101 protein-coding genes, 3 tRNA genes, 1 other RNA gene and 5 pseudogenes (1 of these 110 running past the window's edge) are annotated in these 114,161 nt (G+C 71.2%); 64 read left to right on the top strand and 46 right to left on the bottom strand.

Features of this window, described 5'->3' with window-relative positions:
- The 3 genes from ABD329_RS05110 to ABD329_RS05100 all read right to left on the bottom strand — a co-directional run.
- Window positions 1-224 carry the 5' portion of a hypothetical protein gene (locus tag ABD329_RS05110; RefSeq protein ID WP_198279533.1) on the bottom strand. Its footprint begins 217 nt before the window's first position, so 224 of the gene's 441 nt are visible here — the first part of the coding sequence; its start codon is at window positions 222-224; its stop codon lies off the left edge, out of view.
- A complete protein-coding gene (locus tag ABD329_RS05105) occupies window positions 221-526 on the bottom strand; it encodes a hypothetical protein (RefSeq protein ID WP_198279534.1) in 306 nt (101 codons plus the stop codon). The genes ABD329_RS05110 and ABD329_RS05105 overlap by 4 nt, the downstream gene beginning before the upstream one ends.
- A gap of 497 nt (window positions 527-1,023) precedes the next feature.
- Window positions 1,024-1,108, bottom strand: a tRNA-Ser gene (locus tag ABD329_RS05100).
- A gap of 74 nt (window positions 1,109-1,182) precedes the next feature.
- On the opposite strand from ABD329_RS05100, the gene ffs reads away from it, so the two are divergent.
- The 10 genes from ffs to ABD329_RS05050 all read left to right on the top strand — a co-directional run bounded on the left by ffs (window position 1,183) and on the right by ABD329_RS05050 (window position 12,422).
- Window positions 1,183-1,277: signal recognition particle sRNA small type (ffs, locus tag ABD329_RS05095), an RNA gene on the top strand.
- Between the two features lie 76 nt (window positions 1,278-1,353).
- Complete coding sequence (locus tag ABD329_RS05090; protein WP_344316010.1) at window positions 1,354-3,984, top strand: DNA polymerase III subunit gamma and tau; 2,631 nt, start codon at window positions 1,354-1,356, stop codon at window positions 3,982-3,984.
- Window positions 3,985-4,113: 129 nt separating this feature from the next.
- Entirely contained in the window at window positions 4,114-4,449 is a 336-nt protein-coding gene (locus ABD329_RS05085) for a YbaB/EbfC family nucleoid-associated protein (RefSeq protein WP_137978608.1), read from the top strand.
- A gap of 321 nt (window positions 4,450-4,770) precedes the next feature.
- Window positions 4,771-5,370, top strand: coding sequence for a recombination mediator RecR (recR, locus tag ABD329_RS05080; protein ID WP_020870189.1), 600 nt, complete (start codon window positions 4,771-4,773; stop codon window positions 5,368-5,370).
- A complete protein-coding gene (locus ABD329_RS05075; RefSeq protein WP_198282178.1) occupies window positions 5,363-6,028 on the top strand; it encodes a DUF5063 domain-containing protein in 666 nt (221 codons plus the stop codon). Before recR ends, ABD329_RS05075 begins: the two co-directional genes overlap by 8 nt.
- Before the next feature lie 405 nt (window positions 6,029-6,433).
- Window positions 6,434-7,714 (top strand): aspartate kinase, encoded by a 1,281-nt coding sequence (locus ABD329_RS05070; protein WP_198281566.1) that lies wholly within the window; start codon window positions 6,434-6,436, stop codon window positions 7,712-7,714.
- On the top strand, window positions 7,711-8,802 hold the full coding sequence (locus ABD329_RS05065) for an aspartate-semialdehyde dehydrogenase (protein WP_164427199.1): 1,092 nt from the start codon (window positions 7,711-7,713) through the stop codon (window positions 8,800-8,802). Before ABD329_RS05070 ends, ABD329_RS05065 begins: the two co-directional genes overlap by 4 nt.
- Window positions 8,803-9,311: 509 nt before the next feature.
- Entirely contained in the window at window positions 9,312-9,887 is a 576-nt protein-coding gene (locus ABD329_RS05060; protein WP_037956857.1) for a SigE family RNA polymerase sigma factor, read from the top strand.
- A 101-nt stretch (window positions 9,888-9,988) separates the two neighbouring features.
- Entirely contained in the window at window positions 9,989-11,269 is a 1,281-nt protein-coding gene (locus ABD329_RS05055; protein WP_344316009.1) for a DUF4232 domain-containing protein, read from the top strand.
- A gap of 205 nt (window positions 11,270-11,474) precedes the next feature.
- Entirely contained in the window at window positions 11,475-12,422 is a 948-nt protein-coding gene (locus ABD329_RS05050) for an SURF1 family protein (protein WP_344316008.1), read from the top strand.
- On the opposite strand, the gene ABD329_RS05045 is transcribed toward ABD329_RS05050, so the two are convergent.
- Window positions 12,319-14,193 carry a S9 family peptidase gene (locus ABD329_RS05045; protein WP_344316007.1) on the bottom strand — a complete coding sequence of 625 codons (1,875 nt, stop codon included), beginning with the start codon at window positions 14,191-14,193 and terminating at the stop codon, window positions 12,319-12,321. The two genes, ABD329_RS05050 and ABD329_RS05045, sit on opposite strands and share 104 nt — an antisense overlap.
- 98 nt (window positions 14,194-14,291) lie before the next feature.
- Between ABD329_RS05045 and ABD329_RS05040 the strand changes: the two genes are divergently transcribed.
- Window positions 14,292-14,666: a nuclear transport factor 2 family protein gene (locus tag ABD329_RS05040; protein ID WP_344316006.1), complete on the top strand. Its 375-nt coding sequence runs from the start codon at window positions 14,292-14,294 to the stop codon at window positions 14,664-14,666.
- A gap of 139 nt (window positions 14,667-14,805) precedes the next feature.
- Here ABD329_RS05040 and ABD329_RS05035 read toward each other — a convergent pair whose 3' ends face one another.
- Window positions 14,806-16,083: a cytochrome P450 gene (locus ABD329_RS05035; protein ID WP_198281102.1), complete on the bottom strand. Its 1,278-nt coding sequence runs from the start codon at window positions 16,081-16,083 to the stop codon at window positions 14,806-14,808.
- Between the two features lie 315 nt (window positions 16,084-16,398).
- On the opposite strand from ABD329_RS05035, the gene ABD329_RS05030 reads away from it, so the two are divergent.
- Both ABD329_RS05030 and ABD329_RS05025 read left to right on the top strand, forming a co-directional pair.
- Entirely contained in the window at window positions 16,399-17,175 is a 777-nt protein-coding gene (locus ABD329_RS05030) for a VOC family protein (RefSeq protein WP_198281101.1), read from the top strand.
- A 187-nt stretch (window positions 17,176-17,362) separates the two neighbouring features.
- The gene (locus ABD329_RS05025; protein WP_044573040.1) at window positions 17,363-17,749 is read left to right on the top strand and encodes a VOC family protein; all 387 of its coding nucleotides are present in this window, start codon (window positions 17,363-17,365) and stop codon (window positions 17,747-17,749) included.
- Between the two features lie 47 nt (window positions 17,750-17,796).
- On the opposite strand, the gene ABD329_RS05020 is transcribed toward ABD329_RS05025, so the two are convergent.
- From ABD329_RS05020 to ABD329_RS05000, 5 genes are all read right to left on the bottom strand, one after another.
- Window positions 17,797-18,225, bottom strand: coding sequence for a DnaJ family domain-containing protein (locus ABD329_RS05020; protein ID WP_198281100.1), 429 nt, complete (start codon window positions 18,223-18,225; stop codon window positions 17,797-17,799).
- Window positions 18,226-18,284: 59 nt separating this feature from the next.
- Entirely contained in the window at window positions 18,285-18,881 is a 597-nt protein-coding gene (locus tag ABD329_RS05015) for a TerD family protein (RefSeq protein WP_344316004.1), read from the bottom strand.
- Complete coding sequence (locus tag ABD329_RS05010; RefSeq protein ID WP_198281098.1) at window positions 18,823-19,668, bottom strand: hypothetical protein; 846 nt, start codon at window positions 19,666-19,668, stop codon at window positions 18,823-18,825. The genes ABD329_RS05015 and ABD329_RS05010 overlap by 59 nt, the downstream gene beginning before the upstream one ends.
- Window positions 19,669-19,783: 115 nt before the next feature.
- Entirely contained in the window at window positions 19,784-20,359 is a 576-nt protein-coding gene (locus ABD329_RS05005; protein ID WP_198281097.1) for a TerD family protein, read from the bottom strand.
- Between the two features lie 225 nt (window positions 20,360-20,584).
- Complete coding sequence (locus tag ABD329_RS05000; protein WP_198282578.1) at window positions 20,585-21,007, bottom strand: TOBE domain-containing protein; 423 nt, start codon at window positions 21,005-21,007, stop codon at window positions 20,585-20,587.
- 178 nt (window positions 21,008-21,185) lie between these two features.
- On the opposite strand from ABD329_RS05000, the gene ABD329_RS04995 reads away from it, so the two are divergent.
- Both ABD329_RS04995 and ABD329_RS04990 read left to right on the top strand, forming a co-directional pair.
- On the top strand, window positions 21,186-21,590 hold the full coding sequence (locus tag ABD329_RS04995; protein WP_344316002.1) for a pyrophosphohydrolase domain-containing protein: 405 nt from the start codon (window positions 21,186-21,188) through the stop codon (window positions 21,588-21,590).
- A gap of 49 nt (window positions 21,591-21,639) precedes the next feature.
- Window positions 21,640-21,780 carry a hypothetical protein gene (locus ABD329_RS04990; RefSeq protein ID WP_198282430.1) on the top strand — a complete coding sequence of 47 codons (141 nt, stop codon included), beginning with the start codon at window positions 21,640-21,642 and terminating at the stop codon, window positions 21,778-21,780.
- 439 nt (window positions 21,781-22,219) lie between these two features.
- Here ABD329_RS04990 and ABD329_RS04980 read toward each other — a convergent pair.
- Both ABD329_RS04980 and ABD329_RS04975 read right to left on the bottom strand, forming a co-directional pair.
- Window positions 22,220-22,293, bottom strand: a tRNA-Pro gene (locus ABD329_RS04980).
- Between the two features lie 113 nt (window positions 22,294-22,406).
- The gene (locus ABD329_RS04975) at window positions 22,407-23,336 is read right to left on the bottom strand and encodes a metallophosphoesterase (protein WP_344316001.1); all 930 of its coding nucleotides are present in this window, start codon (window positions 23,334-23,336) and stop codon (window positions 22,407-22,409) included.
- 77 nt (window positions 23,337-23,413) lie between these two features.
- Between ABD329_RS04975 and ABD329_RS04970 the strand changes: the two genes are divergently transcribed.
- The gene (locus tag ABD329_RS04970) at window positions 23,414-23,884 is read left to right on the top strand and encodes a GatB/YqeY domain-containing protein (RefSeq protein WP_198275989.1); all 471 of its coding nucleotides are present in this window, start codon (window positions 23,414-23,416) and stop codon (window positions 23,882-23,884) included.
- A gap of 164 nt (window positions 23,885-24,048) precedes the next feature.
- On the opposite strand, the gene ABD329_RS04965 is transcribed toward ABD329_RS04970, so the two are convergent.
- Window positions 24,049-26,304, bottom strand: a complete 2,256-nt coding sequence (locus tag ABD329_RS04965; RefSeq protein WP_198275990.1) for a transglycosylase domain-containing protein — start codon at window positions 26,302-26,304, stop codon at window positions 24,049-24,051.
- Between the two features lie 385 nt (window positions 26,305-26,689).
- Here ABD329_RS04965 and ABD329_RS04960 point away from each other — a divergent pair, with 385 nt between their 5' ends.
- Window positions 26,690-27,025, top strand: a complete 336-nt coding sequence (locus ABD329_RS04960; protein ID WP_020870211.1) for a WhiB family transcriptional regulator — start codon at window positions 26,690-26,692, stop codon at window positions 27,023-27,025.
- A gap of 720 nt (window positions 27,026-27,745) precedes the next feature.
- Here ABD329_RS04960 and bagB read toward each other — a convergent pair.
- Both bagB and bagA read right to left on the bottom strand, forming a co-directional pair.
- Window positions 27,746-29,095, bottom strand: a complete 1,350-nt coding sequence (gene bagB, locus ABD329_RS04955) for an ATPase BagB (RefSeq protein ID WP_198276007.1) — start codon at window positions 29,093-29,095, stop codon at window positions 27,746-27,748.
- Between the two features lie 53 nt (window positions 29,096-29,148).
- On the bottom strand, window positions 29,149-30,126 hold the full coding sequence (gene bagA, locus ABD329_RS04950; protein ID WP_086884995.1) for an ATPase BagA: 978 nt from the start codon (window positions 30,124-30,126) through the stop codon (window positions 29,149-29,151).
- 72 nt (window positions 30,127-30,198) lie between these two features.
- Between bagA and sp36 the strand changes: the two genes are divergently transcribed.
- The 4 genes from sp36 (at window position 30,199) to ABD329_RS04930 (ending at window position 32,966) form a co-directional block, all read left to right on the top strand.
- Window positions 30,199-30,354: a Sp36 family protein gene (gene sp36 / locus ABD329_RS04945; RefSeq protein WP_020870215.1), complete on the top strand. Its 156-nt coding sequence runs from the start codon at window positions 30,199-30,201 to the stop codon at window positions 30,352-30,354.
- The gene (locus ABD329_RS04940; protein WP_198275991.1) at window positions 30,354-30,824 is read left to right on the top strand and encodes a RidA family protein; all 471 of its coding nucleotides are present in this window, start codon (window positions 30,354-30,356) and stop codon (window positions 30,822-30,824) included. Before sp36 ends, ABD329_RS04940 begins: the two co-directional genes overlap by 1 nt.
- Before the next feature lie 229 nt (window positions 30,825-31,053).
- Window positions 31,054-32,139, top strand: a complete 1,086-nt coding sequence (locus ABD329_RS04935) for an NUDIX hydrolase (protein WP_198275992.1) — start codon at window positions 31,054-31,056, stop codon at window positions 32,137-32,139.
- The gene (locus tag ABD329_RS04930) at window positions 32,136-32,966 is read left to right on the top strand and encodes an MBL fold metallo-hydrolase (RefSeq protein ID WP_198275993.1); all 831 of its coding nucleotides are present in this window, start codon (window positions 32,136-32,138) and stop codon (window positions 32,964-32,966) included. The genes ABD329_RS04935 and ABD329_RS04930 overlap by 4 nt, the downstream gene beginning before the upstream one ends.
- 92 nt (window positions 32,967-33,058) lie before the next feature.
- On the opposite strand, the gene ABD329_RS04925 is transcribed toward ABD329_RS04930, so the two are convergent.
- Entirely contained in the window at window positions 33,059-33,733 is a 675-nt protein-coding gene (locus ABD329_RS04925) for a Crp/Fnr family transcriptional regulator (protein ID WP_014061749.1), read from the bottom strand.
- Between the two features lie 224 nt (window positions 33,734-33,957).
- Here ABD329_RS04925 and nth point away from each other — a divergent pair, with 224 nt between their 5' ends.
- Genes nth through ABD329_RS04910 form a run of 3 tightly spaced genes read left to right on the top strand, consistent with a single transcriptional unit; the run spans window position 33,958 to window position 36,722 of the window.
- Window positions 33,958-34,827, top strand: coding sequence for an endonuclease III (gene nth / locus ABD329_RS04920; protein WP_198275994.1), 870 nt, complete (start codon window positions 33,958-33,960; stop codon window positions 34,825-34,827).
- On the top strand, window positions 34,824-35,507 hold the full coding sequence (locus tag ABD329_RS04915; protein WP_198275995.1) for an NUDIX hydrolase: 684 nt from the start codon (window positions 34,824-34,826) through the stop codon (window positions 35,505-35,507). The genes nth and ABD329_RS04915 overlap by 4 nt, the downstream gene beginning before the upstream one ends.
- 12 nt (window positions 35,508-35,519) lie before the next feature.
- A complete protein-coding gene (locus ABD329_RS04910) occupies window positions 35,520-36,722 on the top strand; it encodes a MarP family serine protease (RefSeq protein ID WP_198275996.1) in 1,203 nt (400 codons plus the stop codon).
- Window positions 36,723-36,764: 42 nt separating this feature from the next.
- On the opposite strand, the gene ABD329_RS04905 is transcribed toward ABD329_RS04910, so the two are convergent.
- From ABD329_RS04905 to ABD329_RS04880, 6 genes and pseudogenes are all read right to left on the bottom strand, one after another.
- Window positions 36,765-36,968: a hypothetical protein gene (locus tag ABD329_RS04905; RefSeq protein WP_075200444.1), complete on the bottom strand. Its 204-nt coding sequence runs from the start codon at window positions 36,966-36,968 to the stop codon at window positions 36,765-36,767.
- Window positions 36,969-37,111: 143 nt separating this feature from the next.
- Window positions 37,112-38,038: an alpha/beta fold hydrolase gene (locus ABD329_RS04900; protein ID WP_198275997.1), complete on the bottom strand. Its 927-nt coding sequence runs from the start codon at window positions 38,036-38,038 to the stop codon at window positions 37,112-37,114.
- Window positions 38,035-38,496 carry a phage holin family protein gene (locus tag ABD329_RS04895; protein WP_020870223.1) on the bottom strand — a complete coding sequence of 154 codons (462 nt, stop codon included), beginning with the start codon at window positions 38,494-38,496 and terminating at the stop codon, window positions 38,035-38,037. Before ABD329_RS04895 ends, ABD329_RS04900 begins: the two co-directional genes overlap by 4 nt.
- Before the next feature lie 178 nt (window positions 38,497-38,674).
- Entirely contained in the window at window positions 38,675-40,066 is a 1,392-nt protein-coding gene (gene nhaA, locus ABD329_RS04890) for a Na+/H+ antiporter NhaA (RefSeq protein ID WP_198275998.1), read from the bottom strand.
- 250 nt (window positions 40,067-40,316) lie between these two features.
- Entirely contained in the window at window positions 40,317-42,278 is a 1,962-nt protein-coding gene (gene acs, locus ABD329_RS04885) for an acetate--CoA ligase (RefSeq protein WP_198275999.1), read from the bottom strand.
- 114 nt (window positions 42,279-42,392) lie between these two features.
- A pseudogene (locus ABD329_RS04880) lies at window positions 42,393-43,478 on the bottom strand (carbonic anhydrase); the annotation flags it as partial.
- Window positions 43,479-44,073: 595 nt separating this feature from the next.
- Between ABD329_RS04880 and ABD329_RS04875 the strand changes: the two are divergent.
- A complete protein-coding gene (locus ABD329_RS04875) occupies window positions 44,074-45,432 on the top strand; it encodes a polysaccharide deacetylase family protein (RefSeq protein WP_198276001.1) in 1,359 nt (452 codons plus the stop codon).
- Here the strand turns inward: ABD329_RS04875 and ABD329_RS04870 are convergent.
- Window positions 45,413-46,417: an ATP-binding protein gene (locus ABD329_RS04870; RefSeq protein ID WP_198276002.1), complete on the bottom strand. Its 1,005-nt coding sequence runs from the start codon at window positions 46,415-46,417 to the stop codon at window positions 45,413-45,415. The genes ABD329_RS04875 and ABD329_RS04870 overlap by 20 nt on opposite strands.
- Window positions 46,418-46,519: 102 nt before the next feature.
- Here ABD329_RS04870 and ABD329_RS04865 point away from each other — a divergent pair, with 102 nt between their 5' ends.
- A complete protein-coding gene (locus ABD329_RS04865) occupies window positions 46,520-47,347 on the top strand; it encodes a Fic family protein (RefSeq protein WP_198276003.1) in 828 nt (275 codons plus the stop codon).
- A gap of 380 nt (window positions 47,348-47,727) precedes the next feature.
- Here the strand turns inward: ABD329_RS04865 and ABD329_RS04860 are convergent, their stop codons facing one another.
- Entirely contained in the window at window positions 47,728-48,564 is an 837-nt protein-coding gene (locus tag ABD329_RS04860) for an HAD family hydrolase (RefSeq protein WP_182467671.1), read from the bottom strand.
- A 453-nt stretch (window positions 48,565-49,017) separates the two neighbouring features.
- Here ABD329_RS04860 and ssd point away from each other — a divergent pair, with 453 nt between their 5' ends.
- From ssd to ABD329_RS04825, 7 genes and pseudogenes are all read left to right on the top strand, one after another.
- Window positions 49,018-50,127, top strand: a complete 1,110-nt coding sequence (ssd, locus tag ABD329_RS04855) for a septum site-determining protein Ssd (RefSeq protein WP_198276004.1) — start codon at window positions 49,018-49,020, stop codon at window positions 50,125-50,127.
- Window positions 50,124-51,290 (top strand): TadA family conjugal transfer-associated ATPase, encoded by a 1,167-nt coding sequence (locus tag ABD329_RS04850; RefSeq protein WP_198276005.1) that lies wholly within the window; start codon window positions 50,124-50,126, stop codon window positions 51,288-51,290. Before ssd ends, ABD329_RS04850 begins: the two co-directional genes overlap by 4 nt.
- Window positions 51,287-52,249, top strand: a complete 963-nt coding sequence (locus ABD329_RS04845; protein ID WP_344316000.1) for a type II secretion system F family protein — start codon at window positions 51,287-51,289, stop codon at window positions 52,247-52,249. The genes ABD329_RS04850 and ABD329_RS04845 overlap by 4 nt, the downstream gene beginning before the upstream one ends.
- The gene (locus ABD329_RS04840; protein ID WP_198279035.1) at window positions 52,246-53,064 is read left to right on the top strand and encodes a type II secretion system F family protein; all 819 of its coding nucleotides are present in this window, start codon (window positions 52,246-52,248) and stop codon (window positions 53,062-53,064) included. The genes ABD329_RS04845 and ABD329_RS04840 overlap by 4 nt, the downstream gene beginning before the upstream one ends.
- Before the next feature lie 157 nt (window positions 53,065-53,221).
- Window positions 53,222-53,419 carry a DUF4244 domain-containing protein gene (locus tag ABD329_RS04835; RefSeq protein ID WP_198279034.1) on the top strand — a complete coding sequence of 66 codons (198 nt, stop codon included), beginning with the start codon at window positions 53,222-53,224 and terminating at the stop codon, window positions 53,417-53,419.
- A 130-nt stretch (window positions 53,420-53,549) separates the two neighbouring features.
- Window positions 53,550-53,990, top strand: coding sequence for a TadE family type IV pilus minor pilin (locus ABD329_RS04830; RefSeq protein WP_309142806.1), 441 nt, complete (start codon window positions 53,550-53,552; stop codon window positions 53,988-53,990).
- 59 nt (window positions 53,991-54,049) lie between these two features.
- Window positions 54,050-54,385, top strand: a pseudogene (locus tag ABD329_RS04825) (Rv3654c family TadE-like protein); the annotation flags it as partial.
- Between the two features lie 111 nt (window positions 54,386-54,496).
- Here ABD329_RS04825 and ABD329_RS04820 read toward each other — a convergent pair.
- Entirely contained in the window at window positions 54,497-56,953 is a 2,457-nt protein-coding gene (locus ABD329_RS04820) for a DEAD/DEAH box helicase (protein ID WP_198279032.1), read from the bottom strand.
- A 54-nt stretch (window positions 56,954-57,007) separates the two neighbouring features.
- Here ABD329_RS04820 and bldG point away from each other — a divergent pair, with 54 nt between their 5' ends.
- From bldG to ABD329_RS48160, 12 genes and pseudogenes are all read left to right on the top strand, one after another.
- The gene (bldG, locus tag ABD329_RS04815) at window positions 57,008-57,349 is read left to right on the top strand and encodes an anti-sigma factor antagonist BldG (RefSeq protein ID WP_014061729.1); all 342 of its coding nucleotides are present in this window, start codon (window positions 57,008-57,010) and stop codon (window positions 57,347-57,349) included.
- 92 nt (window positions 57,350-57,441) lie between these two features.
- Window positions 57,442-57,870 carry an ATP-binding protein gene (locus tag ABD329_RS04810; RefSeq protein WP_020870239.1) on the top strand — a complete coding sequence of 143 codons (429 nt, stop codon included), beginning with the start codon at window positions 57,442-57,444 and terminating at the stop codon, window positions 57,868-57,870.
- 725 nt (window positions 57,871-58,595) lie between these two features.
- A complete protein-coding gene (locus ABD329_RS04805; protein WP_198279031.1) occupies window positions 58,596-61,034 on the top strand; it encodes a sodium-translocating pyrophosphatase in 2,439 nt (812 codons plus the stop codon).
- A 238-nt stretch (window positions 61,035-61,272) separates the two neighbouring features.
- Window positions 61,273-61,848, top strand: coding sequence for a small secreted protein (locus tag ABD329_RS04800; protein WP_309142805.1), 576 nt, complete (start codon window positions 61,273-61,275; stop codon window positions 61,846-61,848).
- 224 nt (window positions 61,849-62,072) lie between these two features.
- The gene (locus ABD329_RS04795) at window positions 62,073-63,644 is read left to right on the top strand and encodes a DUF7059 domain-containing protein (RefSeq protein WP_198279029.1); all 1,572 of its coding nucleotides are present in this window, start codon (window positions 62,073-62,075) and stop codon (window positions 63,642-63,644) included.
- Between the two features lie 296 nt (window positions 63,645-63,940).
- Window positions 63,941-64,138, top strand: coding sequence for a hypothetical protein (locus ABD329_RS04790; protein WP_037955359.1), 198 nt, complete (start codon window positions 63,941-63,943; stop codon window positions 64,136-64,138).
- 209 nt (window positions 64,139-64,347) lie between these two features.
- Complete coding sequence (topA, locus tag ABD329_RS04785) at window positions 64,348-67,197, top strand: type I DNA topoisomerase (RefSeq protein ID WP_198279503.1); 2,850 nt, start codon at window positions 64,348-64,350, stop codon at window positions 67,195-67,197.
- A 122-nt stretch (window positions 67,198-67,319) separates the two neighbouring features.
- Window positions 67,320-70,631 carry a dTMP kinase gene (tmk, locus tag ABD329_RS04780; protein ID WP_198279504.1) on the top strand — a complete coding sequence of 1,104 codons (3,312 nt, stop codon included), beginning with the start codon at window positions 67,320-67,322 and terminating at the stop codon, window positions 70,629-70,631.
- Window positions 70,632-71,596: 965 nt separating this feature from the next.
- The gene (locus ABD329_RS04775; RefSeq protein ID WP_198279505.1) at window positions 71,597-72,823 is read left to right on the top strand and encodes a DNA polymerase III subunit delta'; all 1,227 of its coding nucleotides are present in this window, start codon (window positions 71,597-71,599) and stop codon (window positions 72,821-72,823) included.
- A 162-nt stretch (window positions 72,824-72,985) separates the two neighbouring features.
- Window positions 72,986-74,530, top strand: coding sequence for an alpha/beta hydrolase (locus tag ABD329_RS04770; protein ID WP_344315997.1), 1,545 nt, complete (start codon window positions 72,986-72,988; stop codon window positions 74,528-74,530).
- Window positions 74,531-74,633: 103 nt separating this feature from the next.
- Window positions 74,634-74,710 (top strand) — tRNA-Thr (locus ABD329_RS04765).
- A 60-nt stretch (window positions 74,711-74,770) separates the two neighbouring features.
- Window positions 74,771-74,866 (top strand): annotated as a pseudogene (locus ABD329_RS48160) (hypothetical protein); the annotation flags it as partial.
- Between the two features lie 177 nt (window positions 74,867-75,043).
- Here the strand turns inward: ABD329_RS48160 and ABD329_RS04760 are convergent.
- Complete coding sequence (locus ABD329_RS04760; RefSeq protein ID WP_198282345.1) at window positions 75,044-75,724, bottom strand: DUF4232 domain-containing protein; 681 nt, start codon at window positions 75,722-75,724, stop codon at window positions 75,044-75,046.
- Between the two features lie 123 nt (window positions 75,725-75,847).
- Window positions 75,848-76,234: an ArsR/SmtB family transcription factor gene (locus ABD329_RS04755; protein ID WP_344315996.1), complete on the bottom strand. Its 387-nt coding sequence runs from the start codon at window positions 76,232-76,234 to the stop codon at window positions 75,848-75,850.
- 107 nt (window positions 76,235-76,341) lie between these two features.
- On the opposite strand from ABD329_RS04755, the gene ABD329_RS04750 reads away from it, so the two are divergent.
- Entirely contained in the window at window positions 76,342-77,682 is a 1,341-nt protein-coding gene (locus ABD329_RS04750; RefSeq protein ID WP_425574282.1) for an MFS transporter, read from the top strand.
- Window positions 77,683-77,780: 98 nt separating this feature from the next.
- Entirely contained in the window at window positions 77,781-78,674 is an 894-nt protein-coding gene (locus tag ABD329_RS04745) for an RNA polymerase sigma factor SigF (RefSeq protein ID WP_344316025.1), read from the top strand.
- A gap of 162 nt (window positions 78,675-78,836) precedes the next feature.
- On the opposite strand, the gene ABD329_RS04740 is transcribed toward ABD329_RS04745, so the two are convergent.
- Window positions 78,837-79,004, bottom strand: a complete 168-nt coding sequence (locus tag ABD329_RS04740; protein ID WP_344315995.1) for a hydrophobic protein — start codon at window positions 79,002-79,004, stop codon at window positions 78,837-78,839.
- 164 nt (window positions 79,005-79,168) lie between these two features.
- Between ABD329_RS04740 and ABD329_RS04735 the strand changes: the two genes are divergently transcribed.
- Genes ABD329_RS04735 through ABD329_RS04725 form a run of 3 tightly spaced genes read left to right on the top strand, consistent with a single transcriptional unit; the run spans window position 79,169 to window position 81,003 of the window.
- Complete coding sequence (locus tag ABD329_RS04735; RefSeq protein WP_344315994.1) at window positions 79,169-79,525, top strand: PRC-barrel domain-containing protein; 357 nt, start codon at window positions 79,169-79,171, stop codon at window positions 79,523-79,525.
- A gap of 39 nt (window positions 79,526-79,564) precedes the next feature.
- Window positions 79,565-79,735: a hypothetical protein gene (locus tag ABD329_RS04730; protein WP_344315993.1), complete on the top strand. Its 171-nt coding sequence runs from the start codon at window positions 79,565-79,567 to the stop codon at window positions 79,733-79,735.
- Entirely contained in the window at window positions 79,732-81,003 is a 1,272-nt protein-coding gene (locus ABD329_RS04725; RefSeq protein WP_344315992.1) for a glycosyl hydrolase family 8, read from the top strand. Before ABD329_RS04730 ends, ABD329_RS04725 begins: the two co-directional genes overlap by 4 nt.
- On the opposite strand, the gene ABD329_RS04720 is transcribed toward ABD329_RS04725, so the two are convergent.
- From ABD329_RS04720 to ABD329_RS04670, 11 genes are all read right to left on the bottom strand, one after another.
- Window positions 80,978-81,925: a polyprenyl synthetase family protein gene (locus ABD329_RS04720; RefSeq protein ID WP_344315991.1), complete on the bottom strand. Its 948-nt coding sequence runs from the start codon at window positions 81,923-81,925 to the stop codon at window positions 80,978-80,980. The genes ABD329_RS04725 and ABD329_RS04720 overlap by 26 nt on opposite strands.
- Window positions 81,926-82,024: 99 nt before the next feature.
- Window positions 82,025-83,923 (bottom strand): sensor histidine kinase, encoded by a 1,899-nt coding sequence (locus tag ABD329_RS04715; RefSeq protein WP_344315990.1) that lies wholly within the window; start codon window positions 83,921-83,923, stop codon window positions 82,025-82,027.
- A complete protein-coding gene (locus tag ABD329_RS04710; protein ID WP_037955385.1) occupies window positions 83,920-84,609 on the bottom strand; it encodes a response regulator in 690 nt (229 codons plus the stop codon). The genes ABD329_RS04715 and ABD329_RS04710 overlap by 4 nt, the downstream gene beginning before the upstream one ends.
- A gap of 5 nt (window positions 84,610-84,614) precedes the next feature.
- A complete protein-coding gene (locus ABD329_RS04705) occupies window positions 84,615-85,307 on the bottom strand; it encodes a phosphatase PAP2 family protein (RefSeq protein WP_198281998.1) in 693 nt (230 codons plus the stop codon).
- 258 nt (window positions 85,308-85,565) lie between these two features.
- Window positions 85,566-86,255, bottom strand: a complete 690-nt coding sequence (locus tag ABD329_RS04700) for a response regulator (protein ID WP_198281999.1) — start codon at window positions 86,253-86,255, stop codon at window positions 85,566-85,568.
- Window positions 86,252-88,168 (bottom strand): PAS domain S-box protein, encoded by a 1,917-nt coding sequence (locus ABD329_RS04695; protein ID WP_344315989.1) that lies wholly within the window; start codon window positions 88,166-88,168, stop codon window positions 86,252-86,254. Before ABD329_RS04695 ends, ABD329_RS04700 begins: the two co-directional genes overlap by 4 nt.
- 2 nt (window positions 88,169-88,170) lie before the next feature.
- On the bottom strand, window positions 88,171-88,602 hold the full coding sequence (locus tag ABD329_RS04690; protein ID WP_198278953.1) for a hypothetical protein: 432 nt from the start codon (window positions 88,600-88,602) through the stop codon (window positions 88,171-88,173).
- A gap of 190 nt (window positions 88,603-88,792) precedes the next feature.
- Window positions 88,793-90,223, bottom strand: coding sequence for a hypothetical protein (locus ABD329_RS04685; RefSeq protein WP_198278952.1), 1,431 nt, complete (start codon window positions 90,221-90,223; stop codon window positions 88,793-88,795).
- Window positions 90,224-90,247: 24 nt separating this feature from the next.
- Window positions 90,248-92,047 carry a glycosyltransferase family 39 protein gene (locus ABD329_RS04680; RefSeq protein ID WP_309142802.1) on the bottom strand — a complete coding sequence of 600 codons (1,800 nt, stop codon included), beginning with the start codon at window positions 92,045-92,047 and terminating at the stop codon, window positions 90,248-90,250.
- Window positions 92,037-93,332: a glycosyltransferase gene (locus tag ABD329_RS04675; protein ID WP_198278951.1), complete on the bottom strand. Its 1,296-nt coding sequence runs from the start codon at window positions 93,330-93,332 to the stop codon at window positions 92,037-92,039. The genes ABD329_RS04680 and ABD329_RS04675 overlap by 11 nt, the downstream gene beginning before the upstream one ends.
- A complete protein-coding gene (locus ABD329_RS04670; RefSeq protein ID WP_198278950.1) occupies window positions 93,329-93,838 on the bottom strand; it encodes a GtrA family protein in 510 nt (169 codons plus the stop codon). The genes ABD329_RS04675 and ABD329_RS04670 overlap by 4 nt, the downstream gene beginning before the upstream one ends.
- 294 nt (window positions 93,839-94,132) lie before the next feature.
- Here ABD329_RS04670 and ABD329_RS04665 point away from each other — a divergent pair, with 294 nt between their 5' ends.
- From ABD329_RS04665 to ABD329_RS48155, 5 genes and pseudogenes are all read left to right on the top strand, one after another.
- Window positions 94,133-95,299 carry a S8 family serine peptidase gene (locus tag ABD329_RS04665; RefSeq protein WP_246618702.1) on the top strand — a complete coding sequence of 389 codons (1,167 nt, stop codon included), beginning with the start codon at window positions 94,133-94,135 and terminating at the stop codon, window positions 95,297-95,299.
- Window positions 95,300-95,317: 18 nt separating this feature from the next.
- The gene (locus tag ABD329_RS04660) at window positions 95,318-96,391 is read left to right on the top strand and encodes a glycoside hydrolase family 6 protein (protein ID WP_198278948.1); all 1,074 of its coding nucleotides are present in this window, start codon (window positions 95,318-95,320) and stop codon (window positions 96,389-96,391) included.
- 331 nt (window positions 96,392-96,722) lie between these two features.
- Entirely contained in the window at window positions 96,723-97,070 is a 348-nt protein-coding gene (locus ABD329_RS04655) for a response regulator (protein WP_198278947.1), read from the top strand.
- Window positions 97,071-97,078: 8 nt separating this feature from the next.
- Window positions 97,079-98,338, top strand: a complete 1,260-nt coding sequence (locus ABD329_RS04650; protein WP_246618701.1) for a glycoside hydrolase family 5 protein — start codon at window positions 97,079-97,081, stop codon at window positions 98,336-98,338.
- 233 nt (window positions 98,339-98,571) lie between these two features.
- Window positions 98,572-98,979: pseudogene (locus ABD329_RS48155) on the top strand (signal peptidase II); the annotation flags it as partial.
- A gap of 154 nt (window positions 98,980-99,133) precedes the next feature.
- On the opposite strand, the gene ABD329_RS04640 reads toward ABD329_RS48155, so the two are convergent.
- The 6 genes from ABD329_RS04640 to ABD329_RS04615 all read right to left on the bottom strand — a co-directional run bounded on the left by ABD329_RS04640 (window position 99,134) and on the right by ABD329_RS04615 (window position 104,794).
- Window positions 99,134-99,613: an anti-sigma factor family protein gene (locus ABD329_RS04640; RefSeq protein WP_198278089.1), complete on the bottom strand. Its 480-nt coding sequence runs from the start codon at window positions 99,611-99,613 to the stop codon at window positions 99,134-99,136.
- Window positions 99,610-100,155, bottom strand: coding sequence for an RNA polymerase sigma factor (locus ABD329_RS04635; protein ID WP_037955421.1), 546 nt, complete (start codon window positions 100,153-100,155; stop codon window positions 99,610-99,612). The genes ABD329_RS04640 and ABD329_RS04635 overlap by 4 nt, the downstream gene beginning before the upstream one ends.
- Before the next feature lie 133 nt (window positions 100,156-100,288).
- Window positions 100,289-101,101, bottom strand: coding sequence for a zf-HC2 domain-containing protein (locus ABD329_RS04630; RefSeq protein WP_198278088.1), 813 nt, complete (start codon window positions 101,099-101,101; stop codon window positions 100,289-100,291).
- Complete coding sequence (locus ABD329_RS04625) at window positions 101,098-101,694, bottom strand: sigma-70 family RNA polymerase sigma factor (RefSeq protein ID WP_075200395.1); 597 nt, start codon at window positions 101,692-101,694, stop codon at window positions 101,098-101,100. The genes ABD329_RS04630 and ABD329_RS04625 overlap by 4 nt, the downstream gene beginning before the upstream one ends.
- A 175-nt stretch (window positions 101,695-101,869) precedes the next feature.
- Window positions 101,870-102,916, bottom strand: a complete 1,047-nt coding sequence (locus ABD329_RS04620; RefSeq protein ID WP_198278087.1) for a rod shape-determining protein — start codon at window positions 102,914-102,916, stop codon at window positions 101,870-101,872.
- Window positions 102,917-103,105: 189 nt separating this feature from the next.
- The gene (locus tag ABD329_RS04615; RefSeq protein ID WP_198278086.1) at window positions 103,106-104,794 is read right to left on the bottom strand and encodes a bifunctional 3'-5' exonuclease/DNA polymerase; all 1,689 of its coding nucleotides are present in this window, start codon (window positions 104,792-104,794) and stop codon (window positions 103,106-103,108) included.
- A 334-nt stretch (window positions 104,795-105,128) separates the two neighbouring features.
- Here ABD329_RS04615 and ABD329_RS04610 point away from each other — a divergent pair, with 334 nt between their 5' ends.
- Complete coding sequence (locus ABD329_RS04610; protein ID WP_230992276.1) at window positions 105,129-105,362, top strand: DUF397 domain-containing protein; 234 nt, start codon at window positions 105,129-105,131, stop codon at window positions 105,360-105,362.
- Between the two features lie 62 nt (window positions 105,363-105,424).
- Complete coding sequence (locus tag ABD329_RS04605) at window positions 105,425-106,576, top strand: site-2 protease family protein (protein WP_198278084.1); 1,152 nt, start codon at window positions 105,425-105,427, stop codon at window positions 106,574-106,576.
- Between the two features lie 32 nt (window positions 106,577-106,608).
- Here ABD329_RS04605 and ABD329_RS04600 read toward each other — a convergent pair whose 3' ends face one another.
- Window positions 106,609-107,097: an ATP-binding protein gene (locus ABD329_RS04600; protein ID WP_198278083.1), complete on the bottom strand. Its 489-nt coding sequence runs from the start codon at window positions 107,095-107,097 to the stop codon at window positions 106,609-106,611.
- Between the two features lie 306 nt (window positions 107,098-107,403).
- Here ABD329_RS04600 and ABD329_RS04595 point away from each other — a divergent pair, with 306 nt between their 5' ends.
- From ABD329_RS04595 to ABD329_RS04565, 7 genes and pseudogenes are all read left to right on the top strand, one after another.
- Window positions 107,404-108,267: a helix-turn-helix domain-containing protein gene (locus tag ABD329_RS04595; protein ID WP_198278082.1), complete on the top strand. Its 864-nt coding sequence runs from the start codon at window positions 107,404-107,406 to the stop codon at window positions 108,265-108,267.
- A 90-nt stretch (window positions 108,268-108,357) separates the two neighbouring features.
- The gene (locus tag ABD329_RS04590) at window positions 108,358-109,815 is read left to right on the top strand and encodes an aldehyde dehydrogenase family protein (protein WP_198278081.1); all 1,458 of its coding nucleotides are present in this window, start codon (window positions 108,358-108,360) and stop codon (window positions 109,813-109,815) included.
- A 108-nt stretch (window positions 109,816-109,923) separates the two neighbouring features.
- On the top strand, window positions 109,924-110,490 hold the full coding sequence (locus ABD329_RS04585) for a DinB family protein (protein WP_198278080.1): 567 nt from the start codon (window positions 109,924-109,926) through the stop codon (window positions 110,488-110,490).
- A gap of 108 nt (window positions 110,491-110,598) precedes the next feature.
- Window positions 110,599-111,231, top strand: a complete 633-nt coding sequence (locus ABD329_RS04580; protein WP_198278079.1) for a PadR family transcriptional regulator — start codon at window positions 110,599-110,601, stop codon at window positions 111,229-111,231.
- A gap of 149 nt (window positions 111,232-111,380) precedes the next feature.
- Window positions 111,381-112,364, top strand: a complete 984-nt coding sequence (locus ABD329_RS04575; RefSeq protein WP_198278078.1) for an ATP-binding cassette domain-containing protein — start codon at window positions 111,381-111,383, stop codon at window positions 112,362-112,364.
- The gene (locus tag ABD329_RS04570) at window positions 112,361-113,146 is read left to right on the top strand and encodes an ABC transporter permease (RefSeq protein ID WP_198278077.1); all 786 of its coding nucleotides are present in this window, start codon (window positions 112,361-112,363) and stop codon (window positions 113,144-113,146) included. Before ABD329_RS04575 ends, ABD329_RS04570 begins: the two co-directional genes overlap by 4 nt.
- 75 nt (window positions 113,147-113,221) lie before the next feature.
- A pseudogene (locus ABD329_RS04565) lies at window positions 113,222-114,161 on the top strand (hypothetical protein); the annotation flags it as partial.

Genomic DNA, 114,161 nt, shown 5'->3' with positions numbered 1-114,161 from the left:
GGGGCGACGTTGGTGCGCCGGCTGACGAGCTCCGCCATGTGCTTGGGAACGAGTTCCACGATCACTCGGAGCGCGGCCTGTGGGTCGTCAGCCTGTCGGCAGATGTCGGCCAGTTCCTTGGTCATCTTTGCGATGACCAGTTTTCCAATCGGGGTGATCCGGCCGTTCTCGGCGACCAAGGTGGCCGGAGGAAGCGTCTCGAGGTCGATGTCGGTGGTGTTCACGCGATCGCCTCGTCCTCGGCCTCGTCCGATGCGCGATCGTCAACGGGCCGGATCACGAACTCCTGGAGAAGCATGTAAGCGAGCTTGAGGTCCGAGCCGCCATCGCGCTTGAGGAGCTTGTGTAAGCCGATCCCGGCGTCGACCAACAGGGTCGTGATGCCGCAGTACGAATCGTTCATGGTGTGGAGTTGCTGCCCGGAGGCTGGAGCGGGCCCGGAGGCGAGAGCTGTGGGAGCGGTGGAGATGCACCGTCCGTCTGGGAGCGGCGTCACCGTTGATGCCTCGGGGGTTACGGCGGACATGATCGTTCTCCTCCTTCGGGAGCACGGGTGGAGGGCTTCGCTGGGAAACGTTGGCTGCCAGCAAGTGGGGTCTGCCTTGCTTTCCTAGCCGCCACGCCGACGGTCGGGCCAGGCGCCCCTCCCCGTTCGAGAGACATGCCTCCTGAAGCTGCTACCCAGCAGTATGATCCGTTTTTTGATTGCAGCCCGGGCGGTGGTGCCAGCCCAGCATGAAGGGCGCTTGGGGCCTGCAGAGGTAGGCGACCGGTGTGCGCGACGAGACTGCACTACGTGCGGAGCGGGGCTACTCGACCGCTGTGGTTGTCGGGGAAGTCGTGGGAGGACTTCGGGGCGGTGCCCAGCACGGGGACGTGTCAGAGGCACCGGCGGATGCAGGCCGTCCGCTCAGGTCCGCGCCGATCCGATCATGGCAACTGAGACCAAAACTGAGACCACGGCACGACAAGGGCCCCGACCAAGATCTGGTCAGGGCCCTCGTTCTCGCTGTTCAGCGACTGCGGAGGATACGAGATTCGAACTCGTGAGGGGTTGCCCCCAACACGCTTTCCAAGCGTGCGCCCTAGGCCTCTAGGCGAATCCTCCGCTGGAGACTCTACAAGACGATCGGGAGTGCTAGCGAACTCGTTCGCACCCGGGTCTATCCGCTAGGGTGGGGGCCAGCCCCTCACGTGGCGCTATCTCACCGAACTCCCCCAGGGCCGGAAGGCAGCAAGGGTAAGTGGGCTCTGGCGGGTGCGTGAGGGGCGCCTTGCGTCTTTGGGGGCTGCGGGGGGTGTGGGGATGTGGGTGGGGGCCCGTTGTCCGTGGTCCCCGATATCGTCGTAAGCGTGTCGTCCCTCGCGCTGTACCGCCGCTACCGCCCCGAGACCTTCGCGGAGGTCATCGGGCAGGAGCATGTCACCGGCCCGTTGCAGCAGGCGCTGCGCAACAACCGGGTCAATCACGCGTATCTCTTCAGTGGTCCCCGCGGGTGTGGCAAGACGACCAGTGCGCGCATCCTGGCCCGCTGTCTGAACTGTGAGAAGGGTCCCACCCCGGCGCCGTGCGGTGAGTGCCAGTCGTGCCAGGACCTCGCGCGGAACGGGCCGGGGTCGATCGATGTGATCGAGATCGACGCCGCGTCGCACGGTGGTGTGGACGACGCCCGTGAGCTGAGGGAGAAGGCGTTCTTCGGGCCCGCGTCCAGTCGCTACAAGATCTACATCATCGACGAGGCCCATATGGTCACCTCGGCGGGGTTCAACGCCCTGCTGAAGGTGGTCGAGGAGCCCCCGGAGCACCTCAAGTTCATCTTCGCGACCACCGAGCCGGAGAAGGTCATCGGCACGATCCGGTCGCGTACGCACCACTATCCGTTCCGGCTCGTGCCGCCCGGGACGCTCCGTGACTATCTGGGAGAGGTCTGCGGGCGCGAGGCGATTCCGGTCGAGGACGGGGTGCTGCCGCTGGTGGTGCGGGCCGGGGCCGGGTCCGTGCGGGATTCGATGTCGGTGATGGACCAGCTGCTCGCGGGCGCGGCCGACGACGGCGTGACGTACGCCATGGCGACCTCGCTACTCGGTTATACGGACGGCTCGCTGCTGGACTCGATCGTGGACGCCTTCGCGGCGAGCGACGGGGCGGCGGCGTTCGAGGTCGTCAACCGTGTGATCGAGGGGGGCAATGACCCCCGGCGGTTCGTCGCCGATCTGCTGGAGCGGCTGCGCGATCTGGTGATCCTCGCCGCCGTGCCGGACGCGGCGGAGAAGGGGCTCATCGACGCCCCGGCCGATGTGGTGGAGCGGATGCAGGCGCAGGCGTCGGTCTTCGGCGGCGCCGAGCTGAGCCGCGCGGCGGACCTGGTCAACGAGGGTCTTACGGAGATGCGCGGCGCCACCTCGCCGCGGCTCCAGCTGGAGCTGATCTGCGCCCGGGTGCTGCTGCCCGCCGCCTTCGGCGATGAGCGGTCCGTCCAGTCGCGGCTGGAGCGGCTGGAGCGCGGGGCCCTCGCGGGCGGCTTGGGCGGCCCGGGCGGTGGAGCCGGTTCGGGTGGTGCTGGCGTTGGGGGGCCCGGGCCCGCCATGGGGTACGTACCTGGGCCCGACGCTCACGCTCCCGTCGGTCCCCCCGCCGGTGGGCCGTCCGGTCCGGCCGCCGCGCGTGCGGCCATGGCCGGGGGCGGGCCCGGTCAGGGGCAGGCCCCAGGCGGTCCGGAGAGTGCGGGGAGCGCCGAGGCGCCTGGTGGGTGGCCTGCCGGGACGCGGCCTGCCGCGGACAGCGGTCCGGGGGGTGCCGTAGACAGTGGACAGCCGGGCGGTGGACCGGCAGCGGCCGCGCCCCCGGAGGACGGTGGCGGGCAGCGGCCCGGGGCGTGGCCGTCGGGTGCCCAGGCCCCGGCCGCCGAGGGCGGCGGATCGCGGCCCGGAGCCTGGCCCGCCGCCTCCGCACCCGGGTCCGGGGCTTCCGCGCCCGGTTCCGGAGCTTCCGGTACGGGCTCCGGGGCTTCCGCGCCCGGGTCCGGGGCTTCCGGTACGGGCAGTACTTCTGGTGGCGGTGGACAGGGCGCCGGGGCGCCCGCCCGGCAGCCCGGCGGCTGGCCCACGGCCACCGCACCGGGGCAGGGCGGCGGCCCCGCCGCGCAGGCGCCCGCGTCGCCCTCCGCGCCGACCACTCCGAGCGCCCCGACCGCGCCTTCTGGTCCTGCCGCCGGGCCCGGACCCTCCGCACCCGCGCCGGGCGCGCCGAGCATGGCGCAGGGCGCCGTCCAGGTGCGGCAGATGTGGCCGGACATCCTGGAGGCGGTCAAGAACCGCCGCCGCTTCACCTGGATCCTGCTGAGCCAGAACGCGACGGTGTCCGGCTTCGACGGCACCACCCTCCAGCTCGGCTTCTCCAACGCGGGCGCGCGCGACAGCTTTGTGGGTGGCGGCAGCGAGGACGTCCTGCGACAGGCGCTCCAGGACGCCATAGGGGTGCAGTGGCGGATCGAGGCGATCGTCGACCCCTCGGGCGGCGCCGGACAGCAGGGCGGCGGCCCCGGTGGTCCGGGCGGCTTCGGTGGTCCTGGTAGCCAGAGCGGCTCAGGCGGTCCCGGCGGCTACGGCGGAGGCGGCGCCGGTGCCGGTGCCGGTGGAGGCGGCTTCGGTGGCGGAAGCGGCCCCGGCTCCGGCGGCGGCCCTGGTGGCGGCTTCGGCGGTGGCCAGTCCGCCCCGGCCCGCCAGTCCGCGCCCCGGCTCGCCGCTCCCGCCTCCCCGCCCCCGGCCGCGCCCTCCGCGTCCTCCGCACCGTCCGGCTCCGCGGACGCGGGCCCGCCCCCCGAGGCGGCGCCCTACCGGGAGCCCGCGCCGCCGCGGGTCTCGATCGAGGACGACATGCCGGCCGAGGACGACCCGGACCTCGACGACACCGCGCTGAGCGGGCACGACCTGATCGTCCGCGAGCTCGGTGCCACGGTGATCGAGGAGATCGTCAACGAGTAGGAGGCGTGGGCCCCGCACCCGCGTTCCACGTCGCCGCGTCTCCTCCGTACGGCGTAGAGCAAGGCGCTCTGGGAGCACGTAGGCTCGGGCTATCGAAGAGAACGACTGTCGAGCGCCAGGAGCGAAGCCGTGATCCCCGGTGGTGGCCAGCCGAATATGCAGCAGTTGCTGCAACAGGCTCAGAAGATGCAGCAGGACCTCGCCGCGGCCCAGGAGGAGCTGGCCCGCACCCACGTGGAGGGTTCCGCGGGCGGTGGCCTGGTGAAGGCGACCGTGACCGGTTCCGGTGAGTTGCAGGGCCTGGTCATCGATCCCAAGGCCGTGGATCCTGAGGACACGGAGACCCTCGCGGATCTGGTGGTCGCGGCCGTCCGTGACGCCAACCACGCCGCGCAGGAGCTCCAGCAGCAGAAGCTCGGCCCGCTCGCCCAGGGGCTGGGCGGTATGCCCGGGCTCCCGTTCTGACCTTCGGGTTCTCCGGGGCCCTCGGGTTCTCGGGGGCCCTCGGGTTCTCGGGGGCCCTCGGGTTCTCGGGGGCCCCGGGACCCCGGGGTCTCCAGGGTCTCGGGTCTCCCGGGTCTCGGGTCCCCCGGGCCTCCGGGCTCCCAGTCCCCGGGCTCCCGGGTTCTCGGGCCCCCGGGCCCGACCGCAGGAGTCGCGGCAGCCGTAAGAATCGCGGCGGCCCGGCCGCAGGAGCGTGACGCCCCCTGGCCGTGAGGGCACGGCGCAACCGAATATTCATGTGAAGTACGGCCACCGCGCGTCGGCGCGAGATTGGATGATGGCGTGTACGAGGGCGTGGTCCAGGACCTCATCGACGAGTTGGGCAGGCTGCCCGGCGTCGGTCCCAAGAGCGCGCAGCGGATCGCCTTCCACATCCTTCAGGCCGAGCCCACCGACGTCCGCCGTCTCGCGCAAGCGTTGACGCAGGTCAAGGAGAAGGTGCGGTTCTGTGCGGTCTGCGGGAACGTCGCCGAGGCCGAGCAGTGCCGCGTCTGCCAGGATCCCCGTCGCGACCCCGCGATCATCTGCGTGGTCGAGGAGCCGAAGGACGTTGTCGCGATCGAGCGGACGCGTGAGTTCCGGGGCCGCTATCACGTGCTCGGCGGGGCGATCAGCCCCATCGAGGGCGTGGGTCCGGACGATCTGCGGATCAGGGAGCTGCTGGCGCGGCTCGCGGACGGTACGGTCACCGAGCTGATCCTGGCCACCGATCCGAATCTGGAGGGCGAAGCCACCGCCACGTACCTCGCGCGCATGATCAAGCCCATGGGTTTGAAGGTCACCCGCCTGGCCAGCGGCCTCCCTGTCGGTGGAGACCTGGAGTACGCCGACGAGGTCACGCTGGGTCGTGCCTTCGAAGGGAGAAGACTTCTCGATGTCTGACGCAACGCTGCACGACGCCCACCCGGACCCGGACGACTTCGCGGTCCAGATCTCCGACCAGATCGAGAGCTTCATCGTCGCGGTCACCGAAGTCGCCAAGGGGGACGAGCCGGACAGCGCTGTACCGTTCCTGCTGCTCGAGCTGTCGCAGCTGCTCCTCGCGGGCGGCCGGCTCGGCGCGCACGAGGACTTCGTCCCGGACGAGCGGTACGAACCGGACGTCGGCCCGGAGCCGGACGTCGACGAGCTGCGTGAGCGCTTCGCCCAGCTGCTGGAGCCGGTGGACATCTACTCGGAGGTCTTCGACCCGTACGTGCCGCGCAGCCAGCCCGTGGCCTGCCGGATCTCCGACGACCTGGCTGGGATCATCACCGATCTGCGGCACGGAATGGCGCACTACCGCGAGGGCCGGATCAGCGAGGCGCTGTGGTGGTGGCAGTTCTCGTACCTCTCCAACTGGGGGACGACCGCCTCGGCCGCCCTGCGCGCGCTCCAGTCGCTGGTCGCGCACGTACGGCTGGACAGCCCGCTGGACGAGCTGAATGGCCTGGACACGGACAGCAACGCGAGCGGTGACGAGGAGCTCGCCGAGGAGGCCGGCCGGGTCATGGCGGCGGAGATCGCGGGACCGCTCGGGCTGCGCTCGGGACCGCGCTGAGGAGCGCTTGAGACGGCCGCGGGCGGCTGCGGAGCGGCCGTGGGGCGGCTCGGGACGGCTCGGGGCGGCTGCGGGGCGGCTCGGGACGGCTCGGGGCGGGGCGCGGGACGGGTGTGCGAGAGCCCCCGGTGATGCGGCCCGCCGACGGCCGGGCCACGCCGTCCGATCCTGTGAGCTGGGTTACGTTCCCGTGTGCTTCCGCGGTAAGCGGGCAGGGTTCGTCGCTGAGCGGGTGGGAGGGATGCGGGGATCTCGCGGGCGCGTGGACGTTGCGCCGTGTGATGCCCTCGTCCTCCCCTGATCACTTTGCGAGGTATTCGTCTCGCTATGTGATATTGGGAGGGCGTATTCCGGCCGCTCGTTAAACTGAGCCGACCGCATTATTGAGAGCTGCGAGGAGCGCACGTGGGCCTTGTCGTGCAGAAGTACGGAGGCTCCTCCGTTGCCGATGCCGAAGGCATCAAGCGGGTCGCCAAGCGAATTGTGGAAGCCAAGAAGAACGGCCACCAGGTGGTCGTCGTGGTCTCCGCGATGGGCGACACGACGGACGAGCTGATCGATCTCGCCGAGCAGGTATCCCCGATTCCTACTGGGCGCGAGTTCGACATGCTGCTGACCGCGGGAGAGCGGATCTCCATGGCCTTGCTGGCGATGGCGATCAAAAACCTCGGTCACGAGGCGCTGTCGTTCACCGGCAGCCAGGCGGGAGTCATCACCGACGCGGTTCACAACAAAGCACGGATCATCGACGTCACGCCGGGCCGCATCCGTGACGCGCTGGAACTCGGCGCGGTCGCGATCGTCGCGGGCTTCCAGGGCGTGTCCCAGGAGAGCAAGGACATCACCACCCTCGGCCGGGGCGGTTCCGACACCACCGCGGTCGCGCTGGCCGCGGCCCTGGATGCCGAGGTGTGCGAGATCTACACCGACGTGGACGGCGTGTTCACCGCCGATCCGCGCGTGGTGAAGAAGGCTCGCAAGATCAACGAGATTCCGTACGAGGACATGCTGGAGCTCGCCGCGAGCGGCTCCAAGGTGCTGCACCTGCGCTGTGTGGAGTACGCGCGCCGGTACAACATCCCCATTCACGTACGGTCGTCTTTCTCCGGTCACCAGGGCACCTGGGTGCGCAACCGGCCGGAAGCGGGAGAAGGAGAAGAAGGCATGGAGCAGGCGATCATCTCCGGAGTCGCGCACGACACGTCCGAGGCCAAGGTCACGGTCGTCGGGGTGCCGGACAAGCCGGGTGAGGCCGCGGCCATCTTCCGCACCATCTCCGACGCCGAGATCAACATCGACATGGTGGTGCAGAACGTCTCCGCCGCCTCGACCGGGCTGACCGACATCTCCTTCACGCTGCCGAAGACGGACGGCCACCGGGCGATGGAGGCGCTGACCAAGGCGAAGTCGCTGATCGGCTTCGACTCGCTGCGCTACGACGACCAGATCGCCAAGATCTCCCTGATCGGTGCCGGAATGCGCACCAACCCGGGGGTCACCGCGACCTTCTTCGAGGCGCTGTCGAACGCCGGGGTCAACATCGAGCTGATCTCGACCTCCGAGATCCGCATCTCGGTCGTCACCCGCGCCGACGATGTGAAGGACGCGGTCGTGGCCGTGCACAGCGCCTTCGGCCTGGACAGCGACACCGACGAAGCGGTGGTCTACGGAGGGACCGGACGATGACCGGCCATGGCGGTGCCGGCGGTGGTGACAAGCCCACCCTCGCGGTCGTCGGGGCCACCGGCGCGGTCGGCACCGTCATGCTCTCGATCCTCTCGGAGCGCGCCGACATCTGGGGCGAGATCCGGCTGATCGCCTCGCCCCGCTCGGCCGGCCGGAAGCTGACCGTCCGGGGTGAGCAGGTCGAGGTGGTCGCGCTGAGCGAGGAGGCGTTCGAGGGCGTCGACGTCGCGATGTTCGACGTCCCCGACGAGGTCTCGGCGCAGTGGGCGCCCATCGCGGCGAGCAAGGGCGCCGTGGCCGTCGACAACTCCGGCGCCTTCCGGATGGACCCCGATGTCCCCCTGGTGGTGCCGGAGGTGAACGCGCACGCGGCCCGGGTCCGCCCGCGCGGCATCATCGCCAACCCCAACTGCACCACCCTGTCGATGATCGTCGCGATGGGCGCCCTGCACGCCGAGTTCGGGCTGAGCGAGCTGATCGTCTCCTCGTACCAGGCGGTCTCCGGCGCGGGCAAGGAAGGCATCGACGCCCTGCGCGAGCAGATCGCGCTGGTCGCCGGTACGGAGCTGGGCACCCACCCCGGGGACGTACGGCGGGCCGTGGGCGACACCGGGCCGTTCCCGGCGCCGATGGCGCTCAACGTGGTGCCGTTCGCCGGTTCGCTCAAGGAGGACGGCTGGTCCTCCGAGGAGCTCAAGGTGCGGAACGAGTCCCGCAAGATCCTGGGGTTGCCGGAGCTGAGGGTCACCGCGACCTGTGTACGGGTGCCCGTGATCACCACGCATTCGCTGGCCGTGCACGCGCGGTTCGAGAACGAGGTGACGGTCGAGGCGGCGCACGAGATCCTGGCGGGCGCCCCTGGTGTGGTGCTGTGCGACAACCCGGCGGAGGGCGAGTTCCCGACGCCCGCCGACGCCGTGGGCACCGACCCCACGTGGGTCGGCCGGGTGCGGCGGTCGCTGGACGATCCGAGGGCGCTGGAGCTGTTCGTCTGTGGCGACAACCTGCGCAAGGGCGCGGCGCTGAACACCGCGCAGATCGCGGAGGTCGTCGCGGCCGAGCTGGCGGGCGGGTCCGCCGCGCGGTGACCCCTGGGCCCGCCACTGGGGTGACCCGCCGCTGGGCCAACCCGCCACCGGGCTGGCCCGCCACTTGGCCAGCCCGCCACTGGGTTAAGAGGAGGGGCCGGGCCGCCGTAGGAGGGGGCCGGGGCGCCGTAACGTGAGCGACCGTCTTAAAGTGACGTTTCACCAGTGCGTCGTCCGATGAATGTGAATATCCTGTGTGCGTGTCACTGGCCTGGACCAGCTGAGCTGGGCCGTTGATGTGATCGACGTATTCGCTCCCCGCCCGCTGCAACCGGCAGTGGGCGGGGAGCGTCTTTCCAGCCGCCCCGCAGTGGGCGCTGGGATAACTGGGGCATTGGGGAAGAGTTGGTGCGCATGGGGGCATTCAACGCATCGTCAAAAGCGATGCCTCACGCGTACAACCCTGACAGGGGGCGGCGTGTCCAACAGGCGTGGCAGAGGTATTCGGCATCGCAACGGTTCCAGGGCACGGCGGCGCGGCAGTACGCCCCCCGCGTGCCCCAGGTGGCATGCCGGTGATCGCGCCATGGCCGTCGGCCCGCCCCGCGCACATCACAACAGGGCGCGAGGACACTGACGACGCGATGGCAGCGGGCACCACAGTCGATCACCTCACCGAGACCTACCGCGCCCATTACCGGTCGCTGCTCGGTCTCGCCGCGCTCCTTCTCGACGACACCGCGTCCTGCGAGGACGTCGTGCAGGAAGCGTTCATCCGTGTGCACTCGGCGCGCAAGAGAGTCCGGGATCCCGAGAAGACCCTCGCCTATCTGCGGCAGACGGTCGTCAATCTCTCCCGCTCCGCGCTGCGCCGGCGCATCCTCGGGCTGAAGCTGCTCTCCAAGCCGATGCCCGATATGGCCAGTGCCGAGGAAGGGGCGTACGAACAGCTAGAACGCGATCAACTGATCAAGGCGATGAGGGGACTTCAGCGCCGTCAGCGCGAGGTTCTCGTGCTGCGCTACTTCGCCGATATGACCGAGGCCCAGGTGGCCGAGACGCTGGGCATATCGCTCGGCTCGGTCAAGGCGTACGGCTCGCGCGGCATCGCGGCGCTCCGCGTCGCCATGGAGGCTCCGGCATGAACCACAACACATCTACGCCGGACCCGGGGGATTCCGGCCGGCGGCAGGGCCATGAGCCGGAAACCAGGGGGCCGGGGGAGTCCAGGGAGACCACCGGGCCCATGGAGCCGGTAGAGGCGACGGAGGCGGCGGACTCCGCGGCGACCGCGGAGTCCAGGGCGGACGGGGAGTCCAGGGCGACCGCGGAGTCCAGGGCGGACGCGGAGTCCACGGCGGACGGGGAGCCCGACGGGTCCGCAGGCGCCGAGGAGCACACCGGGTCCGCCGAGGAGCACACCGCGTCCCCCGAGGCCACGGAGGGCAGGAAGAACCCCGCCGGATCCGAGCCTGGGCGGGTGACGCCCCTCCGTATCCAGCTGGACGACGACGAGCCCGGCGGTGAGGGCGAGGAGGCGCTGCGGCGGCTGCTGCACCGCGCCGTCGACGAGCTCGAGCCGTCCCCCGAGTCCCTCGACCATCTGCGGCGCGCCGTGCCCGCCCGCCGTGCCCGGCGGCGCCAGGCCCTGGTCGGGGCCGCGGCGGCGCTGGTGCTGGGCTGCGCGGCCGTACCGGCGCTGGTGCACGTCGCGACCACCAGCGACAGCTCGAACGACCGCCCGGCCAACGCCGCCAGCAGCCACCGCACCCCGGAGGCCAGCGGCGGCCCGCACGGCGAGGGCAGTGGCGGCAAGGACGCCGACGGGCCCTCCGACACGGTCGAGGAGCACAAGGGCGACAAGGGCAAGGACAAGGAGAAGGACAAGCCGCCGAAGGGCGAGCAGGCCGGCTCCGGCGGTACGGCCCCCGACCCCACCAACACGCTGAACGCCACCTCCCCCACCTGTAGCCGCGCCCAGCTCACCAGTGGTGGCGCCGGATCGCTCGGAGCGGCCGACGCCGAGGGGCGGGTCTACGGCTCGTTCCGCGTCGTGAACACCTCGGACCGGGCCTGCACGGTCGAGGGCGGCGGCTCGGTGGGCGCGAGCGCCCAGGGCGGTGCGGACGCCTCGCGGATCCTGGTCGTGGACCATACGGCCGGGGACGCGGCGGCGGGGCTGCCCGACCCCTCCATCCAGCCGGGCACCCTCATCCTCAAGCCCGGCCAGGCGTACGAGGTGAAGTTCGCCTGGATCCCGGCGTCGGGCGGCGGCACCAGCGGCTGCTCCACCACCGGCACCCCGACCCCCGACCCGTCCACGGACGGGGCCCAGGACGGACCGCAGGACGACCCCAGCACGGGCGATCCGGGCGGCACCCCGGGTGGCGGCGGTGGCGGTGAGCCGCAGGACGCGAGCGTCCTGGTCAGCCACACACCGGAGGCGGGCGACCCGGCTGCGGCGAGCGTGTCGATCGGCGGCGCCTGTGCCGGAACGATCTACCGCACCGGTCTGCTGGCGTCCTAGGGCCCGCTGCCCTCCCTCCAGAGCCCGCCGACGTCTCTCCGGAGCCGCGGAGCATCGGCCTCCCGGGGTCTCGAGCCCGGCCTCGGGCCCGGGAGGCCCCGCGGCGGTCCGGACGCGCTCCGGCGGGATCCTGGGGCCGCGGCACGGGGCTCCGTGGGGCGGCCCCGCCGCCGGGGCCGGGACACGAAGCCCGTACCGTGGGGGTGTGTATCGGTTTCTGCTGACCCCCCGCTGGTGGGTGATCAACGTGTTCACCCTGTTGGCGATCCCGGTCTGTCTCTTCATGGGCAGCTGGCAGCTCAGCCGCTTCGAGACGCGTGTCAATACGCACAACCAGCAGCAGGACGAGGCGTCCGCCGAGCGTAAGGCGGCGGCCCGGCCGCTGGGCGATCTGCTGCCGGTCACCGCGAAGACCTCCGGGGAGCCGGCCACCGCCACCGGCCGATACGACACCGCACATCAACTCCTCGTGCCCGACCGGCGGCTGGACGACCGCGACGGCTTCTATGTACTGACTCTGCTGCGCGTGGATGAGGACAAGAACGGGGGCAAGGCCGGAGACGGAGGCAAGGCCGGAGACAGGGGCGACGACAAGGACGGGGACAAGCACGGCGCCAAGGCGCTGCCCGTCGTCCGTGGCTGGCTCCCCGGCGACGCGGACGATCCGGCGGCCACCGCCAAGGTGCCCGCACCCCCCTCCGGCGAGGTGACCGTCACCGGTGCGCTCCAGGCGTCCGAGCACCAGGGCGGCGACGGGGTGAGCGCGAGCGGCGGCCTCCCCCGCGGTCAGCTTGGCATGATCAGCGCCGCCTCCCTGGTCAACCTGGTGCCGTACCAGGTGTACGACGCCTGGGTCACCTCCGCCGAGGCTCCCGGGGCCCTGAAGCCGGTGCCCCCCACGGTGGCGGAGGGCACCGGGCTCGACATCAAGGCGTTCCAGAACCTGGGCTACACCGGTGAGTGGTTCGTCTTCGCGGGCTTCGTGGTCTTCATGTGGTTCCGGCTGTTCCGCCGCGAGGCCGAGACGGCCCGCGATCTCGCCCTCGGCATCACGCCGCCCGAGCCGACGGCTCCGACGGCTCCGACGGCGCCGGGTGCGGACCCGACCCCAGATGACGCCGAGCGAAATCGATCTCCAAGCGCAACTGCTTGATCCGCTCCTCGACGACCAGCGACCCGTGCCCCGCGTCATAGCGGTAGACCTCATGCGGGGTGCCGCGCCGCTCGAGCCGCTCCACATAGTTGTCGATCTGCCGTATGGGGCAGCGCGGGTCGTTCACCCCCGCCGAGATGTAGACCGGCGCCCGTACCTCCTCCACATAGGTCAGCGGGGACGACGCCTCGAACCGCTCCGGCACCTCCTCCGGGGTGCCGCCCAGCAGGGTGCGGTCCATCGCCTTCAGGGCCTCCATCTCGTCGTGGTAGGCCGTCACATAGTCCGCGACCGGGACCGCGGCCAGCCCCAGTGCCCAGGAAGCCGGCTGCGTCCCGAGCCCCAGCAGCGTCAGATAGCCGCCCCAGGAGCCGCCGGCCAGCACCAGCCGCTCGGGGTCGGCGAGCCCGGAGGCCACCGCCCACTCCCGCACGGCCGCGATGTCCTCCAGCTCGATCAGCCCGACCCGGTGCTTGAGCGCGTCCGTCCACGCCCGCCCATAGCCGGTGGAGCCGCGGTAGTTGACCCGCACCACGGCGAAGCCGTGGTCCACCCAGGCCGCGGGGCCCGCCGCGAAGGCGTCGCTGTCGTGCCAGGTCGGCCCGCCGTGAATGTCGAAGACCGTGGGGAAGGGGCCCTCGCCCGCGGGCTTCTGCACCAGCGCGTGCACCCGCCCGCCGGGGCCGTCCACCCAGACGTCGGTGACCGGCACCGACTCCGGGGCGGTGAAACCGGGCGGGTCAAGCACCGTCCGCCCGCTCGTCGACCGCACCTGGGGCGGCTTCTCGGCCGACGACCACAGGAACTCCACCGTGCCGTCCGGCCGCGCCGTGGCACCCGAGATCGTGCCCGCCGGGGTCTCCAGGCGGGTCAGCTCGCCGGCGGCGAGGTCGTACCGCCACAGCTCGCTGCGCGCCTGATGGCTGTGCTCGACCAGCAGCGCCGATCCGTCCGGGAACCAGTCCGCCCCCACGTCACCGGGCAGGTCTATCGCCAGCGCCGTCTCCACACCGGTCGTCGGATCCCACACCATGGGCTCCCACCGGCCGCGCCGCTGATGCCCGACCAGCAGCCGGGTGTCGCCCTCGACGGGCGCGAAGCCCATCACGGATAGGCCCAGCTCCTCCGTGCCGCCCTTGGTGTCGTCCAGCTCCGCGACGGCCGTACCGTCCGGCCGCAGGACCCGGATCGCCGAGTGCATCGCGTCGCCGTGCTCGGTGTGCTCGATCGCGATCAGCGTCCCGTCATGGGAGAGATCGCCCACTCCGGCGGACTCACGGTGCCGGTAGATCTCCTCGGACTCGCCGCCCGGCCGGATCACATGGATGGTCGAGCCGTCCTCGTCGGTGGACCGCCCGACGACCGCCGTGCCGTCGCGGCCCAGCGCGAGCCCCGCGGGGTAGGAGGGCTCCAGACCCGGGGTCGCGGGCTCGTCGGCCGGGCGCTCGTCGCCCTCGTCACCCTCGCCGTGGCTGAACGGCTGGCGCAGCCACACCCCGAACTCATCGCCGTCGGTGTCCGAGAACCACCAGATCCACCGGCCGTCCGGCGACAGCACCCCGTCGGTCGTCCCGTTCGGCCGGTCCGTGACCTGCCGCTGGGCACCGGTGGCCCGGTCCCATGCGTACAGCTCGTACGTACCCGTGGCGTTCGAGACGAACAGCGCGTGGTCCGGGGCGTCTTCCGCCCAGTCGGGCAGCCCCACTCGCGGCGCCCGGAAGCGCTTTTCCCAGTCCGGCATGGACTCCGTGCTCTCAGTCATGCCCACCATTCTGCGCCGCACCCCGACATGCGCGCTGGCGTCGCCCCGCGCCTGTGGATAACGTTCCCGGCGGGATGGACGCCAGGCCGCATACCGAGGGGGAGCTGATGGCCGACATAGCCGCGACGGTGGAGACGTACTGGGCAACGGCCCAGGCCAGGGACTGGCGGGCGTTCGGCGCCACCCTCGCCGACGACGTCCGCTACGAGCTGCCGCAGACCCGCGAGCGGGTGCTCGGCCGGGACGGCGTGGTCCGCTTCAACGCGGAGCACGTGGGCGAGTGGAGCCTGGAGGTCGAGCGCGTCGTCACCGACGGCGATCAGGCGGTCTCCTGGGTGAGTTTCAGCGTGGACGAGGAGGAGACGCAGGCGATCAGCTTCTTCACCGCCTCGGCGGACGGCCGGATCCAGACCATCACCGATTTCTGGCCGACGTCGTACGAGCCCCCGCGTGAGCGCGCGCACTTGGTCGAACGCTTCTGAATGCCCTCCCCGTATCGGATGCCCTCCCCGTATCGGATGCCCGATACTCTCCCCTCCCTCCGGGTCCCTGCTCTGCTGGTCCCCTGCCCCCCTCCGGCCCCCGCCCCCTCCCTTTCACCCCGCCCCTCCCCGGGCTCGGCTACTTCAGCAGCACCGGCAACTCCTCCACGCCGTAGACGATGGAGAGCTTCCGGAACGAGAGCTTCTCCGCCGGTACCGCGAGCCGCATCTCCGGGAACCGCCGTATGAGCGCGGGGTAGGCGGCCCGGAGTTCCATCTTGGCCAGCTCGGCGCCGATGCAGCGGTGGATGCCGTACCCGAAGGCCAAGTGAGAGGGGGCCTGCCGGTGCGGGTCGACCCGCTCCATGTCCGGGCCCAGCTTCTCGTCCCGGTTGGCGCCGCTCAGTGAGCACAGCACCAGATCACCGGCGGATATCCGGGTGCCCGCGATCTCCATGTCCTCGCGGGCGAACCGCGGGAAGGCCACCTGCACCACGGTGAGATAGCGCAGCAGCTCCTCCACGAACGGGTCCACGACCTCGTCCTGGTCACGTATCGCGGCGAACTGCTCGGGGGCCTGGAGCAGCACCAGCGTGCCGAGCGCCAGCATGCTCGCGGTCGTCTCCAGACCGCCGGTCAGCACCCCGTCGGCGAGCCCGGCCAGCTCATGGTCGTCGAGCTCGTCGCCGTGCTCCTTCACCAGCATGCCGAGCAGCCCGTCGCCGGGCGTCTCACGCTGTTTCCGCACGATCCCGTGCAGATAGGAGAGGGAGTCCGACATCGCGCCGAAGGAGGCGTTCGCCCCGTCGAAGAGGTCGAACCGCGCCGTGCTGTGGCGCTGGAAGTCGTCGCGGTCCTCGTACGGCACACCGAGCAGTTCGCAGATGACCAGCGCGGGAATGGGAAGCGCGAACGCCTGTACGAGATCCACCGGGCCCTCGGCCGCGGCCATCTCGTCGAGGCGCTCCTCCACGATGGAGTGGATGCGCGGGGTGAGCCTGCTGAGCCGCCGCATGGTGAATTCGGGCGTCAGCAGGCGTCGCAGTCTCGTATGCGTCGGTGGATCGCTGAATCCGAGACCTCCCGGATTCTGCTGCGGGGCGACGCCGATGTTCCGATCCGCGAGGTTGGTGAAATCGGAGCTGAAGCCCTTCGCCTTTCCGAGCACCGCCTTGGTCTCGTCGTATCCGGTGACAAGCCAGGCATTGATCCCGAAAGGCAGCCATATCTTGCTGATGGGTTCCTTTGCCCTGGTTCGGGACAGATCGGCAATGGGGTCGAGGCCGTCGCGCCTCAGCGGTGCCAGTGTGGCGTCCGGGAGGAACGACATCTTGGACAAGTCGAAGCCGTTCTTCTGAATTCTCGAAAAGTACTTGCGGCCCAGCCAGGCGACGATGTTTGAGCGGAGATTCGACATGGCGCAATACTGCCCTGCCGCGCCCGGACGGCCATGCTCCGATGCCGGACCCGCCCCGGTGTGATGCGCCACAACAGCGTATGCGCCCTCCGCGGGCGGGCACTCCGGAGGGCGCGGGCGGGCATCAACGCGCCGGTGGGTACCAAGGTGGCGCCGACCGCGAAATCGGAGGAAGGTGTAGATATCGGGCATGAAGCCCGAACGGTGACGGCTGCCTGCGGGACGTCTGTGGCGCCCCCAGGGATATGAGTGAGGTGAGTGGCCTTGCGGGAGAGGTTCCGTGCTGTCCAGGGCGCGCCCTGCTGGGTGAGTCTGATGGCAGCGGATCTGGACCGCGCGCACCACTTCTACGGAGAGCTCTTCGGCTGGGGCTTCCGCCCCACCCGGCAGGGTCACGGCCGTTACACCATCGCGTACACCGAGGGCGGCGTACCGACCGTCGGCATCGGCGCCTCGTCCCCGTCGGCGGGGGTGAGCCTGCCGGTCACCTGGACCACGTACTTCGCGGCGGACAGCGCGGACGAGGTGGCCTCGCGCGTCCAGGAGCGCGGCGGCACGGTCGCGGTCGGGCCGCTGGAGTTCGGCAGCGGCCGGGTGGCCTGGGCGGCCGACCCGGACGGGGCCAACTTCGGTATCTGGGAGGGCGATCTGACCTCCGCCTGGTGGGGCGAGCGCAGACCGGGCGCGCCCGTATGGCTGGAGCTGCGCACCCGTGACGCGTTCGAGGCGGCGCTCTTCTACGGTCAGACCTTCGGCTGGGACACCCAGGGGCGGGAGCGCTGCGACGTCCGCTTCGAGCACGACCGGGTGGTCCTCCATATCGACGGTAAGGCGGTCGCGGGGCTGCGCGGCGGCGCCATCGAGGCCGCCCCGGACCCGAACGTCCGGCCCCGCTGGCGGGTCTACTTCTGCGTGAAGGACGTCGACGAGGTCGCCGAACGCGCCGCGGAGCTCGGCGGCGGCGTCATCTCCCTGCCGGCCGACACCCCCTATGGGCGCATCGCGGCGCTGCGCGACCCGGAGGGCGGGATCTTCAGCGTGGCGGCCGTGCGGAAGGGGCCCGCGGACGGGGATCCCGACGGTTGTAGCTGAGGGGGAGGGAATCCTGACGGCTGTGGCTGTGGCTGTGGCTGTGGCTGTGGCTGAGGGGGAGGGGGCCGGGCCCCTCGACGGCTCTGGGCGTCGGCGCCTACGATCGGAAGTACGGCATCGCGTGTCGGTCACCGGCTGGGTGAGGCATGGAGGTGCCCGTGAGATTGCCTTACGGAGGCATTCCACAGTGTCTGTCGAGTTGAATCACACGATCGTCCATTCTCTGGACAACCACGAATCCGCGGAATTTCTGGCGAATATCCTTGGCCTCGAGGTGGGAGAAGAATGGGGCCCGTTCGTTCCGGTGGAGACCAGTAATGGTGTCACCCTGGACTTCGCCACCATTCCCGGCGAGTCGATCGTCATGCAGCATTACGCGTTCCTCATCTCGGACGAGGAGTTCGACGCGGCCTTCGGGCGGATCCGGGAGCAGGGGGTCACGTACTACGCCGATCCCCATCTGAAGCAGCCGGGCGAGATCAACCACCATCACGGCGGGCGCGGGCTGTACTTCATGGACCCGGCTGGTCATGGCATGGAGATCATCACTCGCCCGTACGGCAACGAGGAGTAGTCCGGCACCGCGGTGGACCGGGGCGCCGTACGCCCCGGTCCACCGGCTCAGTCTTCCTCTGCCCGCTCTTCTCGCTCACGGTCCCGGCGCTCCCGCCACGCCCGTACCGCCTCGTCGATGTCGAAGGGCGCGAGATTGAGCGGCGGGCCGGGCGGGGGCCGCCGGATCGCCTCACGGATCTTGTCATTGACCTCCGAGAGGATCTCCCGCACCATCCGCTCCGACGGCGCCTCATCCACGGCGGTGAGCGCGTCCTCCGCCTCTTTTCGCAGTACGAGTGTCGGCGGCAGAAACGACAGATTCTCGCGGGCCATCTTCTCCTTGACCCACCACAGATCGTCGTAGGGCCTGTCGAGATTGGGGAGGGGTTTTCCCTTCCCCTGGAGATTGGCGAACGCGCCGCGTTCCTCCGCCTCGCGGATCTGTCGGTCCGCCCACGTTTCGAAACTGATACCCGGTGGCTTTCGCTCGGTCACCCTCAGATTCTCCCTCGGGCGGCGCGAAACGCGCCACAGGGCCGTATGGGAACGGGCGGTCAGAGGTGGGAGGCGAGCACCGGCAGCAGATCCTGGAACGTCCGCCCGGTGGCGGGTGCGCCGATCGCCGACATCTGCCAGGCGCCGCCCGTCCCGCCCCCGCCCGCGCGGTTCACCTTGGCCATGATCTGGGCCGTGTACGGGCCGCCACCGCTCAGGGTGTAGCGGGCGAGCTCCTGGCCGTTGGTCTCGTCGACCAGACGGCAGAAGGCGTTCTGCACCTCGGCGAAGGTCTGTCCGGAGAACGAGTTCACCGTGAACAGGATCTGATCGACATGGACCGGGACACGCTGTAGATCGATCAGGATCGATTCGTCGTCGCCGCCCTGGCCCGCGCCGCCGACGAGGTTGTCGCCGGTGTGCCGTACGGATCCGTCGTCGCTCGTCAGATGCTGGAAGAACACGACGTCGACGGCTTCCCGCCCCGCGAAGAGCACGGCCGAGGCATCCAGGTCGATCTCCTTGGCGGTCAGCCGGGCGAGGAACCCCTTGCGCGGCGCGGCCTGCCAGCCCAGGCCCATGCGCACCGCGGTGAGCTCACCCCCGTCGGACTTGCTCAGGCTGATCTGCTGGCCCTTGGCCAGGTTTACCGTCATGTGGTTCCTCTCTCGCTCTTCTGACTCGACTCGTCCGGGACGGGCTGTGCGACCTCGCCAGCCGGTCGCGCAGAAACGGCAGGATGCCGCGGTGAAGAAGGGCCCTCAGCCAGGCGTCGCGGGCCGTGGCGACGGCCGCGTCATCCCGGTGCCCGAGGCGGGGCGGGTGCGCGGGTGGATGCCGGTGAAGACGTAGATGCCCATGAGGACGCGGGCGCGGGCGCTGGACGTGGGCCGGGGTTCGGTGGCGTACGGCGGTGACGAGCAGGCAGGCCACCCCCACCACCAGAGTGAACGCCGCGATCGTCGCGCTGGTCAGCCCGGCGGTCAACAGTGCGTCCGCCAGCGGGCGTTGGGAGTCGAGGAGCCCCAGCAGCCCGCCGAGGAGCAGAAAGGCCGCGGTCGAGGCGCCGGCCAGGGCGGGGGTGAGGACGGCGAGCACCGGCAGCAGTCCACGGACGCCTGCCGAGGGGGTGGGTGAGCCGGATAGGGCAGATGCGGTGGATGCCGTGGACGCGGCGGGCGTGGCGGGCGTGGTGGACGCGGCGGGCGTGGTCGTCGCCGCGGCGGCGCGTTGCCGGAGGTACGCGGCGTACTCGGGCGCGGCGGCCGTCGCGATCAGCTCGCTCGCCACGAGCGCTTGGGCGCGCAGCCGTTGGATGTCCGCGTCCCCGGCAGCCCCGTTGCGCCGCAGGGCCTCACGGATCTCCGCCGTACGCAGCGCCTGGTGCAGCGCCCGCTCGAAGTCGGGCCTGTCCTCGGCCTGTAAGCCGGGTGGGGCGGTCATGTCCGCGCTTCCTCGAAGCTTGATGAGTAGGAAAGAAGAGTGCGTTAGGAAAGAACCGGCCGCCGGGCCCGCCTCAGGGGAAAGGCCGGACCGGGCGGCCGCAGGAGGGCGTCGGTCAGAGGCTGACGCCGAAGTCGGAGGCGATGCCGGCGAGCCCCGAGGCGTACCCCTGGCCGACCGCGCGGAACTTCCACTCCGCACCGTTGCGGTAGAGCTCGCCGAAGACCATCGCCGTCTCGGTCGCGGCGTCCTCGCTCAGGTCGTAGCGGGCGAGTTCGACGTTGTCGGCCTGGTTGACCACCCGGATGAAGGCGTTCCGGACCTGGCCGAAGTTCTGGCTGCGGCTCTCCGCGTCGTGGATGGAGACGGGGAAGACGATCCTGGCGATCTCGGCGGGCACGGCGGCCAGATTGACCTTGATGGCCTCGTCGTCGCCCTCGCCCTCACCGGTGAGGTTGTCGCCGGTGTGCTCCACGGAGCCATCGGGGCTGGTGAGGTTGTTGTAGAAGACGAAGTGCCGGTCGGACGCGACCTTACCGGCCTCATCGCACAGCAGCGCGCTCGCGTCGAGGTCGTAGTCGGCGCCCGTCGTCGTCCGCACGTCCCAGCCCAGGCCGACGAGGACGGCGCTCAGGCCCGGCGCCTCCTTGCTCAGCGAGACATTGCCGCCTTTGGACAGGGAAACTCCCACGATCTCCTCCTCGTGCTCGGTGGACCGGAGTCAAAATCTACAACACTGTAGAAGTTGGTGGGGTGGGGGCGGTGGGGTTGGCGAGATCTGGGCGGACGAGGGGGGAGGCAGCCGGGGCAGACGAGGCGGGGGAAGACGAGGCAGGACCAGGGGGAGGCGGGGCGAAAGCGGGCCGGACCGGGCTGGGGCGAAGACGAGTGCCCACCATCCCCACCGTCCAACGGCCTACGTGGTGGCGAGCGACACCTCGGTCGACTTGATCAGAGCGGTGACCCGGCCGCCCTCGGCGAGCCCCAGATCCGCCGCCGCGTCCTGGGTGATGGCGGCCGTGAGCTCCTGGCCGCCGCCGATGTCGATGACGACGGTGGCCATGGCGGCCCCGAGGGTGAGGCGGCTGACGGTACCCGGGAAGCGATTGCGGATGCTCAGCCCCGACACCTCCCCGGTGGCCAGCGCCACCTCGGTGGCCTTGGCCAGCGCCGTCACCTCGGAGCCCTCCCCGATGCCGAGCTCCTTCACGGCACTCATGGTCACGGCGGCCGTCACCATCTGCCCCCCGGACAGCCGCCCCTGGACCGTTGCCATGGCCTCGCCAGGCGTCACGGAGACGACGGTGGCGGGAAGCTGATTGCGGATGCTGAGACTCATGGATGCACCACCCCGGAGGCGGAGGTCAAGGGCCTGATACGCCTCACCCTAGGCACCCACCCGAGGATCCGCGCGCCGACGCACAACGGCCCCATACGCCGCACAGGGCTGAGCGGCGCTCCGCACCACCCCCTGGCCCGCGCCCAGCCACCCCATCCCTCCACGTACGATCGGACGAATGCGCCGCTCTCCCGCCGACCTCGTCCGCGAATTCCACCTGGCCTTCGGCCTCGACGCCCGTAAGACCCCCACCGAGGTCTCACCAGAACTCGCCGCCCACCGCCAGGATCTCCTGGCCGAGGAGTGCGCCGAAGTGGCAGAGGCGAGCGCCCACGGCACCCTCGACCACCTCGCCCACGAACTGGCCGACGTCGTCTACGTCGCCTACGGCACCGCCCTGGTCCACGGCATCGACCTCGACGAGGTGATCGCCGAGATCCACCGGGCCAATATGACCAAACTCGGCCCCGACGGCCGCCCCACCCTCCGAGCCGACGGCAAGGTCCTCAAGGGCGCCCACTACCAGGCCCCCGACGTCCCGGCCGTCCTCCGCCGCCAGGGCTGGACGAACGCGGCCGACTAGGCGTCCCGTCCGGACGGGACGGTCGCGGCTTGGGGGGCCGGAGCGAACGGTGCGGGGCGAGGTGCTGCGCGCGCTTCTGCTCAGCCATCTCACCCCCGCCGGGGAGGTGGCGAAGGCCGACGTCCGGGGAGCGCGGATCTCCGGACAACTGGATCCGCGGCATGGGGACATCACCTCCCAGTGCACCTGACCCACCGTTACTTCGACGCCGCACCTGATCTGTACGCCGCTCGCCTCGGCGAGCTGCACCTGTGGCGGTCCGTACTGCCGGGACTGGCCGCGGTCGGAACCCAGTTCGGCAGCTTTGTTGCGCTGAGCGAGTGCCGGGCGACCCGTTCGTGGACTGCACGCCCAGGGCCGCATCACGTTGCGCAGCGCTTGTATACCCGGGCGACTGCCCGCGGCCGATCGGCTGCCGCTGCTGGAACGCGATGAGTATCGCCACATGCCTACCAGCAGTTGACCGCCGCCTATCAACGCGTCGGCGACGACCCGGCCACGCGCCTGGCGCAGCTGGCCAAGCACCGACGCCACCGCATGAGTGGCGATTGCCACTTCACTACCCCAGAAACGAGTCAGGGGCCCGACCCGCTTTCGCGGATCAGGCCCCTGACCTGGTGTTCCTTCAGTCGGGGTGGCGGGATTTGAACCCACGACCTCTTCGTCCCGAACGAAGCGCGCTGCCAAGCTGCGCTACACCCCGAAGCAACGAGCTCTACTTTAGCGGACCTGTGGCCAGAGACGAAATCCGGTTTTCGAGGTCCCGCAGGTCGGGGCGGTCGGGCGGTCGGGGCGGGCCCGGAGGGTGGGGTGGGGTCAGGGGGTCTGGGGGGTGAGGGTGAGCAGGGTGGCTTCCGGGGGGCAGGCGAAGCGGACCGGGGTGTAGCGGTTGGTGCCGCAGCCCGCGGAGACGTGGAGGTAGGAGGTGTGGCCGCCGGCCTGGTGCTCGGAGAGGCCCTTCACCCGGCGGGCATCCAGGTCGCAGTTGGTGACCAGGGCGCCGTAGAAGGGGATGCACAGCTGGCCGCCGTGGGTGTGGCCCGCGAGGATCAGGGGGTAGCGGTCCGCGGCGAAGGCGTCGAGGACGCGCAGATACGGAGCGTGGACCACGGCCAGGGAGAGGTCGGCGCCCGACTCGGGGCCGCCCGCCACCTCGGCGTAGCGGTCGCGCTTGATGTGGGGGTCGTCGAGGCCGGTGAGGGCGATCTCGATGTCCTCCAGCTTCAGGCGGCCGCGGGTGTTCGAAAGACCGACCCAGCCGGCCGCGTCGAAGGCGTCGCGGAGCTCCGTCCACGGGTTGTGGATGGCGCCGACGACCGGGGGGTTGCCGTTCAGGCCGTGCTTACCGCTGGCCTTCTCCAGCAGATAGCGGGCGGGGTTGCGCGGCTTCGGGCCGTAGTAGTCGTTCGAGCCGAAGACGTACGCACCGGGGAACTCCATCAGCGGGCCCAGCGCGTCCAGTACCTCCGGCACGCCCTCCGGGTCCGAGAGGTTGTCCCCCGTGTTCACCACGAAGTCGGGGCGCAGCCCGGCCAGGGACTGGAGCCAGCGCTGTTTCTTGCGCTGTCCGCTCACCATGTGGATGTCGGAGACCTGTAGGACGCGCAGGGGGCGCATCCCCCGTGGGAGCACCGGAACGGTGATCCGCCGGAGCCTGAAGGACCGGACTTCGAAGCAGGCGGCGTAGGCGAGGCCGGCCGCGCCGACCGCCGTGATTCCCAGGGGTACTCCGTATCGCGCGCGCATGCCGTCCATGGTCGCAGAACGCCGCGGGGGGAGAAATCTTCGGGTGATTCCCGGCCAGTGCTGGCACACTCGACGCCATGACCACCACGCTCAAGTCCAGGCTTCAGGACGATCTCACCGCGGCGATCAAGGCGCGCGACGAGCTGCGCTCCTCGACTCTCCGGCTCACCATCACCGCGATCACCAAGGAAGAGGTCGCGGGCGAGAGCGCACGTGAGCTGTCCGACGCCGAGGTGGAGAAGATCGTCGCGCGGGAGGCCAAGAAGCGCCGTGAGGCCGCCGAGGCGTTCGAGAAGGGTGGACGCGCCGCGCAGGCCGAGCGGGAGAAGGCGGAGGGCGAGGTGCTCGCCGAGTATCTGCCGAAGCCCCTTACGGACGACGAGCTGAACGCCCTGGTGGCCGAAGCCGTGCGGGAGGCCGCGGCAGGTGGCGCGGAGGGGCAGCGGGCCATGGGCGCCGTGATGAAGATCGTGAACCCGAAGATCGCCGGACGGGCGGAGGGCGGCAGGGTCGCCGCCGCGGTGAAGCGGCAGCTCGCGGGCGGGTAAGCCGCGCCCGGAGGGCGTCTTGTCGCTTTGTGTTATGAGCTGTGTGCAGTGTGTGCGCCATGTGGTCCGCCATTGGGTGCGCACATCCGCCATTGGGCGCGCGCACAAGAAGGGGGCCGGACATCTTCGTCCGGCCCCCTTCGGCGCTCCATCACACGCCACCGCTACCGCGGAAAGTTCCAGCCGCCATTCCCATTGCCGTTACCGCCATTCCCATTGCCGCCGCCGATCAGGTCCGGGGGCAGGGAGATGTCCGGCCACGGGTTGTCCTGGCCGCCGTTGGCGCTGTGGTCGTTGCCCCTGTCGCGGCCCGGCTTGTGGTCGCCCGGCTTCTTGCGGTCGTGGGGCTTGCGCTGGTTCGGGTCCTCTATCTGGACGTTCACGAAGTTCGGCGCCTCCTTGCCGTCCAGCGCGCCGCTCATCGCGTCCTTCCAGATCGGGCCGGGGGTGTCCGCGCCGTAGACCTTGTCGTGCGGGACGCCGCCGATGGTGATGTTCTCCATCTTGACGCCCTTGGGGCCCGGGCCGCCGACCCACACCGCACCGGCCATGTTCGGGGTGTAGCCGACGAACCACGCGGCCCTGCGCTCGTCCGTCGTACCCGTCTTACCGGCGCTCGGGCGGCTCTGGAGCCCGGCCTGCTTGCCGGTGCCGTCCTCGACCACTCCGCGCAGCAGCTTGTTGATGGTGTCCGCGGTCTTCTCCGACATCGCGCGGGAGCACTTCGACTGCGGCACCTTCAGCTTCTTGCCGCCGGGGCCGGTGATCGACTCGATGAAGACCGGCGAGCAGTAGACACCGCGGTTGGCGAAGGTCGCGTAGGCGTTGGCCATCGTCAGCGGCGAGAAGCCCTCGGAGCCGAGGGTGACGGAGGGCACCTGGTTGTGCTCCTGGCCGTCGGCCCGCTTCGCCCCCATCTTGTCGGCCATCTGCGTCACCGGGCAGACCCCGATGTCGCTGATCAGCTGGACGAAGTAGGTGTTGACCGACTTGGCGGTCGCCTCCTTCATCCCGTACGGGCCGACCTCCTTCTCGTTCTCGTTCTCGACCGTCGCGCCCTCGTCGTTGCTCCAGGTGCCCTTGCAGGTGGTGACCGGGCTCGGGTACTTCATCTTGTACGGCGAGGAGTAGCGCTGGTACGGCTTCTTGCCCTGCTCGATGGCGGCCGCCGCGGTGATCGGCTTGAACGTGGAGCCGACCTGGAAGCCGTAGTTCGAGCCGCCCATGGACTTGTCCGCGGACAGGTTGATCTGGGTCTCGTTCTCACCGAAGCCGTACGGCCTGGACTGGCCCATCCCGAGCACCTTGCCGGTGCCCGGCTCGACCAGCGTCACCGCGGTGGCCACCGGGTCGGACTGGTAGACATGCTTCTTGATCGACTTCTGGACCGACTCCTGGGCCTGCGGGTCGAGCGTCGTGCGGATCGTCAGACCGCCCTGGGTCCACCGCTTGGCGCGCGCCTCCGCCGTCTTGCCGAAGGTCGGGTCGTTCAGCAGGGTCTCGCGGACGTAGTCACAGAAAAACCCGGCGCCCTTGACGGCTGTGATGCAGCCGCTCCTGGGCATGCTGACCTTGAGCCCGAGCGGCTTCTTCTGCGCCGCGGCGGCCTGCGCCGGAGTGATGTCCTTCACCTCGGCCATGCGCCGCAGAACGGTGTCGCGGCGCGCCTTGGCGGACTTCGGGGCGTTGATCGGGTCGTAGCGGCTGGGCGACTGGACGAGACCGGCCAGCAGCGCCGCCTGCTCCAGCTTCAGATCCTTGGCGGACTTGCTGAAGTAGCGCTGGGAGGCCGCCTCGATGCCGTACGCCTGCTGCCCGAAGAAGGTGATGTTCAGGTAGTTCTCGAGGATCCGCTTCTTGCCCAGTTCCTTCTCGACCTTGATCGCGTACTTCAGTTCCTTGATCTTGCGGCCTATGGACTGCCGGGTGGCCTGGGCGACCTTCTCCTTGTCGTCGCCCGCCTCCTCGACGAACACGTTCTTCACATACTGCTGGGTCAGGGTGGAGGCGCCCTGGGAGACCCCGCCGTCCTGCGCGTTGCTGTTGACCGCGCGGAGCACGCCCTTGAGGTCGATCGCCCCGTGCTCGTAGAAGCGGGCGTCCTCGATCGCGACGATCGCCTGCCGCATGTACGGGGAGATGTCGTTCAGCTTCACGATCGTCCGGTCGCGGGAGTAGACCTTCGCGATCTCCCCGCCCTTGGCGTCCAGGATCGTGGTCCGCTGGCTGAGCGGCGGTGTCTTGAGATTGGCCGGAATTCCGTCGAACTCCTCGACCGTTCCCTTGGCCGCCAGGCCGAGCGCCCCGACGGCGGGAAGCGCGAGCCCGGCCATCACGGCACCGGCCAGCGCGCTGACGCCGAGGAACTTGGCGGCCTGTTGAGCGGTGGACAGCCCCCCGCTCGAGCGCGTGTTTCCCATAGGACGCAGCCTACGTCTCGAATCGCCGGACAGGGGACCGGGCATTCGCATAAGCTGTTTCACGCCAGTCACAGCTGTGTGGCTGAGCCACACCCCCACCCTCACTCAAGTGAGTGATGAGACCTGCCCGGATTGCGGCCCCTGTCCTGAGCTGCCCGCTGTTCGGTGCGTGAACTGCCCTGGTTTGCACTAGTAATCGCAAATGTCACCAGCTCACTCCGTTGGGTGATCTGCCGCGTACCCATAGTCCGTTCGGACCATCCAAGATTGGGCCCGCAGGGGGTGTTGCGCTGTGTCTCGCTTCCGTAACGTCCTCAACTGGCGACGGTGAATATGCCGTTTGTCGCCGTGGGGGAGCTCCGATTCGGGAGAGGACGGCGCCAGCATGGGCTGGGTAACCGACTGGAGTGCGCAGGCCGCCTGCCGCACTACTGATCCAGATGAACTGTTCGTCCAGGGCGCGGCACAGAACAGGGCCAAAGCGGTCTGCACCGGATGCCCGGTGCGCACCGAGTGCCTTGCGGATGCCTTGGACAACCGCGTGGAGTTCGGTGTGTGGGGAGGGATGACCGAGCGCGAGCGGCGAGCACTGCTGCGCCGCCGACCGACGGTGACCTCCTGGCGCAGGCTCCTGGAGACCGCGCGCATCGAGTACGAGCGCAGCGCGGGGATTCTGCCCTTCGACGACGAGGACTACGAGCGCTTCGCCGCGGTCGGATAGACCGGACGGCGGTCCACCGGTGGTCGGCTGACGGCCTGCTGGGTTGACGGCCTGCCGGGCTGACGGCCTGCTGGATTGACGGTCGCTGGGTTGACCTTGGTTGACCTGCGCTGATGCCTGCCGGTGTGAACGTCTCGCCTCATCATCACCTCACCCACCTCTCGTCTCGGCACGAGTGGGGGTGCGAGTACGGGCGCGCCTCGTCAGGGGCGGGTACGGGTACGCGCACGCCTCCGAGCACGACCGCGGCCAGAGCCGCGGTCGGCCGTGGGGCTATGGGGGCGCGTATGACACGGCCTCGGGGTGACCTGGCCTCCTTGCGGCATGCCTCCTGTGGCGTGCCTGGTGCGGCATGGCCCGGTGTGACATGGCTAACAGGTCCCCGCCAGCCGGGGGTTGGCCCGCCGCCTGGGCCACTGGTGCCCCGCTTTCGGCTACCGGTTACGCCCTCGGCCACCGGTGACTGTCGGCCGCCGGTGACTGTGGCCTACCCGCGTCTGGGGCGTGGGTCTGCCTGTGCGTGCCGTAGGGCCGCCGCCGGGCGGACGCGTTCGCCGGAACCTGAGGCAAGCCCGAGGCCCTAAGCCCGATGCCCGGCTGCGGGCGCCCGCGCGCCATGCGGTCCATCATCGCCGCCGCTGTTCGCTTTGCGTGCTCTCTGTCGTGGTGTCGTGCGTCTCCATCCATGCGCGGGCGGCCGACCGCCCGGCGGGCACCGACTCAGCCCGCCACGCGATTGGTCCGCTCCGGCGGGACCGCGAGGCGTTCACCGATCGCCCGCAGCCCTGCCAAGTCGTGTACGTCGCCAGGGAGTGCGGCCACTTGGGCCACCGGAACCTCGGGGTGGAGCGCTGTGAAGCGGTCGTGTGTGCGCTGCTCGCGTCCGAGCACCTGCATACGCTCCGCGTGCAGCCGAAGCAGTCCCGCGGCGAGCCGCTCCGCCGACGAGTCCGCCGACGTGGGGGAGACGTCGGGGTCCGCTGCCGAGGGGTTCCGCGCTTGAGCATTCCCTGAGGGGGGATCGACAAATCCGCCCTCGGCAAGATTTTCTGCCTCGCCGCCGTTCTTGGCCGGATCGCTTCCCTCCGCGGCGTTCGCGAGCGCATCGTCCGGATCCACGGGATCGCCCGCCAGGGTCAGGATCTCCGCCGCGGCCAACGCACGTTCCGCCGACAGTTGTTCGGCACCGCTGCCGTGCACCCGGTTCAGCACCAGTCCGGCCAGCGGCATCTGGTCCGCGGCCAGCCGTTCCACGAAGTACGCGGCCTCCCGAAGGGCGTCCCGCTCGGGCGCGGCCACCACGAGGAAGGCCGTACCCGGAGCCTGTAGGAGCCGGTAGGTGGCCTCCGCGCGAGTACGGAATCCGCCGAACATGGTGTCCATCGCGGCAGCAAACGTCTGGACGTCGCGCATCAGCTGCCCGCCGAGCACCTTGCTGACCGTGCCCGTCATCATCGAGACGCCCACGTTCAGGAACTTCATCCCGGCCTTGCCACCCACCTTGGCCGGGGCCATCAGGACCTTGATGAACTTCCCGTCCAGGAAGGAGCCGAGACGTTTCGGCGCGTCCAGGAAGTCCAGCGCCGATCGGCTGGGCGGGGTGTCGACGACGATCAGGTCCCATTCGTCGCGGGCCCGGAGCTGGCCGAGCTTCTCCATGGCCATGTACTCCTGCGTGCCCGCGAAACCGGCCGAGAGCGACTGGTAGAAGGGGTTCGCGAGGATCGCCCGGGCACGCTCGGGGTCGGCGTGCGCCTCCACGAACTCGTCGAACGTCCGCTTCATGTCGAGCATCATGGCGTGCAGCTCGCCGCCGTTCCCGCCGCCGATGCCCTCCACCCGGCGCGGGATGTTGTCCAGCGCGTCGATGCCCATGGACTGCGCGAGCCGGCGGGCCGGGTCGATGGTGAGGACGACGACCTTACGGCCGCGCTCGGCGGCCCGTACGCCCAGGGCGGCGGCGGTGGTGGTCTTACCGACGCCACCGGAGCCGCAGCACACCACGATGCGGGTCTGCGGATCGTCCAGCAGGACGTCGATGTCCAGCCGGGGTGCCACGTCCATGCTCATGCCGCCTCCTGCGTACGACTCGTCGTCCGTGGCGCCCTTACGGCGGGCGCCGCTCACGCCGGCCACTGCTTGCGCAGATCCGCCGCGAGCCGGTACAGCCCGGCCAGGTCGATGCCGTCCGTGAGCAGCTCCAACTCGTGCAGCGGCAGACCCAGCCCGGTCAGCTCGGCGCGCTGCGCCCGTTCCAGTGCCACCCGCTCGGCGTGCTCGCGGGCCTGCTCCAGCAGCGGGTCGACCAGCCGCTCGGCCATGCCGCCACGGCGCGCGCCGCCCAGGCCCGCCTGGGAGAGCGCCTTGGCGACGGCCGCGCGCTGCCCGTTGGCGGCCACCTCGACGGCCTCGTGGTCGAGGATCGCGGGCCGGACCATGTTGATGATGACCCCGCCCGTCGGAAGGCCGTCGGCGCGCAGCTCGGCGATGCCGTCCGCGGTCTCCTGGACCGGCATCTCCTCCAGCAGGGTCACCATGTGGACCGCGGTCTGGGGGGACTTCAGGACGCGCATCACGGCCTGGGCCTGATTGTGTATCGGGCCGGTCCTGGCCAGCCCGGCCACCTCGTGGTTGACGTTCAGGAAGCGGGTGATGCGGCCGGTGGGCGGCGCGTCCATGACCACGGAGTCGTAGACGAAGCCCCCGTCCTTGCCCTTACGGCGCACCGCCTCGCACGCCTTGCCGGTCAGCAGGACGTCCCGCAGCCCCGGGGCGATGGTGGTCGCGAAGTCGATCGCGCCGAGCTTCTTGAGGGCGCGTCCGGCCGAGCCCAGCTTGTAGAACATGTGGAGGTAGTCCAGGAGTGCGAACTCCGGATCGATCGCCAGGGCGTGCACCTCCCCGCCGCCCGGCGCGGTGGCGATCTTCCGCTCCTCGTAGGGCAGCGGCTCCGTCTCGAAGAGCTGCGCGATGCCCTGGCGGCCCTCGACCTCCACCAGCAGGGTGCGCCTGCCATCGGCCGCTAGGGCCAGCGCGAGTGCGGCGGCGACCGTGGTCTTGCCGGTTCCGCCCTTGCCACTGACGACATGGAGCCTGCTCACAGTGGGGAGCCTAACCAGTCCCCCCTCGCCCTACGCACCAGGGCCCGGCGGAGAGGCATTACAGTCGGCCCCATGACCAAGTGGGAATACGCGACCGTACCGCTGCTCGTGCACGCCACGAAGCAGATTCTGGACACCTGGGGCGAGGACGGCTGGGAGCTGGTCCAGGTGGTCCCCGGCCCGAACCCGGAGCAGCTGGTGGCCTACCTGAAGCGGGAGAAGGGCTGATGGCGGGCGGCACGGTCGAGGGCAGGCTCGCCGGGCTCGGCCTGACGCTGCCCGCGGTCGCGGCGCCCCTGGCCTCCTATGTGCCCGCGCTCCGCACCGGCCCGTACGTCTACACCTCGGGTCAGCTGCCGCTGGTCGAGGGGAAGCTGGGCGTGACCGGCAAGGTCGGCGCGGAGGTCACCCCCGAGGAGGCCAAGGACCTGGCGCGCACCTGTGCGCTGAACGCGCTGGCCGCCGTGAAGTCGGTCGTCGGCGACCTCGACCGGATCGTGCGGGTCGTCAAGGTGGTCGGCTTCGTCGCCTCCGCGCCGGACTTCACCGGCCAGCCGGGTGTCATCAACGGCGCGAGCGAGCTGCTGGGCGAGGCCCTGGGCGACGCGGGCGTGCACGCGCGCAGCGCGGTGGGCGTGGCGGTGCTGCCCCTGGACGCGCCGGTCGAGGTCGAGATCCAGGTCGAGGTGGCGGACTAGCGGACGCCGGAGTCGCGGACCGGCGAGCGGTCCCATGGGGCGGGCCCCATGGGCGGCCCCACGGGTGGTCCCGTCGGCGGGCCGGTGGGCGCACGGGAAGACACCGGTGGGCGCACGGGCAGACATACGTGGACGCGGACCGGTTGTGACGGCCGGTGCGCGGACCCGCCCCGGCGTGGCGCCGCGAGGGCCACTCGAACATCAGCCCGTAAGCGCATAGCATCCGGCCATGTCCACTACGAATGGCCAGTGGTATCCACCCGAGTGGCCAGAGCGGATCCGGCTCCTGTCGGCCGGTGAGCTCACACCGGTGACACCGCGCCGGGCCGCCACCGTCCTGCTGTTGCGGGACGGACCGTGCGGAACGGCCGGGCAGGACGCACCACGGGACGCACAGGACACACAGGGCGGGGACGGGGAGCACACACCGGACGAGTTCGGCGCGGCGGGGCGGCCCGGCGCGGCGCGGGAGTCCGCCGGGGCGCCGCAGCCCGCGGCGGCCGCGGAAGGCGCTGAAACGCCCCCAGAGGGCCTGCCGGACCCGGCGGGAGGGGCCGTCGGCCCCGCCGTCTACATGCTGCGCAGACGCGCCTCCATGGCCTTCGCCGGAGGCGCGTACGCCTATCCGGGCGGCTCCGTGGACCCGCGCGACGAGCGGATGGTCACCTGGGCCGGCCCCTCGCGGGCACAGTGGGCGCGGCGGCTGGGCCTGGACCCGGGCGAGGGCACGCAGGCGCAGGCCATCGTGTGCGCGGCGGTCCGCGAGACCTTCGAGGAGGCGGGGGTGCTGCTCGCGGGCCCGACGCCGCACACCGTGGTCGCGGACACGACGGGGGACGACTGGGAGGCGGACCGCGCGGCGCTGGTCGCCCGGGACCTGTCCTTCGCGGAGTTCCTGGACCGCCGGGGGCTCGTACTCCGCTCGGACCTGCTGAACTGCTGGGCGCGCTGGATCACCCCGGAGTTCGAACCGCGCCGCTACGACACCTGGTTCTTCGTGGCTGCGCTGCCGCGGGGGCAGCGCACCCGTAACGCCTCCACGGAGGCGGACCGGACCGTCTGGATCCGCCCGGGTGACGCGGCCGACGGCTACGACCGGGGCGAGCTGCTGATGATGCCGCCCACGATCGCGACGCTGCGCCAGCTCGCGGACTACGGCTCGGTCGCCGACGCGCTGGCCGCCGCGACGGACCGGGATCTGACGCCGGTCCTGGCCCGGGCGCGGGTGGAGAACGGGGAGCTGGTGCTGAGCTGGCCGGGCCATGAGGAGTTCACCAAGCACATCCCGGGAGCCACGGGGGGACCTTCCGCATGACGTACGCATCCGCTCTGCCCGGCCAGCCGCGCGGGGGCACCATCGGCGGCCCGGCCACCGACCGGGCCGTCTGCGTCCTGGCGCCGAACGCCTCGCCCATGACCCTGGACGGCACCAACACCTGGATCGTCGCCGAGCCCGACTCCGACCTCGCCGTCGTCATCGACCCCGGGCCGCTGGACGACGCCCACCTCGAGGAGGTCATCGCCACCGCCGAGCGGGCGGGCCGGCGGGTGGCGCAGACGCTGCTCACCCATGGCCACCCGGACCACGCGGAGGGCGCGGCGCGCTTCGCGGAGCTGACGCGGACGTCCGTAAGGGCGCTGGATCCGGCGCTGCGGCTGGGGGACGAGGGGCTGGAGCTGGGGGACGTCATAACCACCGGCGGCCTGGAGCTGCGGGTGGTGCCCACGCCCGGCCACACCGCCGACTCGCTGTCCTTCCACCTTCCGGCCGATGGCGCGATCCTTACGGGCGACACGGTGCTCGGGCGGGGAACGACCGTCGTCGCGCATCCGGACGGGCGGCTCGGCGACTATCTGGACTCGCTGCGGCGGCTGCGCTCGCTGACGGTGGACGACGGGGTGGACACCGTGCTGCCGGGCCACGGGCCGGTGCTGAACGACGCCCGGGGCGCCGTGGAGTACTACCTCGCGCATCGCGCCAACCGGCTCGCACAGGTGGAGACGGCGGTCGAGGACGGCTACCGGACGCCTTCGGAGGTCGTGGCCCGTGTGTACGCGGACGTGGACCGCTCCCTGTGGCCGGCGGCGGAGCTGTCGGTCCGGGCCCAGCTGGACTATCTGCGTGAGCACGGGCTGATCTGACCGCTGAGGGTTGGGCCATTTCATGAGCGCCGTAAGGGGCCCGCCGGAATCCGGCGGGCCCCTTACGGTCGGTCTTCGTGTTCCGTCCGGCGTCAGCGGGAGCGCTTGGCCAGCCGCTCGACGTCCAGCAGGATCACCGCGCGCGCCTCCAGCCGCAGCCAGCCGCGGCCCGCGAAGTCGGCGAGCGCCTTGTTGACGGTCTCGCGGGAGGCGCCGACCAGCTGGGCCAGCTCCTCCTGGGTCAGGTCGTGGACGACGTGGATGCCTTCCTCCGACTGCACGCCGAAGCGGCGCGACAGGTCCAGCAGGGCCCTGGCGACCCGGCCCGGAACATCGGAGAAGACCAGGTCGGACATCTGGTCGTTGGTCTTGCGCAGGCGCCGGGCGACCGCGCGCAGCAGCGCGGAGGCGACCTCGGGCCGGGCGTTCAGCCACGGCTGGAGATCGCCGTGGCCGAGGCCGAGCAGCTTGACCTCGGTGAGGGCGGTGGCGGTGGCGGTGCGCGGGCCCGGGTCGAAGAGCGACAGTTCGCCGATCAGCTCGCCGGGGCCGAGCACGGCCAGCATGTTCTCGCGGCCGTCGGGAGAGGTGCGGTGGAGCTTCACCTTGCCCTCGGTGACCACGTACAGGCGATCGCCGGGGTCCCCTTCGTGGAAGAGCGCGTCACCCCGCGCGAGGGTGACCTCTCCCATGGAGGCGCGCAGCTCAGCGGCCTGCTCGTCATCGAGCGCCGCGAAGAGCGGGGCGCGCCGCAGAACGTCGTCCACGAGTCTCTCCTTGTCGACATGCACAGGGGACCGACGTCCCCATGATGCCGGACGGTAAAACAGTGCGATCAATCACAAGTTTGACGCACTGGCCTGCCGAGCTGTGCGGCAGGGGTCCGATTGGGGGCCTCTTCGCGGTGGCCGGGCCGGATGTCAGTGGGTGGGCTTAGGCTGGCCGGGTGTCCAATAGGCCGGTGAGAGCACAGGGCAAGGGGGCCGGACGGGTGACCGCACCTCGTAATTCCGCTGTGGGCGAACAAGAATCAGCTGACTCGACAGAAGCCTCGAAATCACATAAATCGGTCAAGGGCTCGAAGAGCGCCCGTCCCGAGTCCCGGCTTGCCCTCGTCCGCCGCGCCCGGCGCATCAACCGCGAGCTCGCCGAGGTGTATCCGTACGCCCATCCCGAGCTGGACTTCGAGAACTCGTTCCAGCTGCTGGTGGCCACGGTCCTCTCGGCCCAGACGACCGATCTGCGGGTCAACCAGACCACCCCCGCGCTCTTCGCCGCGTATCCGACGCCCGAGGACATGGCCGCCGCCGACCCGGAGGCCCTGGAGCAGCTGATCCGGCCCACCGGCTTCTTCCGTGCCAAGGCCAAATCGCTGCTCGGCCTGTCCGCCGCCCTCCGGGACCGCTTCGGCGGCGAGGTCCCGGGCCGGCTCCAGGACCTGGTCACCCTGCCGGGTGTCGGCCGTAAGACGGCCAATGTGGTGCTCGGCAACGCCTTCGGGGTGCCGGGCCTGACCGTGGACACCCACTTCGGGCGGCTGGTGCGGCGCTGGAAGTGGACCGCCCAGGAGGACCCCGAGAAGGTCGAGGCCGAGATCGCCGCGCTCTTCCCCAAGAGCGAGTGGACGATGCTCTCGCACCGCATCATCTTCCACGGCCGCCGCGTCTGCCACGCCCGCAAGCCCGCGTGCGGCGCCTGCCCGATCGCCCCGCTCTGCCCGGCGTACGGGGAGGGCGAGACCGACCCGGACAAGGCGAAGAAGCTGCTGAAGTACGAGATGGGCGGCCAGCCGGGCCAGCGCCTGCGCCCGCCGTCGGACTACCCCGGCCGTCCCGCCGCCCCCCTGGGAGCCGCCGAGTGACGAGCACCTACGGGGATGTGGAGGTCAGCGCCCAGGGGCTGCCGGAGTGGCTGCTCCCGGTGGCCCGGCTGGCCGAGACGATCGAGCCGCGCCAGCTGAGCCGGTTTCTGCCACCCGCGCAGGGCGGAGGCCGTCCCTCCGCCGTGCTGGTGCTCTTCGGTGAGGGCCCCGGCGGCCCGGAGCTGCTGCTCATGGAGCGCTCCGGCTCGCTGCGCTCGCACGCCGGCCAGCCCTCCTTCCCCGGCGGTGCCCTCGACCCGGAGGACGGCGATCCGGAGGAGGAGGGCCCGCTGCGCGCGGCGCTGCGCGAGGCCGAGGAGGAGACCGGGCTCGATCCCTCGGGGGTCCAGGTCTTCGCGGTGCTGCCGCGGCTCTACATCCCGGTGAGCGGCTTCGTCGTCACCCCGGTGCTGGGCTGGTGGCGCCGGCCCACCCCGGTCGGCCCGGTGGACCCCGCCGAGACGGCCCGGGTCTTCACGGTTCCCGTGGCGGATCTCACGGACCCGGCGAACCGGGCCACCACCGTCCACCCCAGCGGCCACCGAGGGCCCGCCTTCCTGGTGGGATCCGCTCTGGTCTGGGGTTTCACCGCCGGAGTGATCGATCGCATCCTGCATTACGCGGGGTGGGAGCGACCGTGGGACCGGGCCAAGCGCGTCCCACTCGACTGGCGCGCGTGAGACGGTGTTCCGGTGAATGTGCTGGACATCCTGTTGCTTCTCGCCGCCGTGTGGTTCGCGATCGTCGGCTACCGCCAGGGTTTCGTCGTCGGCGTGCTGTCGGTGACGGGGTTCATCGGAGGTGGGTTGATCGCGATCTATCTGCTGCCCCTCATATGGGACGGCACCACCGACGACAAGGCATCCCCCGGCACCGTCGGCGCCGTGGTGGCGATCGTCCTGGTGATCGTGTGCGCCTCGGTCGGCCAGGCGGCCACCACCCACCTGGGGAACAAGCTGCGGCGGTACATCACCTGGTCACCGGCGCGCGCCCTGGACGCGACCGGCGGCGCGCTGGTGAACGTCCTGGCGATGCTGCTGGTGGCCTGGCTGATCGGCTCCCTGGTGGCCCAGACCTCGCTGCCCACGCTGGGCAGGGAGGTCCGTGACTCCAAGGTGCTGCTCGGGGTCTCCCGCGTCGTTCCCGAAGAGGCGAACACCTGGTTCACCGACTTCTCGTCCGTTCTCGCGCAGAACGGCTTCCCGCAGGTCTTCTCGCCCTTCGCCAACGAGCCGATCACCTCGGTGCCGCAGCCCGACCCCGCGCTCGCCCGGTCCCCGGTGGCCACGAGGGCGCAGGAGAGCATCGTCAAGGTCGTCGGCACCGCTCCCAGCTGCGGCAAGGTCCTCGAGGGCAGCGGCTTCGTGTTCGCCCCGAACCGGGTCATGACCAACGCCCACGTGGTCGGCGGCGTCAGCGACCCGACCGTGCAGATAGGCGGCGAGGGCCGGCTCTACGACGCCAAGGTCGTGCTCTACGACTGGAAGCGCGATATCGCGGTCCTCGATGTGCCCTCGCTACAGGCCCCGGCGCTACAGTTCGCGCAGGACGACGCGCGCAGTGGTGATGGCGCGATCGTCGCCGGTTTCCCGGAGAACGGCGCCTTCGATGTGCGCGCGGCCCGGGTCCGCGGCCGTATCGAGGCCAATGGCCCCGACATCTACCGCCGCTCCACCGTGCACCGCGATGTGTACTCGCTGTACGCGACGGTGCGGCAGGGCAACTCCGGCGGTCCGCTGCTCACCCCGCAGGGGCGGGTGTACGGCGTGGTTTTCGCCAAGTCCCTCGACGACGCCAACACCGGATACGCGCTGACGGCGGACGAGGTGAGCGAGGACATCCAGAAGGGGCGCACGGCCGACCAGCCGGTGGACAGCCAGGGGTGTGCCCTCTAGTTTCCGGTGTCGCTGTGGCCCCGGGCCGCGCCCGGGATACTGCTAGCGGCTGCGTGGATGGCGCAGTCGCGCCGAGACCCACCGGGCCCGGCGGCGGATGATGCGGGGAATCCCGATGTTCGGGTCATGGCCTTGGGTAGGCCCGGAGCCGCCCCGCTCGGAAACACTCAGCGCGGCATTGGCAGTAGCGGCGGCCTCGGGGCCGCGGCTGTTTGGTGCGTCACGGTAGTCGTGCGTCCAGCCCATACCTCGGTGTGTGCCCCTGACCCAAGGTCCGTAATCGCCGCTGGCTGCGGCAATTGGCCTATGCTCCAGGCAATTGGCTGTTCGAAAAACAGATGTTCGCTCGCCCGTGCGGACGTGGTCGGAATGCGTACGTCCGATGACGCTCAGCGGTCGGGTTCGGGGTCCTTCAGCCAGTTGATCAGCTCGGTGGTGAAGGCCCGGGGGTCCTCCTCGTGCGGGAAGTGGCCGAGCCCGTCGAAGAGCCGCCAGCGGTAGGGGGCCTCGACATACTCCCCGGAGCCCGCCGCGCTGCGGGTGCGCATCACCGGGTCGAGTGACCCGTGCAGATGCAGGGTCGGCACCCGCACCGGCCGCTTCATCCGCCGGTTGAACTGGAAGCCGTCCGGCCGTGCCAGCGACCGCACCATCCAGCGGTACGGCTCGATCGAGCAGTGCGCGGTCGAGGGGATGCACATCGCCCGCCGGTAGACCTCCACCGCCTCGTCCTCGGGCAGCCGCGGTCCGGACCAGTCCCGGAGCAGCCGCCCCACGGCCGCCGCGTCGTCCGCGACCAACTGGCGCTCGGGCAGCCAGGGCCGCTGGAAGCCCCAGATATGGGAACCGGCGGCGCTCTGCTTGACGTCCGCGACCATCGCCGAGCGCCAGCGGCGGGGGTGCGGCATCGAGGCCACCGCGAGCCGCCGCACCAGCTTCGGTCGCATCACGGCGGCCGTCCACGCCAGGTATCCGCCCAGGTCATGGCCGACGAGCGCGGCGTCCGGCTCGCCCAGCGAGCGGATCACACCGGTGATGTCGAGGGCGAGGTTGGCCGGGTCGTAACCCCGCGGCGTACGGTCGCTGCCGCCCACCCCGCGCAGATCCATCGCGACCGCGCGGTAGCCGGCGTCGGCGAGCGCGGGCAACTGGTGCCGCCAGGTCCACCAGAACTGCGGGAAGCCGTGCAGCAGCAGCACCAGCGGGCCGTCACCCTGCTCGGCGATGTGGAAGCGCGCGCCGTTGGCCGCGACATCCCGGTGGGTCCAGGGGCCGTCGAGCCGTACGACCGACGCGGAGGTATCAGGGGCGGTCATGCCGACGAGCGTGTCACATCCCGCGCGGGGCGTCCGCCATTGCTCCCGGCACGCGGATGCGGCTTGACGCTCCCCAGTACGGCTGCCGTCTCCTTGGACGAGGAGATCGACCGCTTCGGGGCCTTGACCTTCTTGAACTTCAGCAGCGCCAGCAGACCCAGGATCCCGGCGAACAGCCAGTAGATCCCGCCCACGATCAGGAAGCACCAGGCGAGGCCGAGGCCGGTCCACGAGCGCATTCCGTAGGCGAGGGCGAAACTCAGCACCGGCAGCGAGAACAGCAGCAGCACCCCGGCCGCCATCCCCGCGCCGCTGCCGACCGCGGCCTTCTTGGCCCCCACCCGGAGCTCGGCCTTGGCCAGCGCGATCTCGTCGTGCACCAGCGCCGACAGCTCGGTGGTCGCCGTCGCCACCAGCTGGCCGAGGCTGCGGTTGCCGCCGTCGTCGGCTGCGCTCATCGCCATCTCCCTCTGCTCTTGTGCGTCTTACCGCTCGTGTCTTGTGCGTCTTGCGCTCGTGCTGCGCCGTCAGTGCTTCGTGTGTCGTGCGTGCTTGTTACGCCGTCAGTGTTCGCTCTGTCTTCCGCAGTGCTTGCTACGTCTTCTGCGCATTTCTGCGGGTGTCAAGCCTCTCAGATCATGCCGGACCATCGTCGCCGGAGTCGTTCGTGGCAGCCACTTCGGCAAGCCGCCGGTGCTCGGCGGCCTTTGCCTCGTGAATGGCGGCCATCCGCAGGTGGTACGCGGGGCTGTCGAGCTCATAGACGTCCGGGATGCCGTCCATGTCCTCGTCCCGCTCCTCCTCCTGACACAGCCGCTGGTACTTGGTGTTGCGCAGCTTGAGGAGGATCCCGGCGAACAGGGCGGCGGTCAGCGAGCCGATGAGGACCGCCGCCTTGACCTCCTCGGCGAGTGTGGGATCGCCGGAGAAGGCGAGTTCGTCGATGAGGAGGGAGACGGTGAAGCCGATTCCGGCGAGGGCGGCCACGGCGAAGACATCGGCCCAGGCCAGGTCCTCGTTCAGCTCGGCCCTGGTGAAGCGGGCGGCGCACCAGGAGCCGCCGAAGACGCCGACCGCCTTGCCCACGACGAGACCGAGGACGACGCCTAGCGTCTCCGGGCGGGTGAAGACATCCGCCACGGCGCCGCCGGAGAGCGGCACCCCGGCCGCGAACAGCGCGAACAGCGGCACCGCCACCCCCGCCGACACCGGGCGCACCCGGTGCTCCACGCGCTCGGCGGGGGAGCGCTCCTCACCCTCCCGTACGGTGCAGCGCAGCATCAGGCCCATCGCGACGCCGGCGATGGTGGCATGCACACCACTGGCGTGCATCAGCGCCCAGATCACCACGGCGAGCGGGACATATATCCAGGCCGTCCGGACGCCCTTGCGGTGCAGCAGCCAGAAGAGGGCGAGCGCGGCGACCGACAGGATCAGGGCGATGAAGTTGATGTGCTGGGTGAAGAAGATCGCGATGATGATGATCGCGCCGAGGTCGTCGACGACCGCGAGGGTGAGCAGGAAGGCGCGCAGCGCGGCGGGCAGCGCGGTGCCGATCACGGCGAGGACGGCGAGCGCGAAGGCGATGTCGGTGGCGGTCGGCACGGCCCAGCCCTTGAGGCCGCCACCGCCGCTCGCGCTGACGATGACATAGACGAGCGCGGGCACGGCCATGCCGCAGACGGCGGCGATCACGGGCAGCGCGGCGGCCTTGGGGTCGCGAAGCTCGCCGGCGACCAGCTCGCGCTTGAGCTCGATACCGGCGACGAAGAAGAAGATCGTCAGCAGGCCGTCGGTGGCCCAGGAGGCGACCGAGAGACGCAGATGCAGCGCCTGGGGGCCGAAGGAGAAGTCCCTGATGTCGCCGTAGACGCCGCTGAGCGGGGTGTTGGCGAGGATCAGCGCCGCGATGGCGGCCACCAGGAGGATCACACCGCCGACGGTCTCGGTGCGCAGCGCGTCGACGACGAACGTCCGCTCGGGCAGCGACAGGCGTCCTAGGAACTTACGGCTGGTGGGCGCGGCCACGGGCGGGCCTCCTGGGTGGGTCGAGGTGCGGATACACGTATGGCGTATGCCGACCAGACTTCCCGGCGCTCCTGTCCATCATCTTGTCGCAATTTTTACGCGACAGCCACCTGCGGCAGCCACCTGCGACGGCCGCCCGGCGCCCGTGACCGCCACCTGCGGCAGTCGGCCCAGCGTGAGGGGCGCCCCCGCCAAGCGGGAGCGCCCCTCGTATGTCGTGCGGTACGTACTGCTGACCCCGGTGGCGGGGTCAGTCCTCGCTGGGGGCGGAGGGCAGCTTGCTCTGGATCAGCTCCATGACGGAGGAGTCGGTGAGCGTGGTGACATCGCCCAGCGCCCGGTTCTCGGCGACATCGCGCAGCAGACGGCGCATGATCTTGCCGGAGCGGGTCTTGGGCAGCTCGGCCACCGGCAGGATCTTCTTGGGCTTGGCGATCGGGCCGAGCTGCTTGGCCACATGCGCCCGCAACTCCTCGACCAGGCCCTCGTCCTCGGCCGCGCCGCCGCGCAGGATGACGAACGCGCAGATGGCCTGGGTGGTCTGCGGGTCGGTGGCGCCGACGACCGCCGCCTCGGCGACCTTGAGGTGCGAGACGAGCGCCGACTCGACCTCGGTCGTGGAGATGTTGTGGCCGGAGACCAGCATCACATCGTCGACCCGGCCGAGCAGCCAGACGTCACCGTCGTCGTCCTTCTTGGCGCCGTCGCCCGCGAAGTAGCGCTTGTCGAAGCGGGACCAGTAGGTGTCCAGGTAGCGCTGGTCGTCGCCCCAGATGGTGCGGAGCATGGACGGCCACGGCTCGGTGAGCACCAGATAGCCGCCATGGCCGTTCGGCACCTCATTGGCCTCGTCGTCCACGACGGTGGCGGCGATGCCCGGCAGCGCGACCTGGGCCGAACCGGGCTTGGTGGCGGTGACGCCCGGCAGCGGGCTGATCATGATGCCGCCGGTCTCTGTCTGCCACCAGGTGTCGACGACGGGAGTGGTGTCCGCGCCGATGTGCTTGCGGTACCAGACCCACGCCTCGGGGTTGATGGGCTCGCCGACCGAGCCGAGGATCCGCAGCGAGGAGAGGTCGAACTTGGCCGGGATGTCGTCGCCCCACTTCATGCAGGCGCGGATCGCGGTCGGAGCGGTGTACAGGATGGTGACCCCGTACTTCTGGACGATCTCCCACCAGCGGCCCTGGTGCGGGGTGTCCGGGGTGCCCTCGTAGAGCACCTCGGTGGCGCCGTTGGAGAGCGGTCCGTAGACGATGTACGAGTGGCCGGTGACCCAGCCGACGTCCGCCGTGCACCAGAAGACATCCGTCTCCGGCTTGAGGTCGAAGACGGCGTGGTGGGTGTACGAGACCTGGGTGAGGTAGCCGCCGGAGGTGTGCAGGATGCCCTTCGGCTTACCGGTCGTGCCCGAGGTGTAGAGGATGAACAGCGGGTGCTCGGCGTCGAACGGCTCGGGGGTGTGCTGCTCCGGCTGGCGCTCCACGATCTCGTGCCACCAGACGTCGCGGCCCTCGCTCCAGTCCACCTCCTGGCCGGTGCGGCGGACGACCAGCACACTGCGCACGTTCTCGGTGCCGGGCCGGGTGAGCGCCTCGTCGACGGCGGGCTTGAGCGCGGACGGCTTGCCACGGCGGTAGCCGCCGTCGGCGGTGATGACGACCCGGGCGTCGGCGTCCTGGATACGGGTGGCGAGAGCGTCGGCCGAGAAGCCGCCGAAGACCACCGAATGCGGGGCGCCGATGCGGGCGCAGGCCAGCATCGCGACCACGGTCTCCGTGATCATCGGCATATAGATGGCGACCCGGTCGCCCGCCTGGACCCCCAACTCGGTGAGTGCGTGGGCCGCCTGGGAGACCTCCCGCTGTAGCTCGGCGTAGGTGAGGGAGCGGGTGTCACCGGGCTCGCCCTCGAAGTGGAGCGCCACCCGGTCGCCCAGGCCGTTCTCGACGTGCCGGTCGACGCAGTTGTACGCCACATTGAGCTTGCCGTCGGCGAACCACTTCGCGAAGGGCGGGTTCGACCAGTCGAGTGTCTCGGTCGGCGGGGTCGCCCAGGACAGCCGACGGGCCTGCTCGGCCCAGAAGCCCAGGCGGTCCACCTTCGCCCGCTCATACGCCTCGGCCGTGACATTGGCGTTCGCGGTCAGCTCGGCGGGCGGCGCGAAGCGACGCTCCTCCCGAAGAAGGTTGGCCAGGCTCTCGTTACTCACGACATCTCCCATTCCCAGGGTGTCCGTTGTGTCCCAGGCCATAGCTCATCAGCCAACGGCACACCCTGACAAGGGCTGTCGCCGAAAATTGGTTTAGACCTGTCGTCGCGTATGTCACCGTCCCAGCTCCAGGGCGCCCTGGGCGGGGTCGCTGCCCCGCTCCGCCACGCCGGAACGGCCGCTTCCAAGCCGGGTGGGCGCCGCCGTGGTGGCGAGGCAGACGGGCATCGGCGCGCCATGGTCCGGGCGGACGGGCAGAAACCTCCCCGTGCCCGTGTCCAGGACATACGCCTGGGCCTCCGCCACGTGGAAATACATGCCGTGCAGCGCCAGCCCACCCTCCGCCACCCGTCGTGCCACACAGCCGTGCTCCATCAGATGGCCGAGCTGCTGTCTCACATTGACCAGCGCCAGCCGCTCCGCGTCGTCGGCGATCGCCCGGTTCGAAAGGGCGACCTCGCCGCGCCCCAGCCGACCGATCCGCTCCATCCGCGCCAGCGCTGGTCTGCCGTGGCGCAACCACCGCTCCAGCGGCGTCCGGCCCCCGTTGGAGGACGCCCCGGGTCCGTCGGAGAGCGCCCCGTCGGAGGGCGCCCTAGGTCCGGCGGATGGTTCGGCTGCGTGGGATGGCTCGGCCGTGCCGGGGGACGCACCGGGCCGGGGCGGTGTGCGGACCGGCGCCGATGAGTCGAGCAGCGCCTGCATCGCACCGCATCCGGAGTGGCCGCACACCGTGATGCTACTGATCTTCAGCACCTCCACCGCGTACTCGATCGCCGCCCCCACCGAGTCACAGGAGTCATCGGTGCCCGGTGGTGGCACCAGATTGCCGACATTGCGCACGGTGAACAGATCGCCGGGGCCACTGGAGGTGATCATGCTGGTCACCAGGCGGGAGTCGGCGCAGGTGAGGAACAGCTGGCTGGGCCGCTGCCCCTCCCGTGCCAGCCGGGCCAGCTCCTCTCGGACCAGCGGTGCCGTATGGCGCTGGAACGCGCTCACCCCGCCGATCAGCTGACCGCCCGCGTCCCCGCCGGTGGCGACGCTCACCCCGACGCCCACGGCGGCCGGGGCCGGGCGGGTGCAGTGGTGATCGCGCCACGGTGTCCACGGTCGGCAGGCCCGGGCGTCGTCCGCCTCCGCGACCCGCCGCGCCGCCCGTCCATCGGCCGCCGCTCGTCCGGAGCGCGCCACTCGCCCGGAGCCCGAAGGCCGCCCGGAGCTCGAGGGGTGCCGGGAGCTCGAGGGGTGCCCGGAGCGCGAGGGGTGCCGGGGGGCTGAAGCATGCCGGGAGCCCGAGGGCCGGAGGAGCACCGCGAGGAGGACGACCGCGAGGGCCACGGCTGCGGTCATGAGTCCGGCCCGGAGCGAGGCACCGCGGGTCGACGCGATGCCCAGCGAGACGGAGGCGATGCCCAGTGAGAGAGGAACGGCGAACCGGAAGAGGGCGGCCGAGGCGGAGAGATCTCCGTGTCCGAGGCGGGAGACGCGGTGGACCCTGTCCAAGAGCTTCAACATTCCCGTCTCCTCCGGGGCTTCGGTCGCGGATAGGCGCGCGGCCGTGGGTCACGGCGTACTGCGGTACTTACTTCCAAGCGTTGGTAAATGAATCGTAATGCCGAGTAAAGTCGCTGGGAAGTCTTTTGGGGGTGAGTGAGCCGGTATTCCGTCTATAGGGTGAATAGTCATGTAAAACGCCTTGTCATCCTCTGTCTTTTTCTCCCTCCATGCGAGGTTTGCTCCTATCCGGCGGGCCTCCCGGGTCAGGGCGCGACGCGAGGAACGAGGTGGCGATATGAGGGCCAGAGGAGGCGGATGGACCAGAAGAAACGTCACTGCACTGCTGGCCGCGGCGGTGGCGCTCTCCGTGCCGGTCGGCTGCTCGGAAGACTCCCCCCAGACCCATGGACCGGGCGGAACCGCGGGCTCGGGCCACGACAGGGACAGCCCGCGGAAGGGGCCGGGGGCGTCGATCCATCCGGACAAGGCTCCGAAGGTGATTCGGCTCATCGGCGACGGATCGACCTCCGACACCGGCCCCCAGCCCCATCAGCCGAAGGCCGAGCCGCTCGAACCGGGCGAGAAGCCACCGCAGTTCGTCGTCTTCTCCTGGGACGGCGCCGGCCAGGACAAGCAGAAGTTGTTCTCCCACTTCCGCGCGGTCGGCAAGAAGTACGGCGCGACGATGACGTACTTCCTCAGCGGGGTGTATCTGCTGCCCGCGGAGAAGCGGTACCTCTACGATCCGCCCGAGCATCGGCGCGGCGCCTCGTCGATCGGCTTCAACGACGTCGAGGGCATCAGGGCCACGGTGGGGCAGCTCCGCGGCGCCTGGCTGGACGGCAATGAGATCGGCACCCACTTCAACGGCCACTTCTGCGGACGCCGCCGCGGAGTCGGCACCTGGTCGGCGCGGGAGTGGATCAGCGAGATCCAGCAGGCCGAGTCGTTCGTCGAGAACTGGAGGACCAACGCGGGTCTGGAGCACGAGAAGCCGCTCCCCTTCGACTACGACAAGGAGCTCGTGGGCGGTCGCGCCCCCTGTCTCCAGGGGCGGAAGAACCTGATCCGGGCGGCCGCGAAGCTGGGCTGGCGCTATGACGCGAGCTCACCCGGCGGTCTTCAGATCTGGCCTCGCAAGATCCACGGCATCTGGGACTTCCCGCTCCAGCAGATCCCGGTACCGGGCCGCGCGTTCGAGACGCTCTCCATGGACTACAACTTCCTCGCCAACAAGCCGCGCAAGGAGAAGGGCAAGCGGCCCAAGCGCTCCACCTGGGGCCGTCCGATGCGCGACGGCATGCTCGCCGCCTTCGACCGGGCGTACGAGGGCAACCGGGCGCCGCTGTTCATCGGCAATCACTTCGAGTCCTGGAACGGCGGAACGTATATGCGCGCCGTGGAGGACGTCATCAAGAAGGTCTGCCCGCGCCAGGGGGTGCGCTGCGTCTCCTTCAAGCAGCTGGCCGACTGGCTGGACGCGCAGAACCCCCGCGTCCTGGAGAAGCTGCGGGTGCTGGACGTCGGGACGCGGCCACCGGGCGGCTGGAAGGGCTACCTGGCAGCCGAGCCGTGGCGGACGTCCGCTCGCGAAACGGCGCATGAGCGGACGTCCGGGCACCACACGCGGACGGCTAAGCGGGAGCGGGAGTAGCCGCCGAGCTCTCCTCCGGCGCGAACTCCCGCAGCCCGAAGGCGGGGTCGACCTGGGCGGCGAGGTCGGCGCCCGTCTTCGCGTTCCCCCAGCTCTGTGCGTTCTTCAGATGGAAGTGCACCATCTGGCGGGTGTACCGCTGCCAGTCGCGCCGCTCGTACGAGGCGTCCACCGCGCCCTGTAGTGTCCGCAGCGCCTCGCGGTTCGTCTCCTCGAGCTCCTCGAACCGGGGCGCACGGCCCTTCTCCATCGCCCGGACCCAGTCGGAGTGGCCGAACGCGACCAGCAGGTCATCGCCCACCTCCGCACGGAGGAAGTCCAGGTCGTCCGGGCCCTGCACCTTGTTGCCGACCACCCGGAGCGCCACGTCGAAGTCGCGGGCGTACTCCTTGTACTGGCGGTAGACGGATACGCCCTTACGCGTGGGCTCGGCCACCAGGAACGTCATGTCGAAGCGGGTGAAGAGACCGGAGGCGAAGGAGTCGCTGCCCGCCGTCATGTCGACGACGATGAACTCGCCGCGCCCGTCGACCAGATGGTTCAGACAGAGCTCGATCGCGCCGACCTTGGAGTGGTAGCAGGCGACACCGAGGTCGGATTCGGTGAAGGGGCCGGTCGCCATCAGCCGCACCGACCCGTTGTCGAGCGGCAGGGTGCGGGCGCATGCCTGGTAGACGGGGTTGTCCTCACCGAGCCGCAGCAGCCGCGAACCCTCGCCCGGCGGGGTGGTCTTGATCATGGTCTCGGCGGAGGCGATCCGGGGGTTCGTACCGCGCAAGTAGTCCTTGATCAGCGGGAGATGGGCGCCCATCGCGGGCAGTGCGGCGGCCTCCGCCTCGTCGAGTCCGAGCGCCACACCCAGATGCTGGTTGATATCGGCGTCGACAGCGACGACGGGGGCGTGGGTGGTGGCGAGATGGCGGATGAACAGCGACGACAGCGTGGTCTTGCCGCTTCCACCCTTGCCTACGAAAGCGATCTTCATGTTCACCTAGCGTAGGTGAGTGATCCCGGACCATGAGGGATTTACGTGAAGAACACCACTCCAACGAGGGGCGCCCGGTGTGAGGTGCGTAGTGTCGTACTCATGAGTACGTCAGCTGATCCGCTCGCCACCCTGGCCGCGCTGCCCGGTGTGGCTGAGTCCGTGAACGCCGTACGGACGGCCGTGGACCGGGTCTACGGGCACCGGGTGATGCGCCGCCGCAGCAATGAGGTCACCTCCGAGGCGGCGTTGCGCGGGGCGCGGGGTTCCGCCGCGCTGGCCGGTGCGGACTGGGCGCTGGAAGAGGTGCGCCGCCGCACCGATTTCGGGGCCGAGGGCGAGCCGCGCACGGTGGGGGCGGCGCTGCGGCTGACCGCAGAGGCGGGGCAGCTGCTGAGCATCTGGCGGCAGTCGCCGCTGCGGGTGCTGGCCCGGCTGCATCTGGTCGCGGCGGGCGGTGCGGAGGGCGACGAGAGGATCGGGCGCCCCCGGCAGTCGGGGGAGCCGGTGGACGAGCCGCTGATCGGGTCCGATCTGCCGCTGCCGGACGCGGACGAGGTGGCGGGGCGGCTCGATGGCCTGGCCCGGCTGCTGCTCGCGGGCAGCGAGGCTCCGGCGCTGGTGACGGCGGCGGTGGTGCATGGCGAACTGCTCGCCCTGCGGCCCTTTGTCTCCCGCAATGGCCTGGTGGCGCGGGCGGCCGAGCGGATCGTGCTGGTCGGCAGCGGTCTCGATCCGAAGTCCATCTGCCCGGCCGAGGTGGGGTACGCGGAGCTGGGCGCCGCGCCGTACATGGCGGCGCTCGAAGGCTATGCGTCCGGGACACCGGAGGGGATGGCGGTGTGGATCGCGCACTGCGGACGGGCGGTTGAGCTCGGGGTGCGGGAGTCCACGGCGGTCTGCGAGGCGCTTCAGCGCGGGGCGGCCTGACGCGGACAGGTGCGGTCCGACATCGGAGAGGCGCGGGCTGAGGCGGGGCGCGTGCGGCCTGACGTCGGACAAGGCGGGCCGGTCCGGACAAGAATTGCGGCGGTACCACATGGGCACCGCCGCTGGCACAGCTGCCGGGTTACCATGCGTGCAATCTCATTCGCCCATCAGGTCGGGAACTTCTGCCCGTCACCTGGTGCGGCTGGCCCGTAATCGACGGGTCGACGTCGCGTGGGTGCTCAGCATCTGTGCTCGGTCCGTGGGGCCTTGGCGTCTGGGGGTTTCCTCCCGGATACCCCTGGTCTCGCGGGCCGTCGATTCCTTTGTACTCCTGCGGGAGGCCAATCGGAACCCCTCACCGCAGATCTTTGCTGTTACCCCTAAATGCGGGCATAAAGGGCGCGGCGCCGATTGGTGTACCACAGCAGTCCGGCGGTGGCGGCGGCCGCGCCGACGGCCGCCGCCACGGCGAGAACCGGGCGCGGTGGCATGGAGAGTGAGGGCCTGCGCTGCTTCAGCCGCACCGGGCGGTTGAAGGAGAGCACCGGCCAGCCACGGGCCGCCGCCTCGCGCCGCAGCGCCCGGTCCGGGTTGACCGTATGCGGGTGGCCGACCGCCTCCAGCATCGGGAGATCGGTCACCGAATCGCTGTAGGCGTAACAGCGCGACAAGTCGTAGCCCTCCGACTCCGCCAACTCGGCGATCGCCTCCGCCTTGGTCGGGCCATAGGCGTAGTACTCCACCTCGCCGGTGAACACACCGTCCTCGACGACCATGCGAGTGGCCACCACGCGGTCCGCGCCCAGGAGCTCGCCGATCGGCTCGACCACCTCCGCCCCGGAGGTGCTGACGATCACCACATCGCGGCCGGCGGTGTGATGCTCCTCGATGAGCGAGGCGGCCTCGTCGTAGATGATGGGGTCGATGAGGTCGTGCAGGGTCTCCGCGACGATCTCCTTGACCTGCTGGACATTCCATCCTCGGCAGAGCGCGGAGAGGTACTTGCGCATCCGCTCCATCTGCTCGTGATCGGCGCGGCCGGCGAGGAAGACAAACTGTGCATAGGCGGTACGCAGTGCGGCCCGACGGTTGATCAGCCCACCCCGGTAGAAGGACTTGCTGAAGGTGAGAGTGCTTGACTTCGCAATGACCGTCTTGTCCAGGTCAAAGAAGGCAGCTGTCCGAGGCAAGGAGTGGTTTTCCACGACGCCGAGCATAGGGCCCACCATTCGGCGTAAGCTTAGGCGCGTGGGTTTGCCTGAGAAGGCTCTCGGGTACACCATGGAAGTCACGGATCGTTCGCGACCGTGCTAACCCGGCCCGACTCCTCCCCCCCCGAGTCGGCCGTGGGGACGACCCCCGCTCTCCCCCCCGGCGGGGGTCGTCGCATGTCCGGACGCTTTTTCGGCGTTCTCATGAGATCTTGCTCCCCTCCCTCGGGCCCCTGCGGTCCCGCCTCTCCACAGCTTGAGCGGTAACCGTACGTAATCGCTACGCTGCGCTCCGGAAGTCACTGGTTTAGGTGACTGGGATATTCACAACTGATGAGTTGTCCACGGTTTTGGACCAAGATCCCCAAGATTTTCTGGATCGCAGCACGGTGATTCTCCGCGCTGCTCGCACTCGCCGTTCGCGGGAGTGAGAGCGCGTAACGGATATGGGAGGGGATCGTGACTGCATCCATCACACCGGAACGCCCTTCGGCGACCGAAGGACAGCGAAGCAGACCGCTCATCGTCACCGAGGACGAGGCGCTTCTCGACGATCTGCTGCGGTTGTGCGCGGCGGCCGGAGCGGAACCGGAAGTGGCGCATGGCGCACTCACCCGTCGGGGCAGTTGGGAGGCCGCGCCGCTGATTCTGGTCGGCGACGACTCGGCCGCCCGGCTGTCCGACCGAGCCCGCAGACAAGGGGTGCTGCTCATCGGGCGCGATCTGGACGACCACGGCATCTGGCGGCGGGCGGTGGCGCTCGGCGCCGACAATGTGGCGTTCCTGCCCGATGCCGAGACCTGGCTGGTGGACCGGATCGCGGATGTCGCCGAAGGCGTGGGGCGGCAGGCCCTGACCATCGGGGTGATCGGCGGTCGCGGCGGCGCGGGCGCCTCCACCCTCGCCTGCGCCCTGGCGGTCACCGCGGCCCGCTCCGGTCGGCGCACCATGCTGATCGATGCCGATCCGCTGGGCGGCGGGCTCGATGTGCTGCTCGGCGGCGAGGGCGCGCAGGGGCTGAGATGGCCCGCCTTCGCCGAGTCGCGGGGGCGGGTCGCCGGAAGCGCCCTGGAGGAGTCGCTGCCGGAGTTGCACGCACTGCGGGTGCTCAGCTGGGACCGCGGCGATTCGGTCGTCATCCCGCCGTCCGCGATGCGGGCGGTGCTGGCCGCGGCCCGACGGCGCGGCGGGGTCGTGGTGGTGGATCTGCCGCGCCGCGTCGACGACGCGGCGGCCGAGGCGCTGTCCCAGATCGACCTCGGGCTGCTGGTCGTCCCGGCGGAGCTGCGAGCGGTCGCGGCCGCCCACCGGGTGGCGTCCACGGTGGGCATGGTGCTGCGGGATCTGCGTGCGGTGGTGCGGGGTCCGTGCGGGCCGGAGCTCGGCGACGAGGAGATCGCGGAGCTGCTCGGGCTCCCGCTGGCCGGTCAGCTGCCACCGGAGCCGGGCCTGGCGGACGCGTTCGAGGGCGGGGAGCCCCCGGGTGGCAGCCCTCGTGGCCCGCTCGGCCGGTTCTGCGCCGAGTTCTGGGCGCGCGTCCTCGCCGACGAGGGAGGTGCCGGCGCATGAGCGTCGTATCGCCGGATCTGCTGGACGCGGTGCGGCTGCGGCTGGCCGGGAGCGGCGCGGAGCCCACGCCCGCGCGGGTGGCGTCGGCCCTGCGCGAGGAGGGGCGGCTGCTCGGCGACACCGAGGTGCTCGGGGTGGTGGAGGCGCTGCGCTCGGAGCTGGTCGGCACCGGCCCCCTGGAGCCGCTGCTGGCCGCCCGCGACGTCACGGACGTCCTGGTCACCGCGCCCGACGAGGTGTGGGTGGACCGCGGCTCCGGGCTGGAGCGCGCGGATGTCACCTTCGGGGACGCGGCCGCCGTGCGCAGGCTCGCGCAGCGGCTCGCCGCGGTGGCCGGGCGGCGGCTGGACGACGCCCGGCCATGGGTGGACGCCCGGCTGCCGGACGGGACCCGGCTGCATGCGGTGCTCCCTCCGGTCGCGGTCGGCTCGACCTGCCTCTCGCTGCGGGTGGTGCGCCCCCGGGCGTTCTCCCTCGCGGAGCTGGAGGCGGCCGGGACGGTGCCGCCGGACGGCGCGCGGCTGCTGCGGGCCATGCTGGACGCCCGGCTGTCCTACCTGATCAGCGGCGGCACGGGCTCGGGCAAGACCACGCTGCTGAGCACCCTGCTCGGGCTGGTCGGGCCGCGGGAGCGGATCGTCCTCGCCGAGGACTCGGCCGAGCTGCGGCCCGACCATCCGCATGTGGTCCGGCTGGAGACCCGCCCCGCGAACCAGGAGGGCCGGGGCCAGGTCACCCTGCGGGACCTGGTGCGGCAGGCGCTGCGGATGCGTCCCGACCGGCTGGTGGTCGGCGAGGTGAGAGGCGCGGAGGTCACCGATCTCCTGGGGGCCCTGAACACCGGCCATGAGGGCGGCTCCGGCACTGTCCACGCCAATACGGCGGCCGATGTGCCCGCGCGGCTGGAGGCGCTCGGCTCGACCGCCGGCCTGGACCGGGCCGCGCTGCACAGCCAGTTGGCGGCGGCGCTGTCGGTCGTGGTCCATCTGGTGCGGGACCGCGCCGGGCGGCGCAGGATCGCCGAACTGCATGTGCTGGACCGGGACCGGGCGGGCTTTGTCACGACCGTCCCAGCGGCCGTCTGGAGCTCCGAGGGCTTCGAGCGGGTGGCGGGCTGGCAGCGGCTCCAGCGGCTGTGCGCACGGGGCGGAGGTGCGGCATGACGGGCGCGGGAGCGGACCCGGGGGCGCTGACTCTCTGCGCGATGACGCTGTGCGTGGGGGCGGCCTTATGGCTGCTCACCGGGCGGGACCGGGAGCTGCGCCGGGCCAGGCTGCTGTTGGCCGGCGGCGCACCCGTCGAGCCCGAGGGAGCCGACCCGGTGCGGCGGCTGTCCGAGACCGCCGTCTGGCTGCGGGAGCGCTGGCGGGTCAAGTACGGCGGGCGGATGGGGCGTGAGCTGCTGTGTCTGCCGGTCGGATGTGTGATCGCGCTGCTGGGCGCGTCGGTTCTGCCGCTGCTCGGGGCGGTGCTGGCCACTCCGGTCGTCGGCCGCCGGCTGCGGTCCCGGCGGAGCGAGCGGGATCGTGTCCGGCGCGCCGCCGGGGTGATCCAGCTCTGTGCCACCGTGGCAGGCGAGCTGCGGGCCGGGAGGCATCCCGGCGAGGCGCTGCTGGCGGTGGACCCCCGCCATCTGAGGGAGCGCTGGGGGCTGGTGACGGCCGCGGCGCGGTTCGGCGGGGATGTGCCGGACGCCCTGCGGAGAGTCGCCCGGCTGCCGGGCGCCGAGGGGCTGACCGGGGTCGCCGCCTGCTGGCAGGTGGCGGTCGACGAGGGGGCGGGGCTGGCGGCGGGGCTCGACCGGGTGGCGGCGGCGCTGCGCGCCGAGCGCGACCAGCGGGAGAGCCTGGACGCCAAGCTGGCGGGAGCCAAGGCCACCGCTCTCGGGCTGGCCGTGCTGCCCATCGTCGGGCTGGTGCTGGGCGGCCTGATGGGCTCCGATCCGCTGCATGTGCTGCTGCACACCCCGGCCGGGCTGAGCTGTCTGCTGGTGGGTGGCCTGTTGGAGTGGGCGGGCCTGGTCTGGACCGGTCGGATGGTGCGGGCGGCGCGTGAGCCGGGGCGGCGGCGAGGGGCTCCGCACCTGGGCCGAGGTCCAGTGGGTCGCCGGGGTGGCCGATGAGCGCCGAGGTTGTCCACAGCCTGGGGATTTCGCTGTCCTTCCTGGCCGCGGCCCTGTGCACGGCGATGGCGGTGGTCGAGGCCCGTCGGGAGCGAGGCGCCCGGCGACGGCTGGCGGCGCTGCTTCCGGGTGCGGAGGACGGGCGGCCGAGGCGGGCCCGGCCGTGGCGGCGGTGGCGCGCCGGGGCCGGTGCGGGTGCTCTGCCCGCCTGGGCCGCGCCGGGCGGCGCGCTGATGATCGCCGTCGTCCTCGTCGGAGGGCCGCCGGGGTGGATGCTGGGCCTCGCCGCGGCCTGCGGCCTCTGGCGGTGGCAGCGGCCCCGCCGGGCCACGGCTGGGCGGTCCGGCCCTGACCGGCACCTCGAGGCCCTCGCCGCGCGTCAGATCCCGCTGGCCGCCGATCTGCTGACGGCCTGCCTGGCGGCCGGAGCGGGCCCGCGAAGGGCTGCTGAGGCGGTGGGAGGTTCGCTCGGCGGCCCGGTCGGTGAGCGGCTTGCTCAGACCGCGGCGGAGCTGCGGCTGGGCGGCGAACCGGCCCACGCCTGGGGGCGCATCGGTGCCCTGCCCGGAGCGCAGGGGCTGGCGCGCGCCCTGGAACGTGCCGGGACAACGGGCGCTCCGGCGGTGGAGCCGGTGTCCCGGCTGGCGGCCGAATGCCGGGCCGAGCAGGGGCGGGAGGCGATGCGACGGGCCGACCGCACCGGTGTGCTGGTCAACGCACCACTCGCTGGCTGCTTCCTCCCGGCGTTCCTGCTGGTCGGCCTGGCCCCGGTGATGATCGGGCTGGCCCGCGGCCTGATGGGCGACGGCCCCTGAGCACATGCGGCACCACGATGACAACACAGCGAACAGCAGCGGGACCAACGACAGCCGCGTGTGCGGCAGATGCACGACAGCAGCACGACGAACGACGCGGCACGACGAACGACGACACCGCGGTTGGTGACGCCGCGGACAGGACAAGGGGGCCGACATGGTGAAGCAGTGGTGGGTACGGCGGTACGCGGCGGCGCGGGCGAAGGCCGAGGCGGGCATGACCACCGCCGAGTACGCGATGGGAACGATCGCGGCATGCGGTTTCGCCGCGGTGCTCTACAAGGTGGTGACCAGCGGGGCCGTCAGCGGCGCGCTGGAGTCGGTCATCGGACGGGCGCTCGATGCGCAATTCTGAGTCGCCGGGGACCGGGGAGCGGACGGGCCCGCGCGCCAGGAGCGGCGCGCGGGGCGTCCCGAGGGCCAGTGGCGTCCGGAGGACCAGCGGCGTCCGGAGGGCCCGTAGCGGCGTCTCGAGGGCCTGGAGCGTGCCCAGGACGGGCGTTCCGGGGGCCCGGGGCCCCGCGCGAGACGGCGGCTACGTAACGGCGGAGGCGGCCGTCGCGTTGCCCGTGCTGGCGTTGGTCGCCCTGATGCTGATCTGGGGGCTGATGGCCGCGTCCGCGCAGCTTCAGTGCGTGGACGCGGCCAGGGCCGGGGCGAGGGCGGCGGCACGTTCGGAGCCGGAGGCGGACGCGATGGCCGCCGCCCGCTCGGCCGCCCCTGACGGGGCTCGGGTCGAGCTGTGGCGGGAGGGGGACCTGGTGCGGGTGCGGGTCCGTACCAACGCCGCCGGTCCCGGTCCGCTGGCGGTGAATCTGCGCGGCGAGGCCGCCGCGCTCGCCGAGGACGCGGTGGGCGCGGATGACGCGATGGGCGGAGGCGGCGCGGGCGGCGCGGACGGTACGGCTCGGGAGGCGATCCCGTGAACTCGGGAGGCGGTCCCGTGAGCCCGGGAGGCGGCCCTGTGAGCCCGGGAGGCGGTCCCATGAGCCCGGGAGGGGGTCCCGTGAGAAGGGCGGACGACCGGGGGTCGGCCACCGTCTGGACCGCGCTGGCCGCGACGGTGCTGTGCGTGGTGTTCGCGGCCGTGCTGGCGGCCGGGCAGGCCACGCTGGCGCGCCATCGGGCGGGCGGAGCCGCCGACCTGGCGGCGCTCGCGGCGGCGGACCACGGCCTGGAGGGGGCTCGTACGGCGTGCGGTCTCGCCCGGCGGGTGGCCTCCGCGCAGGGGGCGCGCGTGGTGCGGTGTGCCCTGAGCGGTGAGATCGCGGATCTCACGGCGGAGGTGCGCACCGGCCCGTTCGCCCTCCGCGTCCGGGCGCGGGCGGGGCCCGCGGGCTCTCCGGTCACCGGATCGCCGTCCGCACCGGGCGGCGGGGAACGCTCATTGCCGGGCGGCGGGGGACGCTCATTGCCGGGTGGCGGGGAGCGCTCACTCGGCGGTCGGCGGCTGCTCCGGGGCGCCGGCGAGCAGGGTCGTCAGCAGGCGGATGGCGGCCTTCTTGTCCAGCGGGTCGTTGCCGTTGCCGCACTTGGGCGACTGGATGCAGGACGGGCATCCCGCCTCGCACTCGCACACGGCGATCGCCTCCCGGGTGGCCGCCAGCCAGCGGGCGGCCGTGTGGAAGGCGCGCTCGGCGAAGCCCGCGCCACCCGGATGCCCGTCGTAGACGAAGACGGTGGGCAGCAGCGTGTCGGGGTGCAGCGGGATGGACACCCCACCGATGTCCCAGCGGTCACAGGTGGCGAAGAGCGGCAGAATGCCGATCGAGGCGTGCTCGGCGGCGTGCAGGGCGCCGCCGAGGGCCTGGGGGTGCACCCGGGCCTCCTCGAGCTGGTCGTCGGTCACCGTCCACCACACGGCCCGGGTGCGCAGGGTGCGCGGCGGAAGGTCCAGCTTGGACTCGCCGAGGACCTCACCGGTGATCAGCTTGCGGCGCAGAAAGGAGACCACCTGGTTGGTGACCTCGACCGAGCCGAAGCACAGCCGCGCGTCCCCCCAGGGGATCTCGGTGGTGGTCTCCAGGATGGAGATCGCCGTGGTGTCGCGGGCAGTGGTCGAGTAGGGCGGAGTGGCCTCCTCCACGAGGGCGACCGAGTCGTCGAGGTCGAGCTGTTTGACGAGATAGCTCCGGCCCTGGTGGAGGTGGACGGCGCCCTCGTGGACGGTGGTGTGGGCCGCCGCGGCGTCCACCGTGCCCAGCAGCCGGCCGGTGGCCGCCTCCACGACCTGGACCGGGCTGCCGCCCGCCCCGCGGATGTCGGTGAGGTCGGCGGCGCGCTCACGGCGGGTCCAGTGCCAGGCCTTCGCCCTGCGGCGCAGCAGCTTGCGCTGCTCCAGCTGCGGCATCAGCTCCTCCGTGGCGGGCCCGAAGAGCTCCAGGTCGGGCTCGGTGAGCGGAAGCTCGGCCGCGGCGGCGCACAGATGGGGCGCGAGGACGTAAGGGTTGTCCGGGTCCAGGACGGTGGACTCCACCGGCTGCCGGAAGAGGGCGTCCGGGTGATGGACGAGATAGGTGTCCAGCGGGTCGTCCCGGGCGACCAGGATCGCGAGGGCCCCTTCGCCGGTGCGCCCGGCCCGCCCCGCCTGCTGCCACAGGGAGGCGCGGGTGCCGGGATAGCCCGCCACGACCACGGCGTCCAGCCCGGCGATGTCCATCCCCAGCTCAAGGGCGGTGGTCGCGGCGAGCCCCAGCAGCTCACCGGAGTGCAGGGCCTTCTCCAGGGCGCGGCGCTCCTCGGGGAGATAGCCGCCCCGATAGGCGGCGATCCGGCCCGGCAGCGAGCGGTCCACCTCCGCGAGCCGCTCTTGGGCGATGAGCGCGATGAGCTCCGCGCCCCGCCGGGAGCGCACGAAGGTGACCGTACGGACGCCCTGGACGGCCAGGTCGGTGAGCAGGTCCGCGGACTCGGCCGTGGCCGTGCGGCGCACCGGGGCGCCCTGCTCACCGTGGAGCTCGGTCAGCGGTGGCTCCCAGAGGGCGAAGACGACCTCGCCGCGGGGCGAGCCGTCCTCGGTGATCTCCGCCACGGGCACGCCGGTCAGCCGGCACGCGGCGACCGCCGGATCGGAGGCGGTGGCCGAGGCGAGCAGGAACACGGGCGAGGAGCCGTAGCGGGCGCAGACGCGGCGCAGCCTGCGCAGCACCTGGGCCACATGGGAGCCGAAGACACCCCGGTAGGTGTGGCACTCGTCGATCACCACATAGCGCAGCGCGCGCAGGAAGGAGGACCATCTGGGGTGGCCGGGCAGGATGCCCCGGTGGAGCATGTCGGGGTTGGTGAGCACGTAGTTCGCGTACTGCCGGACCCACTCGCGCTCCTCGACGGGCGTGTCGCCGTCGTAGACCGCCGCCCGGATGCCGGTGCCCAGCGGGGCGGTGAGGCCGGCCACCGCGCGCCGCTGATCGGCGGCCAGCGCCTTGGTGGGGGACAGGTACAGGGCGGTCGCCCCCCGGCCGCTGGGCTCCTCCGAGCCGTCCAGCAGGGTGCTGAGGACGGGGGCCAGATAGGCGAGGGACTTGCCGGAGGCGGTTCCGGTGGCCACGACCACCGATTCGCCGCGCAGCGCGTGTTCGGCCGTGCGCGCCTGGTGGGCCCAGGGGCGCTCGATGCCGACCGCGCGAATGGCGTTGATCACCTCTGGCCGGATCGCCGAGGGCCAGTCGGCATGGGTTCCCGGGCGTGGGGGCAAGTGCTCCGTATGAGTGATGCGCGTGCTCCGGCTCGCCCCCGTGCTCAACCGGCCGAGGACGGCCCGGGGTGAGGGGCGTATGCCCGCCTGCCGCGGGATTTGGTTGTCGGCCATCGACACCGAGTGTGTCACTGGTCTGACGGACAATGGTCTCAAGGCGTCGTGCACGCCTGCTGGTAAGTGATTGAATGCCATCGCGGCTGCCGATCCATGGGGGGCGACCGCTCGATGCAAGGTGCTGGAGGATCCGTGGACCTGTCCCTGTCGACTCGGACCGTCGATGACCGCACGGTCGTCGAGGTCGGTGGCGAGATTGATGTATACACCGCGCCCAAGCTGCGCGAGCAGCTGGTCGAGCTTGTCAACGACGGCAACTACCACCTGGTCGTCGACATGGAGGGCGTCGACTTTCTCGACTCCACCGGACTCGGCGTGCTCGTCGGCGGGCTCAAGCGAGTGCGAGCCCACGAGGGCTCGCTGCGCCTGGTCTGCAACCAGGAGCGCATTCTGAAGATCTTCCGCATCACCGGCCTGACCAAGGTGTTCCCGATTCACACCTCGGTCGAGGACGCTGTCGCGGCGACCGACTGACAAGATCGCCGAAGGAAGACACAGAAGGGGGTTCCGGGCGGCGCTCGCCCGGCCCTCCCCATACGCACGCCCATACGCCCGAGGGGGATGGCATGGCCACCGTCGAACTCCGCTTCAGCGCGCTGCCCGAGCACGTCAGGACCGCTCGTCTTGTCGCGGCGGCCGTGGCGCGCCGGGCGGGGGTGGATGAGGCCGTGCTCGACGAGGTGCGGCTCGCGGTCGGCGAGGCCTGCACCCGCGCGGTCGGGCTCCACCTGAGCAATGGGGTGGAGGCACCGGTGCGGGTGATCCTGACCGAGGAGGAGAAGAAGTTCTCCATCGAGGTCGGTGACGAATCCCCGACCTCGGCGGCCCTGGCGCCCGGCTCCCATCCGGAGGCGGACGACGAGGCCGAGGGCGAGGACGAGATGGGTCTCGCCGTCATCAGCGGGCTCGTCGACGATGTCGAGGTGACGACCAGCGAGACCGGTGGAGTGATCCGGATGAGCTGGCCGACCTCGCCCCAGCCTCTGGTGTCCTAGCCCAGGCCAAGGTCTTCGGCGACCTGGCCCACCGGTTCGGGTTCCGCCCGTACCGGTTTCGGGCCATGTCCTCGTCGGCCCGGAGCATGTCGTCGCCGGATCGGGCCATGTCATTCTCGCCGGTTCGAGGCATGTTCTTGCCGGTTCGGGCCCTGCCCCAGTGGGCGGGGGCCTCTCGCCTCGCCCCGGGCTCGGGCCCGGGACTCGCTCTGGCCGCCAAATCGAGCCCATCGAGGGGTCATCCGTCCGTCATCCCTCGCCCGATCTTCGGGGCCACCGGACCGGCCGTTTCAAGATCGCCGATCCGGCTGTCGGTGTGCCCGCGCCCGCTCGGCGGCGCTGTCCCGGCGCACCCCCGGCGCACCCCACGGCGCATCTCTCGGCGCGCGCTTTTTCGATCTCGGGCGTACGCTCTGAACAGCGCTTTTCTCAGTGCGGCGCAATCGCCGCAAGATCGCAATTGAGATCATCCATATAGATCATTTATAGAGATCACTTTACATCCGTCATCGAATTGTCGACCTTCCTTCTTCCGAAGGAATTCGTACCGCCAAACCTATTGATCTTCGCTGGTGCGGGGGAATTCCCATTCCGGCGCCCTGTTTTGATCGTGTGACGCTCCCTACAATCCGTCCACATCTCGAGCTCAGGACGCCTGAGCGCGGCGGCTCTTCTGCGGTCGCAGAACTGCTGCGCGCCCATGTGCCAAACGTCAAGGAGGACGAATGGCGGGGCCTCTCACCCCTCATCAGCTGGACCTCACCCCAACCCTGGCCGCCGCAGAGCTGACCGACGACAACCGTGTGATCGTGCTGGTGATCGCCGCCGTCGCGATCGCGGCGCTCGCGGTCGCGGTGGTGCTGGTACGACAAGTCCTCGCGGCCGGCGAGGGCACGGACAGTATGAAGAAGATCGCCGAAGCCGTTCAGGAAGGCGCCAATGCCTATCTGGCCCGGCAGCTGCGCACCCTCGGTGGATTCGCCGTGGTGGTGTTCTTCCTGCTCATGCTGTTGCCGGCGGACGACTGGCCGCAGCGCATCGGGCGTTCGGTGTTCTTTCTGATCGGTGCGGCATTCTCGGCTGCGACCGGCTATATCGGGATGTGGCTCGCGGTGCGCAGCAATGTGCGCGTCGCGGCCGCCGCCCGTGAGGCCACCCCCGAGCCGCCGACCACGCCCGTCAATGGCGATTCGGCCGCTTCCGCGCCCGGTAAGCCGAGCGTGGATCTCACGGCCGTCTCGCACAAGGCAATGAAGATCGCATTCCGTACCGGCGGTGTGGTGGGCATGTTCACCGTGGGCCTCGGACTGCTCGGCGCCTCCTGCGTGGTGCTGGTCTACGCGGCCGACGCGCCCAAGGTGCTGGAGGGCTTCGGGCTCGGCGCCGCGCTGATCGCGATGTTCATGAGGGTCGGCGGCGGCATCTTCACCAAGGCCGCCGACGTCGGCGCCGACCTCGTCGGCAAGGTCGAGAAGGGCATCCCCGAGGACGACCCGCGCAACGCCGCGACCATCGCGGACAACGTTGGCGACAACGTCGGGGACTGCGCCGGTATGGCGGCCGACCTCTTCGAGTCGTACGCCGTCACCCTGGTGGCCGCGCTGATCCTCGGCAAGGCGGCCTTCGGCGACTCCGGACTGGCCTTCCCGCTGCTGGTCCCGGCCATCGGCGTGGTCACCGCCATGATCGGGATCTTCGCCGTGGCCCCGCGCCGCTCCGACCGCAGCGGGATGAGCGCCATCAACCGGGGCTTCTTCATCTCCGCCGTGATCTCGATGGCGCTGGTGGCGATCGCGGTCTTCGTCTATCTGCCGTCCAGCTACGCGGACCTCGACGGTGTCACCAACCGCGAGATCCTCGGCCACAGCGGTGACCCACGGGTGCTCGCGCTCGTCGCGGTCGCCGTCGGCATCGTGCTGGCCGCGCTCATCCAGCAACTCACGGGCTACTTCACCGAGACCACCCGGCGCCCCGTGCGGGACGTCGGCAAGACCTCGCTGACCGGCCCGGCCACCGTGGTGCTCTCCGGTATCTCGCTGGGTCTGGAGTCCGCCGTCTACTCGGCGGTGCTGATCGGCCTGAGCGTCTACGGCGCCTTTCTGCTCGGCGGCACTTCGATCATGCTGGCGCTGTTCGCCGTGGCGCTCGCCGGTACCGGTCTGCTCACCACGGTCGGCGTGATCGTCGCCATGGACACCTTCGGCCCGGTATCCGACAACGCCCAGGGCATCGCCGAGATGTCCGGCGATGTCGAGGGCGCGGGCGCGCAGGTGCTCACCGACCTGGACGCGGTCGGGAACACCACCAAGGCGATCACCAAGGGCATCGCCATCGCCACGGCGGTGCTCGCGGCGGCCGCGCTCTTCGGCTCGTACCGCGACGCCATCGCCGAGGCGGTGAGCGACGTGCACACCTCCGTGGCCGGGGAGATGAATCTGAACCTGGACATCTCGCAGCCCAACAACCTCGTGGGCCTCGTCCTCGGCGCCGCCGTCGTCTTCCTCTTCTCCGGGTTGGCGATCAACGCGGTGTCGCGGTCGGCCGGTGCGGTGGTCTTCGAGGTGCGGCGGCAGTTCCGCGAGAAGCCCGGGATCATGAACTACACCGAGAAGCCGGAGTACGGCCGGGTCGTCGACATCTGCACCAAGGACGCGCTGCGCGAGCTGGCCACACCGGGGCTGCTCGCCGTCATGGCGCCGATCGCCGTCGGCTTCACCTTCGGGGTCGGCGCGCTCGGCTCGTTCCTGGCGGGCGCGATCGGCACCGGCACGCTGATGGCCGTCTTCCTCGCCAACTCCGGCGGCGCCTGGGACAACGCCAAGAAGCTGGTCGAGGACGGTCACCACGGCGGCAAGGGGAGCGAGGCCCATGCCGCGACGGTGATCGGAGACACGGTCGGCGATCCCTTCAAGGACACCGCCGGACCCGCGATCAACCCGCTGCTGAAGGTGATGAACCTGGTGGCGCTGCTGATCGCCCCCGCGGTGGTCAAGTTCTCCTACGGGGACAACGCCAGCCCGGGGCTGCGCGCGGCCGTCGCGGTGATCGCCGTCGTGATCATCGTGACCGCCGTCTACATCTCCAAGCGGCGCGGAATCGCCGTAGGTGACGAAGACAACTCCGAGCACGTGGCGAAGTCAGCCGACGCGGCGGTGGTGTCCTAGCCCCGGAGGGGGCCAGGGGGCCGGGAAGGCCCCCGCGACATGCGGGCGGGCGGTGTGCGACGGCGCATCGTCCGCCCGCTTCAGTGTCCGCGGTGCGCCATCCGCTCGATGAGGCCATGTCCACAATGAGCGTGGTGCAAATGCTCTTAAAGATATTCATACGGGACGCTCTCCCGGTGGGCTTCGCCGGATGGACGTGTATGTTCCGGGGCCGAGAGCCATGGAAGGGACCAATCCGGTGAACAAGAAGCTTGTGGCTGCACTGTCCGGCGGTGCGGCACTCGTACTGGCGCTGACCGGCTGCGGGGGCGGTGACGACGACGACAAGAAGGTCAACGACTGGGCCAAGTCGGTCTGTGACGAGGTGCAGCCGCAGCTGAAGAAGATCCAGGGCGCAAACACCGCGATCCAGGGCGCTGCCGACGAGCAGGACTCCAAGAAGCTCCAGCAGACCGACTCCAAGGCGTTCCAGGAGATCTCCGAGTCCTACGGGGCACTCGCCAAGGCCGTGAACAAGGCGGGCCCGCCGCCCGTGGACAGCGGCGACAAGACCCAGAAGCAGGCGGTCAAGGAGCTCAACGCCACCTCGGGGTCGTACACGAGGCTGAAGTCGGCCATCGACAAGTTGGACACCTCCGACAAGTCCAAGTTCGCCCAGGGGCTCGCGGGCGTCGCCGATGAGCTCGACAAGCTCAGCAAGTCGGGTGACCAGGCCCTACAGAAGCTCCAGGAGGGCAAGGTCGGCTCGGCGATGGCCAAGCAGCCCGGCTGCCAGAAGCCGAAGACGGCCGGCGGCGCCGCGACGCAGTCCTAACCGGTCCTCGCCGATCTCGCAGCCCCCGTAGCCCCGTAGCCTCGTGGTCCTTCCGGGCGGTCCCCGTAGTCCTTACGCGGACCGCCCCGGAGTTCTGCTGCCAGGGGCCAACGCCGTCCTCCGGCGCGCCCTTTGTCGGCCCGTCACCGCCGTCGGCGCGGGCGATGTCGTCCCGATGCCGACTGCCGTCGCCCGCTGTCGGTGATTGCCCCGACAATGGGGGCGTGAGTACGCACCAGCCCTCGTTCCGCCTCCCCATCGCCGACCCCGAGCGCACGGCCCGCCTGCGCGAGGCGCTGTCGGCCGCCTCCTTCACCGCCGACGGTCTGCTGGACCTGTTCGGCCCGACCGCCTACACGGCCCTGGCGCGCGGGGAGACCGTCCCGGCGCTGCGCGCCACCCGGGGCGGGAGCGGCCCGCTGGAGACCCTGGTGCGGCTCTTCCTGCTACAGCGCGCCGTGGCGTACGGGCAGGCGGCTGCGGCCCTCCCGGCCGAGGACTGCCTCGCCGACGGCTGGCTGGTGCGCGACGGCGACGAGGTGCGCGCGAGCGTGGACGTGCGGCCTTACGGTGGGCCCGAGGGCCAGGACTGGTGGATCGTCTCCGACCTGGGGTGCGCGGTCGGCGGCGCGGCGGGGATCGGTGGCCCGGGCGGCGCGCGCGGCCGTGAGGACCGCTCCCGGCTCGTCCTGGGGGTCGGCGGAGCGTCCACCACGCTCGCCGGTCTCACCGTGCCCGCGCCCGTGGACCGGGTCCTCGACCTCGGCACCGGTTCCGGCATCCAGGCGCTGCACGCGGGCCGCCACGCCACCCGCGTGACCGCCACGGACCGCAATCCGCGCGCCCTTGCCATCGCCCGGCTGACCCTCGCCCTGTCCGGAGCGGCGGAGCCGGATCTGCGGGAGGGGTCGCTGTTCGAGCCGGTCCGGGACGAGACGTACGACCTGATCGTCTCCAACCCGCCCTTTGTGATCTCCCCGCGCTCCCCGGAGGGCGGCGAGCTGGTCTACCGGGAGGGCGGGATGTCCGGGGACGATCTGTGCCGCACCCTCGTCCAGCGGTCCGCCGGGCATCTCGCCGACGGCGGCTGGTGTCAGCTGCTGGCGAACTGGCAGCACGTCGAGGGGGAGGACTGGCGGGAGCGGCTGGCCTCCTGGGTGCCGCCCGGCTGTGACGCGTGGATCGTGCAGCGCGAGGTGCAGGACGTCACCCAGTACGCAGAGCTGTGGCTGCGCGACGCCGGTGAGCACCTGGCCGGTCCCGAGGCGTACGCGGCGCGCTACGACGCGTGGCTGGACGAGTTCGAGGCGCGGAAGACCTCGGCCGTCGGCTTCGGCTGGATCACCCTGCGCAAGTCCGGCGCCGACCGGCCCTCGGTGACCGTGGAGGAGTGGCCCCATCCGGTCGAGCAGCCGCTGGGGGCCGAGGTCATGGCCCACTTCGACCGGCAGGACTTCCTGCGCACGCATGACGACGCGGCGCTGCTGACCGCCCACTTCCGGCTGGCGGACGAGGTGGTCCAGGAGCAGGTGGGCCCGCCCGGGGCCGAGGACCCCGAGCATGTGGTGCTCAGGCAGCACCGGGGGATGCGGCGCGCGACGACGGTGGACACGGTCGGGGCGGGCTTCGCGGGTGTGTGCGACGGCACACTCAGCGCCGGCCGGATCCTGGACGCCATCGCCCAGCTGCTCGGGGAGGACCCGGTGGTACTGCGCGACCGCACCCCGGAGTCCATCCGGCTCCTGGTCGAGCAGGGCTTTCTGCGGCCGGTCGACGACGGCATAGGGACGTCATGACGGCGTAGAGACGTCATGACGGCGTAGGGATGTCATGACGGCGTAGGGATGCCATGACAGCATAGGGACGCCACGGCAAGACAAGGCAGGCACGACAAGAAGTGCGCCGAACGTGCGCTGGAGGCGTGCGCCGGTGGTACAGCACTCACCTTCGCGCCCCCGTATGGCAGGAAGCTGCCGCCGGGGCCGCCGAAGGGGCCATGCCGGGGCGGGGCGCGGACGGGGCCCGGCGGGGCGACGCGCGCTGTTCACCCGGGGTTCGCGCTCACGCCTCCCGCGCGTGCCACGCTCCCGCCATGGAGAGCGGACCTGCGATCTTCGCCGGAACGGCATTCGTGTTGTTCGGCGCCGCGCTGCTGCTGTGGACGGCGGCGCGTCTGAGGCAGCGTGTGCCCGTCGCACACGGTGTGAGTCCTGTCGCTTCCGCGGTGCTCTCCCTCTTCTTCGGTATCGCCGCGCTCGGCGGCGGAATCTGGTGCCTGGGTTACGCCTGACAGGGCCTTCCACGCTGCCTCGTGCCGGTCCGGGCGGCAGACAGGACGGTTGTCGGGTTACCGTTCGAGTGGCGTTGCGGGCTTTTTCCGTTTGACACGGGGGCGGGATGTACCGTCACACTCCGCAGCGTCACCGCACAGGGAGGCCGTGAGCGTTACCCGCACGGCACTGCCCGTTCACCGAGAGTCGACCGGAGAGAAGAGCCAAGTTGTCCCCGACCACCAGCGAGACCGCACAGGGCGGCCGCCGACTCGTCATCGTCGAGTCGCCTGCCAAGGCGAAGACGATCAAGGGCTACCTCGGCCCGGGATACGTGGTCGAGGCCAGCGTCGGGCACATCCGGGATCTGCCGAACGGTGCGGCCGAGGTCCCCGACAAGTACACCGGCGAGGTCCGGCGCCTCGGCGTGGACGTCGAGCACGACTTCCAGCCCGTCTATGTGGTCAACGCTGATAAGAAGAGCCAGGTCAAGAAGCTCAAGGAGCTGCTCGCCGACTCCGACGAGCTCTTCCTGGCCACCGATGAGGACCGCGAGGGCGAGGCCATCGCCTGGCACCTCCAGGAGGTCCTCAAGCCCAAGGTCCCGGTGCGCCGGATGGTCTTCCACGAGATCACCAAGGACGCCATCCGGGCCGCCGTGGCCAACCCGCGCGAGCTGAACCAGCGCCTCGTCGACGCCCAGGAGACCCGCCGCATCCTCGACCGCCTCTACGGCTACGAGGTCTCGCCGGTCCTGTGGAAGAAGGTCATGCGCGGCCTGTCCGCGGGCCGGGTCCAGTCCGTCGCCACCCGTCTCGTGGTCGAGCGCGAGCGCGACCGCATCGCCTTCCGCTCCGCCGAGTACTGGGACCTCACCGGCACCTTTGCCACCGGCCGGGCCGGTGACGTCAGCGACCCCGGCACCTTCGGTGCCCGCCTTACGGCCGTCGACGGCCTCCGGGTCGCCCAGGGGCGCGATTTCACCTCGCTCGGGCAGTTGAAGGACGGCCTCAACGTCCTCCACCTGGACGAGGCGGGCGCCCGCTCGCTGGCCACGGCCCTCGCCGACACCGCCTTCACGGTGCGCTCGGTGGAGTCCAAGCCGTACCGCCGCTCGCCGTACGCGCCGTTCCGCACGACGACCATGCAGCAGGAGGCCAGCCGCAAGCTGGGCTTCGGCGCCAAGGCCACCATGCAGGTCGCGCAGAAGCTGTACGAAAACGGCTACATCACCTATATGCGTACGGACTCCACCGTCCTGTCGGACACGGCGGTGGCGGCGGCCCGGGCGCAGGTCACCCAGCTGTACGGGGCCGACTACCTGCCCGACAAGCCGCGCACCTACGCGGGCAAGGTCAAGAACGCCCAGGAGGCGCACGAGGCCATCCGCCCCTCGGGAGACCGTTTCCGCACCCCGGCGGAGACCGGCCTCACCGGCGACCAGTTCCGGCTCTATGAGCTGATCTGGAAGCGGACCGTCGCCTCCCAGATGAAGGACGCGATCGGCAACTCGGTCACCGTCAAGATCGGCGGGCGGGCGAGCGACGGCCGGGACGCCGAGTTCTCCGCCTCCGGTAAGACGATCACCTTCCACGGCTTCATGAAGGCCTATGTGGAGGGCGCCGACGACCCGAACGCCGAGCTCGACGACCGCGAGCGCCGGCTGCCGCAGGTCGCCGAGGGCGACCGGCTCACCGCCGAGGAGATCACCGCCGACGGCCACGCGACCAAGCCCCCGGCCCGCTACACCGAGGCGTCGCTGGTCAAGGAGTTGGAAGAGCGCGAGATCGGCCGCCCGTCGACCTACGCCACGATCCTGGGCACCATCCTCGACCGCGGCTACGTCTTCAAGAAGGGCACCGCGCTCGTACCCTCCTTCCTGAGCTTCGCCGTGGTCAACCTGCTGGAGAAGCACTTCGGCCGGCTGGTCGACTACGACTTCACCGCCAAGATGGAGGACGACCTCGACCGCATCGCGCGCGGCGAGGCCGAGGCCGTGCCGTGGCTGAAGCGCTTCTACTTCGGCGAGGGCGCCCAGGCCGGCGCCGCCGAGGCCGGGAACGGCGACGGCGACCACCTCGGCGGCCTCAAGGAGCTCGTCACCGACCTGGGCGCGATCGACGCCCGGGAGATCTCGTCCTTCCCCGTGGGCGACGGCATCGTGCTGCGCGTCGGCCGCTACGGGCCGTACGTCGAGCGCCCGTCGGAGGTCGAGGGCGGCACCGGCCAGCGCGCCGACGTCCCCGACGACCTGCCGCCGGACGAGCTGACCGTGGAGCTCGCGGAGGAGCTGCTCGCCAAGCCGAGCGGTGAGTTCGAGCTGGGTCCCGACCCCGAGACCGGTCGCATGATCGTCGCCAAGGACGGCCGCTACGGCCCGTACGTCACCGAGGTGCTCCCCGAGGACACCCCCAAGAGCGGTAAGAACGCCATCAAGCCGCGTACGGCCTCCCTGCTGAAGTCGATGTCCCTGGACACGGTGACCCTGGCGGACGCGCTCAAGCTGATGTCGCTGCCGCGTGTGGTCGGCACCGACGCCGAGGGCGTGGAGATCACCGCGCAGAACGGCCGCTACGGCCCGTACCTGAAGAAGGGCACGGACTCGCGGTCGCTCGAGACCGAGGACCAGATCTTCAACATCACGCTCGAGCAGGCGCTGGCGATCTACGCCCAGCCCAAGCAGCGGGGCCGGGCCGCGGCCAAGCCGCCGCTGAAGGAGCTGGGCACCGATCCGGTCAGCGAGCGGCCCGTGGTGGTCAAGGACGGCCGCTTCGGTCCGTACGTCACGGACGGCGAGACCAACGCGACGCTGCGCCGCGACGACGACGTGGAGACCATCACGCCCGAGCGCGGCTTCGAGCTGCTCGCCGAGAAGCGTGCCAAGGGCCCGGCCAAGAAGACCGCCAAGAAGACGGCGGCGAAGAAGACCGCGGCCAAGAAGACGGCGGCGAAGAAGACGGCCGCCAAGAAGACCGCGGCGACGAAGACGACAGCGAAGAAGACGGCCGCCAAGAAGACGACCGCGAAGACCGCCGCCAAGAAGACGGCGGCCGAGAGGTCGTCGGCCAACGCCGAGTAACCGGCCGAGCGGCGGGCGGGAAAGCGGAGGAAGGCGGAGCAATCCGCACGCCATCCACGGCTCACCGCCCGTTTGTTCGGCCGGGGGGCCGTGGATTCATGTGATCCGGATAGGCTGGCGGGATGACGCGAGAGCAGCCAACGGACGTGACCGCCACTTCCGGTGCCCTTGCCGCGGACTCCCGCGAGCGGGCCGTACGAGCCCTGCTGCGCTATCAGCCGCTGCGGCGGCTGTGGAGCGCTCAACTCGTCGGCGGTGCCGGGGACGTGCTCGCGGTGCTGGTCCTGGTGCTGCTGACGCTCCAGGCGTCGGTGGCTGCCGACTCCTTCGGCGGCGGCTATCGCGGCGCGGCCTTCGCGGTGGCGGTGGTGCTCGGCGTACGGCTCTTCGCGACCGTGCTGTTCGGCGCGGTGCTCCTCGGGCCGCTCGCCGCGCTGATCGGCCCCTCCGGGCCGCTGGACCGCCGCTGGACCATGGTCGGTGCGGACGGTCTGCGGCTGGTGCTGCTCCTCATCGCGCCGCTGTGGATCGACTGGGCCCCGGCCGACGCCGTCGCCTGGCTGCTCATCACCACCTTCGTCGTCGGCGTCGTGGAGCGCTTCTGGACCGTCGCCAAGGACGGCGCGGCCCCCTCGCTGCTCCCGGCGCCGCCCGCCGAGGGCGCCGCGGTGCGGCCGCTGCCCGACCATCTGGACGCGCTGCGCCGGCTCTCGCTCCGTACGAACTTCCTGACGCTGCCGATCGCGGCCGCCGTGCTGCTCGTCGTCACCCTCATCGGCAGGCTGCTGGGCACCGGCGTGGAGTGGTTCCACACCCACCAGGCCGCCCTCGGCTCGTACGTCGGCGCCGGACTCTTCGCCGCGTCGATCTCGATCCTCACCTTCATCGAACTGCCCGGCGCGCAGACCAGCCGCACGCGCTCCCCCCTGGAGGGGCTGCGCCGCCCCCGTGCCGCCTCCGGGAGCGGTGCCGACAAGGGCCGCACCGGAGCGGTTCCGCTGCTGGTGCTCGCCTGCGCCGGGGTGGCGGGCGCGATCGCCGCGGCCGTGGGCGTCGCCCCGCTACAGGCCATGGACCTCGGCGGCGGGCCGGTCGGCTTCGCGCTGCTCGTCCTCGTCCTGACCGGCGGTCCGGCGATGGGCATCCGCTGGGCCCCCAAGGTCCTCCCGGGGCTGTCGCGGCGCCGGCTGCTGGCGCTGTCGGTCGCGCTGACCGGGCTCGCGCTGCTCACGGTGGGCCTGGTGCACGACACCACCACCGTCGTGCTGATCGCCCTGATCGCGGGTGTGTCGGCGGGTGTCGCCGCCCACACCGGCCACTCCCTGCTGGACCAGGAGTCCGAGGAGACCCGCCGGCCCCGGATGACCGAGCATGTGCAGGCCGTCGTCCGCGTGGGCGTCGGGCTCGGCGCGGTCGCCGCGCCGCTGCTCGCCGCCGTCATCGGACCGCACCGGCTCGGCAGCGGCGACTTCGTCTTCGCCCACGGCGGCGCGGCCTTCACCCTGATGCTGGTGGGCGCGCTGCTGCTGCCCGTCGCCGCGCTGGTCCTCGGCCGGACCGACGACCGGCAGGGCGTGCCGCTGCGGCGCGATCTGCGCGAGGCGCTGCTCGGCGGGGGCGGCACGGACGAGGGCCCGGCCGCCACCGGCTTCTTCATCGCCGTCGAGGGCGGCGACGGCTCGGGCAAGTCCACCCAGGTGGAGGCGCTGGCCGAGTGGATCAGGGCCAAGGGGCACGAGGTCGTGGTGACCCGTGAGCCGGGCGCCACCGCGATCGGCAAGCGGCTGCGCTCGATCCTGCTCGACGTCTCGTCCGCCGGGATCTCGCACCGCGCCGAGGCGCTGCTGTACGCGGCGGACCGCGCCGAGCACGTCGACACCGTCGTCCGCCCGGCGCTGGAGCGCGGCGCGGTCGTCATCTCCGACCGCTACATGGACTCGTCCGTCGCCTACCAGGGCGCGGGACGCGACCTGGCCGCGACCGAGATCGCCCGCATCTCGCGCTGGGCGACGAACGGCCTGGTGCCGCATCTGACGGTGCTGCTCGACGTCTCGCCGGAGACCGCGCGCGAACGCTTCACCGAGGCCCCGGACCGGCTCGAGTCCGAGCCCGCCGAGTTCCACCAGCGCGTACGGGCCGGATTCCTCGCCCTCGCCGCCGCCGACCCGGCCCGCTACATCGTCGTCGACGCCGGGCAGCTGCCGGAGGCGGTCACCTCCGTGGTGCGCCACCGCCTGGACCAGATGCTGCCGCTGTCCGAGGCGGAGGTGAAGGCCCAGGAGGAGGCCCGTAAGGCCGCCGAGGAGGAGGCCCGTCGGCGCGCCGAGGAAGAGGCCGCCCGTAAGGCCGAGGAGGAGCGGCTGGAGCGCGAGCGCCAGGAGGCGCTCGCCAAGGCCCGCGCCGAGGAGGAGGAGCGCAAGCGGCGCGAGCTGGAGGAGGCCCGCCAGCGCGAGGCCGAGCGGCAGGCGGAGGCGGCCCGGCAGCGGGCCGAGGACGCGCGCCGCAGGGCCGAGGAGGACCGCAAGCGCATCGAGGCGGAGGACCGCGCCCGCGCCGCCGAGGAGGAGCGGCGCCGCCTCCAGGCGGAGGCGGACGCGCTGCGGCGGGCCGAGGCCGAGGCGCGCCGCCAGGAGGAGCAGCGCAAGGCCGAGGAGGCGCTGCTGCGGGCCGAGCAGGCACGGCTGGCGGCCGACGCGGCGTCCTCCGGGGCGGACGCGCCGACCGTGGAGACCGAGGCCCCGGCCCCGCCGCCCGAGGACGAGGACGGCTCCCGCGGCACCGGTGGCGCCCGGGGCGCCGCGGGTCCCGGCGCGGACGACCCGCACCCGGACACGACGGAGACGGTCCAGACGCCGAGGTTCGACCCCCGGGCGGGGTACGGCGGCGAGTCCGGCCGTCCCGGTACCGGGCCTGCGGCGGCCGACGATACCGCGGTGCTGCCGCCCGTGCCTCCCGCGCCGCCCGTACCGCCCCAGAGCGGCCCGGACGCCGACGAGACCGCTGTGCTCCCGCCCGTACTGCCCCAGGACGGCCCGGAGCGCAGGGGCGGCCCGGACGCCGAGGAGACGGCCGTCCTGCCCCAGCCGCCCGCCGAGCCGCCCGCGAACGCGGCCGACGAGACGGCCGTCCTGCCGCCCGTGAGGGACGAGCGCTCTGCCGACCCGGCGGACCGGGTCCCGCCGTGGCTGTTCCGCCCGGACGAGGGCCAGGGCCAGGGCCACGAGCACGGCCGGGACAGCAATGAGCGCACGCGCGAGCTGCCGCAGTACGGGCAGGGCCAGGGCTATGACCAGGGTCAGGCGCAGGGCGAGGCGGAACCGCCGCGTCGGCGCCGCCGCCCCGAGTGGGCTGAGGAGACCCCGTTGGACGACCTCCCGTCCCTGGCCGACGAACTGCTCGGCCCCCACGACGACGAGGACGGCCGCCGCCGCTGACGGTCGGGTGCTGACGGTTCGGCCGGGCGCCGCCGCGGCTGGCGGCGCCCGATGAGCCGGTACGGGCCGCTCATGGTGCGGCTCGGTGCCGCCGATGGCCGCGTTCGGCTGGCGGGCCGGGCGCTGACGGGCCGGGTTTCGCCGCCGATGCCGGGTTCGGCTGACGGCAGGTCGCCGATGGCGGATCGCTGTGGCGAGCCTCGCGTAGGCCCTGGCCCCTGACCGTTTGGCCGGGTTTCGCCGCCGACGTCGGGTTCGGCTGACGGCAGGCCGCCGATGGCGGATCGCTGTGGCGAGCCTCGCGCAGGCCACGGCCCGCTGACCGTTCGGCCGGGTTTCGCCGCCGATGCCGGGTTCGGCTGACGGCAGGTCGCCGATGGCGGATCGCTGTGGCGAGCCTCGCGCAGGCCACGGCCCGCTGACCGTTCGGCCGGGTTTCGCCGCCGATGCCGGGTTCGGCTGACGGCAGGTCGCCGATGGCGGATCGCTGTGGCGAGCCTCGCGCAGGCCCTGGCCCCCGACCGTTTGGCCGGGTTTCGCCGCCGACGTCGGGTTCGGCTGACGGCAGGCCGCCGATGGCGGATCGCTGTGGCGAGCCTCGCGCAGGCCCTGGCCCGCTGACCGTTCGGCCGGGTTTCGCCGCCGACGCCGCGTTCGGCAGACGGTAGGGCGCTGACACAAGCCTGCTGACACAAGCCCGCTGACGGACCGGGTGACGCCGCCGACAGCCGCGTCCGGCCGACGGCAGCCCACTGCGCCGTGGCGTCGACGGAGGCGCCCTCTCCGTTCGGCCGGGTGCCGCCGACTACGGCCGCGCCCAACCGATCGCGGGACGCAGACATCGAGGCGCTGGCGGAGCGCCGCTCACCGTCCGGCCGGGGCCGTCGCGGGCGACCGGCGCGTTCGGGGCTGTCGGTGGGGTGGACCACAATGGGGTGCCGTAGGGACGAGCGGCGGAGGCAGCCATGGCGGTGTGGGACGACCTGGTCGGGCAGGACCGAGTGGCGGCCCAGTTGTCGGCTGCCGCGCGGGACGCGGACGCCCTGGTCACGGCGGCCGGTGAGGCGGCCGACGGCCCCGTCGCGGAGCCCATGGCGTCGTCCAAGATGACCCACGCCTGGCTGTTCACCGGCCCGCCCGGCTCGGGCCGGGCCACCGCCGCCCGCGCCTTCGCCGCCGCGTTGCAGTGCGTCAGCCCGGACCGGGCGCTCGGCGGCGCCCCCGGCTGCGGTTTCTGCGAGGGCTGTCACACCGCCCTGGTCGGCACCCACGCCGATGTGGAGGTGGTCCGTACGGACATGCTCACCATCGGCGTCAAGGAGACCCGTGAGCTCGTCCGCCGGGCCCAGCTCTCGCCCGCCGGAGGCCGGTGGCAGGTGATCGTCATGGAGGACGCCGACCGCCTTACCGAGGGCGCGGGCAATGTGCTCCTCAAGGCCGTCGAGGAGCCCGCGCCGCGCACCGTATGGCTGCTGTGCGCGCCCTCGCTGGAGGACGTGCTGCCCACGATCCGCTCCCGCTGCCGTCTCCTCACCCTCCGTACGCCCCCGGTGGACGCCGTGGCGGACATCCTCGTCCGGCGCGACGGCATCGACCCCGAGCTCGCCGCCTCCGCCGCCCGCGCCACCCAGGGCCATATCGGCCGCGCCCGCCGTCTGGCCACCGACGAGCGGGCCCGCGTCCGCCGCGCCGCCGTCCTGAAGCTCCCGCTGCGCGTCGACGACGTGGGCGGCTGCCTCAAGGCGGCCCAGGAGCTGATCGACGCGGCGGCCGAGGACGCCAAGCAGGTGGCGGAGGAGGTCGACGCCAAGGAGACCGAGGAGCTGCGCGCCGCCCTGGGCGCCGCCGCCGGTACGGGCGGGCGGCTGCCGCGCGGCACGGCGGGGGCCATGAAGGACCTCCAGGACCGCCAGAAGCGCCGTGCCACCCGCACCCAGCGCGACAGCCTCGACCTCGCGCTCACCGATCTGACCTCCTTCTACCGCGATGTGCTGGCCCTCCAGCTCGGCTCCCAGGTCGCGCTCGCCAACACCGACGTACGGGACGCGCTGGAGCGGATCGCGTCGGGTTCGAAGCCCGAGCGGACGCTGCGCCGGATAGAGGCGATCACGGCCTGCCGTCAGGCGCTGGACCGCAATGTGGCGCCGCTGCTGGCGGTCGAGGCGATGGCCATGGCGCTGCGGGCGGGCTGAGTCACCCGTACGGGTTTGTCGCTGGACGCATGGAGCGTGTCCGGGTGGATACTCTCCGTAAGGGGGCGAACCGGTGCCATCCCGTAGGAACCAGTACAGGGTGATCCATGCGATCCGGCCGGCGCGATCCCGCGACTCGACCGCGAACCGAGGGATCAGCCCATGCACACCCGCCACAGCAGCCGCCCGCTCCGGACCCTCGGTGCCGCCCTTACGGCCGCCGCTCTGCTGTCCTCCGGCTGCTCGGCCGACGCCTCCGCGCCGCGCGCCGCGTCGCTGTCGAAGCGGGCCGTCCCCGCCGCGCTCAAGCCGTACTACGAGCAGGCGCTGAACTGGCGCCCGTGCGGCGGCGCGGACTTCGAATGCGCCACGCTCAAGGCCCCGCTCGACTACGCGAAACCCGGCACCGGCCGGGATCTGAGGCTCGCGGTCTCCCGTAAGAAGGCCACCGGCACCGGCCGCCGCCTCGGCTCGCTCCTGGTGAATCCCGGCGGCCCCGGCGGCTCCGCGGTCGGGTATCTACAGAGCTTCGCGGCCGTCGGCTATCCGGCCCGGGTGCGCGCCCGCTACGACATGGTGGCCATGGACCCGCGCGGCGTGGCCGAGAGCGAGCCCATCACCTGTCTGAGCGACAAGCAGATGGACACCTTCACCCAGACCGACCAGACGCCGGACGGCCGCGGTGAGACCGACCGCCTCGTCGCGGCCTACAAGAAGTTCGCCCGCGGCTGCGCGACCCACTCCGGCCGGATCCTCGGCCATGTCTCGACGGTCGAGGCGGCCCGCGACATGGATGTGCTGCGCGCCGCCCTGGGCGACCGGAAGCTGCATTACGTCGGCGCCTCCTACGGCACCTTCCTCGGCGCGACCTACGCCGACCTCTACCCCCGCCGCGTGGGCCGTCTCGTCCTCGACGGCGCGCTCGACCCGACGCTGTCCTCCCGGCGCATCAACCGCGACCAGACCGCGGGTTTCGAAACCGCCTTCACCGCCTTCGCCAAGGACTGTGTGCGCCGCACCGGCTGCCCCCTGGGCACCGGCTCCGTGGCCACCGCCCGTGACCGGCTCGGCGCCTTCTTCGCCCGCCTCGACTCCCACCCGGTCCGCACCGGCGAGTCCCGCGCCCTGGGCGAGCCGCTCGCCACGATCGGCGTGATCTCCGCCATGTACGACGAGACCGCCTGGCCCCAGTTGCGCACCGCCCTCCGCTCCGCGATGGGCGGCCACGGCGGCGGCCTGCTCAACCTGGCCGACCTCTACTACGAGCGCGACGCCGACGGCTCGTACGCCAACCTCATGTACGCCAACCCCGCCGTCAACTGCCTCGACCTCCCACCGGCCTTCCGCACCCCCGCCGAGGTCAAAAAGGCCGTCCCCGACTTCCGGAAGGCGTCCCCCGTCTTCGGCAAGGCCCTCGCCTGGGCGGCCCTGAACTGCGCCTACTGGCCCGTCCGCCCGACCGGCACGGCCCATCCCCTGCACGCCCGGGGCGCCGCACCCATCGTCGTCGTCGGCACCACCCGCGACCCCGCCACCCCCTACCCCTGGGCCCGCGCCCTCGCCACCCAGCTCTCCTCCGCCACCCTCCTCACCTACGACGGCGACGGCCATACGGCCTACGGCCGCGGCAGCGGCTGCATCGACAACGCGATCAACACCTACCTCCTCACCGGCCGCCCACCCGCCCCCCACACCCGCTGTCACTGACCGGCCCCGCCCCTGCCCAGGCCCCACCCGGCCCCGTACGGAGCACCCCTCGAAACTGTGTAGACTTGGCGACGCTGCTGCTGCCAATCTGGCTCCGCGGCATGCCGCCTTAGCTCAGTCGGCCAGAGCGACGCACTCGTAATGCGTAGGTCAAGGGTTCGATTCCCTTAGGCGGCTCCATTGGAACCCCGGCCCGGACAGTGTCCGGGTCGGGGTTCTTCGTTTCAGCGGACACCTCGCGTGGACGTCAACGCCAACAGCGGCGGCAAGAGCAACAGTGCGTCGGTGATCGACACCGGTACCAACACGGTGGTCGACCCCATCGGCGTCGGCACCTACCCGAGGGGGTGGCGACCGCGGTGGTGCGGGCGCCGGCGCCAACCCCGATACCGGGCCCGGTTGCTGATCCCCGGATCCCCGGAGCTCCGGGCCCCTGGCCCCCGGATTCCCGGATCCCAAAGAACTCCAGCCCGGACACGGTCCGGGCTGGAGTTCTCGGGGGTTCTCGGGGGTTCAGCCGTTGATGGGCGGCTTGGAGGACCAGGCGGTCAGGGACAGGGTGCTGTTGTCCAGGTCGTGGTTGAAGGCGACCGTGCTGTGGGAGTTGCTGCCCGTCGGGGAGATCTGAAGGTACTTCGCGTGGGCGGTCCCGGCGCCGGTGGTGGTCCACACCAGGTCGGCCCAGGCGCTCTTGCCGGGGGCGAGGGTGATCGGGTGGGTGCCCGGGTCGGTGGCGAAGTAGGTGCTGCCGTGGCGGGCGGTGGTCTTGATGGCGGTGTGGCCGGCGCCCTCCAGGGCGAGCCCGGCGTAACCGCTGATCACGCAGGTCTCGTCGCCGGTGTTCGTCACCTTCAGGAAGGTGCCCCGATGGTTCATCTCCGCCTGGGAGGTACCGGCGGAGTCCAGGGTCCCCCGCAGCGTGCCCGGCTGGCATTCGGAGGTCGCCTGGGCCTTGTCGGCGCCCGAGCCCAGTGTCGCAGCCTGCTTGCCGCTCTTGTTGCCCGCCTGGCTGTGGATCGAGGCGTCCGACTGCGACGACTTCGCGGAGGACGACGCGTGGGAGGAGGAGCTCCCCTTGGCGTCGGACGAGGAGTCATTGCTCCCGCAAGCGGTGAGGGCGACGGCAGAGGCGGCGGCGATCAGCGCGGCCGCACCGGCCTTACGGATACGACGGTTGAGAATGTGGTGCGACATGACGACCCCCATGGGCTTTCGGTTTGTGCGGTTCCTGCTCACGCACCATCCATGGTGTCGGCCGCCGCTGGCGTTCCCTTAACGGTCGCTGCCGATCCGCTAACGCCTGACTAACGCCCGCCGTCACCGCTCCGGCGGGGTCCAGTCGGCCACGAGGTCCAGGAGGCCGGGGAAGCGGGCGTTGAGGTCGGCGACGCGGACATGGCTGCGGCGCTCCAGGCCGTACTGGCGCTGACGGGTGATGCCTGCCTCGCGGAGGGCCTTGAAGTGGTGGGTGAGGGAGGACTTGGGGCGGTCGAGGCCGAACCAGCCGCAGGTGTGATCGAACCTCTCCGATTCGAGAAGGAGTTTGCGCACGATGCGGAGGCGGAGGGGATCGCTCAGCGCCGCCAGGACGGTCTCCAGGCGGATGTCCTCCACGGCCGGCTCCGGGAGCGGGGGCGGGAGGTCCGGGGGTTCGGGGAGCGCCTTGATGGCGGGGCGTCCGATTTCGGTTGTCCGGGGGGTCATGGGCGGGTCCTGTGGGTCCTCGGTGCGCGGCTCTCTGTACGAGTCCAATCGTACTGCATGCTAAGTTCGACTCAAGTCGTACTGAGTGTTCATCGGGAGGAGCTGTCGTGGTGGGGAGTCGGACGGGGGCGGTCCCGGGTGTGCGGGAGGCCGAGGGAGGCGGAGGCGGCGTCGCCACCCGGTGGGTGTGGACCGCAGCGTGGCCGGTGACCGCGGTGTTCGTCCTCTCGAACGCGGCCACGCCGCTCTATGTGCGGTGGCAGCGCGAGATCGGGTTCTCGAAGGGCACCCTGACGGTGATCTTCGCCTGCTACATCATCGGGCTGCTCGGTTCGTTGCTGGTCTCGGGCGTGGTCTCGGACCGGGTGGGGCGGAAGCCCGTGCTGCTGCCCGCGCTCGGGCTCGCCCTGGCGGCGTGCGCGATCTTCGCGAGTGCGTCGAGCGTGGCCGCGCTGATCGTGGCGCGGCTGTTCAGTGGGATCGCGGTCGGCGCCGTGGTCTCCGCCGGGATGGCGGCGGTGACCGATGTGGCCGGGCCGGGGCGGCGGCGGCTGGCGGCGCTGCTGGCCTCGTGCGCGATGGTGTTCGGGGCTGGGCTGGGACCGTTGCTCGCGGGCGTGTTGGGCGAGGGGGTGTTCGCCCTGGAGGCGGTGCTGCTGGTGGCGGCGGTCCTGGTTGTGGTGCGGATGCCGTTGGGTGGTTCCTCCGGTGTGCCCACGCAGTCCGGGCGGTCCGCGTCCGCGCGGTCCGTGTCTGCGCGGTCCGTGTCCGGGCGGTCCGTGTCCGGGCGGTCCGCGTCCGCGCGGTCCGTGCCCGACAGCCGCGCCTGGGTGCGGATTCCCGGGGTGCCCCGGGGGAGCGGTGGGGAACTCCTCATGGGGATCGCCGTCTTCGCGCCCGGCATCACCGCCACCTCCTTCGTACTGTCCCTCGGGCCGTCACTGCTCTCCGGGTTGCTGGACACCACCAGCCCCGTGGTCGCGGGGGCCATGGCCTTCGTGATGTTCCTCACCGCGACCGGTGCGCAGTTCGCGGTTCAGCGGCTGGGCCGGCGGACGATCCTCCTCGCCGGTGCGGTCAGTACGACGATCGGCATGGGCGCGCTCATCGCCGCCGTCCGCGCCTCCTCCGTGCCGCTGCTCGTCGCCGCCGCGCTACTGGCCGGGGCGGGGCAGGGGATGGGGCAGCTCGGCGGGTTGTCGCTGCTCAACTCCAGTGTTCCGCCGAGCCGTCTGGCGGAGGCCAACGCGGCGCTCAACGTCGGCGGCTATGTGCCCGCGGGCGCATTGCCGGTAACGGCGGGATATCTCAGCGACGCGGTCGGGCTGACGGCGGGGGCGACCGTCTTCGGGGCCGTGCTCATGGCGTTGGCCTTCGTCGGGGGCCTGGTGGTGCTCATCGGCCCACCGTCTGTCCAAGGGATGGGCCGAGGAAAAAAAGAGGCATGAGGGCATGGAGGGTGGGTAGACGGGACCCCAATCAGCCTATGCATGCAGCCGATACAGGGAGTGCGACGGTGAACGACACGGCACCCGCGACGATGTCGATGCTGACAACAGCGGAAGCTGAGCAGGCACATGACGTTCGCGTAAGTGACATTGCAGTGGATGGAGTCAAGACCGCCGGTCCCGTCGATCTGCCCGCGGTGGACGATCCGGCAAAGGTGGCGCCCAAGGACGCACGGGCGCTGACCAAGACGTTCCTGGATCGGCTGACGGAGCTGGAGGAGGGGACGCACGAGTACCAGTACGTGCGGAACACCCTCATCGAGCTCAATCTGTCGCTGGTCCGGTACGCCGCCCGGCGGTTCCACAACCGCTCGGTGGAGATGGAGGACATCGTCCAGGTCGGCACCATAGGGCTGATCAAGGCGATCGACCGGTTCGACCTGAGCCGCGAGGTGGAGTTCACCACCTTCGCCGTTCCGTACATCGTCGGCGAGATCAAGCGGTTCTTCCGCGACACCAGCTGGGCGGTGCATGTCCCCCGCCGGCTCCAGGAGTTGCGGATCGACCTCGCCAAGGCGAACGAGGAGCTGTTCCAGCGGCTCGACCGATCGCCCACCACGGCCGAGCTCGCGGAGCACCTGCGGCTGAGCGAGGACGAGGTCGTCGACGGACTGGTGGCCAGCAACGGCTATCTCACCACCTCGCTGGACGCGCCCGCGGACCAGGAGGGTGGCGCCACCCGCGTGACCACGTACGCGGACCGGTTCGGCGACGTCGATCCGGCCATGGAGGCCGTGGAGAACCTGCACGCGCTCAAGCCGCTGGTGGAGCAGCTCGGTGAGCGGGACCGCCGCATCCTTCAGATGCGGTTCGGCGAGGAGATGACGCAGTCCGAGATCGGCGCCGAGCTCGGCGTCTCCCAGATGCATGTCTCCCGGCTGCTCAGCCGTGCGCTCGGCCGACTGCGGCGCGGAATGCTCACCGAGGAGTAGACCCGGGTACAAAAGGGCCGTAAGAGGGCCCTGCGACAGAGGACTGCCGCCGCGCCGCTGATCACAACAGAACATGACCGAAGGGGCCCGGCCGGAGATTTCTCCGGCCGGGCCCCTTCGGTCTTCGGTCTCGCGTTGTGGTTTATCTGTGCCGGCTTCGGGCTACCAGCGGTACCACCGCCCTCGCCGTCCACCGACCGTCGGACGGGCGATGAAGCCGATCAGCCAGACGGCGAGCACGATGACCGCGACCCACCACAGAGCCTTCAGGGCGAATCCGGCACCGAAGAGCAGCAGGGCGAGAAGAAGAACGACAAGTAGGGGGACCATGATTACCAACCTCCTCGCCGCGCCGAGTACCCCTCCGGGAATCCGGCACACCTGATTAATTCATGCTGTTTCGAACACTCGGTTACTCCTGGTGGCCGGGTGGCGTGGCGTCTCACGGTGAGCGGAGGCAGGCTGGAAGGGCAGAGGTCAGAGGGTGATACGTCATGATCCAGCCAGCCGATATCCGTGAGTGGCGCGACCAGGATGTCGTCGATGAGCAGGGCCGCAAGATCGGGGTGCTCGAGGCGATCTACGTGGCCACGTCCACCGACGAGCCCGCGATGGCCACCGTCCGCACCGGACTGCCCACCCGCCACCGACTGGTGTTCGTCCCCGTGGACGACGCGGTGGTCGGGCCGGGCTATGTGCGGGTCTCCTATACGCGGTCGCTGGTGAAGAAGGCACCCTCGCTCGGCATGGACGATGTGCTGCCCGCGGAGCAGGAGGGGGCGATCTTCCAGCACTACGGGAAGACGTACCAGTCGGGTCCGGGCGGCGGGCGGCAGCTCGCGCGCCGTTGATGGCCGAGGACGCTTGACGATCGAGGAGAGGTGTCGGCGGTGGCGCTCTTCCTGTTCCTGGTGATCGTGGCCATCGTGCTCGGCCTCATCGGCTGGGTGGTGCACGGGCTGGGCTATCTGCTGATCATCGGTGTGGTGGTGCTGGTGGTGGACATCGTCCTCGGGGCGGTGCGGCTGGTGCGGAGGTCCGGGCGGCGCCAGATCCGATGACGGGACGTGCCGGGGCCCGCGTCCCCTTCGGGGCGCATGCCCTCCCGTACGCCCCCGGCACGCTCCGGCCCTGCCGCGACGGCGACCCGGCGGCGGCCGACCGGCGGGTCCTGGACCACTACGAGCTGTGGAAGGCGTACTTCCTGCGGTCGGGCGACGAGGCGGGCGGCCGGGGCCGGTGCGCGGTGTTCACCCCTGACGCGGCGTACCCCTTCGTGGCCGAGGCCCAGGGCTACGGGCTGGTGATCACCGCGCTGATGGCGGGCGCCGACCCCGATGCCCACGCCCTCTTCGACGGCATCCTCCGGCATGTCCTGGCCCACCCCTCCGTGAACCACCCCGATCTGCACGCCGCCCAGCAGGACGCCGAGGGCCGGGACGTCGGGGGACGGGACTCGGCGACCGACGGCGACCTCGACATCGCGTACGGGCTGCTGCTCGCGGACCGGCAGTGGGGCGGCGACGATGGCGGCCACGACGGCTACCACGACCGCGGCCACGACGGCTACGACGACGGCGGCCACGACGGCTACGACTACGAGGCGCTCGCGGTACGGCGGATCGACGCCGTCATGGAGTGCGAGGTGCACCCCACCACCCGGCTGACCACGCTCGGCGACTGGTCCTCGGGCCGCTATGACGAGGTCTCCCGTACGTCGGACTGGATGCCGGACCACTTCCGGGCGTTCCGGCGGGCCACCGGCGATCCGCGGTGGGACGAGGTGCTGGACGCGCATCTGTCGCTGACCGGGGAGCTGCGCACCCGCCATGCCCCCGCCACAGGGCTGCTCCCCGACTTCGTCGTGGACACCACGTCGGGTGAGCCGAGGCCCGCGCCGGGTCAGGTCCTGGAGAGCCCGCATGACGGCGACTACCACTGGAATGCCTGCCGTACCCCCTGGCGGCTCGGCGCCGACGCGGTGACCAGCGGCGACGTACGGACCCGGGCGGCCGCGCGGGGACTCAGCCGCTGGGCGAGGGCGGCGACGGGCGGTGATCCCGGGCGGATCCGGAGCGGATACCGGCTCGATGGCACGGCCTATGGGGACCCGGGGTCGCCCGCCTTCTTCGCGCCCTTCGCAGTCGCCGCGCTGGCGGAGGGCGTGGACGAGGGCGAGGACGACACAGGGGCCGAAGGGGCGCAGGGCTGGCTGGACGCGCTGTGGGCGCGGATGTGCGCCGCCCCGCCCGACCCGGCCCGCGCCTACGCGGCGGGGGTGCAGCTCCAGTCGATGCTGGTGGTCAGCCACAACTACTGGGTGCCGTAGGCGCGAGGACCGTCTCGCACAGCGACTCCAGGGCGTCCCGCGCCGGGCAGCCGGGCAGCGTCGACAGGGCCGCGCGGGCCGCGTCGGCCTGACGGGCGGTCTCCTCGCGGGCCCGGTCCAGGGCAGGATGGGTGCGCAGCCGCGCCACCGCCTCAGTGTGCCCCGCCCGCTCGGCGGGCCCGGTGAGCAGCTCGTACAGCTCCCGGTCCGCGGGGTCCGCGGCCCCCGCCAGCAGCAGGACGGGCAGGCTGGGACCGCGGGCGGTGGGGGTCGTCGCCTCGTCGGCGAGATGGCTCGCCACGCCCAGCCGTTCGCCGTACCGCGCGAGCGCGTCCGCGACGCTCGGGTCCGCACCTGAGGCCAGCGCGCCCAGCCGTCCGGAGGCGGCGGTCAGCGAGCCGGTGCGGCTCGCCAGCACATCCAGATGGTGCTCGACGGGGTCGCGACCGTCGCGCGGTCCGGTCGTCTCCAGGATCTGGCCGGTGACCTGTCGCCGGAACGCCTGGGCCTGGATCCGTACGGCCTCCGGCCCCAGATCGGCCAGGATGTGCGAGGCGCGGGCGAAGAGGAAGTCGCCGGTGAGCACCGCCACCGTGTTGTTCCAGTTGGCGTCCGGGCGCGGGGCATCGCGCCGTACGGCCGCCTCGTCCCGGACGTCGTCGTGGTAGTGGATGGCCAGATGGGTCAGTTCGACGACCACGGCGGCGGGCACCACGCCCGGCGCGCCGGGGTCGCCGAACCGCGCCGCCAGCAGCACCAGCAGCGGCCGGAGCCGTCGCCCGGCCGTGCGCGTCAGCTCCCGCGCGGCCCCGCTGATGAACGGCACATCGCTCTTGGTGGCCCGCAACAGGCCCTTTTCCACCGCCGCTTGACCGGCCCGGAGGCCGTCCGCCAGCGCGTGGTCCCGCACGGTCGGCTGCATGGACAGAAATGTCTCATATGTCGTCAGTATCGGGCCTGAGGGCGTGTCATCGGCGGCTGGTTTCAGGACGTCGTCGGCAAGGGGTCACGTGGCGGCGGATCAGGAGTCCGGCGCGGCCGGGATCCTGGCCCGGATGCGACTTCCCTGCCCGGGGCGGCTGTCCACGTTCAGCGTGCCGCCCACCTCACGGGCCCGCTCCCGCATGGAGAGCAGTCCGAGATGGCCGGGGAAGGAGCCCTTGCAGTCGAAGCCCACGCCGTCGTCGGCGACCGTCAAGGTGATGGCACCCGGTTCGTTGAGCAGATGGAGCCGTACGTTCCGGGCCTGCGCATGCTTGGCGACGTTGTGCAGCGACTCCTGGGCGATCCGGTACAGGGCGTGCTTGGCTTCCGGCGTGGTCTCCGGTTCGGCGTCCAGCTTCGCCTCGGTGGCGATCCCGTACCGGGCCCGGAGCGCCTCGACATGCTGGGTGAGCGCGGCCACCAGGCCCTCGGTCTCCAGCGATTCGGGCCGCAGTCGGCACAGCAGGGTCCGGGTCTCGGCGATCGCGGCGTCCGCGAGCCGCCGTATGTACTCGATGGGCTCGGCGAGTTCGGTCAGCTCGGCGAGGTCCACGACCTCCCCGGCGGTCTCGTGCCCCGCCACCGGATCGGCCCGGCCCGGCGTCCGCCCATGACTCGCCGTGCCGGTCCGGCCCTCCACCGGCTCCGCGCCGTCGATGTCGCGCTCCAGCATCTCGCGGGCCGTACGGGCGCCCAGCGCGATGCCGTAGAGCGCCTGCGAGACCGAGTCATGGAGCTCGCGCGAGATGCGGTGCCGCTCCTCATGGACGGCCTTGTCCTGGGTGGCCGCCCGCTGCCGGTCGTTCTCCACCGCGCAGGACGCATGCCCCGCGATCACTTCCAGGAGGGTGATGTCGGCCTCGCCGGGGTCGCGGCCGGGCGGGAAGTGGCAGCACATCGCGCCGATCGCGGTGGATTCGCGCAGCAGCGGCCAGGCGGCCACCGCGCCCCGCGCCGGGCCCTCGCCGTCCGCGCCGGTACGGCCGCCGCCGTGGATGACGGGCGCGGCCCCGCCGATCGCCTCCAGCGCCGGTTTCCGCGACGGCGGGGTGTGGCCGTGGCCGCCGCCGACCAGGCGCAGATTCGCCGAGGGGCCGGGCTCCAGCAGATAGACCGTGCAGCTCGCGGCGCCGGTACGGGCCACCGCGCCCGCGGCCAGGGAGTCCAGGGTCCGGCGTACGCAGGGGCCGGAGGAACGGGGGAGCACCGAGGGGCCGGACGAGCCCCACGGAGAACCGGAGGGTCCAGCTGCCCCCGAAGCCCTGCCGGCGCCGGCGGCCCCGGCGAACCCCGAAGGCCCCACAGCCTCCGCAGCCCCCGGCGCCCCCGAAGGATCCGTAAGCCCCGAAGACCCCAAGGACGAGCCCCCGGAACCGTTGGTGCCCGGTCCGGCCGCCGCCGATGCCAGCCGCCGCAGATGCTCCCGGTGCCGGATCTGGGCGACCGCGTGGCCCGCGGCCGTGGAGAACATCCCGACGGTGCTCACATCGGCGTGGCTGAGCCGACGCCCGCCGCCGCGGTTCGCCACCTCGATCACCCCCACGGGGTGGCCGCGCACCAGCAGCGGAACGTCCAGCACCGAGGCCGGGACCGCGCGCCGGGGGTCCCGGCCGCGGCGGCGCGACCGCCGTTCGTCCCCGGTGACCGTGGGCCGGCCGGCCCGGATCGCCTGGCGGGCGGGGGAGGAGCCGCCGGGGGTCAGCGGTCCGCTCGGCGCGGTCCACGGGGCGCCGTCGGTGGCCCGTATCGTCAGGACGTCGCCCGGCTCCAGCACCATCACCCGGGCCATATCGGCGCCCAGGAGCTCCCGCACCCGGCGGGCGATCAGCCGGAGCGTGGCGTCGGCGGTCTCGCCCGCCAGGATGTGTTGGGTGACCTCGGCGAGCGCGGTGGCGCTCCGTCTCCGCCGGGTCGGGGTCCATCGTGTACTGATCACGCCGACCACCACTGCTCCCTCGTCGTCGACTCCACTGCTTCCGGAGGGGTGAGCTCACCCGCGGGCACCAGGCCGGACTGCACCGCGTAGACCGCCGCCTGGGTCCGGCTGTGCACCCCGAGCTTGGTCAGGATGTGGCTCACGTACGTCTTCACCGTCTGCTGGCCGATCCGCAGATCGTGGGCGATCTCCTTGTTGGCCTTGCCGCGCGCGAGCATGGTCAGCACCTCGGTCTCCCGCTCGGTGAGCTGCTCCGGGCCGCTGGGCTCCCTGACCTGGCCCATCAGCCGGGAGATCGCGGCGGGGGAGACATGGATCTGGCCCGCGGCTGCGGCCTTCACCGCGTTGCGGAGGTCGTCGGCCTCGGCGTTCTTCAGCAGGAAGCCGATGGCGCCCGCCCGGACCGCGCCCATGACCATGGCGTCGTCGAGGGAGCTGGTCAGCGCCACCACCTCGACCTCGGGGAGGTCCTGGCGGATCTCCGCCGTGGCGGACACGCCGTCCATCACCGGCATCAGCAGATCCATCAGGACGACGTCGGGGCACAGCTCCCGGGCCAGCCGCACGGCTTCCCGGCCGTTGGTCGTCTCGCCGACCACCTTGATGTCGTTGTCGAGGCCAAGGATCATGCGCAGGCCCTGCCGGACCACCGCATGGTCGTCTGCGATCAGCACGCGAAGCGCCACTTGGTTCACCTGCCCATGGAGTACCCCGCCGCACGGGCGGAGACATACGCGGAAACGGTCGCGATCAGCGGTTCGAAGAGGGGGAGGGCCAGCAGGACGAGGACGCCCGCCGCCCATCCGCCCAGGACGTCACTGACCCAGTGGGTGCCCAGATAGACGGTGGTCAGACCGATGCCGACGGCCATCACGCAGGCGACCAGCGCGCCCGTCCGCCGGTGCTGACCGGCGAGATAGGCGAGGGTGCCCCAGACGACGACGGCGTTCGCGGTGTGACCGGAGGGGAAGACCATGCCGCCGTGGAAGAGCTCGGCGGATCCGGGGGTCCGGGCGTCGTACGGGCCCAGCCGCCCGGTGAGGATCTTCACGGCGCCGACGCTCACGTTGAGCAGCAGCAGCGCCACGCCCAGGACCAGCGGCGGACGGAGGCTCCGGGTCCGGCCGCCGCGCCAGACGGCCCAGGCCAGGGCGGCCAGGGCGGTGGGGCCCCGCTGGCCCGTGATGACGAAGGCGTCCAGCACCGGCCGGACCCGCGGCCACTGTTCGTACGGCTTGAACAGGGCCACCTGCCAGTCGAACCGGACCAGCTGCGAGCCGGTGAGGACGGCCGTGAGGACCGCCGCGTAACAGGCGGCGGTCAGCAGGAGGGCGATCGTGTGCCCGCGGCTCAGCGGGCATCGGATCCGTCCAGGGACTCGCATGAGGAGGGAACCCGTCCCGGTAGCTCCGCGATTCCATCCGAAGGGGGACTTTCTGCCCCATTCGGCCCCGGTCGCCCAGCCTCAGCTGGTCCCGCCCTGGGCCGCTTCGCCCTTTGGCCGCCCCGCCTCAGCTGGGTCCCCCCATCCGGACGTGCTCATCCAGGGGAACCCGTGCGGCGCAACGCAAACGGCCCCCGCACCAGAGGGGGCCACCGCCGTACTGAAGGTGGACACGGGCCAGTCGGATCAGCCCGTCCCTCACTCCCCCGGCCCCTCCGGCTGCGCGGGCTTGAAGCCGAATTCGGCGGCCTTCGCGACCGCCTCCAGCTGCGAGCGCGCCTCCAGCTTCTCCAGGATCCTGCGCACATGGGTGCGCACGGTGGCGTAGCTGATGCTCAGCCGCTCCGCGACGGCGCGGTTGTCCAGGCCGTGGCTCATCAGCGTGAGGATCTCCTGCTCGCGCGGGGTCAGGCTCTCCAGGCGCTCGGTCTGCTCCGCGGTGGACCGCGCGTCCTCGCGGTGCCGTGCCAGCACCTCCACCAGCGTGCTGGCCGGGATGAGGGTCTCGCCCTCGGCGGCCGAGCGGATGGCGGAGGCGATCTCGTCGCCGCTCGCCGACTTCAGCAGATAGCCGCAGGCGCCCGCCTCCACGGCGGCCAGCAGCGCGGAGTCGCTGGCGTCGGCGCTGAGGATCACGATGGCGACGGACGGGTCATGGGCCCGGATGCCACCGGCCGCGTCGGCCCCGGTGCCGTCCGGCAGCCGGAAGTCGACCAGTGCCACATCGGGCTTCAGCTCCTTGGCCATGGGCACGGTCTCGGCGACCGAGTCGGCCCAGCCGACCACCGTCAGGTCCGAGTACTCGGCCAGCAGGGCCCACAGCCCCTCGGCCACCACCCGGTGGTCCTCGACGATCAGCACCTTCGTCAGTTCGGGAGGTGCGGTCACGGCTGCGGGTCCCCTTCGGGGGAGTGGGGGGAGTCGGGGGCGGCGAGCGGCGCGTCCGGGGGAGTGCCGAGCGGTACCCAGAACTCCACGGTGGTGCCGGAGCCGGGTTCGCTCTCGATCCGGCACCAGCCGCCCGCGATCTGGGCCCGCTCCTGGATCAGGGAGAGCCCGAGGTGGCCGGGGCGGGATTCCACCTCGAGCGGGTTGTAGCCCTCGCCGTCGTCGACGATCCGCACCAGGCAGCCGTCGTCGAGCCCGAGCAGCTGCACATGGACCGTCTTGGCGTGGGCGTGCTTGCGCACGTTCACCAGCGCCTCCTGGGCGGTCCGGTAGATCAGCGCCATCGTCTCGGCCGGGGGGTGGGCGGTGAGCCGGTCCTCCAGCCGGTAGGTGACGCCGGTCTCGGTGCGTATCTGCTCCAGCAGGCCGCGCAGCGCCCCGGCCAGACAGCCGTGCTCCAGGCTGGACGGCCGCAGGTCGAAGATCAGCTGGCGCAGCCGGCTGAGCGAGAGCTTCAGGGTCTCGTCCAGCTTGTCCATCACCCGCTGCTCGTCCGGGTCCCGCAGCCGTCGGCGCAGTTGCTGGAGGCGGAGGCTGGCGGCGGTGATCACCTGGATGGTGTCGTCGTGGATGTCGGCGGCGATCCGGCCGCGCTCGGCCTCCTGGGCGTGGACCAGATGGCTGAGCAGCGCCTGGCGGTCGCGGTCGGTGACCTCCAGCAGCTCAAGGCTGCGCTCCAGGACGAACTGGGCGCGCTGCACCTCGGTGATGTCGCGGATGGTCAGGACGGTGAGCAGGCCCTCCTCCGTGCGCAGCGGGCTGATGCTGACGTCGGCGGGGAACTGCTTGGCGTCGCTGCGCCGACCGACCAGCTCCATGCTGTGGCCGACCGGCTCCTCCAGGCTGTCGTCCCATTCGCGCAGCGAGACGGTGAGCGGCTGGTCGGGCAGCAGCGCCTCCACGGCCCGGCCGATCAGATGGTCGCGGTCGTAGCCGAAGAGCGCCTCGGTGCGGTGGTTGGCGGCCTGGATCCGGCCACCGGTGTCCACGATCAGCATCGCGTCCGGGGAGGACTCGATGAGCTGGCGGAACCGGCTCTCGGCCGCCCGCAGCTGGCTGAGGTCGGCGATGAAGACCACTCCGCGGGGCTGCCGGCCCTGTAGATGGCCGCCGCTGAACTGGGCGGGGAACTCGCTGCCGTCGCGGCGGCGGCCGCTCATCGCGGACGGTGTGGTGAAGACCCGGCCGATCAGCTGCTCGGAGGCGGTGCGGTAGCGCTCGGGGACGAGGTCCCGCAGCCGCTTGTCGCGCAGCTCGGCCGAGCCGTAGCCGAACATCTGCCGGACGTGGGCGTTGGCGTACTCGATCCGGCCGCGGGGGCCGACCACGAGCACTCCGCAGGGTGCGTGGCCCAGCAGTTCCAGGTACGAGTCCTCCAGGCGGTTGCCGACCAGGTCCTCGAACCGCCAGGAGGCGCGCTCGGCGCGGCGCAGCGGTTCGGCGCAGTCGGCGAGGAGCTCGGCGGACATGCTGAACTGATCGCGCGCGGCCCTGATGATCGCCTCGAGGATCTCCTCGGCGGGGGTGCCCTTGACCAGGTAGCCGCTGGCCCCGACGGCGAGCATGTTCAGCACGGTCTCGCGTTCGCCGTGGGCGGACAGCGCCACCACCCGGGCCTCGGGGACCTGGTCGCGGATGGCCCGGACGCTGCCGGGGGCGTCGCCCCGGGGCATGTGCACGTCCATGATCACGACCTGGGGGCGGTGGTCCACCGCCGCGCGCACGGCCTGCTCATGGTTGATGGCCAGGCCCACCAGCTCCAGGTCCGGGTGGGAGTCGATGAGGTCGGCGAGCGCCTCACGGACGGCCGGGTCGTCATCGGCCACCACCACGGCGATCCGGTTGTCGCCCATCGCTACTCACCTCCCTTGAGGACGGCACCCTGCAACTCGCGGGGTTCGAATTCATCGCGCCGGCAGTGCGCCAGCGAGGGCATGACCGCGGCCAGCGGCGCGACCAGCACGTTGTAGTGGCTTCCGATGCGGTCGCAGACGGCGACCGCGGTCGCGGCGTCCCAGACCGCGGCCCAGAAGGCCCAGTCGTGTTTCTTGTGGTTCCGCGCGGCGTCCAGGGCGGCCCGGCGCGCCACCGAGGCGGCGACCAGGATCCGGTACCGCTCCTCGGGCGTGGTGGTGCGGTGGACCACCGCCCAGCCCTCGGCGCGGGTCTGGCTGGACGTCTGCTTCCACAGATCGGCCACCCGGTCGATCTCCTCCGGGGAGAGGTCCTCGATGTGGGTCAGGAATTGTAGGACTCTTCGTGAGTTAGGGCCGAAAACTACGCTCATAGGACACTCCAGGACGCATGGTACATCTACGGAACTGGTCAGCCGTCCGGGCGAGCCGCTTCGCGGCCGTCGGCGGCCGGTCGCTCCCTGGAACGTGGGCCTGTTTCCCCGCCGTGTCCGCCGCCTCCCGCCGCTTCCCGGCGGGCGGCCCGGCCCGGCCCACGTTCTCCCTCGGCGCCACTCGCGGTCCCTAATCCCCGCGGCCCTGGGACATGTTGATGCTCGCCCTGGCGACGCCACCGCTCTTCTGGCCGATGAGCTGGAAGGACACCCCGCTCTCATCCGCCGGAGTGATCTTGTACGAGCCCACGGCCGCCGCCTTGCCCCGGCTGTCCACCTGGAAGGTCCCGATCTTGCGCTGGGCCTTCGAGCCCGAACCGGCGTAGGCGGTCACCGTCTCGCCCGGGGCGAACCCCGCGACATAGAAGCTGAGCGTGGTGCCCGCCCTGCCGCCGAAGGCGCTGGGCTCGGCGGACGGGCTGTACGGCAGCACGGTGAAGCCCGAGCGGACCACGGCCCGGCTCTGGTCGCCGATCGCCATCAGCGTCTGCCGCCCCTTGAGGCCGAACGGCACGTTGAACGCCACGTCGCGGATCTGGCCCATGCCGTTCGCCTGGGCGGTGAAGGCCGGCAGGCCGCCGGTGGAGTTGATGTAGACCAGCACCCGCTCGCCGGGCGCGAACTTGTTGGCGGACAGCGTGATCCGCTGGCCGGCCTTGAGCGCGTACGGCTTGGACTTCATCGAGGGGTACATGGCCAGCATCTGGAAGGGTGCGGTGGCCGTGGTCTTGCTGCGCTTGCCCACCAGGACCAGGGTGCTGGAGCCGGTCGGGGCGACGCCCACCTTGATCGCCGCGTGGGCGACGCCGCCGCCGCTGTCGGTGTGCAGCGTGGTGACGGGGATGCCGGTGGTCCGTCCCCAGAAGACGTCGATCGGCTCACCCGGGCGGAAGCCGCGGGCGGAGACCGTCACCACGTCACCGGGGCGGCCCACCATCTTGTTGATCTTGGCGGTGCCGACGGCGCCACCGGTGATCACCTTGGCCTCCGCCGTCTTGCTGCTGCCGCGCTGCTGGGCGACCAGCGTGGCGGGTCGGTTGCCCGCGGTATCGGGCATGGTGAACCGGGCGTAGATCGACCCGTACCGGTCCGAGCGGACGCTGCCGATGGCGCGGCCCTTGGTGTCCGACTTCCGGGCCTTGAGCAGGATGTCCACGGTGGCCTTCTTGTCGAAGCCACCGCCCTCGACCGCGGCGCTGCCGCCGGGGGTGACCAGGCCCGGGTTGATCACGATGATCGGGCCGGACGCCTGGGGGACCCGCTGATTGCCCAGTTTGATGGTCTTGGGCTGCTTGGGCGGGCGTATCTCCTGCTCCTGCCGGGAGTGCTGCTCCTTCTTCGGGGCGCCGCCGCCTCCGCTGCCGGTGGTGTTCAGGGCGCCTCCGAAGCCGCCGCGCGCGACCACCTGGACGAGCGATCCGACGATCGCGAAGACCACGAGTGCGAGCAGGACGGTCTTCCAGGTGAGCTTTTTCTTCTTCTCACCGTCGGGGGTGTGCTCCTCGTTCTCGGGATCATCCCTGTCCTCCGGAACATCCCAGTCGTCGTCGTACTCAGGCATGGCCTTCACCTCCTCTTCCCATGGCTACTGCACACGGTAGATTTCCAGCTTGATGTTGCCCTCGGTTTCCGACCAGACGCGGGTGGAATTACGCAGCGCCTGGAGAATCCAGTTCTCCCGACCGTCGGAATTGTTGGTCATCATCGATTTGCGCATCTTGTTCGACATGATGATGTAGTCGACGTTCTGCCATTTCTTCTTGAAGAGCTTGTCGCGCACGTCCGGGTCGGACGAGGCGTTCCAGTGGGAATGCGCGTACGGGTAGAACGGGCGCACATCGTGCAGCTCACCCCATAGGTCGTCGTCCATGATGACGCGCGAATTCGGTGGTACGTGCTTGCGCACCCAGGCGATCTGGGCATGCTGCATTCCGGTGAGGTTGATCTTGGACTGGTATTGGTCGGCGATCTGCGTACGGCCCTCGGTATTGGTGTGCACGAGATATCCGGAGGCCGGTGACACCAGCAGCAGAACGGCGACGAACGACGGTACGGCGACCCGGGTCAGGGAATGCGCGCCGCGCATGAACCGATTGGCGAACGAGCCCTTGAGCAGCCGGTCGGTGATCATGCCGACGCAGAGTGCGAACATCGGGATCAGCGGGGTGACGTAGAAGTCCAGCACCACGCTGCCGCGCACCAGGTAGAAGGCGTATCCGAAGGCCAGCGTCCCGGCGATCAGGAAGCCCAGGTTGCGCCTGCGGTCCCGGGTGCCGATCCACAGGCACATCACCATCGCGCACACCCCGGCGATCAGCAGGAACTTGTCCCGGACCAGCCAGCTGGTCTGGAGCAGACCGGTGTGGCTGAAGAGGGTGCCCTGGTTGCGGTTGAGCTGCCACCACAGGGTGTAGAGCAGCGAGACGTGGTCCGCGGGCGGGTTGTTCAGGTCGAAGTCGAAACCGCTCGGCAGCAGCTCGTTCTTGAGCAGCGCGTAGGTCACATAGGCGCCGATCGGGGTGGCCGCGGCGAACGGCCAGAGGGTGCTGGTGAACCGGCTGCTGGCCGACCCCTTGACCCTTCGGTAGAGCAGATACATGAAGCTGGGCACGAAGAAGATCGCGTTCTCCTTGGTGATCAGCGCGACCCCCAGGGCCAGCCCGCCGCCGAACACCGATCTGATCGTGACTTCCCGCCTGAGCAGCATGAACAGACTCAGCAGCAGCCAGAGCATCATCAGGTTGTCCAGCAGGACCTGCCGCTGGAAGTAGACCGCGATCGGCGAGACGTTGAAGAGGAACGAGGTGACGGTGGCGGCCAGCACACTGCCGGACAGCCGCCGGGCGATCTCGAACAGCAGGTAGACGGCGGCGACATGCACCAGCAGCATCAGGAACCGTCCGGTGTTGATCGCGTTCCCGAAGGTCTCGAACTGCTTCGGCAGCGGGAAGACCCACCCGGCCAGGGTGATCCAGCCCAGCGGGGCGTGGTCGTAGTCGTAGGTGTACGGGGACAGACTCGTCTCCCGCACCAGCGACCACGCCCGCTGCATGTAGATGCCCTCGTCGGTGAGGTAGAGGGGGTAGCGGAACAGGTGGTAGCCGTGGGTGAGCAGGCCGGTCAGCAGGGAGGCGACCAGGGCGATCCTGCCCTTGGTCCCCAGCGGCGGGAACCAGCCGCGCTCCACGGAGAACCGCGGGCGGCGGCGGCGCGGGCGCCGCGCGGGGGCCTCGGCGCTCTTGTCCGCGGCGGTGGCGTTCTCGGGCGCGGCGGTGGCGTTCTCGGGCGCGGTGCCCTTGTCCGCGGCGATGCTCTTGTCCGGCGCGGTGTTCCGGCCTTCCGCGCCGACGTCCGCCGGCCGCGAGGGCGTGGGGTTATCCGACACGCGACTCCGCCTCCTCGGTGGTGGCCCGGTGGGCGCCTACGTGCTGTGTCTTCTCCCAGTCGTGGCGGCCGAGCATCTCCCGCCGCATCGCCCGCAGCGCGGCGTACGCCAGCACCATCTGGAACGGGAACCAGGCGATGGCCATGCGCACGAGGGCCTTCGGCGAGGCCTCGAGGCCGTGGGCGCCGGTGAACTCGTACAGGCCGACCGCCTGGACCAGAAAGTGCGCGGCCAGCAGCAGAACGGGCAGATAGGAGCAGAGCGCGATCAGCACCGGCACCTTGAGGATCAGGATCATGCCGAGTGAGATCGGCAGATAGATGCCCAACAGCGCCTGCCCGCGCGGGAACACCAGGACGTAGAAGGCGAGCCAGCGCTGTTTGCGCGTCGGCATCTTCTTCCAGGTGCCCTTCTTCAGGGTCTGCATGAAGCCCTGGCTCCAGCGGGTGCGCTGGCGGATGAAGTGGCCGAGGGTCGGCGGGGTCTCCTCCTTGGTCACGTACCGGTCGTCGTAGACCACGCGCACCCGCTCGCCCATGGCGGATATCCGCAGCCCCATGTCGGCGTCCTCGGTGAGGTTGCGGTCGTCCCAGCCGCCGAGCCGCAGCAGCAGCTCACGGGCGAAGAAGACGGTGTTGCCGCCGAGCGGGATCGAGCCGTAGTGGGCGTGGTAGTGCAGCCGGCTCTTGAACCAGAAGAAGTACTCCAGGACGTTGAGCGTCGAGTACCAGTTGGACTCGTAGTTCATCAGCTGCACACCGGCCTGGACCACCTTGACCTTCTCCTGCACCATCACGGTGTTCACCAGGGAGAAGATCTCGGGGTGGATGTCGTCCTCCGCGTCGAAGATCGTCACCACTTGGTTGGCGGTGTGCGGAAGGGCGGTGTTGAGGCCGTGCGGCTTGTTGATCGGCTGGTCGTCGAACACCACGACCCGCACATTGTGCAGCCCTTTCCGCTTCAGGTCGTCGATCTTCTCCTCGGCCTTTTTGATCGTGCCGTCGTCGTCCTGTGAGCAGATCACGAAGACCTCCAGCAGTTCGGCCGGATAGTTGGCCCGCACCACGCGCTCGATGGTGCTCTGGATGACGTCTTCCTCATGGCGGGCGGGCAGCAGGACACTGAAGGAGATCTGGGGCGGCAGGAATTCATCCGGCGCCCTGGCCTTCCGTTCGGCATCCGCCCGGTCCCAGGTGTAGAGCATGAGATAGAGGACATGGGCCGACTGCACGGTGAGCAGGATCGAGACCACGATCAGCACCAGGTAGATGATGGCGACAATCATCGGCTCCGCCTCCCCCAGACCCAGCCGGTACTCGACGCGAAGTTGACCGCGAAAGCGGCCGCGATGCCGAGGCAATTCGCCAGCAGCAGATGCATTCCGGTGCGCACCAGTGACCAGACGATGAGCACATTGACCCCGAGTCCGCCCAGGACCGAGACATTGAACTTGATGAATCGCCCGAGGGACGGAGTGGCCACCGCGAAGGTCCACCGGTCGTTCAGCAGGTAGTTGTGCACGACGGCGATTTCCACCGCTATCGAGGACGCCACCAGCAGCGGCAGTCCGGCCCAGTGATAGAGGACGAAGAGGACCACCGTGTTCACGACCACACCGCCCCCGCCGACCACCGCGAAACGCAGGGCCAGACCGGGCATGCCCGCCATCGGGTTCCGGACCTGGCGGACTCGGAACAGCATTCCGGCCCGCCTGCGGGCATTACGGTCGGTGCTGTCCGCCTCTTCGCCCGGCTCTCCGGTGCGCTCGCTGAACGTTCGGAAACGCTGCATCGCGACTCCCTCGACAGGAGGCTCTTATCGCCGTTGACCCAAGAGTGCGTCACCCGAAAAGGAGGTAGTACCCGCGCCCGGGGGAGCGGGTGGTACACCTTCGGCGGACCTCTCCTATCCCCCGTATTGGGGAGAGCCGGGTCCGGGGTATCCGGACCGGTCCCCCAAAGAAGGGACGGGACGTTCCCCCTCTCGCGGGTGCCAGTACCTGCGGGGGATGCCCAAAGATGAAATGGGCCGGACGGCCTTGCGTCCCGTGCGAGGAGAGTAGGTGACGTAATGTCAGGTCACGTGATGTCACGCCATCCATTCGCCGGCCGGGCCGGAGCGGTCATCGCCGTGATGACACTCGCACTGGCCACGCCGGCTGCGGCAAGTCATTCCGATTCCGGTGGGCTGCACGATTCCGAATGGGCGCTGACCGCGCTCAAGGCGGAGCGCGCCTGGAAATTCAGCAAAGGCGCGGGAGTGACCGTGGCGGTCATCGGCACCGGGGTCGACGCCTCCCATCCGGATCTGCGCGGCCGCGTGGTCCGCGGAAAGGATTTCGCGGGCGGCACCGGCGGCTACGGCACCCGGGACGGCGGCAAGACGGCCGAGCAGTCCACCCATGCGGCCGGAATCATCGCCGGCACCGGCCGCAATTACCGCGGCGACGGGGTGTACGGGCTCGCGCCCAAGGCCAAGGTGATGCCGCTCGGCGTCTACCGCGACGGAAAGCCCCTCGCCGACCCCACCGCGAAGGCCATCCGGCACGCGGTGGACCAGGACGTGCGCGTCATCGACCTGGCCGTCAACTTCAAGCGGCCGACCCCCGCGCTGCGGTCCGCGGTGAAGTACGCCGTCGACAAGGACGCCGTGATCGTGGCCGGCGCGGGCGACAACGGCAAGATCGGCAACCGGCCCACCTACCCGGCCGCCCTCCCCGGCGTGGTCGCCGTGGTGGCCACCGACAAGAAGGGCGCCGTCTGGACCTCCTCCCACCACGGCGGGAAGACCCTCCTGGCCGCCCCCGGCGTCGCCATCCTCACCACCTCGGGCAACAACGACTACTGGACCGGCGACGGCACCGGCTTCGCGGCGCCCTGGGTCGCGGCGGGCGCCGCGCTGCTGCGCTCGGAGCATCCCCGCTGGAACGCCAACCAGGTGGTCCAGAAGCTGATCGACACCGCCGACCGCAAGGGCTCCGCGGGCCATGACCCGCGCTATGGGTACGGGGTGATCGCCCCGGCCAAGGCACTGGCGGACCGGGCCGCGCCCCCCGCCTCCGCCGAGCTCTCCGCGCCCCGCCGCCATCCGTCCGCGTCCGCCACTCCGGACGCCGCCGCCCCCAAAACCGCCGGGGATGAATCCGCCCTGGTCACGATAGGTGTGGTGGCCGGGGTCCTGGTGGTGCTCGCGATTCTGGCGGTGGTGCTCATCAGCCGCCGCAGGCCGCCCGACAACTCCCACCACGGCTGAGGCCGGGCAGGACTCGCCATGATCACGAAACTCTGCGGCCGCGACCGCCGCCCCCGCCCACCGGCGCGTGCCCGCACCTCCCGGTGGGCGGGGCGCGGCATCGCCCAGCTGATCGTGATGGTGCTGGTGGTCGAGGTGGTGATGGCGGCGACCACCGTGCAGGCCCTGTTCGTGGGCCCGGTGCGACCGCCCGCCACCAAGCCGTCGCTCCCCGTGGCCAAGCCGTTCTTCCCGGCCACGACCCACTTCTACGTCGACCCCCACAACCCGGCCGCGACCTGGGTGCGGGACCATCCGCACGACCGCCGGGCGACGGCCATCGCCCGGCGGATCGCCGCCGAGCCCCAGGCCGCCTGGCTCACCGAGACCAATGAGTCCCTGATCGAGGAGCGGGCCCGCGACCTGGTCCGCACCGCCGCCGCCCAGCGACGGCTGCCGGTGCTGGTCCCGTACACCATCCCGCAGCGCGACTGCCAGCAGCTGAGCTCGGGCGGCGCCGGGGACACGGCCGCCTACCGGCGCTGGAGCGAGGCCCTCGCCCGGGGGATAGGGGACGGGCGCGCGATCGTCATCCTCGAACCGGACGCGCTGGCCCATATGAGCTGTCTCAAGCGGCGGCAGCAGGCGGATCGGTTCGCGGCGCTGGCGTACGCGGCGCGGGCGCTCCAGCGGGGCGCGCCGCGCGCCCGGGTGTACTACGACGCCGGGAACTCCGGATGGCAGCCCGCGCGGACCATGGCCGAGCGGCTGCGACGCGCCGGTATAGAGCGGTACGGGGACGGGATAGCGGTCAACGTCTCCAACTTCAACGCCACCGCCGACGAGGTGCGCTACGGGCTGTCCGTGATCCGGGAGCTGCGCCGGCCCCGGCTGGGGGTCGTGGTGGACACCAGCCGTAACGGGGCGGGGCCCACGCGCAAGCACAGCTTCTGCGATCCGCCGGGCCGCAAGCTGGGCAGGGCCCCCACCGCCGCCACGGGCATCCCCGGGGTCGATGCCTTCCTGTGGGTCAAGCAGCCGGGCCAGGCGGACGGCTGTGCCGCCGGTGCGGGAATGTTCGTCCCCGGCTACGCGTACCGGCTGACGCGCTGATCCTCCTGACCCCTTCCTGGGCGCCGGTCAACCCCGTGACCGGCGCCTTTCGTATGCCCTGAGGGCCCCTGGGGCGGCCTCCGAGCACCCCCCTGAGAGCCTTCTGAGCGCCTTCTGAGCCCTTCGGGCCACCCGCCAAAACGGACATAACCCCTATAAAACGGCCGAATTCCTCTACCTCAACTGAGGTAGGCGGAATTCGGCCGTTTGGTGTGCCCGGAATTCCCGCAATTGAGGTACGCAGATTTCAGCCAGGCGTACGGCGATTCCGACCGTGGTCACTCCCTAATGTCGAGAAGCGAAAGGACAAGCCCCGAAGGAGCTCCAATCGATGCACAGAGTTCTCGTCGTGGAGCACCACCCACTGGTGTTGAGTGCTCTCGCCGATCTCGTTGTCGAGGAGCCCGGACTGGAGCTATCCGGAATTGCAGGATCGGCCCGGGAGGCAATTTCCCTGGCCCATCACATGCAGCCGGATGTGGTGCTGATCGACGTGGATGAGCCCAGCTGGCAAGCGCAGCGGTTGGTCCGCCTGATCGGCGAACTCCTACCGTCCGCGCGGATTGTCCGGCTGACCGCAGTCTCCGACCCGCAGATGGAATGTCTGGAATCTCCGACGAACAACCCCAGCGTCCTGAAAACCGCAGTACCCGATTTGCTCAGGAGCATCTCCGAATGAATTCCCCCATGGACCAGAACAACGCCCCGACCACCGAGACCAAGCGTGCGCCGCGCTCGCAGCGTCTCCGCTTCGGTATCGCCGCGGCCGTCGTCGCTGCTGCTGCCGTGGGTGGCACGGTCACCGCTTTCGCGGTGAACAACTCCGATGGCCAGTCGGCCACCACCACCACCTCCGCCGCCAAGGCATCCGGCGCGGGCGCCGAAGGCCCCCTGTCCACCAAGAAGGGCGACATCGTCGACTCCGACGGTAAGAAGGTCGTCCTGACCGGTGTGAACTGGTTCGGCTTCGAGACCGGCACCTACGCGCCGCACGGCCTGTGGACCCGTAACTGGGAGTCCATGCTGGACCAGATGGCCAAGCAGGGCTTCAACACGATGCGTCTGCCGTACGCGAACGACATGTTCAAGTCGTCCGCCAAGCCCGACGGCATCGACTACCACAAGAACCCCGATCTGAAGGGCCTCACCCCCCAGCAGATCATGGACAAGATCGTCAAGGGTGCCACCGACCGTGGTATCCGGGTGATCCTGGACCAGCACCGTCCGGACCAGTACGGCCAGAGTGAGCTGTGGCACTCCCAGAGCCTCTCCGAGAAGCAGTGGATGGACGACTGGGTCAAGCTGGCCAAGCGGTACAAGAACAACGACCGGGTGATCGGCGCCGACCTGCACAATGAGCCGCGTGGCCAGGCCACGTGGGGCGACGGCAACCCGAAGACCGACTGGCAGCTGGCGGCCACCAAGGCCGGTAACGCGATCCACAAGGTCAACAAGAACTGGCTGATCTTCGTCGAGGGTACGGACCGCCACAAGAACGAGCAGTTCTGGTGGGGCGGTGACCTCCAGGGTGTGAAGAAGCACCCGGTGAAGCTCAACGAGCCGAACAAGGTCGTCTACTCGGCCCACGACTACGGTCCGGGCGTCTACAACCAGAACTGGTTCATGGCGAAGGACTTCCCGAAGAACATGCCGGCCATCTGGGAGAAGCACTGGGCGTACATCAAGAAGCAGAACATCGCCCCGCTGCTGCTCGGTGAGTTCGGCGGTAAGAAGACCGCCGGTAAGAGCTCCGAGGCCGTCTGGCAGAACGCCCTGATGGACTACCTCAAGAAGCACCAGATCAGCTACACCTACTGGACCTGGAACCCGGACTCGGGTGACACCGGCGGTGTGCTGAAGAACGACTGGAAGACGATCGACAAGAACAAGATGAAGATGCTGGCCAAGTACCAGACGCCGCTCCTGGAGGCGAAGAAGGGGAAGTAAGTCGGAGTAACCCCTTCGGTACACCGCCGATGACCACATAGCTGATCACGGCGTTGGCAAGCAGCGAGGGCCCGCAGGCAGTGCCGCCTGCGGGCCCTCGTCTTTTCTCGCCCGGTGCCCGTTCGCTCCGGATTCGTTCCGCCGGAAGGGAAGCGGGGCGGCCGCCCGGCGGGTTTCCTTCCCGGGCCGCGGACCGCGCCCGCGGACCGGCCCCCCCACCCCCAGGGAGGCCGATGATGAAGCCCCATCCGGCGACCGGCCGGCTGCTCTTCCCCCTGGTCGCGCTCGCCGTGATCGTGGCCGATCAGCTGAGCAAGGCGATGGCGCTGGCCGCCTGGAGCGGCACCGCGGGGCCGCAGGCCCGGTTCGGGCCGTTCTGCGCGCTGCTGGTGCGCAACACCGGGGTGGCCTTCGGCCTGGGCCAGAGCCGCCCCGCGCTGATCGTGGTGATCACGCTCGCGGGCGCGGTGGCCACGCTGGGCGCGGCCGGTGCCGGGCTGCGGGTACGCGGCCGGGGCGCGGCGCTGGGCCTGGGGTTGATCGCGGGGGGAGCGATGGGCAACGGCGCCGACCGGATGATCCGGTCGCCCGGCCCGCTGCGCGGCGCCGTCATCGACTGGATCACGCTGGATGCCCGCGGGCCGGTCTTCAACCTCGCCGACGTCGCCCTGATCAGCGGAACCCTGCTCACCGCGGCCCTGCTGCTGCGCAGACCCGCGCGGGTACGCGAGCGGGTCGCCGCGCTGCCCGGGGCGGGCGCGAGCGGTCCGGGCGCGGGGCTTGATCCGCTGGCCGTCAGCCTCCCGCCTTGTGCACCGCGCCCTGATCGGCGTCCCGATCCGCCCCCGGCGCCGTCCCGGGAACCGTCTCGGTCTCCATCGCCTCGGCCGGCATGGCCTCGTTCGGCATCGCCTCCGGCGGCACCGTCTCCGTCCCCGGGATCGGCTCCTGCGGCGCCCCCTCCGCCCCCGGCTCCCGGCTCTCCCGCTCCGCGAGGGACTCCGCGAAGTCCCTGAGCCGGTCAAGCACCGCCTCGTCGATCGTCGCGCGGGCGGCCAGCGCCTCGCTGATCCGCTGGTAGACGGCGAGCTCCCGGGCGCAGCGGTGGCACTCGGCCACATGGGTGCGCACCCGGGCCGCGGCCGGGGCGTCCAGCTCCCCGTCCAGATACGACTGGAGCATCGGGGCGCCCAGGGGACATCGTGTGGTCCGGAGCCGTCCGGCGGTCCGCGTGGTCCCCGTGGTGCGCGTCCGCCACCATGTCCATCTGCTCATGCGCCACCTCGCTCCGATTCCACTCCCGCGGCCAGCAGCTGGTTCCGGATCCGCTTGCGCGCCCGGTGCAGCCTGCTCATCACCGTCCCCTTGGGGACGTCCAGCACCTGTGCGGCCTCCGCGTACGACAGTCCGTCCACATGCACCAGCCGCACCACCTGCTGGTCCCGCAGCGGAAGCGCCGTGAACGCGGCGTCCACGGCCTCGTCGAACGTCGTGTCCACCACCAGCTCCTCCGGCGTCGCGTCCCGGGCCGGGACCAGCCGCTCCAGCTCCGTGTCCGGATCGTCGAGCAGCCGGGGCCGGCGCTGGCGGCGCCGGCTGACCTCCGCATGCCGCATGATCGTCAGCAGCCAGGCCCGTGGATGTCTCCCGTCAAAACGGCCGACTGCCCGGTACGCCCGTAGTAACGTGTCCTGCACGAGATCCTCGGCGTCGGCTCGCTGGGTGGTCAGTGACATGGCCACGCGCAGCAGCACCTCGACCTCGGGCAGCACATACTGAGCGAACATGCGCTGCTGATGGGCGTCCGGGTCAGCCACGGGGTGCCTCCTCGGATCCGGATCCCCCGGGGACGCGGAGCACGACATATCACACTCTGTGTAACATCTCGCTCACCACGCCGCATGGGTTGATCGGCGATCCGAGTGGCGGGTCGGACGTTCGGGTGGCAGGTCAGACGTTCAGGGAGACCAGGCGCTTTCCGTCGGTCGTACGGACCTCGAAGCGTTCGATGTCGGAGCGCTTCATGCCCGCGCCGCCGTGCGCCCACAGCGGACCTCTCGCCTCCGCCTTGGGGCTGTCCTCGATCCCGTAGCCCCACTCGGGCACGGACCAGGTCATCATCGTCTGCTCATGGCCGTTCTTGGAGACCGCGATCAGGCTACAGTCCAGCGGGCCCTTGAGGTTCTTCAGCCGGAGGATGGCGTCGGTGCCCCACATCTTGTCCTCCAGCGCGACGGCCGCGTTCACCTTGGTGTCCGGGTCGGTGCCCTGCACCTTGTCGGGCATTCCGGCGAAGAGGACGCTCTCGCTGGGGGCGGCCGTGACGGAGCTGTCCGAGCCGCCGGAGGTGACCGCGATCGTGCCGACCGGGCCGCCGACGATCAGTACGGCCGCCGCCGCGACCAGGTAGAGACCGCGCCGCCGCCGCTTGGCGCGGGACGCGGCGACCTCGCCGACCATGCGGTTGAACAGGGCCGGACCTGGGCGCGCGGTGAGGGTCTCGATCGCGTTGGGAGTGGCGCTGAAGGCATGCGGAGTGTGACCCGTGAGCTGGGTCCGCCCGGGGCTGCCGTGGATCCCGGGGACGTCGGCGGCCAGATCGGCCAGCAGCGGTTCCAGTCCGGTCAGCTCGTCCAGCTGACGTCCGCACTGGTCGCAGCCGGCCAGATGCTCCTCGAAATAGGTGGCGTCCGCCTCGTCGAGCACGCCGAGCACATACGCGCCAACGGCGTCATGTCCCGGATGGTGCGTCTGCGCTGTCATGCCGTTACTCCTCTCTCCTCGAGCGCGAGCTTCATCGAGCGCAGCGCGTAGAAGACCCGGGACCGTACCGTCCCGCTGGGTATGCCGAGGGTCTGGGCCGCCTCGTTGACGGTCCGCCCCTTGAAGTAGGTCTCGACCAGCACCTCGCGGTGGGCGTCGCTGAGGTCCTGCATCGCGTCGGTCAGGGTCATGAGCCGCAGTGCACGGTCGATCTCGTCCTCCGCGGGCATGAGTTCCAACGGGGAGGGGTCGACCTCCTGCGGCCGGGCCTGCCGGCTGCGGTGTCCGTCGATCACGATCCGCCGGGCGACGGTGACCAGCCAGGGCCGGATGGAGCCGGTGGCCCGGGACAGCTGGTCGGCGTTGCGCCAGGCGCGCACCAGGGTCTCCTGGACGACGTCCTCCGCGCGGTGCCGGTCGCCCGCGACCAGTCGCAGTACGAACGCGAGCAACGGCCCGGCGTGCTCCTGGTAGAGCGCGCGCATGAGTTGCTCGTCCGGCGTACCACGCCTGGATCTTGACGGACGCTCATCGGCCACGGCGGCGTCGTCGTGCACCTGAACCTCCAGGACCTGACCTGAGTTGGACAACATCAACGGACGACTCCCGGTCTGAGCCCCGGGGGGGATCGGCGGCCATGTCGGCCTCTTCCCCCTTCACTACGCATGGGGGGAGGCAGCCGCTCAACGCGTCACGAAGAATTTCCGATCAGAGGTCAGGGGTCAGGGGCCAGGGGGGCAGGTGTCAGGGGCCGGCGGCCAGAGGCGGTCAGGAGACCATCGCGTCCAGCAGCAGGGGCTGCACCTTGCCGTCGAGCATCGCGCCGAGCCCCTCGACCGCGCAGACGTCGGGGTGGTCGGCGATGTTCAGCGGCATCCCGGTGGCCTCGCGCAGCATCGTGTCGAACCCGGGCAGCACCGCGCTGCCGCCCGCCAGCATGATGCCGCGGTCGGCGAGGTCGGCCACCAGATCGGGCGGACAGCGGCGCAGCACCGAGCCGATGGCGTCCAGCACCCCGGTGAGCGGGGTGCGGATGGCGGCCCGTACGCCCTCGACGTCGATCCGTACGGTCCGGGCGAGCCCGGTGGCCACGTCCCGGCCGTGCACCTCGGTGCTCTGTACGGCCGGGACGCCGTCCGCGCCGCCCGCGCTGTCCTTGACGATCAGGTGCAGCGGGCGGACGGCCTGGCTGGGCAGCATCAGCGCGTGCTCGTTGCGCAGATGCTGGACGACGGCGTGGTCCACGGTCTCGCCGCCCACCGGCACCCGCTCGGCGGCCACGATCGAGCCCAGCGACAGGACCGCGACCTGGGTGGTGGCCGCGCCGCACACCACGATCATCGTCGCCTCGGGCCGCTCCACCGGAAGACCGCAGCCCACGGCGGCGGCGATCAGGGCGTCCACCAGCTCGACCCGCTTGGCGCCGATACCGGTGAGCGTCTCCACGGCGGCGCGCTGGGCGAGCGGGTCGGCGTCGTGCTGCACGCAGACGGCGGCGCTCACCAGCGGGCGGCGCCGCCAGGCGCGGCGCAGCTTGTTGCCCAGCAGCAGCCGCAGCATCCGCTGGGCCATCTCGATGTCCACGACGGTCCCGTTGGAGACCGGCCGGACCACCCGGATGTGCGCGGGCGTCCGCCCGGTCATCCGCTGCGCCAGCGTGCCGACCGCGATCAGCCCGCCGGTGTGGGTGTTCACGGCGGCCACGGTGGGTTCGTCGACGATGAGCCCGGTGCGCCTGAGGTAGACGCGCGTCCTGGCCGCGCCGAGGTCGACGGCGATGGAGCAGCGGCGCAGTGCCTCGAGGCTGATGGTCATGGCAGGTCTCCCCTGTGGGCGGTGTGGCGGGCCGCCGCCCGGCGGCCCTCCGCTCTCATCGTGTGGGGACGATCAGGCCCGCTGCCCGTGGGGCTGAGCCGGTCGGGGGAGGCGGCCACCACTTCCGGGCGCCCACTTCCGGGCACTCACTTCCGGGCACCCACCTCCGGGCACTCACTTCCGGGCCGCCTACTTCGCGTCCGCGTAGCACTCCACCGCCGCCATGGTGAAGGGGAACCGCACCGGGGTCGCTCCGAAGGCGATCCGGCCGGCCGTCCCGCCCGCCTCGGCGATCGCCTCCCGGACCGCGTCGGCCTCCGCCTCGGGGCAGTGCACGATCACCTCGTCGTGCTGGAAGAAGACGATCTCCGCGCGCAGCCCCGCGCCGCTCAGCGACCGCCGCAGCGCGGCGAGCATCAGCAGGGCCCAGTCGGCGGCGCTGCCCTGCACCACGAAGTTCCGGGTGAAGCGGCCCCGGGCGCGGGCGCTCGCCGTGCTGCCGTACGACGGCTCCTCCTGGTCCCGCGGCAGCCCCGCCTCGTCGGCCGTCTCCTCGGCGAGCCCGCCCGCGGGCGGGCAGGTGCGGCCCAGCCAGGTGCGCACCAGCCGGCCCTCCTCACCCGCGCGGGCCGCCTCGTCCACATACGCCACCGCCGCCGGGAAGCGCCGCCGCAGGGCCGCGAGGTGCTTCAGGCCGTCGCCGGAGGTCTGGCCGTAGACCGCGCCCAGCAGCGCCAGCTTGGCCTGGTCGCGCCGGCCCGAGAAGGCGCGGTCGGACAGCGTCGCGTACAGGTCCCGGCCGCTGCCCGCGACCTCCATCAGCCCGGGGTCGCGGGAGATCGCGGCGAGCACCCGGGGCTCCATCTGGTCGGCGTCGGCCACCACCAGCCGCCACCCCGGATCGGCCACCACCGCGCGCCGCACCACCTTGGGGATCTGGAGCGCCCCGCCGCCATTGGTGGTCCAGCGGCCGGAGACGGTGCCGCCGGGCAGGTACTCGGGGCGGAAACGGCCTTCGCGCACCCAGGACTGGAGCCAGGACCAGCCATGGGCGGTGTGCAGCCGGTAGAGCTTCTTGTAGCGCAGCAGCGGCTCCACGGCGGGGTGGTCGATCCGCTCCAGCTCCCAGGCGCGGGTCGAGCCGAGGGCGATGCCCGCGCGGGCGAACGCCTTGACGACCTCGGCGGGCAGATCGGGCCGCACCCGGGTGCCGAAGGCGCGCGAGACCTCGTCGGCCAGCTCGGCCAGGCGCCGCGGCTCCAGACCGCCCGGATAGCGCTCGCCGAGCAGCTCGTCCAGCAGCTCCCGGTGGCGGTCGGCGCGCCAGGGCACCCCGGCGCGCCGCATCTCGGCGGCGATCAGCATCCCGGCCGACTCGGCCGCGGTGAGCAGCCGCATCCGGTCCGGGTGCTCGGCCGCGTCCGTACGGACCAGCTGGTCCGCGTACACCTCGAGCAGCGCGTCCAGCGGATCGGTGCCCGGCGGCAGCGGCGGCGGACCGGGCTCGAACAGCGACGGCTGGCCCCCGGTCGCCCGGGGCGGCGGATCCTCGGGGACGGGCAGCCCGCGCAGCCGCGCCCGGGCGGCGGCGAGCGAACGCGGTGCGCCCGAGCGCCCCTCATGGCCGAGGAGCAGCGCCTCGGCCGCCTCGATGTCATAGGCCCGCTCCACCCGGACCCCGGCCGCCAGCAGCCGTGGATAGACCTCGGCGGTGGACCGCCACACCCACCGGTCGGCCTCGGGGCGGGACCGCACGGCCTCGGCGATCCCGCCCTGCTCCGCCGTGACCTCGACGACCGGTCCGGCGGCCTTTCCCGCGGGGTCGAGCGGGCAGAGACGAACACCCCCGTGATCCGTCTCCGCCGCCGCCCATCTCATGCCCGGGATTCTGGCAGGGGGGTATGACAACGTCCCGATGACAGCGCTTTCGACGACGAGGCTCCGATGTCCGAGGCCCGCTCAACCCGGAGGGGGACCCGGACGTCATTCATGACGACTGCTCTTCTTCACTCCGGGCAGAAGATCCCGGGTGTCGGGTGATCATGCCGATACGCATGGTGCACGTGCATCTGCTTGTGCATCTACCTGCGCATACGCAGATGCATTTGCCCATGCATTCGCAAAGGAACGGAGCTATGATCCCGGACAGTTGACAGCTGCACGCATGCACGAACAGTGGAGAAGCCCTGTGCGCGACCACCCCTACAACGGCATGGCGGCCGCGGACCTCCGGGGAGTCGTCTGGCAGAAGAGCAGACACAGCAACTCCCAGGGGTCGTGTGTCGAGTTCGCCAAGCTGCCCGGTGGGAACGTGGCCGTACGCAACTCCCGGTTCCCCGACGGACCGGCGCTGATCTACACCCCGGCCGAGGTCGAGGCGATGCTGCTCGGGGCCAAGGACGGCGAGTTCGACCATCTGGCGCACGATCCGGCAGGTCTGGGCTGATCGCCGCGGACGCGCGACACTGGTAGTGGCGATCGGGGGGACTCGACCCATGTGAGACGGCGATGAACGGCTCGGTCCGCGTCGGACGTGTACTCGGGGTACCACTGCGGATGCACTGGAGCGTCCCGGTGCTGATCGTGCTGCTCGCCTACGGGCTCGGCCACGAGACGCTGCCCGCGTGGACCCCGGGCCGGACCGGCGCCGTCTACGCCGTCGCCAGCGTCGTCGGCGCCGTGCTGCTGATGGGCAGCCTGCTGCTGCACGAGACCGCGCACGCGGTCGCCGCCCGCAGAAGGGGCGTCTCGGTGGAGGACGTGACGCTCTGGGCGCTTGGCGGCATGACCAAGATGGGACGGCCCCGCACCGCCGGGGTCGCGTTCTGGGTGGCCGTCATCGGACCGCTCACCAGCCTGGTCATCGGCGGTGTCGCGGTCGGCGCGGGGATCGGGGTGCACACGCTCACCGGGTGGGGAGTGCCCACGGCCGTGCTGATCTGGCTGGGCTGGGCCAATCTGCTGCTGGGCGTCTTCAATCTGCTGCCCGCCGCGCCGCTGGACGGCGGACGGGTGGTGCAGGCCGTGATCTGGTGGCGCACCGGGGACCGGGAGCGCGCCGAGCGGGCGGCGGGGCGCAGCGGCCAGATCCTCGGCGTGCTGCTCATCGCCGCCGGCTGGATCTCCTTCCTGCGCGGGAACAACGGCGGGCTGTGGCTCTCGCTCATCGGCCTCTTCATGGTGATCATCGCCAACGCGGAGCGGCAGCGGGCCGGGGTCAACACGGCGCTGCGCGGGGTGCGGGTGGCGGACGCGATGTCGGCGCCGGTGGCCGCCGGGGCCGACTGGCTGACCGTGGACCGGTTCATCGACGAGGTGGCGGCCCACGCCCGGCATTCGGCGATGCCGCTGCTGGACTTCGAGGGACGGCCCAGCGGGCTCGTCCAGCTGCGCGCGCTCGCGGCGGTGCCGGCCGAGGCGCGGGAGGAGCGGCGGGTGCGCGATGTGGCGACACCGCTGGCGCGGTGCACCGTGGCCGAGCCCGGTGAGCTGCTGAGCGAGGTACTGGAGCGGGCGCGTCCGGGTGGCGGCGCGCTGCCGGTGCTGGTGGTGGACCACGGGCAGTTGGAGGGGATCGTCACGATGCACGATGTGAACCGGCTCTTCCAGCTGCACGGCCTGGGCATCACCACGGCCCCGCCGGAGTCCACCCGCCCGTGAGGGAGCGCCCGAGACGGGCGGTCCGCGTATGCCTACGCGTCGGGGAGCCGGAAGACGGCCCAGACGATCTTGCCGCGCGGGGTGCCCGCCAGCGGCTGCCAGCCCCAGCCGTCCGTGAAGGACTCCACCAGATGGAGCCCGCGCCCGGACTCCTCGCCGCAGCCCGCCTCACCGGCCACCGGCCCCACCTCGCTGGGGTCGCGTACGGCGCACACCAGCCGTGAGGGGCCGCGCATCAGATGGAGCCGCACCGGCCGCTCCGGCTCACCGGTCGCCGCGGTGCCGGACAGGGCGTGCCGGAGGGCGTTGGTGACCAGTTCGGAGACGACGAGCGCCACTTCGTCGAGGAGTTCGGGGATGTTCCACTGCCGCAGGGTGGAGCCGGTGAACTGCCGGGCCCCCTTGACCGCTTCATAACGGGCGGGCAGGGCGCAGGAGACGGATCCGGAGACGGCGGCGGGATCGATGGCGGCAAGCCCTTGCCACAAGGGTTCCAGCAGGGTCGAACCTTCGCTCCCCATGCGAGCACTCCTGCATCCGTGGCCGTGACGAACTCTGGCCAGATTTCGTACCAGCTAGCACGTGCGCACACCCTATGGTTCCGAATGCGCACGTCAGATGCAAGGGCAAATGCACGTGCACGCGGGCCGGTTGGTCCGATCCGCCGGGTTTTGCTCGGATTTCTGACTCCGTACACTGGCGTGCATCGTCGGGTTGAGTAACGACGCGCCTACGGCGTGAAGCCCGATCAGTGGCAGACTTCGCCCTCAGGGGCTGCGGGGGGCGCCGTTCGCAAGGATGCTTTCCGTACAGGGAGGATCGCGGAAATGGCCGCAGGCGAGTCGAGTGGATCGGTGGTGCGCCGCATCCTCCTGGGCTCTCAACTCAGGCGGTTGCGCGAGGACCGCGGCATCACCCGCGAGGCGGCGGGCTATTCGATCCGGGCTTCCGAATCCAAGATCAGCCGGATGGAGTTGGGCCGGGTGAGCTTCAAGGCGCGGGACGTCGAGGATCTGCTGACGCTGTACGGAGTCACCGACGACGCGGAGCGCGGGGCACTGCTCGGGCTCGCCCGCGAGGCCAATGTCGCCGGATGGTGGCACAGCTACGGCGATGTACTCCCCGGCTGGTTCCAGACCTATGTCGGCCTGGAGGGCGCCGCCTCCGACATCGCCTGCTACGAGGTGCAGTTCATCCACGGTCTGCTCCAGACCGAGGGCTACGCCCACGCCGTGGTCACCCGCGGTCAGCCGCAGGCGTGCTCGGACGAGGTGGACCGGCGGGTGGCGCTGCGGCTGGAGCGGCAGAAGCTGCTGGTCTCCGAGCGCGCCCCGGCGTTCCATGTGGTCCTGGACGAGGCCGCGCTGCACCGTCCGTACGGCGGGCGCGAGGTGATGTCCGCGCAGCTGCGCCATCTGGTCACCGTCTCCGAGCAGCAGAACGTGACGCTCCAGGTGATGCCGTTCTCCTTCGGCGGGCACGCGGGGGAGAGCGGGGCGTTCACCCGGCTGCGCTTCCCGGAGTCCGACCTCCCGGACATCGTCTATCTGGAGCAGCTCACCAGCGCGCTCTATCTGGACAAGCGCGATGAAGTCTCGCAGTACGAGCGGGTGTTGGAGCGGCTCCGCGCGGACAGCCTCTCCCCCGAGGAGAGCCGGGAATTGCTCCGGGGGCTCCTTCGCGAAGCCTGACCCGTCAGTAGGATGACGTCCTGTCAGGAATACCCCCCACATGTGCGCGGCTGTCGGGGACCGGCACCGCGTCCTGAAGATAGGGATGGCATGTCCTACTTCTCCGAGTTGGCCCTTCAGTTCATCGACGGCGAGTGGCGCGGCGGAAGCGGTTCCTGGGACATCGTCGACTTCAACCCCTACAACGGGGAGAAGCTGGCCTCCATCACCGTGGCGACCGTCGAGGAGGTGGACCTGGCCTACCGGGCGGCCGAGCGGGCACAGCCGGAGTGGGGCGCCACCAACCCCTACGCCCGGCGGGCGGTGTTCGAGCGGGCGCTGCGGATCATCGAGGACCGGGAGAAGGAGCTCGCCGAGACGATCATCGCGGAGTGCGGCGGCACCCATGTGAAGGCGGGGTTCGAACTGCACCTCGCCAAGGAGTTCCTGCGCGAGGCGGTCCATCTGGCGCTGCGGCCCGAGGGCCGCATCCTGCCGTCGCCGGTGGACGGTAAGGAGAACCGCCTCTACCGGCTGCCGGTGGGCGTGGTCGGCGTCATCAGCCCGTTCAACTTCCCCTTCCTGCTGTCGCTGAAGTCGGTGGCCCCCGCGCTGGCCCTCGGCAACGCCGTCGTCCTCAAACCGCACCAGAACACCCCGGTCTGCGGCGGCGGTCTGGTCGCCAGGATCTTCGAGGAGGCGGGGCTGCCCGCCGGGCTGCTCAATGTCGTGGTCACCGACATCGCGGAGATCGGCGACGCCCTGATCGAGCACCCCATACCGAAGGTGATCTCCTTCACCGGCTCCGACAAGGTCGGCCGGCACGTCGCCACCGTGGCCGCCTCGCACTTCAAGCGCACGGTCCTGGAGCTGGGCGGCAACAGCGCGCTGGTCGTGCTGGCCGACGCCGACCTGGACTACGCGGTGGACGCGGCCGTCTTCAGCCGCTTCGTCCACCAGGGGCAGGTCTGCATGGCGGCCAACCGGGTGCTGGTGGACCGGGCGGTCGAGCGGGAGTTCACCGAGAAGTTCGTGGCCAAGGTGGAGACCCTGAAGGTGGGCGATCCGGTCGACCCCACCACCCATATCGGCCCGCTGATCAACGAGGGCCAGGCCGAGGCGATCACCCAGCTCGTCGACCAGACGATCGCCGAGGGCGCCACCGCGCTGGTGCGGGGACGGACCGAGGGCACCCTGATGGGGCCGACCGTGCTCAGCGGGGTCCCGGAGGGCTCGGCCATCCTCGGCCAGGAGATCTTCGGCCCGGTGGTGACGCTGATCCCGTTCGACGGCGACGACGAGGCCGTACGGATCGCCAATGACACGGACTACGGGCTCAGCGGGGCCGTGCACACCGCCGATGTCGAGCGCGGGGTGCGGTTCGCCCAGCGGATCCACACCGGCATGATCCATGTGAACGACAGCACGGTGCACGACGAGCCGATCGTGCCGTTCGGCGGGGAGAAGCACTCCGGTCTCGGGCGGCTCAACGGGGAGTCGATGATCGAGGACTTCACCACCACCAAGTGGATCTCCATCCAGCACGGCCGGAGCCAGTTCCCGTTCTGAGGAAGGAACGGTGGTGGCTCGCGGACAGAAGCTGACCGCGAGCCTCCATAACGTGGGGTTCATCGCAGGGCGCCGGACCCGGAGCCCTCCGGATGAGAGGCGGCGGCCATGCCCGTGATCGTGAACCCCGAGGCCTGTCAGAACGAGTGCGACGCGCTGCTCGCGTACCTGGAGGCACAGCGCGGCGGCATCCGTCGCTCGGTGCACGGCCTGACCGAGGAACAGGCCCGCAGCGCCCCCAGCGCGAGCGCGCTCTCGCCGGCCGGGGTGCTCAAGCACGTGGTCACGGGCGAGCGCGGCTGGCTGCGCGTCCTCCAGGGCAAGGCCGGGGACGCCAAGGACGAGATGGCCGAGTGGGAGCACACCTTCGAGCCCACCGAGGACGAGACGGTGGAGGCGCTGCTCGCCCTGTACGACGAGGTGGCGCGCGAGACCGAGGAGGCCGTACGGGCCCTGCCGTCGCTGGACGCGACGTTCGAGGCGATCCGGCTCCCCTGGGACGAGGGCGGCACCCGCACCTGGCGCTGGGCGGTTCTCCACCTGATCGAGGAGGTGGCCCGGCACGCCGGTCACGCCGACATCATCCGCGAGACGATCGACGGCAAGGGCGCCTTCGACCTCGTCTTCGAGACGGGGGCGATGCCGGAGCCCGACTGGTCCGTCCTGGAGCGGTGATCCGCCCGGTCCGCCGATCCCCTGGTGCCGCGTCAGTCAAGATTTGCCCTGACGCGGCACTAGCCTGGTCGTCGCGGGGGTCGGGACCAGGATGGAGACGAGCGGGCGATGTCAGCGATCCGGCTGCTGGTGCTGGGGGCCGTGCGCCAGCACGGGCGGGCGCACGGCTATCAGGTCCGTAATGACCTGGAGTTCTGGGGCGCGCACGAGTGGTCCAACGCCAAACCCGGGTCCATCTACCACGCGCTCAAGCAGATGGCGAAGCAGGGGCTGATGCGCGCGCACGATGTCGCGCCGAGCACGGTCGGCGGGCCGCCGCGCACCGAGTACGAGCTGACCGAGGCGGGCGAGGAGGAGTACTTCCGGCTGCTGCGGGAGGCCCTGCTGCGCCATGACCAGAAGATCGACGAGCTGACGGCCGGGGTGGGTTTCATCGTGGACCTGCCCCGGGACGAGGCGATCGCCCTGCTCAAGCGGCGGGTGGCGGCACTGGAGGAGTGGCGGGCCGAGGTGACCCGGCACTGGACGCCACCGGACGGCACCCCCGAGGAGTGGGGCCATATCGGCGAGATCATGAAGTTCTGGGTGCACTCCGCGGACAGCGGGGCGGAGTGGACCCGCGGACTGATCGAGCGGCTCGAGGGCGGGGCGTATGTGATGGCGGGCGAGGGGGAGCGCTCGGTCGAGGTACTGCCGGAAGGCGTCACCAACCCGTACGCCGAAGCGCCGGGCGCGGACTGAGGCACCACACCCTGCCGATCGAGGCGGCTGACGGTGGCTCTCTGCGTTAATCAAGTTTGACTAGCGCGGGTTCGGGCAGTACCTTCCGGCGTGCGTAGTCAAACTTGACTACGTGGTGCGGAGAAGAGCACGAGGGAGAGGGGAAGACCTTGGCCAGCAGCGATCCCGCGATCGTCGTCGAGGGGCTGCGGAAGACCTACGGGGACAAACGGGCCCTTGACGGACTCGACCTGACCGTCCCGCAGGGCACCGTGCACGCCGTGCTCGGCCCCAACGGCGCGGGCAAGACCACCTGCGTACGGATCCTGGCCACCCTGCTGCGGCACGACGGCGGCCGGGCCGAGGTCGCCGGGTACGACGTGGTGCGCGACCCCGACGAGGTCCGCTACCGGATCGGACTCGTCGGCCAGCACGCGGCGGTGGACGAGGAGCTGAGCGGACGGCAGAACCTGGAGATGTTCGGCCGCCTCTACCACCTGGGCGGCCGCCGGGCGGCGGCCCGCGCGGACGAACTGCTGGAGCGGTTCGGCCTCGCCGGAGCCGGTACCAAGGCGGTCAGCCGGTACAGCGGCGGGATGCGCCGCAGGCTGGACCTCGCGGCCAGCCTCATCATGCGGCCGCGGATCCTCTTCCTGGACGAGCCGACCACCGGGCTCGACCCCCGGGGCCGTACGGAGGTGTGGAACGCGGTCCGCTCGCTGGTGGACGGCGGTACGACCGTGCTGCTCACCACGCAGTACCTGGAGGAGGCGGACCAACTCGCCGACCGCGTCTGCGTGATCGACGGCGGGCGGGCCATCGCCGACGGGACCGCCGATGAGCTCAAGGCCCGGCTCGGCGGCGACCGGATCGAGGTGGTGCTGCGCGACGCGGGCCAACTGCCCGCCGCCGCCTCGGTCGTGACCGCGGCGACCGGCGCCGCGGAGGTCGAGAGCGACCCCGACCGGCGGCGGCTCGGCGCACGGGTCACCGACCGGGTGGCCGCGCTGACGGAGACCGTAAGGGCGCTGGCGGCGGCCGGGATCGAGGCGGAGGACATCGTGCTGCGCCGCCCGACGCTCGACGAGGTCTTTCTGCATCTGACCGGGGAGCCCGCCATGACGGACACCGCCGAGGAGGAGACCCTCGTATGACGACCGCGACCCTCATCGACTCCTGGACCATGACCCGCCGCGGACTCGCCCACTGGGCCCGGCAGCCCGTCCAGGTCGCCGTCCAACTGGTCTTCCCGGTCATGATGCTGGTGATGTTCGCCTACTTCCTCGGCGGCGGGATGACCGTCCCGGGCGGCGGCGACTACAAGGACTACCTGGTGCCGGGCACGTTCGCGCTCACCATGGTGTTCGGCCTCGAGGGGACGATGCTCGCCATCACCCAGGACCTCAACAAGGGCGTCATCGACCGCTTCCGCTCGATGCCGATGGCCCGCTCCGCGGTTCTGGTCGGGCGCAGCGTGCTGGACATGCTCCAGTCGGCGCTCGGTCTGCTCGTCCTCCTCGGGGTCGGGCTCGCGATGGGCTGGCGCTGGCACGGCGGGCTCGGCGACGCGCTGCTCGCCCTCGGGCTGCTGCTGTGGCTGCGCTTCGCGATGCTGTGGCTCGGCATCTTCCTGGGCATGGCCGCCGGGCGCCCCGAGATGGTGCAGGCCGTACAGATCCTGGTCTGGCCGTTGGGCTTTCTCTCCAACGTCTTCGCCTCGCCCGAGACCATGCCCGACTGGCTCGGCGCCCTCGCGGTCTGGAACCCGATGTCGGCGACGGCCACCGCGATCCGCGAGCTGTTCGGCGGACCCGGGGGCGGTGGCGGCTCCTGGGCGGCGGACCACGCCCAACTCCTCGCCGTCTGCTGGCCGCTGGCGCTGATCGCCGTCTTCCTCCCGGCCGCGGTGCGGCGTTACGGGCGGCTCAGCCGCTGACGGCGGCCCCCGGATCCGGATGCCGCGCCGGTCACACCCGCACCGGTCGTCGCCGGTTGCGGATACGGTGCAGGTATGGGGAACGACAGGTCGGGCACGGGGGCGGAGACGGTGAGCGGGCCCGGATACGCCCTGCTGCTCGCCGCCGGCCCGGTCGGCAAACAGCGCCTGATGGACGCGGCCGCCGCGCTGCCCCAGCTCGCCGCCGTGCCACCGGCGGCGCTGCTGGGCACGCCCGGCGGCGCCAGCGTCGTCCAACTCGTGGACCCGGTCGACCCGCAGACCGTACTGACGCATCTGCGGACCGCCGCCGCGCATCCGGGCCCGGTGCTGGTCCATCTCGCGGGCCAGCTCACCCTCGACGCCAAACAGCGGCTGCCGCACCTGGCGTTGGCCCGTACGACCCCGAGGACCGCCCGCTACACGGCGCTGCCCTGGCACTGGCTGGCCGCCGAGCTCGGCCGACGGCCGCCGGGCAGCACCGTCGTGGTCGCCGACCTGGTGGCCGACGAGACGGCCTGGCCACCGCTGAGCACCACCGGCCCGTCCGCCCTCGCGGCCGGACTGACCCTCTACGGCACGGTGGCACCCGCCCCGCCCAAGCGGCAGCTGGCCACGCCGGACTACAGCCGGGCGTTCGCCGGACTGCTGCGGTCCGCCGCCGAACGCCCACCACTCGCGCTACTGCACCAGCGCGCCGCCCTGGAGGCCGGGCTGGGCCCCGGCCCCGAACTGCTCCTGGACGGCCCCGGGCCGGACGAGGCGTACCCGGCCCCGGAGGCCGCCCCATGGGCTGCGCAGCCGGGGCAGAGCGCACCGCTCGGGCCGACCGGGGCAGCCGGAGCGACCGGGGCAGCCGGAGCGACCGGGGCAGCCGGAGCGAGCGAGCCGACCGAGCAGGCCGGGGTGGCCGGGCAAGCCGGGTCGACCGGGGCTACCGGGCCGACCGGGCACGCCATATCGGCTGAACAGACCGGAGAGCTCCGGCCGACCGGCCAGGCCGGGGCGGCCGGGC

Origin of the sequence: Streptomyces javensis, assembly GCF_039525925.1 — a bacterium.
Lineage (GTDB): Bacteria > Actinomycetota > Actinomycetes > Streptomycetales > Streptomycetaceae > Streptomyces > Streptomyces asiaticus.
Note: the sequence above shows the minus strand (reverse complement) of the source record. Positions and strands in the feature narration are given on the sequence as shown.

Bases quoted from the DNA above. Each gene is read 5' to 3' on its own strand.
- ABD329_RS04900 (WP_198275997.1), bottom strand. From the start codon at position 38,038: ATGACCGCCCCTGATACCTCCGCGTCGGTCGTACGGCTCGACGGCCCC.
- ABD329_RS04860 (WP_182467671.1), bottom strand. From the start codon at position 48,564: ATGCTCGGCGTCGTGGAAAACCACTCCTTGCCTCGGACAGCTGCCTTC.
- ABD329_RS04610 (WP_230992276.1), top strand. From the start codon at position 105,129: ATGGCGGCCGCGGACCTCCGGGGAGTCGTCTGGCAGAAGAGCAGACAC.
- ABD329_RS04740 (WP_344315995.1), bottom strand. From the start codon at position 79,004: ATGGTCCCCCTACTTGTCGTTCTTCTTCTCGCCCTGCTGCTCTTCGGT.
- ABD329_RS04840 (WP_198279035.1), top strand. From the start codon at position 52,246: ATGAGCGCCGAGGTTGTCCACAGCCTGGGGATTTCGCTGTCCTTCCTG.
- ABD329_RS04960 (WP_020870211.1), top strand. From the start codon at position 26,690: ATGGGCTGGGTAACCGACTGGAGTGCGCAGGCCGCCTGCCGCACTACT.
- ABD329_RS04675 (WP_198278951.1), bottom strand. From the start codon at position 93,332: ATGATTGTCGCCATCATCTACCTGGTGCTGATCGTGGTCTCGATCCTG.
- ABD329_RS04790 (WP_037955359.1), top strand. From the start codon at position 63,941: ATGGAGAGCGGACCTGCGATCTTCGCCGGAACGGCATTCGTGTTGTTC.
- ABD329_RS04995 (WP_344316002.1), top strand. From the start codon at position 21,186: ATGCGCCGCTCTCCCGCCGACCTCGTCCGCGAATTCCACCTGGCCTTC.
- ABD329_RS04605 (WP_198278084.1), top strand. From the start codon at position 105,425: ATGAACGGCTCGGTCCGCGTCGGACGTGTACTCGGGGTACCACTGCGG.
- ABD329_RS04735 (WP_344315994.1), top strand. From the start codon at position 79,169: ATGATCCAGCCAGCCGATATCCGTGAGTGGCGCGACCAGGATGTCGTC.
- ABD329_RS04870 (WP_198276002.1), bottom strand. From the start codon at position 46,417: ATGAAGATCGCTTTCGTAGGCAAGGGTGGAAGCGGCAAGACCACGCTG.
- sp36 (WP_020870215.1), top strand. From the start codon at position 30,199: ATGACCAAGTGGGAATACGCGACCGTACCGCTGCTCGTGCACGCCACG.
- ABD329_RS04905 (WP_075200444.1), bottom strand. From the start codon at position 36,968: ATGGGCTGGACGCACGACTACCGTGACGCACCAAACAGCCGCGGCCCC.
- bagB (WP_198276007.1), bottom strand. From the start codon at position 29,095: ATGAGCATGGACGTGGCACCCCGGCTGGACATCGACGTCCTGCTGGAC.
- ABD329_RS04650 (WP_246618701.1), top strand. From the start codon at position 97,079: ATGGACCAGAACAACGCCCCGACCACCGAGACCAAGCGTGCGCCGCGC.
- ABD329_RS04745 (WP_344316025.1), top strand. From the start codon at position 77,781: ATGCTGACAACAGCGGAAGCTGAGCAGGCACATGACGTTCGCGTAAGT.
- ABD329_RS04570 (WP_198278077.1), top strand. From the start codon at position 112,361: ATGACGACCGCGACCCTCATCGACTCCTGGACCATGACCCGCCGCGGA.
- ABD329_RS04595 (WP_198278082.1), top strand. From the start codon at position 107,404: ATGGCCGCAGGCGAGTCGAGTGGATCGGTGGTGCGCCGCATCCTCCTG.
- ABD329_RS04585 (WP_198278080.1), top strand. From the start codon at position 109,924: ATGCCCGTGATCGTGAACCCCGAGGCCTGTCAGAACGAGTGCGACGCG.
- ABD329_RS04640 (WP_198278089.1), bottom strand. From the start codon at position 99,613: ATGAGCAGATGGACATGGTGGCGGACGCGCACCACGGGGACCACGCGG.
- ABD329_RS04660 (WP_198278948.1), top strand. From the start codon at position 95,318: ATGATCACGAAACTCTGCGGCCGCGACCGCCGCCCCCGCCCACCGGCG.
- ABD329_RS04875 (WP_198276001.1), top strand. From the start codon at position 44,074: ATGAGGGCCAGAGGAGGCGGATGGACCAGAAGAAACGTCACTGCACTG.
- ABD329_RS05055 (WP_344316009.1), top strand. From the start codon at position 9,989: ATGGAGCCGGTAGAGGCGACGGAGGCGGCGGACTCCGCGGCGACCGCG.
- ABD329_RS04935 (WP_198275992.1), top strand. From the start codon at position 31,054: ATGTCCACTACGAATGGCCAGTGGTATCCACCCGAGTGGCCAGAGCGG.
- ABD329_RS04600 (WP_198278083.1), bottom strand. From the start codon at position 107,097: ATGGGGAGCGAAGGTTCGACCCTGCTGGAACCCTTGTGGCAAGGGCTT.
- ABD329_RS04685 (WP_198278952.1), bottom strand. From the start codon at position 90,223: ATGCCTGAGTACGACGACGACTGGGATGTTCCGGAGGACAGGGATGAT.
- ABD329_RS05010 (WP_198281098.1), bottom strand. From the start codon at position 19,668: ATGACCGCCCCACCCGGCTTACAGGCCGAGGACAGGCCCGACTTCGAG.
- ABD329_RS04615 (WP_198278086.1), bottom strand. From the start codon at position 104,794: ATGAGATGGGCGGCGGCGGAGACGGATCACGGGGGTGTTCGTCTCTGC.
- ABD329_RS04630 (WP_198278088.1), bottom strand. From the start codon at position 101,101: ATGACAGCGCAGACGCACCATCCGGGACATGACGCCGTTGGCGCGTAT.
- ABD329_RS04820 (WP_198279032.1), bottom strand. From the start codon at position 56,953: ATGGCATTCAATCACTTACCAGCAGGCGTGCACGACGCCTTGAGACCA.
- ABD329_RS04865 (WP_198276003.1), top strand. From the start codon at position 46,520: ATGAGTACGTCAGCTGATCCGCTCGCCACCCTGGCCGCGCTGCCCGGT.
- ABD329_RS04620 (WP_198278087.1), bottom strand. From the start codon at position 102,916: ATGACCATCAGCCTCGAGGCACTGCGCCGCTGCTCCATCGCCGTCGAC.
- ABD329_RS05000 (WP_198282578.1), bottom strand. From the start codon at position 21,007: ATGAGTCTCAGCATCCGCAATCAGCTTCCCGCCACCGTCGTCTCCGTG.
- ABD329_RS04895 (WP_020870223.1), bottom strand. From the start codon at position 38,496: ATGAGCGCAGCCGACGACGGCGGCAACCGCAGCCTCGGCCAGCTGGTG.
- ABD329_RS04845 (WP_344316000.1), top strand. From the start codon at position 51,287: ATGACGGGCGCGGGAGCGGACCCGGGGGCGCTGACTCTCTGCGCGATG.
- ABD329_RS04695 (WP_344315989.1), bottom strand. From the start codon at position 88,168: ATGGGCGACAACCGGATCGCCGTGGTGGTGGCCGATGACGACCCGGCC.
- ABD329_RS04725 (WP_344315992.1), top strand. From the start codon at position 79,732: ATGACGGGACGTGCCGGGGCCCGCGTCCCCTTCGGGGCGCATGCCCTC.
- ABD329_RS04850 (WP_198276005.1), top strand. From the start codon at position 50,124: ATGAGCGTCGTATCGCCGGATCTGCTGGACGCGGTGCGGCTGCGGCTG.
- ABD329_RS04720 (WP_344315991.1), bottom strand. From the start codon at position 81,925: ATGCAGCCGACCGTGCGGGACCACGCGCTGGCGGACGGCCTCCGGGCC.
- ABD329_RS04665 (WP_246618702.1), top strand. From the start codon at position 94,133: ATGTCACGCCATCCATTCGCCGGCCGGGCCGGAGCGGTCATCGCCGTG.
- ABD329_RS04760 (WP_198282345.1), bottom strand. From the start codon at position 75,724: ATGTCGCACCACATTCTCAACCGTCGTATCCGTAAGGCCGGTGCGGCC.
- tmk (WP_198279504.1), top strand. From the start codon at position 67,320: ATGACGCGAGAGCAGCCAACGGACGTGACCGCCACTTCCGGTGCCCTT.
- ABD329_RS04805 (WP_198279031.1), top strand. From the start codon at position 58,596: ATGGCGGGGCCTCTCACCCCTCATCAGCTGGACCTCACCCCAACCCTG.
- ABD329_RS04940 (WP_198275991.1), top strand. From the start codon at position 30,354: ATGGCGGGCGGCACGGTCGAGGGCAGGCTCGCCGGGCTCGGCCTGACG.
- ABD329_RS04965 (WP_198275990.1), bottom strand. From the start codon at position 26,304: ATGGGAAACACGCGCTCGAGCGGGGGGCTGTCCACCGCTCAACAGGCC.
- ABD329_RS04705 (WP_198281998.1), bottom strand. From the start codon at position 85,307: ATGCGAGTCCCTGGACGGATCCGATGCCCGCTGAGCCGCGGGCACACG.
- ABD329_RS05060 (WP_037956857.1), top strand. From the start codon at position 9,312: ATGCCGGTGATCGCGCCATGGCCGTCGGCCCGCCCCGCGCACATCACA.
- ABD329_RS04625 (WP_075200395.1), bottom strand. From the start codon at position 101,694: ATGTTGTCCAACTCAGGTCAGGTCCTGGAGGTTCAGGTGCACGACGAC.
- ABD329_RS04690 (WP_198278953.1), bottom strand. From the start codon at position 88,602: ATGAGCGTAGTTTTCGGCCCTAACTCACGAAGAGTCCTACAATTCCTG.
- ABD329_RS05035 (WP_198281102.1), bottom strand. From the start codon at position 16,083: ATGTCGAATCTCCGCTCAAACATCGTCGCCTGGCTGGGCCGCAAGTAC.
- ABD329_RS05075 (WP_198282178.1), top strand. From the start codon at position 5,363: ATGTCTGACGCAACGCTGCACGACGCCCACCCGGACCCGGACGACTTC.
- ABD329_RS05105 (WP_198279534.1), bottom strand. From the start codon at position 526: ATGTCCGCCGTAACCCCCGAGGCATCAACGGTGACGCCGCTCCCAGAC.
- ABD329_RS04775 (WP_198279505.1), top strand. From the start codon at position 71,597: ATGGCGGTGTGGGACGACCTGGTCGGGCAGGACCGAGTGGCGGCCCAG.
- ABD329_RS05065 (WP_164427199.1), top strand. From the start codon at position 7,711: ATGACCGGCCATGGCGGTGCCGGCGGTGGTGACAAGCCCACCCTCGCG.
- ABD329_RS05015 (WP_344316004.1), bottom strand. From the start codon at position 18,881: ATGACGGTAAACCTGGCCAAGGGCCAGCAGATCAGCCTGAGCAAGTCC.
- ABD329_RS04835 (WP_198279034.1), top strand. From the start codon at position 53,222: ATGGTGAAGCAGTGGTGGGTACGGCGGTACGCGGCGGCGCGGGCGAAG.
- ABD329_RS04930 (WP_198275993.1), top strand. From the start codon at position 32,136: ATGACGTACGCATCCGCTCTGCCCGGCCAGCCGCGCGGGGGCACCATC.
- ABD329_RS04770 (WP_344315997.1), top strand. From the start codon at position 72,986: ATGCACACCCGCCACAGCAGCCGCCCGCTCCGGACCCTCGGTGCCGCC.
- ABD329_RS04670 (WP_198278950.1), bottom strand. From the start codon at position 93,838: ATGCAGCGTTTCCGAACGTTCAGCGAGCGCACCGGAGAGCCGGGCGAA.
- ABD329_RS04970 (WP_198275989.1), top strand. From the start codon at position 23,414: ATGACCACCACGCTCAAGTCCAGGCTTCAGGACGATCTCACCGCGGCG.
- ABD329_RS05030 (WP_198281101.1), top strand. From the start codon at position 16,399: ATGGCAGCGGATCTGGACCGCGCGCACCACTTCTACGGAGAGCTCTTC.
- ABD329_RS04580 (WP_198278079.1), top strand. From the start codon at position 110,599: ATGTCAGCGATCCGGCTGCTGGTGCTGGGGGCCGTGCGCCAGCACGGG.
- ABD329_RS04810 (WP_020870239.1), top strand. From the start codon at position 57,442: ATGGCCACCGTCGAACTCCGCTTCAGCGCGCTGCCCGAGCACGTCAGG.
- ABD329_RS04755 (WP_344315996.1), bottom strand. From the start codon at position 76,234: ATGACCCCCCGGACAACCGAAATCGGACGCCCCGCCATCAAGGCGCTC.
- ABD329_RS05045 (WP_344316007.1), bottom strand. From the start codon at position 14,193: ATGGTGGGCATGACTGAGAGCACGGAGTCCATGCCGGACTGGGAAAAG.
- ABD329_RS04655 (WP_198278947.1), top strand. From the start codon at position 96,723: ATGCACAGAGTTCTCGTCGTGGAGCACCACCCACTGGTGTTGAGTGCT.
- ABD329_RS04975 (WP_344316001.1), bottom strand. From the start codon at position 23,336: ATGCGCGCGCGATACGGAGTACCCCTGGGAATCACGGCGGTCGGCGCG.
- ABD329_RS05040 (WP_344316006.1), top strand. From the start codon at position 14,292: ATGGCCGACATAGCCGCGACGGTGGAGACGTACTGGGCAACGGCCCAG.
- ABD329_RS04590 (WP_198278081.1), top strand. From the start codon at position 108,358: ATGTCCTACTTCTCCGAGTTGGCCCTTCAGTTCATCGACGGCGAGTGG.